General features: G+C 61.1%; 76 protein-coding genes (1 of these 76 running past the window's edge). 41 read left to right on the forward strand and 35 right to left on the reverse strand.

Going from position 1 to position 115,343, the window contains the following annotated elements; all coding sequences use genetic code 11:
- Nucleotides 1-42: 42 nt before the first annotated feature.
- Nucleotides 43-966 (reverse strand): TIGR03571 family LLM class oxidoreductase, encoded by a 924-nt coding sequence (locus tag ACM6I5_RS03350; RefSeq protein ID WP_414883246.1) that lies wholly within the window; start codon nt 964-966, stop codon nt 43-45.
- 266 nt (nt 967-1,232) lie between these two features.
- Here ACM6I5_RS03350 and mrdA point away from each other — a divergent pair, with 266 nt between their 5' ends.
- Nucleotides 1,233-3,125 carry a penicillin-binding protein 2 gene (gene mrdA, locus ACM6I5_RS03355; protein ID WP_017339933.1) on the forward strand — a complete coding sequence of 631 codons (1,893 nt, stop codon included), beginning with the start codon at nt 1,233-1,235 and terminating at the stop codon, nt 3,123-3,125.
- Nucleotides 3,126-3,137: 12 nt separating this feature from the next.
- Here the strand turns inward: mrdA and ACM6I5_RS03360 are convergent, their stop codons facing one another.
- Nucleotides 3,138-4,094: a LysR family transcriptional regulator gene (locus ACM6I5_RS03360; protein WP_414879154.1), complete on the reverse strand. Its 957-nt coding sequence runs from the start codon at nt 4,092-4,094 to the stop codon at nt 3,138-3,140.
- A gap of 156 nt (nt 4,095-4,250) precedes the next feature.
- On the opposite strand from ACM6I5_RS03360, the gene ACM6I5_RS03365 reads away from it, so the two are divergent.
- From ACM6I5_RS03365 to ACM6I5_RS03420, 12 genes are all read left to right on the forward strand, one after another.
- Nucleotides 4,251-5,552: an MFS transporter gene (locus tag ACM6I5_RS03365; protein ID WP_017339931.1), complete on the forward strand. Its 1,302-nt coding sequence runs from the start codon at nt 4,251-4,253 to the stop codon at nt 5,550-5,552.
- Entirely contained in the window at nt 5,549-6,304 is a 756-nt protein-coding gene (locus ACM6I5_RS03370) for a class II aldolase/adducin family protein (protein WP_145316304.1), read from the forward strand. The genes ACM6I5_RS03365 and ACM6I5_RS03370 overlap by 4 nt, the downstream gene beginning before the upstream one ends.
- Nucleotides 6,301-7,230, forward strand: a complete 930-nt coding sequence (locus ACM6I5_RS03375) for a 2-hydroxyacid dehydrogenase (RefSeq protein ID WP_414883185.1) — start codon at nt 6,301-6,303, stop codon at nt 7,228-7,230. Before ACM6I5_RS03370 ends, ACM6I5_RS03375 begins: the two co-directional genes overlap by 4 nt.
- A gap of 105 nt (nt 7,231-7,335) precedes the next feature.
- Nucleotides 7,336-8,715, forward strand: coding sequence for an MFS transporter (locus ACM6I5_RS03380; protein ID WP_414879156.1), 1,380 nt, complete (start codon nt 7,336-7,338; stop codon nt 8,713-8,715).
- Nucleotides 8,716-8,733: 18 nt separating this feature from the next.
- Complete coding sequence (locus ACM6I5_RS03385; protein ID WP_017339927.1) at nt 8,734-9,126, forward strand: RidA family protein; 393 nt, start codon at nt 8,734-8,736, stop codon at nt 9,124-9,126.
- Nucleotides 9,119-9,730, forward strand: coding sequence for an RraA family protein (locus tag ACM6I5_RS03390; protein ID WP_017339926.1), 612 nt, complete (start codon nt 9,119-9,121; stop codon nt 9,728-9,730). The genes ACM6I5_RS03385 and ACM6I5_RS03390 overlap by 8 nt, the downstream gene beginning before the upstream one ends.
- Before the next feature lie 86 nt (nt 9,731-9,816).
- Complete coding sequence (locus ACM6I5_RS03395; RefSeq protein ID WP_017339925.1) at nt 9,817-11,046, forward strand: Zn-dependent hydrolase; 1,230 nt, start codon at nt 9,817-9,819, stop codon at nt 11,044-11,046.
- A gap of 173 nt (nt 11,047-11,219) precedes the next feature.
- On the forward strand, nt 11,220-12,245 hold the full coding sequence (locus ACM6I5_RS03400) for a histone deacetylase family protein (RefSeq protein ID WP_414879159.1): 1,026 nt from the start codon (nt 11,220-11,222) through the stop codon (nt 12,243-12,245).
- Between the two features lie 246 nt (nt 12,246-12,491).
- Nucleotides 12,492-14,396, forward strand: coding sequence for a sigma-54-dependent Fis family transcriptional regulator (locus ACM6I5_RS03405; RefSeq protein WP_414879160.1), 1,905 nt, complete (start codon nt 12,492-12,494; stop codon nt 14,394-14,396).
- Nucleotides 14,396-16,114, forward strand: a complete 1,719-nt coding sequence (locus tag ACM6I5_RS03410; protein WP_017339922.1) for an ABC transporter ATP-binding protein — start codon at nt 14,396-14,398, stop codon at nt 16,112-16,114. Before ACM6I5_RS03405 ends, ACM6I5_RS03410 begins: the two co-directional genes overlap by 1 nt.
- Nucleotides 16,104-16,781, forward strand: a complete 678-nt coding sequence (locus ACM6I5_RS03415; RefSeq protein WP_414883186.1) for a S8 family serine peptidase — start codon at nt 16,104-16,106, stop codon at nt 16,779-16,781. The genes ACM6I5_RS03410 and ACM6I5_RS03415 overlap by 11 nt, the downstream gene beginning before the upstream one ends.
- A complete protein-coding gene (locus ACM6I5_RS03420) occupies nt 16,778-18,067 on the forward strand; it encodes a tryptophan 7-halogenase (protein ID WP_414883187.1) in 1,290 nt (429 codons plus the stop codon). Before ACM6I5_RS03415 ends, ACM6I5_RS03420 begins: the two co-directional genes overlap by 4 nt.
- Before the next feature lie 139 nt (nt 18,068-18,206).
- Here the strand turns inward: ACM6I5_RS03420 and ACM6I5_RS03425 are convergent, their stop codons facing one another.
- Entirely contained in the window at nt 18,207-19,697 is a 1,491-nt protein-coding gene (locus ACM6I5_RS03425) for an aldehyde dehydrogenase family protein (protein ID WP_017339919.1), read from the reverse strand.
- 229 nt (nt 19,698-19,926) lie between these two features.
- The gene (locus ACM6I5_RS03430) at nt 19,927-20,655 is read right to left on the reverse strand and encodes a hypothetical protein (RefSeq protein ID WP_017339918.1); all 729 of its coding nucleotides are present in this window, start codon (nt 20,653-20,655) and stop codon (nt 19,927-19,929) included.
- A gap of 187 nt (nt 20,656-20,842) precedes the next feature.
- On the opposite strand from ACM6I5_RS03430, the gene ACM6I5_RS03435 reads away from it, so the two are divergent.
- Nucleotides 20,843-21,097, forward strand: coding sequence for a DUF1652 domain-containing protein (locus ACM6I5_RS03435; RefSeq protein WP_017339917.1), 255 nt, complete (start codon nt 20,843-20,845; stop codon nt 21,095-21,097).
- A gap of 48 nt (nt 21,098-21,145) precedes the next feature.
- Here ACM6I5_RS03435 and ACM6I5_RS03440 read toward each other — a convergent pair whose 3' ends face one another.
- The gene (locus ACM6I5_RS03440; protein WP_414883188.1) at nt 21,146-21,502 is read right to left on the reverse strand and encodes a hypothetical protein; all 357 of its coding nucleotides are present in this window, start codon (nt 21,500-21,502) and stop codon (nt 21,146-21,148) included.
- Nucleotides 21,503-21,846: 344 nt separating this feature from the next.
- Here ACM6I5_RS03440 and peaA point away from each other — a divergent pair, with 344 nt between their 5' ends.
- The 4 genes from peaA (at nt 21,847) to peaD (ending at nt 26,407) form a co-directional block, all read left to right on the forward strand.
- Nucleotides 21,847-23,427: a quinohemoprotein amine dehydrogenase subunit alpha gene (gene peaA, locus ACM6I5_RS03445; protein WP_414879164.1), complete on the forward strand. Its 1,581-nt coding sequence runs from the start codon at nt 21,847-21,849 to the stop codon at nt 23,425-23,427.
- Nucleotides 23,428-23,509: 82 nt separating this feature from the next.
- Nucleotides 23,510-24,940 (forward strand): quinohemoprotein amine dehydrogenase maturation protein, encoded by a 1,431-nt coding sequence (peaB, locus tag ACM6I5_RS03450; RefSeq protein ID WP_414883190.1) that lies wholly within the window; start codon nt 23,510-23,512, stop codon nt 24,938-24,940.
- A 1-nt stretch (nt 24,941) separates the two neighbouring features.
- Nucleotides 24,942-25,265, forward strand: a complete 324-nt coding sequence (gene qhpC / locus ACM6I5_RS03455; RefSeq protein WP_008027961.1) for a quinohemoprotein amine dehydrogenase subunit gamma — start codon at nt 24,942-24,944, stop codon at nt 25,263-25,265.
- 23 nt (nt 25,266-25,288) lie between these two features.
- Nucleotides 25,289-26,407, forward strand: coding sequence for a quinohemoprotein amine dehydrogenase subunit beta (gene peaD / locus ACM6I5_RS03460; RefSeq protein ID WP_017339912.1), 1,119 nt, complete (start codon nt 25,289-25,291; stop codon nt 26,405-26,407).
- Between the two features lie 70 nt (nt 26,408-26,477).
- Here peaD and ACM6I5_RS03465 read toward each other — a convergent pair whose 3' ends face one another.
- A complete protein-coding gene (locus tag ACM6I5_RS03465) occupies nt 26,478-26,879 on the reverse strand; it encodes a lysozyme inhibitor LprI family protein (RefSeq protein WP_017339911.1) in 402 nt (133 codons plus the stop codon).
- A 266-nt stretch (nt 26,880-27,145) separates the two neighbouring features.
- Between ACM6I5_RS03465 and ACM6I5_RS03470 the strand changes: the two genes are divergently transcribed.
- Nucleotides 27,146-27,634, forward strand: coding sequence for an SRPBCC family protein (locus ACM6I5_RS03470; RefSeq protein ID WP_017339910.1), 489 nt, complete (start codon nt 27,146-27,148; stop codon nt 27,632-27,634).
- 682 nt (nt 27,635-28,316) lie between these two features.
- Here the strand turns inward: ACM6I5_RS03470 and inhA are convergent.
- On the reverse strand, nt 28,317-29,012 hold the full coding sequence (inhA, locus tag ACM6I5_RS03475) for an isonitrile hydratase (protein ID WP_017337584.1): 696 nt from the start codon (nt 29,010-29,012) through the stop codon (nt 28,317-28,319).
- A gap of 90 nt (nt 29,013-29,102) precedes the next feature.
- Between inhA and ACM6I5_RS03480 the strand changes: the two genes are divergently transcribed.
- On the forward strand, nt 29,103-30,086 hold the full coding sequence (locus tag ACM6I5_RS03480) for a GlxA family transcriptional regulator (RefSeq protein ID WP_414883191.1): 984 nt from the start codon (nt 29,103-29,105) through the stop codon (nt 30,084-30,086).
- Nucleotides 30,087-30,171: 85 nt separating this feature from the next.
- On the opposite strand, the gene ACM6I5_RS03485 is transcribed toward ACM6I5_RS03480, so the two are convergent.
- A complete protein-coding gene (locus ACM6I5_RS03485; protein WP_017337586.1) occupies nt 30,172-30,561 on the reverse strand; it encodes a hypothetical protein in 390 nt (129 codons plus the stop codon).
- 319 nt (nt 30,562-30,880) lie between these two features.
- On the reverse strand, nt 30,881-32,707 hold the full coding sequence (locus ACM6I5_RS03490; RefSeq protein ID WP_414883192.1) for a glycoside hydrolase family 15 protein: 1,827 nt from the start codon (nt 32,705-32,707) through the stop codon (nt 30,881-30,883).
- A 277-nt stretch (nt 32,708-32,984) separates the two neighbouring features.
- Here ACM6I5_RS03490 and ACM6I5_RS03495 point away from each other — a divergent pair, with 277 nt between their 5' ends.
- From ACM6I5_RS03495 to ACM6I5_RS03525, 7 genes are all read left to right on the forward strand, one after another.
- A complete protein-coding gene (locus ACM6I5_RS03495) occupies nt 32,985-34,157 on the forward strand; it encodes an MFS transporter (RefSeq protein ID WP_017337588.1) in 1,173 nt (390 codons plus the stop codon).
- A 219-nt stretch (nt 34,158-34,376) separates the two neighbouring features.
- A complete protein-coding gene (locus ACM6I5_RS03500; protein WP_414883193.1) occupies nt 34,377-35,111 on the forward strand; it encodes a thioesterase II family protein in 735 nt (244 codons plus the stop codon).
- 176 nt (nt 35,112-35,287) lie between these two features.
- Complete coding sequence (locus tag ACM6I5_RS03505) at nt 35,288-44,521, forward strand: amino acid adenylation domain-containing protein (protein ID WP_414883194.1); 9,234 nt, start codon at nt 35,288-35,290, stop codon at nt 44,519-44,521.
- Nucleotides 44,522-44,575: 54 nt separating this feature from the next.
- Nucleotides 44,576-45,634 (forward strand): TauD/TfdA family dioxygenase, encoded by a 1,059-nt coding sequence (locus ACM6I5_RS03510; protein WP_414879169.1) that lies wholly within the window; start codon nt 44,576-44,578, stop codon nt 45,632-45,634.
- Nucleotides 45,635-45,645: 11 nt separating this feature from the next.
- Nucleotides 45,646-48,744 carry a non-ribosomal peptide synthetase gene (locus tag ACM6I5_RS03515; RefSeq protein ID WP_414883195.1) on the forward strand — a complete coding sequence of 1,033 codons (3,099 nt, stop codon included), beginning with the start codon at nt 45,646-45,648 and terminating at the stop codon, nt 48,742-48,744.
- Entirely contained in the window at nt 48,741-60,548 is an 11,808-nt protein-coding gene (locus ACM6I5_RS03520; protein ID WP_414883196.1) for an amino acid adenylation domain-containing protein, read from the forward strand. Before ACM6I5_RS03515 ends, ACM6I5_RS03520 begins: the two co-directional genes overlap by 4 nt.
- Nucleotides 60,549-60,771: 223 nt before the next feature.
- Complete coding sequence (locus tag ACM6I5_RS03525; protein WP_414883197.1) at nt 60,772-61,737, forward strand: alpha/beta hydrolase; 966 nt, start codon at nt 60,772-60,774, stop codon at nt 61,735-61,737.
- 48 nt (nt 61,738-61,785) lie between these two features.
- On the opposite strand, the gene ACM6I5_RS03530 is transcribed toward ACM6I5_RS03525, so the two are convergent.
- The 3 genes from ACM6I5_RS03530 to ACM6I5_RS03540 all read right to left on the reverse strand — a co-directional run bounded on the left by ACM6I5_RS03530 (nt 61,786) and on the right by ACM6I5_RS03540 (nt 63,538).
- Nucleotides 61,786-62,139, reverse strand: a complete 354-nt coding sequence (locus ACM6I5_RS03530) for a DUF6124 family protein (RefSeq protein ID WP_017337595.1) — start codon at nt 62,137-62,139, stop codon at nt 61,786-61,788.
- A gap of 417 nt (nt 62,140-62,556) precedes the next feature.
- Entirely contained in the window at nt 62,557-63,102 is a 546-nt protein-coding gene (locus ACM6I5_RS03535) for a hypothetical protein (RefSeq protein WP_084321043.1), read from the reverse strand.
- Nucleotides 63,103-63,169: 67 nt separating this feature from the next.
- Nucleotides 63,170-63,538: a hypothetical protein gene (locus tag ACM6I5_RS03540; RefSeq protein ID WP_414883198.1), complete on the reverse strand. Its 369-nt coding sequence runs from the start codon at nt 63,536-63,538 to the stop codon at nt 63,170-63,172.
- A gap of 118 nt (nt 63,539-63,656) precedes the next feature.
- Here ACM6I5_RS03540 and ACM6I5_RS03545 point away from each other — a divergent pair, with 118 nt between their 5' ends.
- Nucleotides 63,657-64,733 (forward strand): helix-turn-helix transcriptional regulator, encoded by a 1,077-nt coding sequence (locus tag ACM6I5_RS03545; protein ID WP_414883199.1) that lies wholly within the window; start codon nt 63,657-63,659, stop codon nt 64,731-64,733.
- Between the two features lie 401 nt (nt 64,734-65,134).
- Entirely contained in the window at nt 65,135-66,055 is a 921-nt protein-coding gene (locus ACM6I5_RS03550; RefSeq protein WP_414883200.1) for a hypothetical protein, read from the forward strand.
- Between the two features lie 150 nt (nt 66,056-66,205).
- Here ACM6I5_RS03550 and ACM6I5_RS03555 read toward each other — a convergent pair whose 3' ends face one another.
- The 5 genes from ACM6I5_RS03555 to pvdM form a co-directional block, all read right to left on the reverse strand.
- Nucleotides 66,206-68,623 carry a TonB-dependent siderophore receptor gene (locus ACM6I5_RS03555; protein WP_414883201.1) on the reverse strand — a complete coding sequence of 806 codons (2,418 nt, stop codon included), beginning with the start codon at nt 68,621-68,623 and terminating at the stop codon, nt 66,206-66,208.
- A 125-nt stretch (nt 68,624-68,748) separates the two neighbouring features.
- Nucleotides 68,749-70,410 carry a cyclic peptide export ABC transporter gene (locus tag ACM6I5_RS03560; RefSeq protein WP_414883202.1) on the reverse strand — a complete coding sequence of 554 codons (1,662 nt, stop codon included), beginning with the start codon at nt 70,408-70,410 and terminating at the stop codon, nt 68,749-68,751.
- Between the two features lie 103 nt (nt 70,411-70,513).
- A complete protein-coding gene (locus tag ACM6I5_RS03565) occupies nt 70,514-71,419 on the reverse strand; it encodes a formylglycine-generating enzyme family protein (protein ID WP_414883203.1) in 906 nt (301 codons plus the stop codon).
- Nucleotides 71,420-71,448: 29 nt separating this feature from the next.
- Nucleotides 71,449-72,729 (reverse strand): aminotransferase class V-fold PLP-dependent enzyme, encoded by a 1,281-nt coding sequence (locus tag ACM6I5_RS03570; protein WP_414883204.1) that lies wholly within the window; start codon nt 72,727-72,729, stop codon nt 71,449-71,451.
- 29 nt (nt 72,730-72,758) lie between these two features.
- Nucleotides 72,759-74,108: a pyoverdine-tailoring dipeptidase-like protein PvdM gene (gene pvdM / locus ACM6I5_RS03575; RefSeq protein ID WP_414883205.1), complete on the reverse strand. Its 1,350-nt coding sequence runs from the start codon at nt 74,106-74,108 to the stop codon at nt 72,759-72,761.
- A gap of 251 nt (nt 74,109-74,359) precedes the next feature.
- Between pvdM and ACM6I5_RS03580 the strand changes: the two genes are divergently transcribed.
- Nucleotides 74,360-75,988 carry a PvdJ/PvdD/PvdP-like protein gene (locus ACM6I5_RS03580; RefSeq protein ID WP_414883207.1) on the forward strand — a complete coding sequence of 543 codons (1,629 nt, stop codon included), beginning with the start codon at nt 74,360-74,362 and terminating at the stop codon, nt 75,986-75,988.
- A gap of 137 nt (nt 75,989-76,125) precedes the next feature.
- Here ACM6I5_RS03580 and ACM6I5_RS03585 read toward each other — a convergent pair whose 3' ends face one another.
- Genes ACM6I5_RS03585 through ACM6I5_RS03595 form a run of 3 tightly spaced genes read right to left on the reverse strand, consistent with a single transcriptional unit; the run spans nt 76,126 to nt 80,674 of the window.
- The gene (locus ACM6I5_RS03585) at nt 76,126-77,520 is read right to left on the reverse strand and encodes an efflux transporter outer membrane subunit (protein ID WP_414883208.1); all 1,395 of its coding nucleotides are present in this window, start codon (nt 77,518-77,520) and stop codon (nt 76,126-76,128) included.
- 7 nt (nt 77,521-77,527) lie between these two features.
- Nucleotides 77,528-79,501, reverse strand: a complete 1,974-nt coding sequence (locus ACM6I5_RS03590) for a MacB family efflux pump subunit (RefSeq protein WP_414883209.1) — start codon at nt 79,499-79,501, stop codon at nt 77,528-77,530.
- Nucleotides 79,502-80,674 (reverse strand): efflux RND transporter periplasmic adaptor subunit, encoded by a 1,173-nt coding sequence (locus ACM6I5_RS03595; protein ID WP_017337608.1) that lies wholly within the window; start codon nt 80,672-80,674, stop codon nt 79,502-79,504.
- A gap of 460 nt (nt 80,675-81,134) precedes the next feature.
- On the opposite strand from ACM6I5_RS03595, the gene ACM6I5_RS03600 reads away from it, so the two are divergent.
- The 6 genes from ACM6I5_RS03600 to ACM6I5_RS03625 all read left to right on the forward strand — a co-directional run bounded on the left by ACM6I5_RS03600 (nt 81,135) and on the right by ACM6I5_RS03625 (nt 91,065).
- Nucleotides 81,135-81,614, forward strand: a complete 480-nt coding sequence (locus ACM6I5_RS03600) for a sigma-70 family RNA polymerase sigma factor (protein WP_017337609.1) — start codon at nt 81,135-81,137, stop codon at nt 81,612-81,614.
- Nucleotides 81,615-81,744: 130 nt separating this feature from the next.
- Nucleotides 81,745-83,082, forward strand: coding sequence for a lysine N(6)-hydroxylase/L-ornithine N(5)-oxygenase family protein (locus ACM6I5_RS03605; RefSeq protein WP_414883210.1), 1,338 nt, complete (start codon nt 81,745-81,747; stop codon nt 83,080-83,082).
- A gap of 522 nt (nt 83,083-83,604) precedes the next feature.
- The gene (gene mgtA, locus ACM6I5_RS03610; protein ID WP_414883211.1) at nt 83,605-86,307 is read left to right on the forward strand and encodes a magnesium-translocating P-type ATPase; all 2,703 of its coding nucleotides are present in this window, start codon (nt 83,605-83,607) and stop codon (nt 86,305-86,307) included.
- Between the two features lie 363 nt (nt 86,308-86,670).
- Nucleotides 86,671-87,084 (forward strand): chemotaxis protein CheY, encoded by a 414-nt coding sequence (locus tag ACM6I5_RS03615; protein ID WP_017337613.1) that lies wholly within the window; start codon nt 86,671-86,673, stop codon nt 87,082-87,084.
- 108 nt (nt 87,085-87,192) lie between these two features.
- Nucleotides 87,193-87,828, forward strand: a complete 636-nt coding sequence (locus ACM6I5_RS03620; protein ID WP_017337614.1) for a response regulator transcription factor — start codon at nt 87,193-87,195, stop codon at nt 87,826-87,828.
- Nucleotides 87,829-91,065 carry a transporter substrate-binding domain-containing protein gene (locus ACM6I5_RS03625; protein ID WP_414883212.1) on the forward strand — a complete coding sequence of 1,079 codons (3,237 nt, stop codon included), beginning with the start codon at nt 87,829-87,831 and terminating at the stop codon, nt 91,063-91,065. It abuts the gene before it with no gap.
- A 3-nt stretch (nt 91,066-91,068) separates the two neighbouring features.
- Here ACM6I5_RS03625 and dkgB read toward each other — a convergent pair whose 3' ends face one another.
- From dkgB to ACM6I5_RS03640, 3 genes are all read right to left on the reverse strand, one after another.
- Nucleotides 91,069-91,872, reverse strand: coding sequence for a 2,5-didehydrogluconate reductase DkgB (dkgB, locus tag ACM6I5_RS03630; protein WP_414883213.1), 804 nt, complete (start codon nt 91,870-91,872; stop codon nt 91,069-91,071).
- Between the two features lie 121 nt (nt 91,873-91,993).
- Nucleotides 91,994-92,533 (reverse strand): PaaI family thioesterase, encoded by a 540-nt coding sequence (locus ACM6I5_RS03635; protein WP_017337617.1) that lies wholly within the window; start codon nt 92,531-92,533, stop codon nt 91,994-91,996.
- A gap of 96 nt (nt 92,534-92,629) precedes the next feature.
- Nucleotides 92,630-93,538, reverse strand: coding sequence for a LysR substrate-binding domain-containing protein (locus tag ACM6I5_RS03640; RefSeq protein WP_017337618.1), 909 nt, complete (start codon nt 93,536-93,538; stop codon nt 92,630-92,632).
- A 104-nt stretch (nt 93,539-93,642) separates the two neighbouring features.
- Here ACM6I5_RS03640 and ACM6I5_RS03645 point away from each other — a divergent pair, with 104 nt between their 5' ends.
- From ACM6I5_RS03645 to ACM6I5_RS03655, 3 genes are all read left to right on the forward strand, one after another.
- Nucleotides 93,643-94,509 carry a pirin family protein gene (locus tag ACM6I5_RS03645; RefSeq protein WP_414883214.1) on the forward strand — a complete coding sequence of 289 codons (867 nt, stop codon included), beginning with the start codon at nt 93,643-93,645 and terminating at the stop codon, nt 94,507-94,509.
- A 72-nt stretch (nt 94,510-94,581) separates the two neighbouring features.
- Nucleotides 94,582-95,208: an isochorismate family cysteine hydrolase YcaC gene (ycaC, locus tag ACM6I5_RS03650; RefSeq protein WP_007907677.1), complete on the forward strand. Its 627-nt coding sequence runs from the start codon at nt 94,582-94,584 to the stop codon at nt 95,206-95,208.
- 181 nt (nt 95,209-95,389) lie between these two features.
- On the forward strand, nt 95,390-96,832 hold the full coding sequence (locus tag ACM6I5_RS03655) for a mechanosensitive ion channel domain-containing protein (RefSeq protein WP_017339760.1): 1,443 nt from the start codon (nt 95,390-95,392) through the stop codon (nt 96,830-96,832).
- A gap of 148 nt (nt 96,833-96,980) precedes the next feature.
- On the opposite strand, the gene ACM6I5_RS03660 is transcribed toward ACM6I5_RS03655, so the two are convergent.
- From ACM6I5_RS03660 to ACM6I5_RS03670, 3 genes are all read right to left on the reverse strand, one after another.
- The gene (locus ACM6I5_RS03660) at nt 96,981-99,410 is read right to left on the reverse strand and encodes a TonB-dependent siderophore receptor (protein ID WP_414883215.1); all 2,430 of its coding nucleotides are present in this window, start codon (nt 99,408-99,410) and stop codon (nt 96,981-96,983) included.
- A gap of 101 nt (nt 99,411-99,511) precedes the next feature.
- Entirely contained in the window at nt 99,512-100,471 is a 960-nt protein-coding gene (locus ACM6I5_RS03665) for a FecR domain-containing protein (RefSeq protein WP_414883216.1), read from the reverse strand.
- Nucleotides 100,471-100,977, reverse strand: a complete 507-nt coding sequence (locus tag ACM6I5_RS03670; protein ID WP_017339757.1) for a sigma-70 family RNA polymerase sigma factor — start codon at nt 100,975-100,977, stop codon at nt 100,471-100,473. The genes ACM6I5_RS03665 and ACM6I5_RS03670 overlap by 1 nt, the downstream gene beginning before the upstream one ends.
- Before the next feature lie 259 nt (nt 100,978-101,236).
- On the opposite strand from ACM6I5_RS03670, the gene ACM6I5_RS03675 reads away from it, so the two are divergent.
- Nucleotides 101,237-101,677, forward strand: a complete 441-nt coding sequence (locus ACM6I5_RS03675) for a carboxymuconolactone decarboxylase family protein (protein WP_017339756.1) — start codon at nt 101,237-101,239, stop codon at nt 101,675-101,677.
- A gap of 227 nt (nt 101,678-101,904) precedes the next feature.
- On the forward strand, nt 101,905-104,490 hold the full coding sequence (locus ACM6I5_RS03680; protein WP_414883217.1) for a putative mucin/carbohydrate-binding domain-containing protein: 2,586 nt from the start codon (nt 101,905-101,907) through the stop codon (nt 104,488-104,490).
- Nucleotides 104,491-104,523: 33 nt separating this feature from the next.
- On the opposite strand, the gene ACM6I5_RS03685 is transcribed toward ACM6I5_RS03680, so the two are convergent.
- The 9 genes from ACM6I5_RS03685 to paaC form a co-directional block, all read right to left on the reverse strand.
- A complete protein-coding gene (locus ACM6I5_RS03685) occupies nt 104,524-106,116 on the reverse strand; it encodes a DHA2 family efflux MFS transporter permease subunit (protein WP_414878013.1) in 1,593 nt (530 codons plus the stop codon).
- Complete coding sequence (locus tag ACM6I5_RS03690; RefSeq protein ID WP_414883218.1) at nt 106,113-107,234, reverse strand: HlyD family secretion protein; 1,122 nt, start codon at nt 107,232-107,234, stop codon at nt 106,113-106,115. Before ACM6I5_RS03690 ends, ACM6I5_RS03685 begins: the two co-directional genes overlap by 4 nt.
- 362 nt (nt 107,235-107,596) lie before the next feature.
- Nucleotides 107,597-109,651 carry a phenylacetic acid degradation bifunctional protein PaaZ gene (gene paaZ / locus ACM6I5_RS03695; RefSeq protein WP_017339752.1) on the reverse strand — a complete coding sequence of 685 codons (2,055 nt, stop codon included), beginning with the start codon at nt 109,649-109,651 and terminating at the stop codon, nt 107,597-107,599.
- A gap of 59 nt (nt 109,652-109,710) precedes the next feature.
- On the reverse strand, nt 109,711-110,964 hold the full coding sequence (locus ACM6I5_RS03700) for an OprD family porin (protein WP_414883219.1): 1,254 nt from the start codon (nt 110,962-110,964) through the stop codon (nt 109,711-109,713).
- A gap of 32 nt (nt 110,965-110,996) precedes the next feature.
- A complete protein-coding gene (locus tag ACM6I5_RS03705) occupies nt 110,997-112,643 on the reverse strand; it encodes a cation acetate symporter (protein WP_414883220.1) in 1,647 nt (548 codons plus the stop codon).
- Complete coding sequence (locus ACM6I5_RS03710; protein WP_017339749.1) at nt 112,640-112,948, reverse strand: DUF485 domain-containing protein; 309 nt, start codon at nt 112,946-112,948, stop codon at nt 112,640-112,642. The genes ACM6I5_RS03705 and ACM6I5_RS03710 overlap by 4 nt, the downstream gene beginning before the upstream one ends.
- A 175-nt stretch (nt 112,949-113,123) precedes the next feature.
- Nucleotides 113,124-114,200, reverse strand: coding sequence for a 1,2-phenylacetyl-CoA epoxidase subunit PaaE (paaE, locus tag ACM6I5_RS03715; RefSeq protein WP_017339748.1), 1,077 nt, complete (start codon nt 114,198-114,200; stop codon nt 113,124-113,126).
- Between the two features lie 33 nt (nt 114,201-114,233).
- A complete protein-coding gene (gene paaD, locus ACM6I5_RS03720) occupies nt 114,234-114,767 on the reverse strand; it encodes a 1,2-phenylacetyl-CoA epoxidase subunit PaaD (protein WP_153649706.1) in 534 nt (177 codons plus the stop codon).
- Nucleotides 114,754-115,343, reverse strand: partial view of a 1,2-phenylacetyl-CoA epoxidase subunit PaaC gene (paaC, locus tag ACM6I5_RS03725; RefSeq protein WP_414883221.1) — the 3' portion only. The gene runs 172 nt beyond the window's last position; the window shows 590 of its 762 coding nt (coding positions 173-762); its start codon lies off the right edge, out of view; its stop codon occupies nt 114,754-114,756. Before paaC ends, paaD begins: the two co-directional genes overlap by 14 nt.

A 115,343-nucleotide genomic window follows, 5' to 3' on the forward strand; every position in this document is an offset into this window, starting at 1 on the left:
AATGGGCAGCCTCATCGGCTGCCCCTGATCTCATCGGCACAGTTAGTGAAACTTTGGCAGAACGTATTCAGCGATCTCTTCGATAACGTCGGCAACCGGCCGTTCGCTACGACGCACATGCAGACCAACATGCTGCACACCGGCTTCACGCAATGCCTGAAGTTCATCTATCAACGCCAACCGCCCACAAATACCGCCGAACCGTACACGTCGCATCGGAGCATGAGGATTGGCTGCCAGATCCAGGTGGACGAAGCTGATGTAAGGCTTATCCCCACCTACTTCCCTCCACAGCCCCACCCGACGACGATGTTCGTCCGGCGTGCCGGGATAGGCGAGCCAGCCATCCATATGTTCGCCAATCCAGGCAGGTGACTGCTGACCAAGACCTGCCACCAGCAATGGCACTGCTTGGTCCCGCTGCGGAAGCAATTGCGCACCATCAGGCAAGCGGCCTGCACCCTGGTCGCGCAGCAACTCCACCGTATTGCGGAAGATCTCTGCGCGCTGATCGTAATCCACACCAAACAACGGATACTCCATCGGGCGGTCGCCGCTGGCGACGCCGAGCAGTAAACGTCCGTCGCTCAATTCATCAATACTGTTTGCGCCCTTCAGAATGAGCCAGGGCTGACGCAATGGCAGTACAACCGCCGCGGTACCCAACATGATGTTGTCGGTGATTCCGGCGAGATAGCCAAGGTAGGAAAAGGTTTCGAAGACCTGTGCGGCGTCTCCGAAATTCGGATCATAAACCGGTACATCACGAACCCACAGCGCGCGGAAACCAGCCTTGTCCGCCAGACGCGCCATCGCCGCATGTTGCTTCAGATCTGGAACACCGAAAGGCCGTTCCTCAGCAATCCGCCGCCGCTGGCCATCACTGGACCAATCATTATCCAGCGGCAGCTCCAGGCCAATCGAAAACCCGTTGGAGCCCAGTAATCGTTTAAATCGTGAATGCATGAAAAGACTCCCAGACAAAATGGAATGACATGCACTCAGTATCCACAGACCTATCGGCAAGAAAAATGCACGAATGGGAATATCAATCTTGAGCAAACCGCACGAATCCACACGATAAACCAACTGTCGTTTTGGCCCTCAAGGACAACCATTAGAGAAAATCGCACTAAAGCGACCGCACGGTTTTTGGTATGGTGCAGCTCGTTTTTAACGGACTTCAAGCCTAAGGATCGGCGCTCCATTTTTGTCAAAGAGCAGCTACAGAAATGCCCGAACCCATACCGATCAAGGATCACGAAAAAGAGACGCGCCTGGTCAACAAAAGATTGATGGCCTGCGCCTTGCTCGTCGTCTCGATCACCTGCGCACTGGTGGTGCGCATGTACGTGCTGCAGGTGGTCGAGTTTGACTATCACTCGACCATCTCCGAGAACAATCGTGTCCACGTATTGCCGATTGCCCCGGCGCGCGGGTTGATCTACGACCGCAACGGCGTGGTCCTCGCCGACAATCGTCCCAGCTTCAACCTGACCATCACCCGCGAACGCGCCTCCGACGTCAAAGAAGAACTGGACGAGGTGGTCAACCTCTTGCACCTGCCCGCTGAGGACCGGACGCTGTTCGACAAGGCGATGAAGCAGGCGCGTCATCCATTCGAGCCCGTCACCCTGTTCTATGAACTCAGCGAAGAGCAAATCGCCGTACTCGCCGTCAACGAATTCCGTCTGCCCGGAATCGATGTCGAGCCACAATTCGTTCGTCACTACCCAATGGGCGCACACTTCGCGCATTCGATTGGCTACGTCGGTCGGATCAACGAGAAAGAATCCAAAGCCCTGGATACGGTCGAGTATCGAGGTACTCAATCCATCGGCAAGACCGGGATTGAAAAGTTCTACGAGTCGGAATTACACGGCCAGGTCGGTTACGAAGAAGTCGAAACCAACGCTCAGGGCCGCGTTCTGCGGGTGCTCAAACACACCGATCCGATCCCCGGCAAAAACATCGTCCTGAGCCTGGACGTCAAACTTCAGGAAGCCGCCGAAGAAGCCTTGGGTGATCGTCGTGGTTCAGTGGTCGCGCTCGATCCATCGACCGGCGAAGTGCTGGCCATGGTCAGCAAGCCGAGCTTCGACCCGAATCTGTTCGTGACCGGGATCAGCTTCAAGGAATATGCGGCGCTGCACGATTCCATCGACCGGCCGCTGTTCAACCGTGTGCTGCGCGGCCTCTACGCTCCGGGCTCGACTATCAAGCCGGAAGTGGCCATCGCCGGTCTTGACGCCGGCGTGGTAACCCCGCAGACACGCGTCTTCGACCCCGGTTACTACCAACTTCCCGACTTTGATCATAAATACCGTAACTGGAACCACAGCGGCGATGGCTGGGTGGACATGGACACGGCGATCATGCGCTCCAATGACACCTACTTCTATGACTTGGCGCACAAGTTGGGCATTGATCGCCTGCACGACTACATGGCGATGTTCGGCCTCGGCGAGAAGGTCTCGCTGGACATGTTCGAAGAGTCTGCCGGCCTGATGCCGTCCCAGGCCTGGAAGCGTGCCACGCGTCGTCAGCCATGGTTCCCCGGAGAGACCGTGATTCTCGGCATCGGCCAGGGCTACATGCAGGTCACGCCGCTGCAGCTGGCTCAAGCGACTGCGCTGATCGCCAACAAAGGTGTCTGGAACCGACCGCACCTGGCCAAGACCGTGGACGGCGTTGCGCCAGTGGATGAGCATCCGATGCCAAACATCCTGTTGAAGGACCCACGAGACTGGGAGCAGGTCAACCACGGCATGCAAATGGTGATGCACGACGCACGCGGAATTGCCCGAGCGGCGGCGCAGGGTGCTCAGTACCGGATCGCCGGCAAGAGTGGTACGGCGCAAGTGGTCGCGATCAAACAGGGTGAGCGCTACAACCGGGCGAAAACCCTGGAGCGTAATCGCGACAACGCCTTGTTTGTCGGTTTCGCTCCGGCCGAGCATCCGAAGATTGTGATCTCGGTGATGATCGAGAACGGCGAGGCCGGCGGTCGCGTCGCCGGCCCTGTGGTGCGGCAGATCATGGACGCCTGGCTACTGGATCAGGACGGACATCTGAAGCCGCAATACGCCACGCCGAGTAAAGCGCCGGGCGATCCTCACGTTTAAGTGTTCAAGGCTTCACAGCACAGGCTCACGGATGCTGAGCATGTGCTGGAAGCTTTCGAGGAACACGGTTTCGGCCTGACTCATCTTCTGCTCGCGATTCCACAGCAGCTGGATATCGAAATCCACCACCCCGTCTTCCGGCGGCAAACGCCAGAGCAAACCTTGCTCGACATCCCTTCGCACCAGGTGCGTCGGCAAGCAGCCAATCCCGTAGCCTGCGCAAATCAAGCGGTAAATCTCTTCGAAACTCGTCGATGAGGCGACGATCTTGCCGGTGAAGCCTTGCTCGTCACGGAACAGTGTCAGCGGCGAAAGGTTGCCGCCGAGCTGGTCGCTGGTGAAGCTGACGAAGTTCTCCGCCGCGAGTTGTTCCAGCGTCAGGTTTTCTTGCCCGAAGAGTCGATGACGCTGGCCACAAAAGTACGCATAGCGCTCGCGAAACAGTACCCGCTGCTCCAGCCGCGGTTGCGGTAAACGACACAGTCCGACGCCAATGGTCGCGGTCTTTTGCAGTAACGAACTGATGATGTTCGAGCTGCCCATGACCTCGACTTCCAGCTCGACTTTCGGGTGGGTTTCATGGAAGTCGGCGAGGAAGTCATCGTAGTGTCGCGCCTGCACGCCACTGACGGTGAGGATACGGATCTTGCCCACCACGTCATCGTGACGACTCTCCACGACCGTACCCAATCGCGAGATATCGCCGTAGATATCCGCCGCAATGCGCAGGACTTCTTCCCCGGTTTCCGTCAGGTCGAACCGTCGCCCGCTGCGGGCAATCAGCACACATTCCAGTTGTTCTTCCAGCCGTTTTAGCGCTTGGCTGACCGCCGACTGCGTGATGTGCAGCCGCGCTGCAGCGCGGCTCATGCTGCCTTCCTGGCCGATCACCAGGTAGGTGCGCAACAGGTTCCAGTCCAGGCGATCGTTGAGAAAACGTCGGCCCACCCAAGGGTTAGTGGAGGTCATGACAATTCCATGTAGTAGCCGTGCTAATAGTAAAGATAAGAATATGAAAATTGACTAATCCTGGCACGGAAGCGATAAAGCCCACAAGCGCCACAGAGCGCAACCGTAAACAGCCTTCAGTACCTGCCCAAAACTATAAATACACAGGGTCCTTGCATGCACACCACCGCACAACCGCGACGAGCCGCGGCCGCCGCCTTCATTGGCACGACCATCGAGTTCTACGACTTTTACATTTACGCCACCGCGGCGGCGCTGGTGCTTGGGCAAGTGTTCTTTCCCAGCAGCGACCCGGTGATGAGCACCCTGGCCGCCTTCGGTAGTTTCGCTGTTGGCTTCATCGCTCGCCCCATGGCCGGCATGGTGTTCGGTCACTTGGGCGATCGTCTGGGCCGCAAGAAAATGCTGCTGGTGACCATGGCGCTGATGGGCCTGGCGACTGCCGGGATCGGCCTGCTGCCGAGCTACGCCAGTGTCGGCATCTGGGCGCCGGTCGGTCTCATCGTACTGCGCCTGATCCAGGGCATTTCGGTGGGGGGCGAGTGGGGCGGTGCGGTGTTGATGGCCAGCGAGCACGCGCCGGCCAAGCGCAAAACGTTCTACGCCTCGTTTGCCCAGCTCGGCAGTCCAGCGGGTTTGTTGCTGGCCCTGATCGCCTTTCGCCTGGTGACGTCCCTTGAGCCAGAAGACTTCTTGTCCTGGGGTTGGCGTCTGCCGTTTCTCGCCAGCGGTGTGCTGATGATGGTCGGCCTGATGATCCGTTCCGGCGTGCACGAGTCGCCGGAATTCGCCAAGGCCCGAGACAACAACGAAACCGCCAGATACCCGGTGAAAGACGTAATCCGTACCTGCTGGCGGCAGATCCTGTTTGCCGCTGCGGCGGTGACCATTGGCTCCGCCGGGTTCTTCTTCACCAACACGTTCATGATCACCTACGTCACCCAGTATCAGGGCATCGCGCGCTCGACGATTCTCGATTGCCTGTTTTTGGTGACTGTTATTCAGCTGCTTTCGCAACCGCTTTCCGCGTTGCTCGCCGAGCGTATCGGCGAGGGACGCTTCCTCAAGCTCGTCGCACTGCTGTGCATGGTCACGCCGTACCCGATGTTTGTGCTGGTGGGTACGCAAAACATTCTGTTGATGACCCTCGGCATCGCCCTGGCGGTGGTGATCCTGTCGGCGCTGTACGCGGTGATCGCCGGTTACATGACCCAGGCGTTCCCGGTGCATCTGCGCTACTCGGGCATTTCCATCGCTTACCAGTTGAGTTGCGCGCTGGCCGGGGGCACCACGCCGCTGATCGGCACGCTGCTGGCGAGCAAGTTTTCCGGACAATGGCTGCCGCTGGCGGTGTTCTTCACCTTGCTCTCGGCCCTGTCCCTGATCGGTGTTTGCGGGCTGGCCCGCCTGCGCGCCAACCCGATCGTCACCCACGCTGCTAAAGAGGTGTATTCGTGAGTAAACCTGAACACATCGGCCCGGTTGAATGGAAGGCCCGTTGCGAGCTGGCGGCGCTGTATCGGCTGGTCGCGCACTTTCGCATGACCGACTTGATCGACACCCACATCACCCTGCGGATTCCGGGGCCTGAGCATCACTTTCTGATCAACCGCTACGGGGTGATTTTCGACCGCATGCGCGCCTCGGATCTGGTGCGTATCGATCAGGACGGGCGCATCGTCGACCCGGCCTACGAAGGTCATCGGGTCAACGCCGCCGGCTTCGTCATTCATTCGGCGATCCACATGGCCCGACCGGATCTCAACTGCGTGATTCACACCCACACCGCCGCCGGCATGGCCGTTGCCGCGCAGAAGCAAGGTTTGCTGCCGATCAGTCAGCATGCGCTGAAGTTCTACGGCAAGCTGGCGTACCACACCTACGAAGGTATCGCGCTGTCGCTGGATGAGCGCGGGCGTTTGATCGACGACCTGGGGCCGCACCGGGCGATGATCCTGCGTAACCACGGCTTGCTGGTCGGTGGGTCGGGGGTGGCCCAGGCGTTTCAGGAAATTCACTTCCTTGAGCGTGCCTGTCAGGCGCAGGTCGCCGCGCTGGCCGGTGGTTGCGAATTGCATTACCCGTCCCCGGAAGTCTGTGCACACACCGCCGAACAGTTTGACCGCGATGAACAGGACAACATCATCGACCTGGCCTGGGAGGCCGCACTGACCCTGATCGAATCCCAGCGTGAGTCCTATCTGTCATGAACACCGTGGTTTTGCTGTCCCGCGACACCTTGCTGCTCCAGCAATTGCAGGCGGCGTTTGCCCGTAGCGCGCCGCAGCTCACCACCGTGCTGGCGGATGATCCGCTGGCTGAACACGCGCAGATTGCCGCCTGCTGGTTTCCTTTGCCGGGCAGCCTGGCCGCGTTGCCGAACCTACAGGTCCTCCACTCAGTAGCGGCCGGCATCGATCACCTCGAACATGACCCGTCGTGCCCGGATCTGCCGGTATGCCGGGTGGTTGATCCCGGCCACCGCCAAGGCATGACCGAGTACGTGCGCTGGGCGGTGATTCACTATCACCGTGGCTTTGATCAGGTGCTGGAACAACAGCGCAATCAACACTGGGAGCGACCGCTGCAACGGGCGGCGGGGCAATTCAAGGTCGGTGTGATGGGGCTGGGATCGTTGGGTAGCGCCATTGCTCAGGATCTGGCTGCCGCCGGTTATGACGTTCGAGGCTGGGCCCGTCGTAGCAAGGATCTGAACGGTGTCCAGATCTTCGCCGGTGCCGAACAACTGAACCCGTTTCTTGAGGGCGTGGAGCTGTTGATCAACTTGCTTCCACTGACCCGCGAGACGCGCGGCATCCTCGGTAATTCAACCTTCGAACATCTGGCCAATGGCGCCGCACTGGTTAATTGCGGTCGCGGCGGTCACCTCAACATCGACGACCTCGAACACGCCCTGAAAACAGGAAAACTGCGCGGCGCCTTGCTGGATGTTTTCGAACAAGAACCGCTTCCGCCCCATCATCGCCTCTGGACCATGCCGGGCGTCGCGATCACGCCACACATGGCCTCGGCCGCGTCCCACGATTGCATTGCCGAACAAGTGGCAGAGAACTTTCGCCGTTTAAACGCCGATGAACCACTATTGAATTGCGCCGACCGAACACTCGGTTATTGAGACTGACTAACTCGCCCGCCAAGTTGGGCGAGACATAACAACAATCCCTCACCTCGAACGTTTTACTGCCAGTCAAAACAATTAAACAAATTCCTGGAGTCAGTGATGAGCGATCTATCGTCCGCAGAAAAGTCCGGCGCACCACCGGAAGTTGCAATCAGCATGAAAAAAGTCGCCGTGGCCAGTGTCATCGGCACCACCGTGGAATGGTACGACTTGTTTGTTTTCGCCACCGCGTCAGCGCTGGTGTTCAACAAAGTGTTCTTCCCGGATTTCGTGCCGTTGATCGGCACCTTACTGGCGTTCGGCACGTTCGCTTCGGCCTATCTGGCGAGGATCGTCGGCGCGGCATTGTTCGGGCACTTCGGCGACAAGCTGGGCCGCAAGTCGATGTTGTTGATTTCGCTGCTGACCATGGGCGCCGCCACATTCGCCATCGGCCTGTTGCCCAACTACGCGGCCATCGGTATCTGGGCGCCCATCCTGTTGTTATTGCTCAGGGTCATTCAAGGCCTGGCACTGGGCGGCGAGTGGGGCGGGGCGGTGCTGATGGCGGTGGAGCATGCGCCGGCCAACAAGCGCGGCTTGTACGGTTCCTGGGTGCAGATCGGCGTGCCCGCCGGGACCATGATTGCCAACCTGGCGTTCCTGCTGATCGCGGCGTGGCTGTCGCCTGAAGACCTGCTGGCCTGGGGCTGGCGCATTCCGTTCCTGGCCAGCGTTTTGCTGATCGCCGTGGGCTTGTACATCCGCCTGAACATCGCTGAAACCCCGGCGTTCAACAAGGTCAAGGAAGCCGAAGTGCAGGTGAAAATGCCGTTGGCCGAAGTCTTTCGCAAGTACTGGAAACAAGTGGTGCTAGGCGGTATTGCGACGATGTCGACCGGCGCGTCGTTCAACATCATCGTCGCGTTCGGCCTGACGTACGGCACGCAGAATCTGGGCTTCAGTCGCAGCGTGATGCTCGGTGTAGTGCTGCTGTCCTGCGCCTGGTGCATCGTCATGTTGCCGGTATTTGGTGCGCTGTCGGACCGTTACGGACGCAAGCCGATCATCGTCGCCGGCATCGTTGCCGAGGCGTTGGTGGCGTTCCCGATGTTCTGGTTGATGGACACCAAAGAGCTGTCGTTGGTGATCTTCGGCTACTTGCTGTTGATGACCGCCTTCGCCGCCAACTACGGGCCGATTGCGACTTTCCTGGCGGAGTTGTTCGGCACGCGGGTGCGCTATTCGGGGCTGTCGATCAGCTACATGTTGTCCGGGCTGCTCGGCAGCGCAGCGACGCCTATCGTCACCACCGCGTTGCTCGCAGCCACTGGCAAAGGTTCGTCGGTGGCCTGGTACATGATCGGCGCGGCACTGATTTCCCTGTTGGCGCTGTTGCTGCTGACCGAGACCTTCAAGCGCGACATCAGCGAAATTCCGGCGGGGGCGACTGCCGACGACCAACCCGCTCGCAAACCTTTCAAATCGGCTGCGGCCTGATCCATGGAGTTCAACAGCATGCGCAGAATCCAGTCGGCCCCGGGTTTCATCGGCCCGGTCGGGCCTTACTCTCAAGCGGTGGTCAGCGGCCATCTGGTGTTCACCGCCGGGCAGATTCCGGCGCAAAGCGGGCTCGACGACCAGCCCGTCGATTTCACCGAGCAAGTGCGGCAAACCTTGCGCAATCTCGAGGCGATCCTGATCGAGGCGGGCTCCGATTTCAGCCATGTGATCAAGGTCAACGCGTACCTGACCGATCCCGCGCAACTGGAGCCGTTCAACGCGGTGTACCGCGAGCTTCTCGGCCATGCGCCTCCGGCGCGAACCACGGTGTGTGTGGCGCTGTGGGGCGTGTCACTGGAAATCGATTGTGTGGCCGAGTTGATCACGAAGGAGTCGCCACGTGGATAAGTCGCAGCTGATCGAGCAGTTCAAAGCGGTGAGCTTTCCTACCCTCGGGCATTTTCTCGAGGAGGGCTTTGCCGACTCGCAGCTGCGGGCCATGGTGCCCAATGTGAAACTGGTCGGCCGGGCGTTGACGCTGAAACTGGTGGGCGCCGACGCCATTGCCGTCAACCAGGCGTTGGTGCTGATAAAACCGGGTGATGTGCTGGTGATCGACACGGGCGGCGACTGGCAGCACGCCCCGGTCGGCGCGGTCACCAGTTGCGCCGCGAGTTGCGCCGGTGCGGCAGGAATCGTGGTGGACGGCGCGGTCACTGATCTGCTGGAACTGCGCGAAGGCGGGTTACCCGTCTTCGCTCGCGGCACCAGCCTGCTGACCACCAAGTTGCATGGCCGGGGCGACAGCGAAATCAATCAGCCGATTCAGTGCGCAGGTGTCACGGTACAGCCGGGCGATCTGGTGCTGGGGGACGACAACGGTGTGCTGTTTCTCGACTGGTCAACGGCGGCCAGCGTGATCGAACAGGCGCTGGCGTCCGATCACGCCGAGCCACGTTTGCTCGAACGTTTGCGCGCTGGCGAGCCGGTCGCGCAGGTGTTGCGTGTCTAGGCCGTCAGTCCCTTTCCCGTCGCCATGCCAGCGCTGAACACGTTGAGCTGGCCAGTGCTTAATCACCGTTTTTCCAGGAGTTACTTATGTTGAAAATCAATGGCGAACGCCTGTGGGCGAGTCTGATGGCGATGGCCGAAATCGGCGCCACCGCACGCGGCGGCAGTTGCCGTCTGGCCCTGAGCGATGAAGACAAGGCCGGTCGCGAACTGTTTGCCCACTGGTGCCGTGAAGCCGGCATGACCCTGAGCGTGGACGCCATCGGCAACCTGTTCGCCCGCCGCGCCGGCACTGATCCGGACGCCGCGCCGGTGATGATGGGCAGCCACCTCGACACCCAGCCTGAAGGCGGACGCTTCGACGGCGTGTACGGCGTACTTGCCGGCCTGGAAGTGGTGCGTTGCCTCAACGACCTCGGCATCCAGACCCGCAAACCGCTGGAAGTGGCGGTGTGGACCAATGAAGAAGGCGCGCGCTTCACCCCGGCGATGTTCGGTTCGGCGGTGTTCACCGGGATCATGCAACTGGACGCGGCGCTGGCGGTGCAAGACATTGATGGCGTCAGCGTCGCCGATGCATTGCAGCGCACCGGTTACGCCGGGGAGCGTCCGTTGGGTGGTGCGGTGGATGCGTATTTTGAAGCGCACATCGAACAGGGCCCGATTCTCGAGGACAACGCCAAAAGCATTGGCGTGGTCAGCGGCGGCCAGGCGATTCGCTGGCTCGACGTACGGGTCGAAGGCATGGCCGCCCACGCGGGCACCACGCCCATGCCACTGCGCAAGGACGCCTTGTACGGCGTGGCGCGGATGATTCAGGCGATTGAAGGTCTGGCGGCGGATTTCGCGCCGGAAGGCCTGACCACCGTCGGTGAATTGAGCATCAACAAGTCGTCGCGCAACACCATTCCGGGGCTGGTGAATTTCACCGTCGATCTGCGTCACCATCGCGACGAAGCCATCGAGGCGATGGAGCAGCAGGTGCGCGCGCGGCTTCAGGCGATTGCCGATGGGCGCGGTCTGAAGCTGACGGTCACCCCGCACTGGATCAGCCCGGCGACGCCGTTCGATGCGGAATGCGTGGCGGCGGTGCAGCAAGCGGTGGATGCGCTGGGCTACGCTCAGCAATCGATAGTCAGCGGTGCCGGGCATGACGCGATTCATCTGGCGCGGTTCTGTCCGACGGCGATGGTGTTTATTCCGTGCGTGGGTGGCTTGAGTCATAACGAAGCGGAAGATGTGCTGCCTGACGATGTGCGGCAGGGTACGGATGTGTTGCTCAACGCGGTGTTGTCCCGCGCCGGCATTGCCAATTAAAGAACAGGCTGCAAACACAACACCTGTGGCGAGCGAGCTTGTTCGCGCTTGAGTGCGGAGCACTCACATCAACTGCGAGGCCTGCCTGAGTTTTGGGGCCGCTACGCAGCCCAGCGCGAGCAAGCTCGCTCGCCACAGGGAATTCGTCTAGGCCCAAGATTAGGTATTCACCCATGCGCAGTTTTTTTCATCCTGAACAATTGCTTCATCATCCACGCAGTTACTACTCCCGTGGGCAGATGCGCACGCCGCAGGAAGTGCCGGAGCGTGCGCAGCGCCTGCTGCAGGCGTCTCACTCATTGGGCTTCAAAGTCGAGCAACCGGCCGATGCCGGACTTGAGCCGCTGCTGGCGGTGCACGGCGCGCCCTACCTGGCGTTTTTGCAGGAAGCGCATCAGCGCTGGAAGGAAGTGCCTGAAGATTGGGGCGACGAAGTGATGTCGAACATCTTCGTCCGCGAGCCCAACGCCCTGCGCGGAATTCTGGCTCAGGCTGCCCGGTATCTCGCGGACGGCAGTTGCCCGGTGGGCGAACAGACCTGGCGCTCGGCTTATTGGTCGGCGCAAAGCGCAGTGGCCGGGGCACAGGCGTTGCTCGATGGCGAGCCGGCGGCGTACGCCGTGTGCCGTCCACCGGGGCATCACGCTCGAGCGGAGGCGGCGGGTGGTTTCTGTTATGTGAACAACGCGGCGGTGGCGGCGCAGGTGTTGCGCGGCGGGTTTGGTCGCGTCGCGGTGCTCGATACCGACATGCACCATGGACAAGGAATTCAGGAGATTTTCTACGACCGCGATGATGTGCTGTATGTCTCGGTCCATGGCGATCCGACCAATTTCTATCCGGGGGTTGCCGGGTTTGGGGACGAGCGCGGTGTCGGGGTGGGTGAGGGATTCAACCTCAACTTGCCGATGGCCCATGGTGCGAGTGAGGCGGACTTTCTCGGGCAACTGGACGTGGCGCTGGCAGCGGTGAAGGATTTTGCTGCGCAAGTGCTGGTGCTGTCGTTGGGCTTCGATATTTTCGAGCTGGACCCGCAGAGTAAAGTGGCGGTGACGCGCGAAGGGTTCAAGCGGCTGGGTGAGCGGGTTCGCAGCCTGGGTTTGCCGTGTCTGATTGTGCAGGAAGGGGGGTATCACCTGGAGAGTCTTGAGGATAATGCGCGGGCGTTTTTTGTCGGGCCAGAGGTGTGGCAGATCTGAGTTGGGTGGTGCCTGACAGGCCGCTTTCGCGGGCAAGCCCGCTCCCACAGTGTTCGAGTCGAACCGCCTATGTGTGATTGACGCTGAACCTGTGGAAGCGGGCTTGCTCGCGAAGAACGATAACTCGGTGCAGCGGATGAATCCCAAACGCCGTAAGGCACTTGCCATCGCCCTGACGTTAACGTAAAGATTGCGGCAGGGCGCTGAACTTAAAAGAGCGCAGGGCGGACCGATCCGGAGCGCTTGATGACGCTGATAAAAACAACTTCCCCCAAGCTGCACCGCGAAGCCCGGCTGGCCCGGGAAAAACTCCACCTCGAGGGCGAAGTCCCCGATGGCGTGTTGCGCGCAGAAATCGATGCATCGTGGCGGCGCAGCCTCAGCCATGGCGTGCATTTCAACGGCAAACATGAACTGACACTGGAATCGAGCGCGAGCCTCGATGTGCTGTTGTCGAGCAATCGTCTGCTGATCGACGCGGCGTTGCCGGCCATCGATTACCTGGCCGAGCGCCAGGGCAAGGAAGGGCTGATCATCCTCGCCAATTCCGACGCCACCATCCTTGCCGTCGAAGGCCGGGCCGATCGCCTCAAGGGCAGCGGCCTGCAAGACATCACCCTCGGCGCCTGCTGGAGCGAAGCCGCTCGCGGCACCAACGCGCTGGGCACCGCACTGGTGGAAGCCCGGCCGACGATGATCGATTGCGGCGAGCATTACCTCGATCGCCTGACCGATTTCTCCTGCACCTCGGTGCCGATTTATTGCCCGCAAGGCGACATCCTCGGCGTCCTCGACCTGACCCGTGAAGGTCCGCTCGGCCGCGTTCACGATAGCACCGCGTTGCTGGCCATGGCCGTCAGCCAGATCGAAAGCCGGGTGTTCAACGCCAGTTTCCCCGACCAGATCGTCCTGGCCTTCCACAGCCGTCGGCAATACCTGGAATCCCCTTGGCAAGGCCTGCTGGCGGTGAGCCTCGGCGGGCAGATTCTCGCGGTCAGCGCCCAGGCCTGTCAGTTGCTCCACGCCGAACGCTCGGCGCTGGTCGGCCGCCGTTGCGAAGAGTTTCTCGGCGTCGATGGCCTGCAACTGCTGTCGCGTTTGCACCAGGGCGGCGTCGGCAGTCTGCAGACCGCCAAAGGCGAGTTCTTCTACAAAACCCTGCGCGCGCCGCAGCGGTCGATCAACGTCAGCACGCCGCCGCGCAGCACCGCCAAAACCACTAAACCGCAACCCGATCTCGATGCCCTGGCCGGCAACAATGTCCGTTATGCCCGCGCCTTGCGCATGGCACGCCAAGGGCTGGCCAACGAATTGCCGGTGTTGCTGCTCGGCGAAACCGGCACCGGCAAGGAAGTCATTGCCCGCGCCTTGCACATGGCCGGCAGTCGTTGCGACAAACCCTTTGTCGCGGTGAACTGCGCGGCGATTCCCGAAGGCCTGATCGAGTCGGAGCTGTTCGGCTACCGCGAAGGCGCGTTCACCGGTTCCCGTCGAGGTGGCATGGTCGGTCGATTGCAACAGGCCCACGGCGGCACGCTGTTCCTCGACGAAATCGGCGACATGCCGCTGGCCCTGCAGGCGCGACTGCTGCGCGTTCTCCAGGACCGTAAAGTCGCACCGCTCGGCGCCGGCGAAGAACAGGACATCGACGTCGCCCTGATCTGCGCCACCCACCGCGACCTCAAACGCCTGGTCGAAGAAAAACACTTCCGTGAAGACCTGTTCTACCGGGTCAACGGCATCAGCGTGATGCTGCCGGCGCTGCGCGAGCGCGACGATTTCAGCGGGTTGGTCAGTCGCCTGCTGGCAAAACTCGACGCACCGACCATGGTCCTGCATGACGACCTGAACCGCCTGCTGGCGGGCTATCACTGGCCCGGCAACATCCGCCAACTGGAAATGGTCTTGCGCACCGCGCTGGCCATGCGCGAGCCGGGGGACACGGTGCTCACCCTCGACCACTTGCCCGACAGCATGCTCGACGAACTGAATGCCAGCGAGCGCCCTCCGTCCGGGAGTATTCGCGAAAACGAACTGGAGCTGATTCGCCAGTCCCTGGACAGCCATCAGGGCAACGTCTCGGCCGCCGCCGACGCCCTGGGCATCAGCCGCGCGACCCTGTATCGCAAGCTCAAACAGTTGCGTTCGTGATGCAGCGCCTGATCGTTCGGCTGATCGACAGCCAGAACCCCGAGGCCCTGCAAGCGGCGTTGCGCTGGCTATACAGCTTTGTGCGGCCGCATCGTCTGGCGATTGCCGGGTTGCTGGGGTTGTCGGTCTGCGCATCGTCGCTGGTGCTGGTGCAACCCTGGCTGACCAAACTGTTGATCGACGATGGTTTGCTGGCGCGCAACTTTCCCATGCTGGTGCTGATCGCCGGGCTGATGATCGTCGCCGGGTTGCTGGGGACGGCGCTGTCGGGGATCAATCGTTACCTGCATACACGGTTGTCCGGGCGGATTCTGTTTTCACTGCGCGACGACCTTTATCGGCATTTGCAAACCTTGTCGCCGAGTTTCTACGGTCAGCGGCGCATCGGTGATCTGATGTCGCGCCTCGATGGCGATGTCGCCGAAATTCAGCGCTTCGCCGTGGACTCTCTGTTCTCGGCGGTGTCGAGTGTGATCGGTCTGGTGGTCGCGGTGGCGATGTTGCTGACCTTGTCGTGGAAGCTTTCGTTGCTGGCGTTGGTGCTGATTCCGCTCGATGTGCTCTGGCTGCGCTGGATGCGGCGCAAGGTCGAGCGCGATGTCCGCCAGTTGCGCGAGCGTTCGGCGGACATGTCGTCGTTCATGGTCGAGACGTTGCCGGTGATGAAATTCATTCAGTCGGCCGGCCAGCAGCAGCGTGAGTCGCGGCGGCTGGAGGCTCTGGGGCAGGGCTATATGAGTCAGTTGCTGCGCCTGCAAGTCACCGAGTTTTTCACTCAGGCGGTGCCGGGCACGCTGACCTCACTGTCCCGCGCCTGTGCGTTTTTGATTGGCGGTTACTGGGTGGTGCAAGGAACGTGGCAACTGGGCGCGTTGATCGCGTTTTCCACCTATCTGGGGATGGCCGTAGGACCGGTTCAAAGCTTGCTCGGGCTCTATGTCGCGATTCAGCGGATGACCGTCAGTCTGGGGCGCGTGATGGAATTGCGCGGTGAACAACCGACGGTTTTGACACCCGTTGAACCCAAGCCGATGCCGACCTGCGGCGAACTGCGTTTCGACGACGTGCACTTCAGCCATCCCGGTCGCCCGACCACCTTGCGCGGCATCGAAGCGCGCATTCCCTACGGTTTGAAAGTGGCCCTGAGTGGCGGCTCCGGAGTCGGCAAATCGACGCTGATCGATTTGCTGCAACGGCACCACGATCCACAGTCCGGCCGGGTGTTGCTGGGCGAGGTCGACCTGCGCGAACTGGACCTGTTCCAGTTGCGCCGGCGGATTGCCGTGGTCAGTCAAGACATTGTTTTGTTTCGCGGTAGCCTGGCCGACAACCTGGCCTACGCCGTGCCTGACGCCAGCCGCGAAGCGATTGCCGAAGTGGCGCGGCTGGCACAACTCGACAGCCTGATCGCCTCATTGCCCGAAGGCCTCGACAGCCCGCTGGGCGAGCGCGGTCAGCAGTTGTCGGGCGGCCAGAAGCAACGCATCGCAATTGCCCGGGCGCTGCTGCAGGACCCGTTGATTCTGGTGCTGGACGAAGCGACCTCGGCGGTGGATGAAGCCACCGAGCGTGAAGTGATCGAGGCCATCGACCGTCTGTTTGCCGGGCGCACGCGCATCCTCATCAGCCATCGCCCTTCAACCCTGGCCGACGCCGATCTGCGCTTCGAATTGCTCGACGGCGTGCTGACTTCAAAAACGGTGCAGCATGAAGTCTGAACTGCGAGTCGGGGTCGTCGACAGCGGTCATGCGGCAGCGCAGCGGGTGCAGGTGATCGCGGGGCGACGCTTCTCGTTGCTGGCGGACGGACTGGCCGAAAGCGCCTTGCGCGATGATCCGCTGGGCCACGGCAGTGCGGTGATCGAGGCCATCGGTCGGCGGGCCCCTTCTGCGGTGTTCTGCGTGGCTCAGGTGTTCGATCAGCGTGGCGTCACCAGTGCCTTGCAGATTGCCACGGCCATCGACTGGCTGGTGGCGCAGGATGTGCGGCTGATCAATCTGAGCCTCGGCTTGCGGCAGGATCGCAGCCTGTTGCGCGAGGCGTGTGCAGCGGCGGTTGCCCGGGGCATTTTGCTGTGTGCGTCCAGCCCGGCCCAGGGCGAGGGTGTGTTCCCGGCGAATTATCCACAGGTGCTGCGCGTCACCGGCGATGCACGCTGCGCCGAACAGGAGTGGTCGTGGCTCAACAGCGCCCAGGCGGATTTTGCGGCGTGCGTGCACGGCACGTACCCGGGTCAGTCTGGCGCCAGTCTGGGCTGCGCGGCGTTGAGCGGGCACATTGCGGGTTTCCTGGTTGCGCATCCCGAGGCGAGCAACGAGCAGGTCATCGACTGGCTGCGGGAAAACGCGCGGTATCGCGGGCCTGAACGGCGCTTCGGCGCATGATTGTGATTCTTGGCGCCGGGCCGGCGGGCGCGGCAGTGGCCCTGGGCTTGCGCCGGCTCGGTTACGCCGTCACGTTGGTCAGCGAGTGGCGACGGTTTGCGGCGCTGGAGGGCGTTTCGATCCGGGTGCTGGAGGCCTTGCGCGGTGCCGGTCTGCATCAAGCGTTGGCGGATGCGGCGTTACCGTCTCAACGGCAGGTGTCGTGGAACGGCCAACAGCATGCGCAAAACATCGAATTTCTGCTGGACCGCCCGAACTTTGATCGAGGTCTTCGTGAAGACCTGCGCCTGGCGGGCGTCGAGTTGGTCGAAGGTCGAGTGCTGAGCGTTCAGGCCTGGGCTGCGGGGCATCGGGTTGAGATTGAGGGACGCGAAGCGCTGGTCGCCGATTTTCTGGTGGAGGCACGTGGACGCCAGGCGCCGGCGCTCGGCAAAGGCCTGCGCGGCCCGGAGACGGTCAGCTTGCTCAATCGCTGGCAAGCCGCACCGGGCGACACCGCCAGCGCCGTGGAAAGCCTTGAGGACGGCTGGGCGTGGATGGCACGGCGGGCGGACGGTCAGTGTTATTGGCAGTGGACAGTGGACGTGGCCAGCGCGCACTTGCCAGGCAAGTCGCGGTTGCTTGATTACTGTCGCCAGCGGCGTCGGGATTCTATGTTGGCGCAGGCGTTTTTCGGTGGCGAGCCTGAGGTCGATCTACAGTTGCATGCCCGCAGCAGCACCGCGATCCTGAGCCCACAGGTGTGCGGCGAAAACTGGATTCGAGTCGGCGATGCGGCGATGGCGGTGGATCCGCTGTCGGGCAACGGCATCTTTCAGTCCTTGTCCTCGGCGTTGCAGGCGCCAACGGTGATCAACACGCTGTTGCGAAAACCTGAGCGGGCGGCGTTGGCCCAGCGTTTTCATCAGCAACGGGTGGAGCAGTTGTTTTTGCGGTTTGCGCGGATCGGACGGGATTTTTATGCCGATGAGCAGCGTTGGCCGGATCAGCCGTTCTGGCAGGCGCGGCGGCAGTGGCCGGATGCGCAGGTCGCGCATGCCGAGGCTGATTTTTCTTCGTTGAAAATCGAGCGAGCGCCGGTGTTGAAAGAGGGGTTTGTGGATGAGGCCGAGGTGGTGATCACGGCGGATCAGCCGTTGGGGATCTGGCATGTTCAGGGGGTTGAACTGGCGCCTTTGGTGCGTCGTTTGCGCACTGAACCGGCGGAACAGGCTTTAGCCGGGTTGACGATGGAGCAGGGCAGGATGGTTCGCAGTTGGTTGTTGGGGCAGGGATTCAAACCCTGAAATCTCGGTTGCCAGGGCCGGCCTCTTCGCGGGCAGGCCCGCTCCCACAGGTTTTTGTGGTGAACCTGCAATCTGCGGCACACACAAATCACTGAGGGAGCGGGCTTGCCCGCGAAGGCGGCCTAAAGAACGATGAAGATCACAGCTTGATCAACACCGACTTCAATTCGGTGTAATGCTCGATCGCCGCATACCCCATCTCACGCCCAACCCCCGACATCTTGTACCCGCCAAACGGCAATGCCGGGTCCAGGGCGCTGTGGCAATTGACCCAGACCGAACCCGACTTGATCCGCGGAATCATCCGGTGCACCGCCGCCAGATCATTCGACCAGATGCTCGCGCCAAGCCCGTAGGGACTGTCATTGGCCATGCGCAACGCATCGGCCTCATCATCGAACGGAATCGCCACCAGCACCGGCCCGAAGATCTCTTCCTGCACCAGCGAATGCTTCTGATCGACATCGACGATTACCGTCGGCTTGACGAAGAATCCCGGCCCGAACTGCTCACCGCCGCAGGCGATGGTCGCGCCGCTTTCCCGGCCCTTTTCGATGTACCCGTAAACCCGTTCCTGCTGCCGCGCAGAAATCAGCGGCCCCATCTCCACGCTCGGGTCCAGCCCGTTGCCGAGCTTCATGGCGTTGGCAATGTCGGCGATGTCCGCCACCACATTGTCGAAATGCTTGCGCTGCACATACAGGCGCGAACCGGCACAGCACACCTGGCCCTGATTGAAGAAGATCGCACTGGCGGCGCCCGCAGCGGCGGTCTTCAGGTCGGCATCGGCCATGACAATGGTCGGCGATTTTCCACCCAGCTCCAGGGTGACGCGGGTCATGGAATCCATGGCGATCTTGCCGATCTGCTTGCCCACGGCGGTGGAACCGGTGAAGGTCAGCTTGTCCACCAGCGGGTTGTGCGTGAGGGCTGAACCAGCGGTGATGCCGGTGCCGGTGACCACGTTGAACACACCTTGCGGATAACCGGCTTCCAGTACCAGCTCCGCGAGTTTCAGCGCGGTCAGCGGCGTTTCGTCGGCGGGCTTGAGCACCACGGTGCAACCGGTGGCCAGGGCCGGGCCGAGTTTCCAGCAGGCCAGCAACAGCGGGAAGTTCCAGGCGACGATGGCACCGACCACGCCCACCGCTTCGCGACGAATGAAACTGTGGAACTGATCGTTGGGCATCAACGGCAACGACACTTCCACGCTGGAGCCTTCGATCTTGGTCGCCCAACCGGCCATGTAACGCAGAAAGTCGATGGACAGTTGCACGTCCATCACTTGGGCCACCGCCGCGCTCTTGCCGTTGTTCAGGCATTCCAGCTGCGCCAGCAATTCGGCGTCGCGCTGCATCAGGTCGGCGAGTTTCCACAGCAGGTTTTGCCGCTCGCGAGGACGGGTACGGGTCCAGGCGGAATCATCGAACGCCTGACGCGCCGCGAGCACAGCCCGGTCAACGTCTTCCGGCGTGGCCCGCGGCACCACGCACAGCACCTCGCCGGTGGCCGGGTTGTGCAGGGGCATGGTCTGGCCGTCGGCGGCCTCGACCCAGTCGCCGCCGATAAGCATGCGCGGGGCGCGCTGGATGAACGCCGAGGTGGCGGGAAGCAGGTAGGGGAGCGTCATGGCGAGGCCTCTTGTTGTTCGTGAGAACGAGGCTTTCGCAATGGCTGTGCCAAGTGTCCGCAAGGGTCGGATAGCCCTTTGGCGGCGGGCGTTGGATGAGATCCGGGACCGCCGGGTTCTGCCGTGTTGTCGCAAATCGCGACGGTGCCTGAGATTCAAGAGACGGTTTTTCAGCCCAGACCTATGGAATGTCCGGGCTGATTCGGGCGATACGCTGCGCTGTCTGCAATCAGACCGTCTCGTCGATCTTCTTGGCGTCGCGCTCGGTCAGCATCTGCACTTCCATCTCCTGCGTCATCCGCTCGCCTTTGCTCCACAACTGAGAGGAGAAGAAGCCGTTCAGGGTTTCAGCGTTTGGCGCCGAGCCTTTCTTCAAGAACAGGGCGCCCAGATCGATGGTGTTGGCGAAGTTCTCCTTGTTCAGGTTGTACCCGCCCACGTAGCTGCCCCCCCAGACGGAGTCGGCGGCCACCAGCTCGATGGAGGCGTCGCGGTAACTGCTCGCTGCCGATTTGAGCGAACTGGATGCATTCAGCAAATTGTTCAGCCGATTCATGTCGGAAGAACTGAGCGCGCCAGAAGTGTTGAGGGCCTTGAGGCTTCCATCCGCTTGAATGGTGAAGCCGAATTTTTTGTCGGCGAGGTCCGGATAGGCGTGGGCCAACGCCGACTGGAACTCTTCAAAAGAGGATTTCAGCGATTGATGGGCGTTTTGGTGCCGCTCGGCAACCTGCGGGAAATCAGGCGACTGGCTGCGGCCGATCCAGGTCTCGATCGATTCGATGGTCAGACTGGTGGCAGGCGCCTCATCGCTTGGATGATAAATCGCCGCGGGATTGATGTTTACCGTCGTTTTCTGCTGCTCTTCACTCAGCGTTTTCGCTGTCAGTGGTTGGCTGGACTGGCTGAGCTGAGCGGCCGATGGCTGGATCGAGGCTGAGTTTAAAGAAATTGCCATGTCGTCATTCCCTTAACGTTTGGTGTAGCAGGTTATCGACGGGTAGCGCGAAAGCTTGAACGCCGAGACGACGAGCAACCGGGTTGCGCTCTTGAGCCCCCCACTTTTGGGGAATAGAATTTTCAGGCTCGGTGGGTGAAATGACGGAGCATTTACCCGGCACACATCTGGTGTAAGGGAGGTTGCGATGTTCCTTTCAACCCTGGAAATCCAAAGCATCATCGAACACAGTTTTCTGCCCGCCGTCTGCACCTGCAACATGGAAGCGGACCAGTCCCTGACGATCCGGGTCTGTGACTGCATGACTGGCAAAGTAGACCTGATCGCCACCCACGTTCCGGTGTGGACACTGGACAGTCCCCATGCCATCGCCACACTGGTGGCGGACATGCGTCAGGAAATCGAGGCGCACAAAAGCATTCATCCCACCTATTCGATCTGAACCAGCGACAAGCCGCACCGTGTAACCGGTGCGGCCCGCGCTGAGTAATCAGGCGGCGATTCTCCGAAAAATCTCGTCGAACGTGGTGCCATCTACGGCGGCCAGCAATTTCCTGTCGTCCTTGAGCGTGGCCAGGAAGGTCACTTCGGTTTCCTTCCCGGCCAGCATGAAACCGGCAATGGCGCCGATGGGGCCGAGCAGCATGGCGCCGGCGACGCCGAAACCGATGGCGTCCTTGATGTTATTGATCGAATCCTCGTTGGCGACTTCCACGCTTTTGAACGAGGAAAGTGGCAGGGTGATGCCGGGCCACGGGTGGAGCGACGTTCTCAGGGTGAAAACGCCGTCTGTGTACTCTCCGTCACCCTGCAGAAAGTCCCCCGCCAGGACAGTGACGCTTGCCATGTTGGGACCCCCGACTGGCAATGGATGAACACTTATTTCGCCCCCGCAGGGGATTGCCGTCAATCGTCGGGCGATGAGCTGTTGCCGCCACGGCAACTATGCTTGTCTCAGACTGCAACACCTGTCGCGATATTAGACGCAAGTACTCAGGCTCAGGCAGGCTCAACCGCAGTCAACTTCACGCAACCGCTTGATTAAAAAGCTAATCGGCAAGCTGGCACGCTCCGTGTATTGGTCATCGCAGACGTTTCTCTTGCCTCCGTCTGCGGTGCGCCGCCGGCGGCAGAAACCATAAAAACGATAAGCCACAAAAATAAGAAAGCACCGTGCGAGGTTCGACGTTGATGAAGAGAAAACTCCGATCAGGCCTGAGCGTCAGTCTGCTGGCCGTGGCCGCCTGTGTGGCGCTGCATTCGCCTTATAGCCTGGCAGCCCGCGACGCCCAGACCATCCTCAAGGAAACCTGTCAGGGCTGTCACACCCCTGAAGCCGATAATGCCCTGAGCCGCATCAGTCACCAGCGCAAAACGCCGGAAGGCTGGCTGATGAGCATCGCCCGGATGCAGACCATGCACGGTTTGCAGATCAGCGATGACGACCGCCGCACCTTGGTCAAGTACCTGGCCGACACTCAGGGCCTGGCGCCGAGTGAGACCGATGGCGTTCGGTATGCGCTGGAGCGGCGACTCAATACTGTCGAGAAATTCGACGACCAGACCAGCCAGATGTGCGGCCGCTGCCACTCCGGTGCGCGGGTCGCCCTGCAACGGCGTCCGGCCCAGGAATGGGAGCGTCTGGTGAATTTCCACCTCGGCCAGTGGCCGTCGCTGGAATACCAGGCCCTGTCTCGCGACCGCGACTGGTTCGATCTGGCACGAAAAGACATGGTGCCGTTGTTGGCCAAGCGTTATCCGCTGGACAACCCGGCCTGGAAAAAATGGCAGGCCACGGCGCCGAAAGCCGAGGCGCTGGTGGGCGACTGGAGCTTCAGCGGCCACTTGCCAGGCAAAGGTGAACTGGCCGGGGTGATGAGCGTGAGCGCCGATGGCGACGACACGTTCAAGGTCAGCGTCAAAGGCCAATACGCCGATGGCACCCCGTTCAATGGCGACGGCAGCGCGATTCTCTACACCGGCTATGAATGGCGTGGCAACGTGACCATCGACGGCGTGACCATGCGTCAGGTGTTCGCCGCCCAGGGCAATGCCATGCAGGGCCGGATGTTCGAGGCCGAGCACGATGAACGTGGTCTGGACTTCGTCGCGGCCAAGCAGGGCAGCAGTCGTTTGCTGGCGGTGCAGCCGGGTTATCTGAAGGCTGGCGTCGAGACCGAAGTGACCCTGATCGGCAGCGGTCTTAGCGGCAAACCGAACTTCGGCAAAGGCGTGGAAGTGGTCGAGGTTGTCGAGCAAAACGCAGATCGTATCAAGGTCAGACTCAAGGCCGCCGCCAATGCCCAGCCGGGCCTGCGCAACGTCACCGTCGGCACGCTGAAAGGCCCGACCCTGTCGGTCTACAGCAAAATTGCCGAAGTCAAAGTCGTGCCCGAGTTCTCGGTGGCGCGGATCGGCGATGGCGGTGGTTCGACGCCGAAAGTCCAGGGGCGTTTTGATGCTGAAGCGTGGGGCAAGGGCGCTGACGGCAAGCCGTATCGCATCGGCGTGTTCCCGGCGCAGTGGTCGGTCGAAGCCTTCGACGACCGCGCCAAGGAAGACGAAGACGTCAAGTTCGCCGGCACCATGCAAGCCGACACCGGCGTGTTCACCCCGGGCGATGCCGGGCCGAACCCGCAACGCAAAATGTCCACCAACAATGCCGGCAACCTCAAGGTGATCGCCGCCGTCGACGACGCAGGGAAATCCCTGACCGGCGAAGGCCACATGATCGTCACCGTGCAACGCTGGAACAATCCACCCATTCCGTGAGTTGGCTGAAACCCAAGTCTTCAGACACTTTTTTCGGAATGACCGCAGGCACCGCAGAACGGGGTTTGCACAGGAGGTTGCAATGGGCGCTATTTTGAATCTGGTTGAGCGGAACCTGCACGAAGTGCACGTCGATGCCGACCGCATGCTGTTTCACATTCCCAGCAGTTCACTGTTCGCCAGCGACGAGCTGACGGGCACCATCATCGATACGTTGCGCGGTCCCGGCTGTTCGTCGGACGACCTGATCCAGCGTTTGTCTTCTCGCTTCAACGGCGAGGAAATCACCGAGACCCTGCGTGAACTGATGTCCCTGGAGCTGGTCAGCGACGGCTCGCCGTTGACCCCGGACATCGGCACCAAACGGGTCGAGCGCACCGCGATCAATACCGTGGTGCTCAACGTCAACACCGGCTGCAACCTGAGCTGCACCTACTGCTACAAGGAAGACCTCGACAAGCCGTCGGCCGGCAAGAAAATGGACGTTGAAACGGCTATTGCATCAGTGGAAATGCTGCTGCGTGAATCCCCGGATGAAGAACGCTTTACCGTGGTGTTTTTCGGCGGTGAGCCGCTGAGCAATCGCAAGCTGATCGAATACATGGTCGACTATTGCGAGAAGCGTTTCCGCGAGGCCGGCAAGTTCGTCGAGTTCGTCATGACCACCAACGCGACGCTGCTCACCGAAGACACCGTGGACTACCTCAACGCCCACCGTTTCGGCCTGTCAGTCAGTATCGACGGACCGAAAACCGTGCACGACCGCAACCGCATCACCGTGGGCGGGCAGGGCACTTACGACGTGGTGCGGCGCAAGGCCGAGATGCTGCTGTCGCGCTACAACAGTCGTCCGGTCGGTGCCCGCGTAACCCTGACCACCGGCGTCACCGACGTCGAAACCATCTGGGATCACCTGTTCAATGAATTGGGGTTTGCCGAAGTCGGCTTTGCCCCGGTGACCTCCGGCGACATCAGCACCTTCAACCTCACCAGTGACGAACTGATCGAGGTCTTCGCCAGTATGAAACGCCTCGGTCGGCGTTACCTGGACGCGGCGCTGGAGCACCGCAACATCGGCTTCTCCAACCTGCACCAGTTGATCACCGACATCCACGAAGGCCACAAAAAAGCCCTGCCCTGCGGCGCGGGCCTGAAGATGCTGGCGGTGGATCACAAGGGTGAACTGAACCTGTGCCACCGCTTTACCGGCTCATCGCTGCCGACCTTCGGCAACGTGCACAGCGGTGTGAAACAGGTCGAGCTGAACGACTTCCTGTCCCAGCGCCTTGACCGTACCAACACCGGTTGCGAGGACTGCCAGATCCGCAATCTCTGCTCCGGCGGTTGCTACCACGAGAGCTACGCCCGTTACGGCGACCCGACCCACCCGACCTATCACTACTGCGAACTGATGCGTGACTGGGTCGATTTCGGCATCGAGGTCTACACCCGGATCATGGCCCACAACCCTGCGTTTATCAGCAGCTACATCACTCCGCGCAAGGCTCACTGATATGAAACATCTCAAGGCAATCAATAATAAAGCGTTGAAACTCGATGAGGCCGCGGCCGAAAACCGCATCGAAGAAGTGGTGGCGATGAGTTCTGTCGCGGGCTGTGCGTCGACCACCGACCCGGGTTGGGAAATCGATGCGTTTGGCGGTGTGTCGTCGTTGTGCCAGCCGATGGAAGCCGACCTTTATGGCTGCTCCGACCCTTGCTGGTGGCCGGCCCAGGTGCCCGACATGATGAGCACCTACCCGGACTGGAACAAGGATGCCCAGGCGTCCAACGACAACTGGCGCAACCTTGGCACTGTCTTTCCAAAAGACAAGTGATCGGACAAAAGAAGGATTCCAGCATGCACAGCATCAAAGCCTGCGGCCTGGCCGCGTTTGCCGTCCTGAGCGTCTGTTCGTTCAACGTTCTGGCCGATGAAAACTCCGCTCTGCAAGACGGTCACGAGTACATGGTGACCACCAATTACCCGAACAACCTGCACGTGATCGACCTGGCCACGGACACGCTGTTCAAGACCTGCAAGATGCCGGACGCCTTCGGTCCGGGCACGGTTCAGTTGTCGCCGGATCGCAAGACCGCTTATGTGCTGAACAATCACTACGCGGATGTCTACGGCGTCGAACTGGACAGCTGCAAGCAGGTGTTCCACGCCAGCATCACCCAGAAACCGGGGGAGAAAGCGAAATCGATGTTCGCCTTCACCCTCAGCCATGACGGCAAGGAACTGTTCGCCATCGCCAACCCGACGTTGATGCTCAATGACCGCTACGAAGTGCAGCAGCCTCGGCTGGACGTCTACGCCACCGACGCCGGTATGGACGCCAAACCGGTGCGCAGCTTCCCGGCACCACGGCAGCTGACCATCATGCAGAGTGGCGACGACGGCACGCTTTATGTCGCGGGGGCGGACGTCTACAAGGTCGATGTGAAAACCGGCAAGTTCGACGTGCTGATCCCCAGCCGTCACTGGAAACGGGCGAATTACAGCGCACCGGACGTGCTCTACGTGTGGAACCAGCAGACCTATCGTCACGACTTTTCGCTGCTCTACACCGCGGCGAAATTCAAGGACAAGAAGCAGGATCCCGCTACCGCCGAGTACCTCTACGGGTTGTTCAGCATTGACCTGAAAACCGGCAAGACCGAAACCACCGACTTCGGGCCTCTGACGGAAATCTACTTCAGCGGCATGCGCTCGCCGAAGGACCCGAACCTGATGTTCGGCGTGCTCAATCGCCTGGCGAAGTACGACATCAAGGAAAAGAAAATGCTGCAGGCGGCGACGCTGGATCATTCCTACTACTGCATTTCCTTCAACAAGGACGGCAGCAAGATTTACCTGGCGGGGACGTTTAACGATGTGGCGATTTTTGATGCCGACAGCCTGAAACAGGTGGGCAGCATCAAGTTGCCGGGTGGGGATATGGCGATTACCACGGCGCAGATATTTGTCCGGTAATTGCGGCGCCTGTCAGGGCGTCATCGCGATCCGACGTGTCCGCGATGAGGCCCTGACAGGCACCAGATCCTCAAACCCCAGGCACCGGACAACTCAGATCCCCCTCCTGACACTTCAAGTAAATCTTGAAAGCCTCAACCCGCGCCTTGGTCAGGTCCGTGATGCAATTGCTGTAAATCAACGGATAGACACTCCCGCCCTCAACCCCGGACGCCGAAAACTTGCACTCGGCATCCCGAAACCCGATCCATGCCCGCTGCGCGCCTACCAACAGCTTCTTGCTGTCGGGATGGTCCTTCAAGCGCTCGGTGATCTGCCGGTAAAGCGCATTCAACTCCTTGTCCGCCGCCTTGTTCTGCTGCGCCGCACATTGATTCATCGTGGCCTGGTCGGTGGCGTTGTCGCAATCGACGGCATGGGCAATGGTGGTGAACAGCAACGGCGTCAGCGCCAGAAGCAAGCGTGGGTGCATGGGGATTCTCGCTGTGACTGGAAAAGTGAGGTGCAGTGTAGCGAAGCCTCATTCGCTTGCGGTGGCGCTGGAGCCCTTAGTAAGTGATCTGCGCACGCTTGGATGTCCTTGCGCCTGTATCACTTCTGTCGCTCTCAACCCCGAACTCTGGTGCGGATGTGCGGCCTGAATATTTCAGGCAGGGTTGATTGAGATACCCGATTGATACAACTTTAAGGTTGGTCTTGTGGTCTTACAGGCCTACTGTTAAGTACAGGAGGTGACTTATGAACCCAGCATCAGATCGCATCGAAAGGAAGATCCTGCTTAAAGTGCCGCGTTCGCAGGTCTGGCGCGTGCTGGCCAACGCCGAAGCGTTCGGGCAGTGGTTTGGCGTGGCACTGGAAGGCAAGCGCTTTGTCGCCGGCGAATGGACTCAGGGACAGATTACCTACCCAGGTTATGAGCATTTGCTGTGGAATGTCCTGGTGGAGCGAGTCGAGCCGGAACGCGTGTTTTCGTTTCGCTGGCACCCGTATGCCGTGAAGCCCGAAGTCGACTACTCCCAGGAGCCCACCACCCTGGTGCTCTTCGAGCTTGAAGACATGGATAACGGCACCTTGCTCAAGGTCACCGAGTCCGGCTTCGATCACATTCCCCAGTCGCGGCGGCTCAAGGCGTTCCGTATGGACAGCCGTGGTTGGGATGAGCAGATGAACAACATCGAAGAATTTCTGAAGATCAACACCAAGGCTCGCGAGCATCAGCCAGAGTAATGGCCCGCGGGCCCCTGAATTCAAGGCTTTCAGGCTCGACGCCTGAGGCGTCTAAGGGTTTACGGAAGGGGCGGTATGGCGAATGTCTTACACGCAGTGGCAACTATGTCGCCTGTTGCAGATTGGATCCGATGCGTAATCTAGCCTCATCAACCGGAACACAGGAAGTGCTTCGGGATCAAGGATGATCGGCCATCAGCAAGGAACGCTATCGACAGGGAGTCGACATGGTCTTGGGAAAAACCCGCTTCGGCGGGTTTTTTTTCGCCTGCTGAAAAGATGACCATGTCTTTGTGCGAGCGAGCCTGTGTGGCGAGGGAGCTTGCTCCCGCTCGGCTGCGAAGCAGTCGCAAAGCTTTTGGGCTCGTTTCGCGACCCAGCGGGAGCAAGCTCCCTCGCCACACATTCCCCCGCGCCACACTGTGCGGACTCGGGTCCTGAATGGTCAATGGCTTACACCAGAGCGCGGGTATGTCGTCTGTTTACGCTTCAACAATGTCGTTAATCTGGATCCATCAACTGAGTCGCAGGATGCACTCAGGATCACGGATGATCGACCATAAGCCTGGATGGCTGCTGACAGGATGTCGAAATGGTCTTGAGAAACCCGCTTAGGCGGGTTTTTTTGTGGGCGATGGAAAGTCCTCGGTGGAGCCGGACGCTGGCTCCACCGAGGAATGGATCAGCGTACTGACACCTGATCGAGCTTCGCCGCAACACGCTCGGTGATTTCCGAGCGCAATTTCAACGACCCGGCAGCCCGTTTCCGCGCCTCCTCCAGCACGCTGACCGGAGCGGTCTCAGGACAGCCCGAAGCAAATGGCGGCGCCGGAGCATATTCCAGCTGCAACTGCACCAGCTGCGCCGTGTCCTTATCGAACAATTCAGCGGCCAATGTCAGCGCGAAATCGATGCCCGCGGTGATCCCGCCACCGGTCAACAGATTGCCATCGCGCACCACCCGATCCTTCACCGGAATCGCACCCAATGGCGCAAGCAATTGGTGATACGCCCAATGAGTGGTCGCGTGTTTACCCTTGAGCAGGCCCGCAGCGCCCAGCACCAACGCTCCCGTGCACACCGAAGTGACATACCGGGCATGGGCCGCCTGAGCCTTGATGAATGCCAATGTTTTTTCATCTTCCATCAACGGCCCGACACCGCTGCCGCCGGGAATGCAGATCACATCCAGTGCCGGGCAATCGTCGAAGGTGACGGTGGGTTTCAGCACCAGGCCGGTGCTGGCGGTGACTGGCATCAAGTCCTTCCAGATCAAATGCACCTTCACGTCCGGCAACGAGGCCAGCACGTCATAAGGGCCGGTCAGGTCCAGTTGCTGAACCTGCGGGAACAACAGAAAACCGATCTGCAGCGTCATGGTGTTTTTCTCGTGAAGTGGGTGGACGGCTTCACTCTAGGCTCGTAGGATTTGGCGCATACGCCAATTACCCCACGAATTACGCCAAACATGCCCAAGACCATTCATGTGCTCGCGTTCGCCAATGTGCAACTGCTCGACGTTACCGGGCCACTGCAGGTGTTCGCCTCTGCCAACGATATTGCCCGCCAGAAAGGTTTGCCGCCGCCTTATGCACCGACAGTAATTGCCAGCGACGGCGGGGCGGTGATGTCGTCGGCGGGGCTGGCGTTGTTGGCCGACCCGTTGCCCGCACAAGGCAGCGATACCTTGATCATTGCCGGCGGCTGGGGCGTATACGCGGCAGCGGAGGATGCGGCACTGGTGGCCTGGGTGCATGAGCATGCGGCGAGATGCCGTCGGGTGGCATCGGTGTGCACCGGGGCGTTTTTACTGGCGGCCAGTGGCTGGCTCGATGGCCGTCGGGTGGTCACGCACTGGACCCGTTGCGAGCAGCTGGCGCAGAGGCATCCACGGCTGCGGGTCGAGCCCAATCCGATTTTCATCAATGACGGCCCGGTGTGGACTTCGGCCGGGGTCACGGCTGGCATCGACCTCGCGCTGGCCATGGTCGAAGAAGACCTGGGTCGTAACATGGCGCTGGAAGTGGCGCAGCAGTTGGTGGTTTTCCTTAAACGTCCGGGCGGTCAGTCGCAGTTCAGCGTCACCCTGTCCTTGCAAAAAGAAGGCAGCCGATTCGACGACCTTCACGCCTGGATCAGCGAACACCTCACCATGGATCTGGGCATTCCCACCCTGGCGCTACAGGCCGGCATGAGCGAACGCAGCTTCGTCCGCCACTACCGCGCCGACACCGGCCAGACGCCTGCGCGGGCCATCGAACTGATTCGGGTCGAGACGGCGCGGCGGTTACTCAGTGATACCGGTGTGCCGATAAAACGGGTCGCCGTGCAGTGCGGGTTTGGTAGCGAAGAGACGCTGCGCCGCAGTTTTCTGCGCGCCATGGGCGTGACGCCGCAAGCCTATCGCGAGCGGTTTTCGGTGAGTTCTGAAGTAGATTCGGTGACGCTCTGATCGTTGCGCCTGGCGTTTTCGCGCCAATCTTTGCGACTGCTGCGCAATCGAACGGGAGCAAGCTCCCTCGCCACACAGTGGAGGCTCAAGTTTCGGCTTCCGCCACCTGATTGATATATTTCGCCCGATCCGGCGTAAACGTCACCACCATCCCGGTCCGCGAGCACGTCAATGCTCGTTCTTCATCCAGGTCAACCTCCAGATCTTCCCCGCGCAAACCCTGCCATTGAGCAAGGTATTTGAGGGAGCCGTACTTTTCGAGTTTCTTCAGGCTGCGGCTGACACCACCTTTCCAGCCCAGCACCGGCAGTTCGCCGGCGCGGCATTGTTGGGCGAGTTCGGGGAAGCGGGCGGCGCGTTGGCGGCCGATTTCCCAGCATTTGATCAGGCCTTTGTCGGGGCCTTCCCACAGTTCGTCGCGGTTCAGGCCTGATCGGAGTGGGGTGTCGATGCTGCGGTGGATACGCTGGGTCATTCGGGTTCCTTGAATTCGGGTTTTGTTGGACAGCTCCGCTGTGCCCGTTGACGGTCGATGGTAGGTGGGGATGTAGCGGCTGGCAACAAGGTATTTCGGGAGTTGGCGGCGGGTCTTGTTTATGAAGCGTAGGACTTTTCCCTTCACGAAACCTGTGGCGAGGGAGCTTGCTCCCGTGGGGCGACGAAGTTGTCGTAAACCCTGTGGTTACGTTTCACCTGATGTACCGAGTGGGATGGTTTTGGGGCTGCTTCGCCGCCCAACGGGAGCAAGCTCCCTCGCCACAGATGATGGGTGGGGTCAGCAAAGCGTCTCGGTCTCACGGCTGCCAGTAGTTTTTTTCCCCACTCAGTTTCCGGTCCAGAAAACTCGCCGCGCTGATCAGCGCCAGGTGCGTCAGCGCTTGTGGTGTATTGCCCAGATGCCGCGCATGGCTGTCGAACTCTTCGGCGTACAACCCCAGCGGATTGGCGTACCGCAGCAATTGTTCAAACTCCAGGTGCGCCTTTTCCACCTGGCCGGCCCGGGCCAGGCATTCGACATACCAGAACGAACACGCAGCGAAGGCGCCTTCGGTGCCGGTGAGGCCGTCGATCTGACTGTCTTCGTTGCGGTAGCGATAGACCATGCCGTCGCGTACCAGGGTTTTCTGGATGGCTTCGAGGGTCGATAACCAACGCGGATCTTTCGCGCTGACAAAGCGCACCAGCGGCATCAGCAACATCGAACCATCCAACGCGGTGCCGCCGATGTGCTGGACGAAATGCCCGCGCTCTTCGTTCCAGAAATTTTCCCAGATGTCGACGTAGATCGCCTGACGGGTCTGGTCCCAGCGGGCAAACGGGGCGGGCAGGGAGCGTTTCGAGGCGAGGCGGATCGCCCGGTCCAGCGCGACCCAGCACATCAATCGAGAGTGCAGGAAATGATGCTGCTCGCCGCGCATTTCCCAGATGCCGACGTCTTTTTGCTGCCAGGTTTCGCAGACCTGATCGACCACGTCCACCGCGTGTTTCCAGCCTTCATGGGAGATGGCGTCGCCGTACTTGTTGACCAGGTACACCGCATCCATCAGCTCGCCGAAGATGTCGAGCTGGATCTGGTCGTAAGCCTGATTGCCGATGCGAACCGGCGTGGCCCCGCCATGTCCGCTGAGGTGCGAGAGTTCCGTTTCCGGCAGTTCCTGACGGCCATCGATGGCGTAGAGAATGTTGAGTTTCATCGGTTTGCCGTGGCAGTCGCTGACCCGCCCGCGCAGCCAGCGCATGTAATCGTTGGCCTCCTGGACAAACCCCAGGCGCATGAAGGCATAGACCGTGAACGAGGCGTCGCGGATCCAGGTGTAGCGATAATCCCAGTTGCGTTCACCGCCCGGCGTTTCCGGCAGGCCGAACGTGGCGGCGGCGAGGATTGCGCCGTGTTTGCGTGAGGTCAAAAGCTTCAGCGCGAGGGCCGAGCGGTTGACCATTTCCCGCCAGCGACCGCGGTAGTTGGACTGGCCGGTCCAGTCGCGCCAGAACTTCAGTGTGCGCTCCATGCACAAGTCCGCGGCCCCGTCCTTGAAGCGGGGATCGTCGACGCCGCCCAGCAGGAATTGCGCACCCTGGCCCTGTTCCAGCGTGAATTCGGCCACCGCCGTGTTGCCGTCGATACGCAACACCTGATCCGAAGACAGGCGCATGGACGGTTGATCGGCTGCCTCGAATACCACGTCCTTTTCGTCCAGGTGCGCGCGGGTTTTGGCGCGAGCATAGTCATGCCTCACGGCGCAGCGCATGTAAAACGTCGCCTGGCCGCTGACCACCCGAACCCGGCGCATCAGCACCGGCAGATCATCTTCGCTATCGCCGATGGGCAGCAGGTCAGTGACTTCGACCACCGCGCTGTCGCTGAGCCAGCGGGTTTGCAGCACGTTGGTGTCGGGCAGATAGATCTGCTCGCGGCGGGCATCGGCCAGGTAAGGTGCCAGTTGGAAAATGCCGGCCTCGGGCGCGTCCAGCAACGAGCAGAAGATCGACGGGCTGTCGAATTCCGGCCAGCAGAAAAAATCCACGCTGCCCTTATCGTTGACCAATGCCGCGCTGCGCATGTCGCCAATGATGCCGTGGGCGTCGATAGCGCTTTGTCGTTCGGGATGATGATCAGCCATTGCTGCGAAACTCCGGATCAAGGCTCATGCCTCCGGAAGGTTAGCGCCTTGAGATGTGGGCTTAATCAGCAGACTGGTCTGGATGGTGGAGAGTTCAGCAGCAAGCTCAAAAGATCGCAGCCTTCGGCAGCTCCTGCATTGGAATGCGATCTCCTGTCGAAGCTGCCGAAGGCTGCGATCTTTTGATCTTCAAGGCCTTCACATTCAACCAACAATTCCCCGCTTTCCCCTCGCTCAGCCTTATGGCAACTTGCAGGCCCTTATCGAGAGCCGAACCATGGCCAACCCCTACCGCGAACTGTTCAAAGCCCCAGGCAGCCGGGCTTTCGTGCTGGCCGGGATGATCGCGCGCATGCCGATTTCCATGACCGGTATCGGCCTGATCACCATGCTCTCCCAGTTGCAAGGTGGTTACGGGCTGGCCGGTGCGGTGGCGGCGACGTTTGCCCTCGCGACGGCGTTTTGCGCGCCACAGGTTTCGCGTCTGGTGGACCGTTTCGGGCAACGCCGGATCTTGCCGGTGTCAGCGCTGATCGGTGGCGGGGCATTGCTGCTGGTGTTGCTGTGCACGCGTTTGCAGGCGCCGAACTGGACGTTGTTTTTGTTCGCCGCGCTGGCCGGTTGCATGCCGAGCATGTCGGCGATGGTGCGGGCGCGCTGGACCGAGGTCTATCGCGGCCAGCCACAATTGCAGACCGCGTACGCCCTGGAATCGGTGCTCGACGAAGTCTGCTTCATTGTCGGACCGCCACTGTCAGTGGGCCTGTGCGTGGTGGCGTTCCCCGAAGCGGGGCCGTTGGCGGCGTTGCTGATGCTGGCGATTGGCGTCACGGCGTTTGTCCTGCAACGGGACACGGAGCCGGCGATTCATCCCCATGAAGAACACCATCAGGGCTCGATCATTCGTTCCGCCGAGATTCAATTGCTGATGCTGTTGATGGTTGCCATGGGCACCATTGTCGGCGTGGTCGATGTGGTCAGCGTGGCGTTCGCCCAGCAACAGGGCCAACCGGCGGCGGCGAGCATTGTGTTGTCGGTGTATGCCATCGGCTCGTGCCTGGCCGGGCTGGCGTTCGGGGCGTTGCGCTCGAAAGTGCCGTTGCCGCGATTGTTTCTGTATGGCGGGGTGGCGACGGCGGTGACTACGTTGCCGTTGTTGCTGGCGAGCAACATTCTCGGGTTGTCGCTGGCGGTATTCGTTTCCGGGCTGTTTTTTGCCCCGACGCTGATTGTGGCGATGGCCTTGGTGGAGCGCATCGTGCCGCCGGCCAAACTCACCGAAGGGCTGACCTGGCTGGTCACCGGGTTGAGCATTGGCGTGGCGATTGGCGCGGCCAGTTCAGGGTGGCTGGTGGATGCGTTCGGTGCACGCAGCGGGTTCTGGGTGGCAATCGTGGCGGGGGCTGTCGTTCTCGGTTCCGCAATCCAAAGCTTCCGTCACCTCAAGTAATTCATTCACCCATTCTGTGGCGAGGGAGCCTGCTCCCGCTCGGCGGCGAAGCCGTCGTAAACCCCTCAGCCAAGTGTTACGTGGCATACAGAGGCGGCTGGTTCTGGGGCCGCTTCGCAGCCCAGCGGGAGCAAGCTCCCTCGCCACAATTCAGTATCCACCTAATTCCCCGCGGCGCTCATCCGTTCTCTTTACAGACAACTTTTCGAGGTAAGCCCGGTGACCCAGCTGACATTGCTGTGCCTGCCCTATTCAGGCGCGAGCGCCATGGTCTACAGCCGCTGGCGGCGCAAACTGCCGGAGTGGCTCAAGCTGCAACCGGTGGAACTGCCGGGGCGCGGCGCGCGGTTCGGCGAGCCCTTGCACACCGACATGCGGCACCTGGCGCTGCAACTCGCCCAGGAACAGAAAGCCACGCTCAAGGCGCCGTACGCCCTGTTCGGCCACAGTCTCGGCGCTTTGCTGGCCTGCGAAATGGCCCACGCCTTTCACTCGCTGGGTTGCCCTGAGCCGGTGGCGCTGTTCGCTTCAGGCACCGCCGCGCCGACGATGCGGGCTGACTACGACCAGGGTTTTGCCGATCCGAAAACCGATGCCGAGCTGATCGAGCAACTGCGCACCCTCAATGGCACCAGTGAAGAAGTGTTGGCCAATGAAGAGCTGATGAGCCTGACGCTGCCGATCCTGCGTGCAGACTTCCTGCTGTGCGGCCGCTTCGAGCCGATCCAGCGTCCGTTGCTGAAATGCCCGGTGCACGTGCTTGGCGGCAAGGCTGATCGCGCGACCACCGAACAGCTGATCGGCTGGAGCAGGGAAACCCACGGCAGCTTCTCCGTGGACATGCTGGCCGGTGGTCACTTCTTCATCCATGAGCACGAAGCCAAGGTGTTGCGGGTGATCAAGGACCAGCTCGATGTTCACCATCGCCGGCACGCCATGGCTGCCACTGCCTGACACGGCCAGATTTGGGAGCGGGCTAGCTCGCTCCTACATTTGATTTGCCGCAACCTGACATCCCGCGATCCGCCTCCGCTGACACTTGTTCTCATTCGCTAATTTTTCCGGTCTGCATTCGTTTTATAGGGACGACGTGCCTTTGTGCTTCCCGCCACTGATCCGGATGCTTAGAAATGAATGCTGAAGACTCCTTGAAACTTGCTCGCCGGTTTATCGGGTTGCCCCTGGAAAAGCGCCAGATGTTCCTTGCGGCCTTGCAAAAGGAAGGCATTGATTTCGCCCGGTTCCCGATTCCTGCCGGCGTCGAGGCCGAGGATCGCCAGGCGTTGTCGTACGCCCAGCAACGCATGTGGTTTCTCTGGCAACTGGACGCGCAAAGTGGCGCCTACAACCTGCCGGGGGCGGTGCGTCTGACCGGGCGGTTGAACCTGCCTGCGCTGGAACAGGCCTTTGCCAGTCTTGTGGAGCGTCACGAAACCCTGCGCACGGTGTTCCAGCGTCAGGCCGACGACAGCTTGCTGCAAGTGCCGGCCAGCGCGCCGCTGGTCATCAAGCAGGTGGATTTCAGCGCATTGCCGGCCACTGAGCGCGAACGTGCCGTCGCCCAGGCGGCGGAGCAGCAATCGGTGTTGCCCTTCGATCTTTCGGTCGGTCCGTTGCTGCGCGTGACCTTGCTCAAACTCGCCGAACAGGAACATGTCCTGCTGCTGACCCTGCACCACATCGTTTCCGATGGTTGGTCGATGAACGTGCTGATTGATGAGTTCATCCGCTGCTACGACGCCTTCGAGGCCGGTGCACAACCGCAACTCGCGCCGTTGCCGATCCAGTACAGCGACTACGCCTTGTGGCAACGCCGCTGGCTGGAGGCGGGTGAACAGGCGCGTCAACTGGATTACTGGCAGGCGCAACTCGGCGACGAACACCCGGTGCTGGAACTGCCCACCGATCACTCGCGCCCGGCAATGCCGAGCTATCGCGGCACTCGTTACGAGTTCGCTGTCGACCCGCAACTGGCCGAGCAACTGCGTGCCACTGCGCAGAAACACAACATCACCCTGTTCATGCTGTTGCTCGGTGCGTTCAACGTGCTGCTGCATCGCTACACCGGGCAAACCGATCTCCGTGTCGGCGTGCCGATTGCCAACCGCAACCGAGCGGAAATCGAAGGCCTGATCGGCTTCTTCGTCAACACTCAGGTGCTGCGCACACAGCTTGACGGCCAGACCCGCGTCGACGATTTGTTGCGCGCCATCAAGGAGACCGCCCTCGGCGCCCAGGCCCATCAGGACCTGCCGTTCGAGCGTCTGGTCGAAGCGCTGAAACTGGAACGCAGCCTCAGCCACACGCCGCTGTTCCAGGTGATGTACAACCACCAGCCGCAAGTCGCGGACATGTCCAGCATCAGCACCGCCTCCGGTCTGGTGTTGGATGCAATCGAGTGGGAAGGGCGCACCACGCAGTTCGACCTGACCCTCGACACCTATGAAAAGAGCGGCAAGCTGCACGCCGCACTGACCTACGCCAGCGACTTGTTCGACGCACCGACCATCGCACGCATGGCGCAGCACTGGACGCGCCTGTTGCAGGCGATGGTGGTCGATACGAATCAGCGGGTCGGCGAGCTGCGGATGCTGGCGGCGGAGGAACAGCAGGTGCTGGTGCATGACTGGAACCGCACCGCCGAAACTTATCCCGTCGAGCAATGCGTTCATGAATTGATCCACGCCCAGGCCTCGCGCACGCCCGAGGCGCCCGCGCTGGTGTTTGGCAATCGCCAGCTGACTTATGCACAGCTCAATGCGCGCACCAATCAATTGGCCCACTACCTGCGCGAGCAGGGTGTCGGTCCCGATGTGCTGGTCGGGATCGCCGTCCAGCGTTCGCTGGAAATGGTCATTGGCCTGCTGGCAATTCTCAAGGCTGGCGGCGCCTATGTGCCGCTCGATCCGGAATACCCGGTGGAGCGCCTGGCCTACATGATCGAAGACAGTGCGATTGGCGTGTTGCTGACCCAAAGCGCTCTGGTCGGCACGCTGCCGACCGAGGGCATCAAGGTCATTGCACTGGATCAGGACGAGGCTTGGCTGGACGGTTACCGCGAAACCTGCCTGTCGGTGTCGGTGCATCCTTTGAACCTGGCCTACGTGATTTACACCTCCGGCTCAACCGGCAAGCCCAAGGGCGCCGGGAACAGCCATGCGGCGCTGGTCAATCGTTTGTGCTGGATGCAACAGGCGTACGGGCTGGACGGCAGCGACTCGGTGTTGCAGAAAACCCCGTTCAGTTTCGACGTGTCGGTCTGGGAGTTCTTTTGGCCGCTGATGACTGGCGCCCGTCTGGTGGTGGCGCCGCCGGGCGCGCATCGCGAACCGGCGCGGCTGATCCGCCTCATCGGCGAGTTCGGCATCAGCACCTTGCACTTTGTGCCGTCGATGCTTCAGGCGTTTATCCACGAGCCGGGCGTTGAAGCCTGTGCCAGCCTCAAACGCATCGCCTGCAGCGGTGAAGCCTTGCCACTGGACGCTCAACATCAGGTGTTCGCCAAACTGCCGGGCGCCGGGCTGTACAACCTGTACGGTCCGACCGAAGCGGCCATCGACGTGACCCACTGGACCTGCGTTGATGAAGGCGCCGACAGCGTGCCGATCGGCCGGCCGATTGCCAACCTGCGTACCCATGTTCTGGACGCACAGTTGCTGCCGGTGCCGGCGGGTGTAGCGGGGGAGTTGTACCTGGGTGGCGCCGGTCTGGCGCGCAGTTATCACCGCCGTCCGGGGTTGACCGCCGAGCGGTTTGTGCCGTGCCCGTTCCATGACGGTGCGCGTCTGTACCGAACCGGCGACCGCGTACGCCAGCGTGCCGATGGGGTGATCGAATACCTCGGCCGCCTCGACCATCAAGTGAAGTTGCGCGGCCTGCGTATCGAGCTGGGGGAAATCGAAACCCGCCTGATGCAGCATCCGCTGGTGCGCGAAGCCGTGGTCCTGGTGCAGGGCGGCAAGCATCTGGTGGCGTACGCGGTGCTGGAAAACGTCGAGCCGCAGTGGCCGGAAACCCTCAAGGCCTGGCTGCTGAGCAGCTTGCCGGAATACATGGTGCCGACCTACCTGATGCCACTGGATGCCCTGCCAGTGACCGCCAACGGCAAACTGGACCGCAAGGCCTTGCCGCAACCGGATGCGGCGCCGCAACACGCGTTCGTCGCGCCGCAAGATGCCATGCAGACGGCGCTGGCGCAGATCTGGCAGGACGTGTTGGGTCTGGAGCGCGTGGGACTCGAAGACAACTTCTTCGAGCTGGGCGGCGACTCGATTATCTCCATTCAAGTGGTCAGCCGCGCCCGTCAGGCCGGCATCCGCCTCAGTCCACGCGACCTGTTTCAGTACCAGACGGTGCGCAGCCTGGCGCTGGTGGCGGCGTTCGACAATCGCAGTTCCATCGATCAAGGGCCGGTCAGCGGCGAGGTGCTGCTGACCCCGGCGCAACATTACTTTTTCGAGCAAGCCATCGCGCAGCCGCAACACTGGAACCAGTCCTTGCTGCTGACGCCGCGCGAAGCGCTGAACCCTCAAGCCCTTGAAGCCGCGCTGGTCGCGGTGATCAACCATCACGATGCCTTGCGCCTGCGTTTCACCCAGGGTGTCGATGGCTGGCAGCAGTGCCACGGATCGCCCGTCGAAACGGCGGAACTGTGGCAGCGGCAGGCGTCCTCGAGCGAGGCGTTGTCGGCGCTGTGCGACGAAGCGCAACGCAGCCTTGATCTGGCCGATGGGCCGTTGCTGCGCCCGTTGCTGGTCAGCCTCGAGGACGGCACGCAACGCCTGTTGCTGGCGATCCACCATTTGGCGGTGGACGGCGTGTCGTGGCGGGTTCTGCTCGAAGACCTCCAGCAGGCCTACGCCCAATTGGCCGCTGGCAGCGCCGCGACGTTGCCCGAGAAAACCAGCGCCTATCAACACTGGGCCGGACACCTGCAAGAGCATGCCCGCACCCTGGATCAGCAACTGCCGTACTGGCAGGCGCAACACGCCGATGCCCGCGACCTGCCGTGTGAAAATCCGCTGGGCAGCCTGCAGCATCGCCACGGCCACAAGATCGAATCGAAGCTCGACGCCAGGTTGACGCGGCAGCTGCTGCAAACAGCCCCGGCGGCCTATCGCACTCAGGTCAATGACTTGCTGCTGACGGCGCTGGCGCGGGTGATTTGCCGTTGGACCGGGCATCACTCGACGCTGATCCAGCTCGAAGGCCATGGCCGTGAAGACCTGTTCGACGCCCTCGACCTGACGCGCACCGTAGGCTGGTTCACCAGTTTGTTCCCGGTACGCCTGCAACCTCACGCGGAAACGGCGAACGCGATCAAGACGATCAAGGAACAACTGCGCGCGATCCCCGATAAAGGTCTCGGCTACGGGTTGCTGCGCTACCTCGGCGAGCCGGCTCAGCGTCAGTCCTTGCAAGGATTGCCGGCACCACGGATCACCTTCAACTACCTCGGCCAGTTCGACCGTCAGTTCGATGAGGACGTGCTGTTTGAACCGGCGCTGGAAAGCGGCGGTCATGCCCAGGGTGACGACGCGCCGCTGGCCAACTGGCTGACCCTGGAAAGCCAGGTCTATGGCGGTCAACTCTCGTTGCAATGGGGCTTCAGTCGCGACATGTTTGCCGACAGCACCGTTCAGCAACTGGCCGATGCCTACACCGAAGAACTCACCGCGCTGATCGAACATTGCTGCGTAACCCCGACGGGGCAGGTCACGCCGTCGGACTTCCCGCTGGCACGGATCAACCAGGCGCAGCTGGACGCGTTGCCTGTCGCGGCCCCGGCCATCGAGGACATGTATCCGCTAACACCGATGCAGCAGGGCATGTTGTTCCACACCTTGTATGAGCCGCAGGCCGAGGCCTATATCAATCAACTGCGCCTCGATATTCAGGGGCTGGACCTGGCGGCGTTCGGTCGGGCATGGCAAGCGGCGATCAACCGCCACGACATTTTGCGCAGCAGTTTCCATTGGTTGGGTCTGGAGTCTGCGCATCAGGTCATTCATCGTCAGATCGACCTGCAATTGCAGGTGATCGAGGCCGCCGATATCGACCTCGATGCGCTGGCCGCCGAACAGCGTAGCCGTGGTTTCGAACTCAGCGCCGCGCCGCTGCTGCGCCTGATGCTGGTGCGTCAGGGCGGCGACGCGTGGCACCTGATCTACACCAGTCATCACATCCTCATGGACGGCTGGAGCAACGCGCAGTTGCTCGGCGAAGTGATTCAGCATTACGCCGGGCAGGCACTGGCCAAACCCCTGGGGCAATACCGCGACTACCTGGGCTGGATTCAGCAACAGCCACTGGCGGCGGGCGAACAGTTCTGGAAGCAGGCGCTGGCCGCCCTCGAAACGCCGACGCTGCTGGCGCAAGCCTTGCCGACGCCGGTCGAGGGGCGCGGCATGGGCGAGCATCACCTGACGCTCGAAAGCGCCGCCATGCAGCGTCTGACCGAGTTTGCCCGGCAGCAGAAGATCACTCTCAACACCTTGTTGCAGGGCGCGTGGGGTCTGCTGTTGCAGCGCTACACCGGTCAAGCATGCGTGGCGTTCGGCGCGACGATTGCCGGGCGATCCGCGCCGTTGCCGGGCATCGAGCAACAGTTGGGCCTGTTCATCAACACCTTGCCGATCATTGCTACGCCATACTCGACGCAGCCGGTCAGCCAATGGCTCAACGAGCTGCAAGCGCTGAACCTGAGCTTGCGTGAGTTCGAGCATGTGCCGCTCTACGACATCCAGGGCTGGGCCGGACAGCAGGGCAACGCGCTGTTCGACAGTCTGCTGGTGTTTGAAAACTTCCCGGTGGCCGAAGCGCTGAAGCAAGGCGCGCCGGCGGGACTGACCTTCGGCGCATTGCGCAATCACGAAATCACCAGTTACCCGCTGACCCTCGGCATCGAAGTCGGCGCCAGCCTGCGCCTGGAATTCAGTTTCGATCAGGCTTTGTTCAGCACCGTGCAGATCGAGCGGCTGGGCGCGAACCTGCTGCAGGTGCTGGAGCAATTCGTCGCACAGCCGCAACAGGTTCTAGGGGCCGTGAGCCTTCTGGATGCCAAGCAAAAAGCCCAGGTGTTGCGGGGCTCGCGTCCCGCCGCGCCGCTGCTGGACAGTCCATTGCTGGCGCATCAACGCTTCGAGCAACAAGCCGCACGCACCCCCGACGCATTGGCCGTGATCGTCGGCGAAGAGCGACTGACTTATGCACAGCTCAACGCTCAGGCCAACCAGCTTGCCCATCGCCTGCGCGAGCACGGTGTGGCGCCGGGGCAGCGGGTCGGCCTGTCGGTGCGGCGTAATGCGCAGATGATCGTCAGCCTCATGGCGATCCTCAAGTCCGGCGCCGGTTATGTACCGCTGGACCCGGACTACCCGGCCGAACGCCTGGCCTACATGATCGAAGACAGCGGGATGGACCTGCTGTTGGCGCAACCGGAACTGCTGGCGGATGTCGCATTGCCCGAAGGCCTGCCGCGTCTGGCACTGACGGCGGCGTCGCTGGCCGGCTACTCCATGAGCAACCCGGTCAACCTCGCCTGCGCCGAAGACCTCGCGTACCTGATTTACACCTCCGGCTCCACCGGCCGGCCGAAAGGTGTGTGCCTGGCCCACGCCGCGTTGCGCGAATTCTGCGTGATTGCGGCGGACTATTCGCAACTCAGCGCCGATGACCGCGTGCTGCAATTCGCCACGTTCAGCTTCGACGGCTTTGTCGAACAGTGCTACCCGCCCCTGTGCGTGGGCGCGGCGCTGGTGTTGCGCGGTGATGAACTGTGGGATACCGACACCTTGTACCGGCAAATCATCGAACAGGGCGTGACCCTGGCGGACTTGCCTGCAGCGTACTGGTATTTGCTGGCCCAGGAATGGGCGGCGCAGCCTCAGCGCGACAAAGGTCGGCTGCGTCAGGTCCACGTCGGTGGCGAAGCCATGTCGCTGGAAGGCCTGAAGCTCTGGCATGCCGCCGGTCTTGGTGATGTGCGCCTGCTCAACACCTACGGGCCGACCGAGGCCACCGTGGTCTCCAGCACGCACCTGTGCACCTTGGCCGACACGCAAAACCTGATCGGCGTGCCGATTGGCCGCGCGTTGCCCGGTCGGGCCTTGTACGTGCTGGACACCGAGGGCCATCTACTGCCCACCGGTTGCGTGGGCGAGTTGTGCATCGGCGGTGACGCCGGCATTGCCCAGCACTATCACCAGCGTCCGGGACTGAGTGCCGAGCGCTTCATCGCCGATCCGTTTTCCACCACGCCGGGCGCACGCTTGTACCGCAGCGGCGATCTGGCGCGGTATCGCGAAGACGGCGCGCTGGAATACCTGGGGCGCATCGATCACCAGGTGAAAATCCGTGGTTTCCGCGTCGAGCTCGGTGAACTGGAAGCGCACCTGCAAGGCTTGCCGATGATCAGCGAAGCGGTGGTGCTGGTGCAGGAAGGCGTCGTTGGCAAGCAGTTGATCGGCTACGTCGTGCCAACGCTGTCGGACGCCGACTCGCGTCAGCTCACCGAAACCGTGCGCCAGGCTTTGGGCGAGCGTCTGCCGGACTACATGCTGCCGGCGCAACTGGTGGTGATGAGCGCATTGCCGCTCAACCGCAACGGCAAACTCGACCGCGCCGCGCTCCCTGCGCCTGAGGTCTGGGAAACGGTGGCCGGCACCGCACCGCAAGGCGAGCTGGAAATCGAGCTGGCGCAGATCTGGCAGCAGGTGTTGCACGTCACCCGTGTCGATCGCGAAAACAGCTTCTTCGAGCTGGGCGGGCATTCGTTGCTGGCCACGCAGATCGTCTCGCAGATTCGCCAGCGCCTGGGCCTGTCGGTGAGTTTGCGCAGCCTGTTCGAACACCCGCGCCTGCAGGATTTCGCCGCTCAGGTGCAAGGCCTGCGGCACGTCTGCGAACGCCCGGCGCTGGTGGCGGACCTTTCCGGCGAACGCCAGCCATTGTCCTTTGCCCAGCAACGGTTGTGGTTCTTGTGGAATCTCGAGCCCGACAGCTCGATGTACAACATGCCCGGCGCCTTGCGGTTGCGCGGCGAGTTGAACCTGTCGGCGTTGCAGCAAACCTTTGAAACCCTGGTGCAACGCCACGCTGTGTTACGCACCACGTTCCATGAGAAAGACGGTCACGCCTGGCAGCGGGTACACACTGAACTGCCGTTGAGTTTCGTTGCCAGCGACCTGCGGCATTTGCCAGACCCGGACGCCGAAGCCGCGCAACTGGCCCGAGAAGAAGTCGCCCGGCCGTTCGATTTGCGCCATGGCCCGTTGCTGCGGGTGCGGGTGTTGCAGGTCGCGGATCAGGAGCATGTGTTGCTGCTGACGGTGCACCACATCGCGGCAGATGACTGGTCGTTCCGGATTCTGATCAATGAGTTCGTGACGCTGTATCCGACCCTCAACCGGGGCGGCGTCGCGCCGTTGCCGGAACAGGTCGTGCAATACGCCGACTTCGCCAGATGGCAGCGCCAGTGGCTGGAGCAGGGCGGCGAGCTGCAGCGTCAGCTCGATTACTGGCAGGCGCGCCTTGGCCAGCCGCAAGCCGTGCTGGAGCTGCCGGGCGACGGCGATCAGCGTCAGGCGCAGGAAGGCGCCAGCCACCATTTCACCTTGAATGCGACCTTGAGTCAGCAGTTGCGCGACTTCGCTCAACAGCGTGGATTGTCGCTGTTCATGGTGCTATTGGCCGGCTTCACCCTGGTGTTGCGTCAGCGCACCGAGGTCAGTCGTGTGCGCATCGGCACCGATATCGCCAACCGAAATCAAGTTGAGCTTGAACAAATGGTCGGCTTCTTCGTTAACCAATTAGTGCTGCAAGTGGAGGTGAACGCTGACGAGGCTGCCGGGCAACTGCTGCAAGCCTGTCGCCGCGCGGTTCTGGAGGCTTCGGACCATCAGGACCTGCCGTTCGAGCGACTGGTGGAAGCGTTGCGTTTGCCGCGTCGGGCCGGGCGGTCGCCGTTGTTCGACATCAAGTTGATCTACCAGGAAGGCGTCGGTCGATTGCCGTCCATGGACGGCCTGCTGGTCGAGGATTTCCCGTCGGGCCGGCAAGCCGCCGAGATCGGCATGGTCGCTGCGTTCTACAACGAGGCCGAACACATTCACCTGAGTTTCGAAACACCCGCCGGGCAGTACTTGCCGAGCACGCTGCAAAGCCTGTTCGAACAAATCGAGGCGGTACTGCAAGCGTTGTTGCGCGCCGACGAGCTGACGGTCAGCCAATTGCTGGACCTGGCCACCGATGTGCAGCGCCGCGCCGATGCGCGCCTGAACGAACAGCGCAAGGCGTTGCTGGGCGGGCGCATGGCGATCAAGCGCCGTCGCGGCACGCCGGCAACGCAAAGCACGGCGGACTGATTCATTGCGGCGGCGCCAATCGGGCGCCGCCGTCATCATTTTCTGGAGGGGTTTATGACTGTTTCAACCACCAAGTCCATTCCCAAAATCGGTCGCGGTGCACGCAAGAGCCTGTCCACCGACCCGACCCGGCTGGTGAGTTTTGCGCCGATGTTCGACGGTGCCAGCATGCCCCTGGTGTGCCGCCCGGCGGTGCCCGGCGTCAGCCTGGTGGAGTGGGCGACGGAGAATCGCGCGCTGATCGAAAGCAAGCTGCTGGCCCACGCGGTAATTCTTTTCCGTGGCTTCCAGGTGGCCGACATTGCCGAGTTCAACCGCTGCGTGGCGGCGATTTCCGACGGGGCCCTGGAGTACCTGTTTCGCGCTTCGCCACGGACCCAGATCACCGGCCAGTTCAAGATCTACAGCTCCACCGACTACCCGGCAGCGGAGAAAATCTTCCCGCACAACGAGCATTCCTATTCGCCGGTGTTCCCGCGTCACCTGTACTTCTACTGTGACACGCCCTCGACCACCGGCGGCGAAACCCCGTTCGGCGATACCCGCGAAATCCTCGCGCGAATCGACCCGGCCGTGCGCGAGGAGTTTCAGCGTAAACGCATCATGTACGTGCGCAACTACGGCGACGGCATGGGGCTGCCGTGGCAGACCGTGTTCCAGAGCGAGGACCGCGCAGAAGTCGAAGCCTACTGCGCCAGAATCGGCATTCAGGCGGAGTGGAAGTCGGGCAATCGCCTGCGCACCCGGCAAAACGGCCCGGCGATCGTGCGCCATCCGCTGACCGGCGAACGCATCTGGTTCAACCACGGCACCTTCTTCAACGCGCTGACCCTGCCGGACAGCATTCGCGACAACCTGCTGCGTGAATTCGGCCCGCTGGACCTGCCGCAAAACACCTTCTTCGGTGACGGCACGGCCATTCCCGACGACGTCATCCGTCACCTGCAAGGCATCTATCGCGACGTGATGGTCGAGTTCGCCTGGGAGAAGGGCGACGTGGTGCTGCTGGACAACATCCTCAGCGTGCATGCGCGCAACGAATTCACTGGCTACAGAAAAATCCTCACGGCCATGGCCATCGCGCAGAAAAGCGCCGACCTGGATCAGGAATAAGGACACTCGACATGAACACCACCGCCCTCGAACCTTCGGTAGACGTTTTCCAGACTTCGGCCCAGCAAGCCTTCTATTTGCGCGCTCAGGAGCTGGGCGGACAGAGCTTGTTCGCCGCCCTGACCGTTCCGGTCGCCCAGGCTGTGGACGCGCAGGCCTTGCGCCTTGCACTGGACGAGCTGGGTCAGCGCCATGAAACCCTGCGCACGGTCTATCGCCGATTGCCGGGCATGAAGTGGCCTGTGCAAAGCCTGTGCGATGAGCTGCCGGTGACGTTGTCGGGCAGCGTGTCTTCGGTGGCCGAAGCCCTGCGCCGCGGCCGTGAAACCCTGGCTGACGATCCGGCTCGAGTGTTGGTGGTGACGCCCGTACAAACCGCAGAAGGTCAGCATTTCGTCACACTGCTGGCGCCGGCCAGCAGTCTTGATGAAGTATCGCTGCGGGTGCTGTCGGCGGAGCTGGCGAGCCTGTTGCGCGGCGAAACACTGGCCGACAATCAGGAAGATTTGCAGTACCTGGATTACACCGCGTGGCAGGAAGAACTGCGCGAAGAAGACATCGGCCATCAAGGTGCCGCGTTCTGGCGCAACCTGCAACAGCAGTTCGCGCTGGCCCATCATCTGCCGTTTGAAAAAACTGTTGAAGTGACGCTGGCTCGCCATCAGGCCACGCTCGACGACGCGGCATGGCTGGCCGATGTGCAGCGCGTGGCCGCCGCTCAGGGTGTCGAAGCGCAGCGCGTGGCGTTGTTGCTGTGGAGTGCGTTCGTGGCGCGCATCGGCAACCAGGAAAAGTTGCTGATGGGCTGGGAAGTGGCGGGGCGCAACGAGCAGACCGAAGCGACCCTGGGACGTTTCGCCCGTCGTCTGCCGGTGGCCTTCTACAACCGCCGCGACGAGACCCTGGCGCAAGCGCTGGCCTCGTTTGCGGCCAGCGTCGAGCAATCGCTGTCCTGGCTCGATTGCCTCAACGAGTTCGAGCTGAGCGCCGAAGGCACGGCGCCACTGCGTTATGGCCTGGTGTTTCAGGCCGATGCGAACACGAACATCGAAGTGGACGACGCCAACCCGGAAGTCCTGCGCCTGCGGGTTCAGGGTGAGCACTTGCAGCTGTCGTGTCGGTCCGGCGCGGTACCTGAGTCGATGCTGGCGGCCTGGCTGGAACAGTTTGTCGAATTCAGCCGCCAGTTGCTGACTTCGCCGGAGCTGACGCTGGGCCAGGCCACTCAGGTCAACGCGGTGCAAATGACCCGTTTGATCGAAGACTTCAACCCGCTGTCCGCCGAGCAGGCATTGCCGTGCCGCTACCTGCAAGACCTGTTCACCGAACAGGCTTGCCTGCATCCGCAGCGTATCGCTGTGAGCGTCAATGGCCAGCGTCTGACATATGCCGAGCTGGATGCACGCTCCAACCAGGTGGCCAATACCTTGCGCGCCCAAGGTGTGGCGCCGGACGAAATCGTTGCGGTCTACGGTCAGCGTTCGCTGGAAATCGTCATTGCATTGCTCGGCACGCTCAAGGCCGGCGCCGCTTACCTGCCGCTCGATCCGAACTACCCGATCGAGCGTCTGGCGTTCATGTTGCAGGACGCCGCTGCGCGTCAGGTGCTGGCCTGCCAGCCGCTGCCGGAAGCGTTGCACAGCGAACGGATGGTTTCGCTGATGGTCGATGCCGAGGTCTGGTCCGCGTCACAAGAGCAGCCATGTCCGCTGGGCGACAACGCCCATCTGGCCTACGTCATTTACACCTCCGGTTCCACCGGCAAACCCAAGGGCGTGATGATCAGTCACGCCAACGCGGTGGCCTCGACCCTCGCACGCAGCACGTTCTATCGTCAGCCGTTGCGCGCCTTCCTGATGCTCTCATCGTTCTCGTTCGACAGCTCCGTGGCCGGGGTTTTCTGGGCGTTGGGGCAGGGCGCGACCCTGTGCCTGCCGGACGAAGACAGCTACAAGGATCCGGCGCTGCTGGCGGCGCTGATCCAGCGTGAAGAAGTTTCCCATTACCTGACTTTGCCGTCCTACCACGCGCAGATTCTGGAGCACCTCGACAGCCATGCCCTGGCCTGTGTGATCGTGGCCGGCGAAGCGTGCAGCAATGCCTTGGTCGCACGCCATCGCGAGGCTTTACCGCAGGTGGCGCTGGTCAACGAATACGGCCCGACGGAAGGCACGGTCTGGTGTTCGGCGTGGGAACTGCCGCTCGGTCAGGATGACGACAACATCCCGATTGGCCAGCCGATTCCGGGCATGCGCATTCACGTGCTCGGCCCGGACCTGATGCCGGTGGCCGTGGGCGTCGAAGGCGAACTGTACGTCGGCGGCGCCGGCATCGCCCGCGGCTACCTCAAGCGCGCCACATTGACGGCCGAACGCTTCATCCCCGACCTGTTTGCGAAGCAGGCCGGCCAACGCCTGTACCGCACCGGCGACCTCGCACGCTACCGCGCCGATGGTGTGTTGGAGTATTTGGGGCGGGTCGATCATCAAGTGAAAATCCGCGGTTTCCGCATCGAGCTGGGCGAGATCGAATCCGCCATGCGCAGCGCCCCCGGCATCGAAGACGCCGCGGTCATCGCCCGTGAAACGCCGACCGGCCCGCAACTGCTGGGCTTCGTGATTTCCCCGGCCGACACCGCCGACATCCGCCTCAACGAATTGCGCAGTCATCTCGGCGAAGCACTGCCCGAGCATATGCAGCCCGTTCGCTTGCAGGTGCTGGAACGCTTCCCGCTGATGCCCAACGGCAAACTCAATCGCCAGGCCTTACTCGACCTCGACGTACGCCGCAGTGCCTTCGTCGCCCCGCGCACCGACCTGGAAAAAGTCCTGGCGGCGATCTGGGCCGAAGCGCTGCACGTGGAGCGGGTCGGCGTGCACGACAGCTTCTTCGAGCTGGGCGGCCACTCGCTGCTGGCCACGCGGATTCGCGCGCGGATTCAGGAAGAACTGAACCTGGCGATCCCGCTGAAGCTGTTCTTCGAGGGCGACACGCTGGAGCGCCTGGCGGCGGAAATCGAGCGGTTCCGTCAGCACAGTGAACACAAAGAAAACGATGTAGACGCACTGGAAGCGTTGTTCGACGAAGTGGATGAGGAACACACGCGATGAGTGCTGCACCGGACAGAATGATGACCCTGGCCCAGCGTTTCTGCGGCTTGAGCCTGGAGGCGCGGCGTGCCTTGCAAGAAAAGATGCACGCGCAAGGCCTGACCCTGGAACTGCTGCCGATCCCGCCCAGGGACCCGGCGGTGGACACGTTACCGGCGTCGTACGCGCAGCAGCGCTTGTGGTTTCTGTGGCAGATGCAGCCGCAGGCGACCGCATACAACCTGACCGGTGCCTTTCGCCTGAACGGTGAGCTGAACCGTGCAGCGCTGGCACAAACCCTCGCCGCGCTGGTGCAGCGCCACGAAGTGTTGCGCACCACCTTCGTCTTCGACGAGCAGCAGGTGCTGCAAAAAATCCATCCGCAGATGGACGCACCGCTGATCGAGGCCGACGCCGCTGACGAAACCGAACTGCAACGTCAGGTCGGTCTCAACGCCGAGCAGCCGTTCGACTTGCAGCACGGTCCGTTGATGCGCTGCCGGTTGATCCGCCTCGACGCGCAGCAGCATGTGCTGGTGCTGACGTTCCATCACATCGTCACTGACGGCGGTTCGCTGCCAATCCTGTTGCAGGAATTCACTCAACGCTATGCGCAACTGAGCGCGGGGCAGTCGCCGCAACTGCCGGAGCAGGGGATTCAATACGCCGATTTCGCCCGTTGGCAGCGCCTGTGGCTGGAGGCCGGCGAAGCCGAACGTCAGCTGGCGTACTGGCGTGAACAACTGGGCCGTGAGCATCCGCCGCTGAACCTGCCGGCGGACCGTCGTCGCCCGGCGATCCCGAGCCAGCAGGGCGCGAGCGTCGAACTGGAGGTGCCGGCCGAGCTAGCGATAAACCTGAAAGATCTCGCTCGTCGCGAAGGCTGCACGCTGTTCATGGTGCTGATGGCTTCGTTGCAAACCCTGTTGCATCGCTACAGCGGTGAACAGGACATTCGCGTCGGCGTGCCGATTGCCAACCGTACCCGTCAGGACGTGGAGAACCTGCTGGGCTTTTTCGTCAACACCCAAGTGCTGCGTACCCAGCCCCATGCCGATCAGCCATTCCTGCAATTGCTGGCCGAGGTCAAAACCGCGGCACTGGGTGCGCAGGCGCATCAGGATCTGCCTTTCGAGCAACTGGTCGACGGGCTCGATGTCGAACGCAGCCTGAGTCACACGCCGCTGTTCCAGGTGATGTTCAACCACCAGCGCGATGCCGGTGGCCAGCAGCGCTGGGACTTGCCGGGCCTGAGCGTCGAACCGCTGATCTGGGATGAAAAGACCACCAAGTTCGACCTGATGCTCGACACCGTGGAGAGCGACGACGGCATCCGCGCCTCGTTTGTCTATGCCACCGAATTGTTCGACGCCGCGACCATCGAGCGTCTGGGGCGGCATTGGCTGAACCTGTTGCAGGCGATTTGCGCCGACGGCTCGGTCGCGTTGGCCGACCTGCGCATGCTCGGCCCAACCGAGCAACAAGCGACTTTGCTGGACTGGAACCGCAGCGCCCCGGCAAACGCGGCCGGCCAATCGCACACGCTGTGCGCGCATCAACTGATCGAAGCCCAGGCTGCCGCGCATCCCCACACCATCGCGGTGACCTGCGACGGCGTGACTCTCAGCTACGCGCAATTGAACCAACAGGCCAACCGCATCGCCCATCGTTTGCGCGAACGCGGTGTTGGTCCGGACGTGTTGGTGGGGATCGCGCTGGAACGCTCGCTGGAGATGATCGTCAGCGTGCTGGCGATCCTCAAGGCGGGTGGCGCTTATGTGCCGCTGGACCCGGAATACCCGCAGGATCGTCTGGCCTACATGTTGGCCGACAGCGGCACGCGCCTGTTGCTGACTGACTCCGCGTTGTTGCCGCGACTGCCGTTGTCCGAAGGCATCGAGGTGATTTGCCTGGATCACGCCAATGACTGGTTCAACGAAGTATCTGCCGAAAACCTGCCGAACCTGACCCGCCCGGAAAACCTCGCGTACGTCATCTATACCTCCGGCTCCACCGGCAAACCCAAGGGCACGCTGCTGCCCCACAGCAACCTGACCCGCCTGTTCAGCGCCACCGAACACGGGTTCGGTTTCAACGCGGACGATGTCTGGAGCCTGTTCCATTCCTATGCCTTCGACTTCTCCGTGTGGGAAATCTTTGGCGCGCTGTTCTACGGCGGCAAGCTGGTGGTGGTGCCGCACGCCATCAGCCGATCCCCGGAAGATTTCGCCCGCCTGCTGTGCGATGAACAGGTTACGGTGCTCAACCAGACACCGTCGGCGTTCCGTCAGCTGATGCCGTTTGCCTGCGCCAATGCCCAGGGCATGGCCCTGCGTTACGTGGTGTTTGGCGGCGAGGCACTGGACGTCGCGAGCCTGCGTCCGTGGTGCGACGTGTTCGACGACCGAAAGACGTTGCTGATCAACATGTACGGCATCACCGAAACCACCGTGCACGTGACGTACCGGCCGTTGTCCCGCGCCGACCTTGACGGCGTCAACAGTTCGCCGTTGGGCGAGCCGATTGCCGACCTGCGCTGGTACGTGCTCGATCCGCGCCTGAACCCGGTGGCCAAGGGTTGCGTCGGTGAGCTCTACGTCGGCGGTGCCGGCCTGGCGCGGGGTTATCACCAGCGCGCCGATTTGACCGCCACGCGGTTTGTCCCGGACCTGTTTGCCAGCGAGGCGGGGGCGCGCCTGTATCGCACCGGCGATCTGGCGCGCTATTGCACCGACGGCAGCATCGAGTACGCCGGACGCATCGACCATCAAGTGAAGATTCGTGGCTTCCGCATCGAACTGGGAGAAATCCAGGACCGCCTGCAAAGCCATCCGGCCATCGAGCAAGCGCTGGTGCTAGCGCCCGAGATCAATGGCAGCCAGCAATTGGTCGCGTGGTTTACCGTCACCCAGGACGTCGCAGATTTGCGCCAGGCGTTGCGCGAGCACTTGCAAGCGGGCCTGCCGGATTACATGGTGCCGGCGCATTTGCTCAAGCTCGATCACTGGCCGCTGACCAGCAACGGCAAGCTTGATCGCAACGCGTTGCCCAAGCCTGACGCCACGCTGGCGCAGCAGGTTTACACGGCGCCAGCGGACGAGATGCAAACCGCGTTGGCGGCGATCTGGCAAGACGTGCTCAAGCTTGAACGCGTGGGCATCGACGACAATTTCTTCGAACTGGGTGGCGACTCGATCATCTCGATTCAGGTGGTCAGCCGTGCGCGTCAGGCCGGGATCCGCATCACCCCGCGTGATCTGTTTCAACACCAGACCGTGGAAAGTCTGGCGAAGGTCGCCCAGCGCAGTGCCGGGCTGGTCATCGACCAGGGCCCGGTGTGCGGCGATGTGCTGCTGACACCGATCCAGCACTGGTTTTTCGAGCAGACCATCGAAACCCGGGACCACTGGAACCAGTCGGTGCTGCTGGAACTTCGCGAGCCTCTGGACAGCGCCTGCCTGCAACAGGCATTGGCCGCGCTGCTGGAGCATCACGACGCGTTGCGCCTGCGTTTGCATCAGGTGGATGGCGTGTGGCAGCAGGTCCAGGCCGAGCACTGGAACAGCGCCGAACTGTTGTGGCAGCGGCAGGCCACGAACGCCGATGAGCTGCTTGATCACTGCAACGCCGCACAAGCCAGCCTGAGTTTGCACGACGGCCCACTGTTGCGCGCCTTGCTGGTGGACATGGCCGCGGACGGTCAACGCTTGCTGTTGGTGGTGCATCACCTGGCGGTGGACGGCGTGTCCTGGCGTCTGCTACTCGAAGATTTGCAAACAGCCTACGACCAGGCGCGTCAGGCGCAACCCCTGCGCCTGCCGGCCAAATCCAGCGCCTATCAGGCCTGGGCGGCGCGTTTGCAAACCCATGCGCAAAGTCCCGAGCTGGCGCGCCAAACGGCTTACTGGCAGCGCCAATACCACGACGTGGTGGTGGACCTGCCCGCCGATAATCCACAGGGCAGCCTGGCCAGCCAACATGCCGTGAGCGTGGAAACCGTGCTCGACAGCACCTTCACCCGCCAACTGCTGCAAGACGCTCCGGCGGCGTATCGCACGCAGGTCAACGACCTGTTGCTGACGGCGTTGTCGCGGGTCCTGGGGGCCTGGACTGGCCAGCCATCAACCCTGGTCAAACTGGAAGGCCACGGCCGCGAAGACCTGTTCGACGACATCGACCTGACCCGCACCGTGGGCTGGTTCACCTCGATCTTTCCGGTCAAGTTGACCCCGACGGGCGATCTGGCTGGGAGCATCAAAGCGGTCAAGGAACAGCTGCGCGCGGTGCCGGACAAAGGCATCGGCTTCGGCATCCTGCGCTATCTGGCTCAGGCCGGTCTTGAGGCGTTGCCGCAGCCGCAAATCACCTTCAACTACATGGGCCAGTTCGATGCCAGCTTCGATGAGCAGGCACCGTGGCGTCCGGCCCGGGAAAACGGTGGCGCCGAGCAAGGTGCTTCCGCCTCGCTGGACCGTGGCCTGAGCATCAACGGTCAGGTCTACGCGGGGCAACTGCGCCTGAGCTGGACCTTCAGCCGCGAAGTCTTCGCCGAGCACACCGTGCAGCGTCTGGCCGAGGCCTATGCCGCCGAGCTGCAACAGCTGATCGAACACTGCCTCAGCGGTGCCGGCGGCCTGACGCCGAGTGATGTGCCGCTGGTCAGTGTCGATCAGGCACAGCTCGATGCACTGCCGCTGGCGACGCGTGAAATCGAAAACATCTTCCCGCTGTCGCCGATGCAGGAAGGCATGCTGTTCCACAGTCTGTTCGCCCCGGATGCCGGCGCTTACATTCCGCAAATGCGAGTGGATGTGCAGGGCATTGAAGTCGAGGCGTTCCGCAGCGCCTGGCAACAGACGTTGGAAAGCCACGAAGTGTTGCGCGCAGCATTCTTCAGCGAGAGCAATGGCTCGCGACCGCTGCAAGTGATTCTGGCCCACGCCACGTTGCCGTTGACCGTGCTCGACTGGCGCAGTGAAGCGGATCAGAGGCAGGCCCTGGAACGTCTGGCCGAGGACGATCGCCTGCGCGGTTTCGACCTGACGGCGGCGCCGTTGCTGCGCCTGACCCTGGTGCAGACCGCTAACGACACCCATCACCTGATCTTCACCAACCACCACATTCTGCTGGATGGCTGGAGCACCTCGCAGTTGTTCGGCGAAGTGCTGCAGCGTTATTCCGGTGTGATGCCAGTGGCGAGTGGCGGTCGTTATCGCGATTACATGACGTGGCTGGGCGGGCGTGATCGCGCCGCGTGCGAAGCGTTCTGGCTGGAGCAGTTGCAAGCGTTCAACGAACCGACGCGATTGGCCGGCGCGATGCCGGGACCGGTCGCAGGGCAGGGCGACGGTCATCTCACCGTTCACCTGAGCCTGGACCGGGCGGCCACCGAGCGCCTGAGCGGGTTTGCCCGGCAGGCCCGCGTCACGCCGAACACCTTGCTGCAAGCGGCGTGGCTGTTGCTGTTGCAGCGCTACACCGGTCAGCGCACGGTGGCGTTCGGCGCCACGGTGTCGGGGCGTCCGAGCGAGTTGCAGGGCATCGAGCAGCAAGTCGGTCTGTTCATCAACACCTTGCCGGTGATCGCCACGCCGCACCCCGAGCGCACGGTCAGCCAATGGGTGGACGAGGTGCAGGCGCTCAACCTCAAATTGCGCGATGTCGAATACACGCCGCTGGCGGATGTGCAGCGCTGGGCCGGGCATTCCGGCGAGGCGCTGTTCGACACGCTGCTGGTGTTCGAAAACTACCCGGTCGCCGAGGCGCTGGAGGGCGGAAATCCAAGCACGCTGAAGTTTTCCGGTATCAGCCATCACGATCAGACCAGTTTCCCGTTGGCCATCGCCGCCGAGCTGGGCGAGTGCCTGGACCTGCGCTTCAATTACGACACCACACTGTTTACCGCCGAGGCCATCGACGGCCTGAGCACTCGTCTGGTGGCGTTGCTCGATGCGATGGTTCGTGAGCCGCAACAAGCCCTGGGCCGTCTGAGCCTGCTCGACGCCACGCAGACCGAGCAGCAAGTGCAAGGCTTCAACGACACCGCCGTGACCTGGCCCGACGTGCGTCCGGTCAACCAGTGCTTCGAGGCCCAGGTGCTGAAAACTCCGGACGCTGCGGCGTTGGTGTTCGCCGGTCAGACCCTGACGTATGGCGAACTCAACCAACAGGCCAACCGCCTCGCGCACTACCTGCGTGCCCAAGGCGTCGGCGCCGAAGTGCTGGTGGGGATTGCCGCCGAGCGTTCGCTGGAACTGGTGATCGGTTTGCTGGCGATCATGAAGGCCGGCGGTGCCTATGTGCCGCTGGACCCGGACTACCCGCGCGAGCGCCTGGAGCACATGTTCGAAGACAGCGGCGTGCGCGTGCTGTTGACCCAGCGTCATCTGCTGGCGCAATTGCCGATTCCGGCCGGCACCACGGCAATCTGCCTGGACGACAGTGCTCATCTGGTCGAAGGCTTGAGCGACGAAAACCTGCCGTGCGTGGTCGAGTTGCAATCGTTGGCGTACATGATTTACACCTCCGGCTCCACCGGCAAACCCAAGGGCGCGGCCAACCGTCACGATGCGTTGTACAACCGCATTGAGTGGATGCAGGGCGCGTATCCGCTGGACGGACGCGACACGGTGCTGCAAAAGACGCCGTTCAGTTTTGACGTGTCGGTGTGGGAGTTCTTCTGGCCGCTGATGGTCGGTGCACGCCTTGCAGTCGCCGAGCCCGGCGCCCATCGCGACCCGGCGCAACTGGTGCGTCTGATCGAGCAGTATCAGGTCAGCACCCTGCATTTCGTGCCCTCGATGTTGCAGGCGTTTGTCCAGGGCGAAGGCTTCGAACGTTGCGCCAGCCTTCGGCAGATCCTGTGCAGCGGTGAAGCGCTGTCGGCGGATTTGCAGAACAGCCTGTTCCGCGTGCTGCCCGGCGTCGGTTTGTACAACCTGTACGGGCCGACTGAAGCCGCCATCGACGTGACTCACTGGACGTGTGTCGATGACGGTTCGATCAGCGTGCCGATCGGTTACCCGATCGCCAACCTGGTGACCTACATCCTCGACGACAGCCTGCAACCGCAAGTGCCGGGTTGTGTCGGTGAACTGTATTTGGGCGGTATCGGCCTGGCGCGGGGTTACCACCGTCGTCCGGACTTGACGGCCGAGCGTTTCGTCGCCAGCCCGTTCGGCGGAAAGGGCGAGCGCCTGTACCGCACCGGCGACCTGGCGCGTTATCGCGAGGACGGCGTGATCGAGTACGTCGGCCGCATCGACCATCAAGTGAAGATCCGCGGCTTGCGCATCGAACTGGGCGAAATCGAAGCCTGCCTGCTGGAACATCCACAGGTGCGCGAGGCGGTGGTGATCGCGCTGGATGTGGGTAAATCCAAACAGCTGGTGGCTTACGTGGTGGGCCAGTCGTTGGTGCTCGATACGTTGAAGCAGCACCTGCGCAACGCGTTGCCCGAGCACATGCAACCGAGCCATGTGTTGTTGCTTGAGCAACTGCCCGTGACACCAAACGGCAAGCTCGATCGCCGCGCCTTGCCGCAACCCGATCAGCAGGTGCGCGAATACGTCGCGCCGCGCAATGCCGTGGAGGCGACGCTGCAGGACGTGTGGCAGGCCTTGTTCGAAGTGCCGGTCGGCATTCAGGACAACTTCTTCGAACTGGGCGGCGATTCCATCGTATCGATCCAGGCGGTCAGCCGTGCACGTAAGGCCGGCCTGAGCATTTCGCCGAAACACGTGTTCAGCCACCCGACCATCGCTGAACTGGCGACGGTTGCCCAGACTGTGGACGCCGTTGAAGCGGCGCTGGTGGTGGTTGCTCCAGCGCTGAAACTCGAACTGAGCCAAGCGCAATATCAGGCGCTGGAATTGACGGCAGACGAAGTGGACGACGTTTATCCCCTGTCGCCGATGCAGCAGGGCATGCTGTTCCACTCGGTGCAGGACGGTGATTCGGGGCTGTACGTCAACCAGATCGAAGTGGGCGTGCGTGGCGTTGACGGTCCACGCTTCCGCGAAGCCTGGGCCGACGCCGCGCAGCGCCACGCGATCCTGCGTACCGCGTTCCTCTGGGAGGGCGACAAGGAGCCGCTGCAAGTGGTGCTGCGCCAGGCGCCGGCGCTGCTGACCGAGCTGGACTGGCGCGGTGTGGATAACCAGGTCGAACGTGTGCGCCAATTGGCCAGCGATGAACGTGAACGTGGCTTCTCGCTGAACCGTGCGCCGTTGTTGCGTTTGCTGCTGGTACGCCTGGAAGACGACCGCTATCGGCTGATCTGGACCTACCATCACATCCTCATGGACGGCTGGAGTGTGTCGCGCCTGATCGGTGAAGTGCTGCGGCATTACAGCGGCGACGCGCAGGAACCGGTGGCCGCGTATCGCGACTACATCGACTGGCTCGGCCAACAAGTGGCCGAGGCCAGCGAGGCGTTCTGGAAAGGCAAACTCAACGCCCTCGAAGGCGCCACGCACCTGGCCCGCGCATTGCCGGTGAAGGCGCCGCAAGCGGGTTATCACGCGATCTACACGCACCTGAATGCGCAGCAAACCGCGCGGTTGCAGGCGTTTGCCCAGCAGCAGCAAGTGACGCTCAACACCCTGGTGCAAGCCGCGTGGCTGTTGCTGTTGCAGCGCTACACCGGTCAACGCACGGTGACGTTCGGCGCCACGGTGTCGGGCCGCCCGGAAACCCTCAACGGTTCGGAGAACATGTTGGGGCTGTTCATCAACACCTTGCCGGTGGTCAACAGCGTGCCGACCGATGCGAGCGTCGGTGACTGGCTGCGCGAAATCCAGGCCTACAACCTCGACATCCGTGACTTCCAGCAAACCCCGCTCAGCGATATTCAACGCTGGGCCGGGCAGGGCGGGCAGTCGCTGTTCGACAGCATCATCGTCTTCGAAAACCAGCCGGTGGACCGCACGTTGCGTGAGTGGAACGGCGATTCGCTGCGCTTCGAAGACGTCTCCGACTTCGGCCTGACCAGCTTCGCCATGGACTTGATGGTCAGCCTCGATGAAGGGCTGCGCATCGAGTACATGCACCCGCGCGATCAGTTCGACCTGGCCACCGTGGAGGTTTTGCGCAGTCACATGGAAAGCCTGATGCAGCGTCTGTGCGACAACGCCGAGCGCGCAGTGGGCGAGTTGGGCTTGCTGACGCTGGACGAAGGCCGGCAACTGGACGGCGAACTGCCGACGCTGGCCGAGGACCACGAACGGCCGGTGCACGAACTGATCCGCGAGCGGGCGCGCCTGCAACCGGAGCACACCGCATTGGTGCTCAGCTACGCCGACCACGACGCTGAACGCTTGAGTTATGCCGAGCTGGATCGTCGTTCCGACGCACTCGCGGTGCACCTGCTGGAGCAGGGCGTGCAGGCCGAAGACGTGATCGGCGTGTTCATGGAACGCTCGCTGGAACTGGTGGTGTCGCTGTTGGCGGTGATGAAGTGCGGCGCCGCTTACGTGCCGCTGGACCCGCAATACCCGCAGGAACGCCTGCGCTACATGATGGCCGACAGTGACATGCGTTTACTGCTGACCCAGGAGCGTTTGCGTGACACCGCGCAACTCAATCCGGGCACGCCGATGGTCGCCGTGGATCGCTTGAACCTCGACGTCGAAGTGTCGGCACCGCAAAGCAACGTCCACGCCGAGCAACTGGCCTACCTGATTTACACCTCGGGCTCGACCGGCAAACCGAAAAGCGTCGCCGTGGCCCACGGGCCGTTGAGCATGCACGTGCAGGCGATTGCCGAGCTGTACGAAATGGACCCGGGCAATCGCGAACTGCATTTCATGTCGTTCGCCTTCGACGGCGCCCATGAACGCTGGATCACCGCGCTGATCAGCGGCTCGACCCTGGTGGTCCGTGACAACACGCTGTGGACCGCCGAGCAGACCCTGGCGGTGTTGCACCGTCAACGCATCAGCGTCGCCTGCTTCCCGCCGGCGTACCTGTTGCAACTGGCCGAACACGCCGAGCTGCAGGGCGGTGATCCGCCGCCGGTGCGCATCTACTGCTTCGGTGGCGATGCGGTGCCGGACGCCACGTTCGAGCGGGTCAAGCACACGCTCAAGCCGCAGTATCTGGTGAACGGTTACGGGCCGACGGAAACCGTGGTCACGCCGTTGCTGTGGAAAATCGCTGCCGACGGCCACTGCGAGGCGATGTACGCGCCGATCGGTCGCCGCGTCGGCACTCGCAGCCTGCATGTGCTGGACATGGACCTCAACCCATTGCCGGCGGGCATGGTCGGCGAGTTGTACATCGGCGGTCGTGGCGTTGCGCGTGGCTACCACCGTCACCCGTGGCAAACCGCCGAGCGTTTCGTCGCCGACCCGTTCAGTCGCGACGGTGGTCGCCTGTATCGCACCGGTGACCTGGTGCGCCGCCGCGAGGATGGCGTGTTCGATTACGTGGGGCGCATCGACCATCAGGTCAAAGTGCGCGGCTTCCGTATCGAACTGGGTGAAATCGAAGCCCGTCTGCGCGAGCAGGTCGGGGTCAATGACGCACTGGTGGTGGTGCGTGACAGCGGCCTGGGTCCGCAACTGGTGGGTTATGTGGTTGCGGCCGAAGACGACGGTCTGGGCCTGCGTTGCCAGGCAGCCTTGCGTGAAAGCCTGCCGGATTACATGGTGCCGACGCAGATCGTGGTGTTGCCGCGCTTCCCGCTGACACCCAACGGTAAACTCGATCGCAAGGCCTTGCCCGATCCGACCTTCGAAGGCCGCGACTACGTGGCCCCGCGCACGCCGCTGGAATGGGCGCTGGCCGAAATTTGGCAGCAAGTGCTCGGCGTCGACAAAGTCGGCATCACTGACAATTTCTTTGAGTTGGGCGGCGATTCGCTGCGCACCCTCAAGGTGATCTCGAAAGTGCGTGCGCTGAATGAGCCGGACTTCCAGCTGAAACTGCGCGACATGATGGCCAAGCCGACCATCGCCGGGTTGTCCGGTGTCGATGAGCAAACGGTCAAACAGAGCCCTGAACCACTGTTGCTGTTGAACCAGCCCGTGGACGGTTTGCCGGCGCTGTTCTGCCTGCACGCCGGTTTCGGCACGGTGTTCGACTACGAGCCTTTGGCCCGTCGACTCGAAGGCCAGCGCACGGTGTACGGCGTGCAATGCCGCATGCTGCTCGACCGCCAGTGGCACGACACCTCGCTGCATCAGATGGCCGCGGACTACGTCGGAGCAATCCGCCGCAAACAGGCACAAGGCCCGTATTACTTGCTGGGCTGGTCGTTGGGCGGGGCGCTGGCGTTGCTGGTCGGCAACCTGCTTGAGCAGCAGGGCCAGCGGGTGGCATTCGTCGGTCTGGTGGACAGTTTTGTGCCGACCCAGGCCAACGCCGTCGCCAGTGTCGATGAGTGGCGCGCGGACCTGAGCGAGTTCCTCGGCGCAACCTTGAACATGGACAGTGATGTCGTAGCCCGGGCATTGAGTGTCGAAACTGCGGGTGATCAGGACGCGGTTGCGCGGATCATTCGCACCGTGATCGACACCGAGGGCGAGCAGGCCAGCGGCTACGCGTTGCTCGGTGCCGATGAGCTGGCGCAGACGTTCATGGTCAGCACCCGCTTGAAGGCGTTGTCACGGCAGGTCGAGAGCTTGCCGCTGCCGCACGCCGAACTGTGCTGCTGGTGGGCCGATGGCAACCCGACCGCCGAACGGGCGGCGCTGGAACGTCAGCAACCGCGGCTGCGCAAGGTGCAAACCGTCACCGCCAGCCACTTCGATATCCTGCAACGGGATGAGTGTCTGAGCGCCGTGGTCGCGGTACTCGGTCGGGAGGTGGTGTCACAGCCGTAAGGTTTGCCGTTCACACAAGAAAAATATCGAGGCATGCAAAAAACATGTGGCGAGGGAGCTTGCTCCCGCTGGGTCGCGAAGCGGCCCCAAAAAAGGACTGCTGCGCAGCCCAGCGGGAGCAAGCTCCCTCGCCACAGAAGAGCATTGCGCTTGTGTGCCCTAATGAACGGCCTTCACCGTTCGTTTATAGGGCGAGCTTTTTATTTTTTGGAGACGACTGCCCATGGCACTGCACCCGGACATCGAAGGGTTTCTTGAACTGGCCGAGTTCGGCCGCCTCACCGGAAAAAGCCTGCCCATGCACGAGCTGAGTCCGACCGACGCGCGCCAGCAGTTCGAGCAAACCTCGCAGCTGCTCGATGCTGCACCGATGGGCGCGCTGACCGTGACTGCGGTCAGCATTCCGGCCCGCGACGGCCATCTGCTCAACGCGCGCCTCTACGCTCGCCCGTCGCTGGGTACTCAGGAGCGTCCGGTGCTGCTGTATTTCCATGGCGGCGGATGCGTGGTCGGCAGCCTCGATTCCCATGACACCCTGTGCCGGCGCCTGGCATTGGCGGGTGGTTTTGCAGTGCTGTCGGCGGATTATCGACTGGCCCCGGAACACCGTTTCCCTACCGCTTACCACGATGCCGAGGACGTGACACGCTGGCTTGCGACTACCGGCGCCAGTGGTTTGGGGCTGGACGCCACGCGCATCGCATTGGCGGGGGACAGCGTCGGTGGCAGCCTGGTGGCCTCGTTGTCGATCGCCATCGCGCAGAATCCACAAGCCTGGCCGCTGACGCCACGGCTGCAAGCGTTGTTGTACCCGGTGATCGACGCCGTGGAAAAACGCCCGTCCCTCGCACGTTTTGCCGAAGGCTATCTGCTGGAAGCAACCACGCTGGAATGGTTCTACCAGCAGTATCAACGCAACGCCGATGATCGCCGCGACTGGCGCTTTTCACCGTTGTTTGCCGAGACCTTGCAAGGTCTGACGCCGACGGTGTTGTGGCTGGCCGAATACGACCCGCTGCTCGACGAAGGCCTGGCCTGGGCCGAAAAATTGCGTGCGGCGGGGCAGCCTGTGGTGCTGGACGTGAAGGCGGGGATGACCCATGACTTTGCGCGGATGGGGGAGATGGTTCAGGAAGTGCCGGGGATGCTGGAGCAACTGGCGGGGCAGATTACTGAAAGTCTGGGTTGAGGGGCAGGAATCGTTCCCACGCTCTGTGGGAACGATCATGTCACCGGACTAATGCGTGTCCTCTATCGGATCCAGATGGTCCAATGCCCGATTCACCGTCAACTCCGCCAGCATGATCACCTGCGAAATGCCCAGCAGTGAATTGCGCGACGACCCCGTCATATGATCAGCCAGATCATTGGCCATCACCTCGGCCGAGGCCAGCGATTCACACGCATAACCCAGCAGGGTTTCGATATCGAATTCCGGATTGACGATGAACATTGTGCTGAGTGTGCGCGGGGTGGGTTTGATGTCGGCGATTGAGGGTTGGAAATCAGGAGTGGGGGCGGTGGGTGAGTCGAGGTTTTCTTTGGGGGAGGCCGGATCGGTTTCCGGCGGGTTTGGTGTGACCTTGGGCATAGATGGAACTCCTAACGCGAAAAGTAAAGGAGCCATCACCCTCGCTACCAAACGAAGGGTGGCGGCCATACGCGGGTTGGTAGACCGGTCGCATTAGGACCCCGGCGCTCCCGAAGGAGCCCTGCGCATGGCCACCATAAATCAGAGCCCTGAGAAAGCGACTGCATGGGTGACTCTATGCGCCTAAGCGAAACGGGCTACCAAACCCGACCACTGATAAGCAGTGGTGGAGAAACGATAGAGACCATGCTCAAGACGCACAAGCCGGCGGATTCTGGCGTACCTGTAGGCAACGACGCAAGGTGATGTAGCTTTCATGAAGTAACTTGTAGGCCGCTTAAACAAGCTATGCAAAACCGCAGTGGCTGCGCGGTTCCTGCACACGAGGTAAGTGCGAAAAAATATCGAATCAAACCGCTAGTCGCGCATCTGCCAGAGTATTAAATCCACTTTCTTGAGATCGGTAAGCTTGCCGTGCTCGGGTATCAGGTCGTTAAACTGGTTGATCCAATTGACACCCTTGTCGGACGTCAGAAAAGTTTTGTACCAGTTTTCGATATCGGCGTAGCGGAGTTTGGCGTCACGAATCTTGGTGTGAGAAGCATAGGATGGAGCCTTCTGACCGATGTTTTTAAGGACGTGCTGGTCCCATACAGGCTTGTCATCACATAACGTCGCGACCAGTTTGCTGGAAAAAGACGGTTCGTAGCGTCCAGTTACTTCGTACACACGGTCTAGAACGTCACCAAAAGTGGGCTTCGAACCTTTCAACTCCTCCATGAGGTTGTAATAGGTGGAATACCAGGATGCCTGCCGACGCTGGACTCGATAGAACCCGTTATAAGCTCGCTGAAACTCTGCATCCGTCGAGACATTCACCTTCGCCACTTGATCCATGAGTGCCAGGTATTTCTTGATGCCTGGTTTGGCGTTGTTAATGGCAGACGTCACATCTGTAACCATGGAATCGATTTCCTTTCAGTGGGTAGCGAGTGCTGAGGTTGGCTTACGTGTGCCCAGTCGCGGGCGGTTACTTGTTATCGTTTTTGCGTGATCGCGCTTTCGCGATCATGTCGTCAAGCTGGCTGATCATCTCATCCACGTCGATTTCTTTGAATTCGCCACACGACGCCGCGATGATCCGTTCGGCAAATTGTGGGCTGTACTCCAGAGGGGAAAAGCCAGGATCGTTCTTGTCGATTGCGGTGTAAATCCACTGGCCGTCAACCTCTTTGCCATACAGGCGTTCTTCTTCCTGTAACTCCAGAATAATCGACTGGAATTCAGCCTCGCTTGGGTGGATCTTTTCCTGCATCACCCGCCGACGCAGATCAGTTGCATTGATCCCCCCGGTTGCGGCCTGAAACACCAGCGCTTTTAACATCTCGATGTTGCTCATTTATGCCTCCTTCATCCGCCTGCCCCGCGGGTGGGGGCGACGTGCTCAACGTGATTGCCTTGCCAATGAGGAGCATCATGAAATCAAATAGGGTCACTTCCTGTCCCTATCGAAAAAAATGATAAATCGCGCTCACCGCCGTGATTATTTGCGGCAAATCCTTCTTGCAGCCGGCAAATCGGTCAGTACCGCCTACCTTCACGAGCGACTGGTCGGCTGGGTTTCGCGCAATGGTGATGGCAGTGATGTTCATCACGAAAGAACCACCCGCAGAGACTTGAAGGTGCTGAAAGAGCTTAACTACGTAGAATCCGAAGAGGGGGAAGATGACAAGAGGGAGTTGTTCTGGAAAGCGGTTGGCCGAAGCCACTCACTAGTCCTGTCACCTTCAGACGCAATGTCACTCACTGCAATCTTCCAGCACGCCGAACGTTTTGGCCTGCAGTCAGCGACTGAGGAGCTCAAGGGCCTGCGGGACTACGCTGAACTGGTCATGCAGGACGGCTGCGAACGAAAGCTGGATTTCACTAAGCGTATTACCTCCGGCACCCGATTTACGGTACTGCAGCCTGGTAAGCACAACCCCGAACATCTCAAACGTTTGCAGACAGCCATCATGAAGGACACTCCCTTGGAGGTTGGGTACCTTCCTCGCGATGCCGACGGTGTTGAGTGCATCTACCAACTAAAACCGCTGGGGCTGTCCCACCAGGACTCCAATATTTATCTCTCCGCCTATGTTGTCGAAGAGAAGTGGCTCGGCAAAGAGCCTGATCCTGAATTGCCGCGTGGTAAATACAGCAGCAATGGTCCCAATAAACTTTGCGCGCTGATGCTTCATCGAATCACAAAAGTCGAGCCTGGAAAGCGGAATATCAACGACCCAGAAGGCTACGATGTTCTCTCAGACGAAGCACAGAAAGACCTTGTGAGCGTTTACACGGCCCCGCAATTAACGCGCTTTCTTCTAAGTGACAACCTGTACAACCGGCTTGCTGAAAACCCACTCGAAAAAGACCAGAAGCTGGAGCCATGCGGGAACAAATGGTTGCTGACATGCAAGACTCGCGACTCTCAAGGGCTGCGACTTTTTCTAATGGCGAACGCTGCGGATATAGAAGTATTGGAGCCCATTACCCTGAGGGATCATATCCGGCAGATGCTCATCGCTGCGGTGAGGACGTACCAACAATGAGAAGCAGTGTTTCGACGCTAACAGAAGGGATACACCTGCCGTTCACTGCCGGTAATCACTGCAAATGGGCGGGTCAAGTCAATGTAATACACGGGGTGTAGGGGAGGGCTGCGGAAATGGCTCCAGCCAGCGGCAAGTTAAGCAGCGGACGTCGCGCGAGTTCAATCGTCAGCGGCACGTTTTCGGCACCTGTTTTCACTCACTCCGCCATTTTGGGCGACGGGGCGGACTCCACCCAAAACTTCGGGAGGACGGACAATTTTGAATGATGGCATTATGATGTCGTTTCGAGTGACAGCTCAGGTAGCCAGTATCTCGTAAACTGTAAAGCCAGCTTTCCTACGCCGACGCGGATTACCGGCAGCTGCACACCCTCCAACCTCAAGAAGCAAGGACGCTCTATGCGCACTTTTTTTAAGCTTTGGCTCGGCGCGACTATCGTTTCGCTGACCCTCTATCTTCCGTTCTATATGTTCTCCAACAACGCCATCGACGCTGTCGAAGAGCTGACTCCCATTGACCTGATTCCGGTGACCGGGATGAAGGGCCAAGACCCGGAACAACGAGAGAACATGCTGAAAAGGATGGGCATCGATACGTCCATGGAGCTTGAGGATGCCTTGGACGACAATGATCGTTTGTCCAATGTCGATATCGATTACGTGGACACCGACGAAGCCCGGCAGGTCGAGCTGTCCAGTGGTCTCAAACTCGTGGCGGCAACAGCCGATATCGCTGGAGGCAAGCAACTGAAGATCGTTTTCGGCGTGGTACCGAAGCGATTTCTGAAAAGTATCGCAGGCGTTGCAGGAATCGTTGCTTTCCAGATTACCGATGGGAAACATTCACTGGGGATCATCAATGGCGTGTCTGATGAGCTCTATCTGTGGACGTTGTTCGAACCCACCGGAAAGGCAGGCGTCGAGTCCGTCGATCGAATGGTGCAGATGTTCGATGCGCATGTCGCCAGAATCGAAGAAGACAAACATGCCCGTGAGCAGGACCAAGCTGCGCAGGCGAATGCCCAACGCTCAACCCAAGCAGTAGACACTCAGGCAGCTGCGCCACAGGTTCGCCAATTCGAGAGTCGCACCGTCGCGGGTAATCCGAGCCCTGAACAGGTCATTATTTTCCAGTGGGAAGGTCAGCCTGCTTACTGTGCGGATGAAGGGGCCGATGGCGCGAATTGCCGTGGCGATGGTTCCGCCTTCATTGGGCAGGGGTCTCACAAGGACTATATGGATTCCGGCAGTGCGCTCTGCATTGCAGGTGAGCCGGATTGCAAGCTTCCACAGTATTTCCCGGAAGATGTTCGAGGATAGTCGGCGTAGACGCTCTGGCCAGCAGCGCCCATGGGCGCTGTGTTGGAATCAAGTCGGCTTCTATTGAGCCGCCCCGGTAATACCCATCCCCAAATACAAAACCGGGCCGCAAACGGCCCGGTTTTGTTCAACATTTAACGTGCACAGCAATCAATAATTAGCCCGCAACGTCAACGTCAAATTCCGCGGATCCCCATAGAAGTTAGTCCCCCACGACCCATCCACGCGATCATAGTACTTGCGATCAAACAGGTTGTTGCCAGTCAGTGTCGCCGACAGGTTCTCGTTGAACTTGTAGCCCACCTGCGCGGTGGCGATGCCGTAGCCGCTTTGTTCGAAGCGCACATCACGCTGGTACCAGGTCTTGCTGACAACGCGCACGCCGCCGCCGACGCTGAAGTCTTTGAGCGCGCCATCGGTGAAGTCGTATTTGGTCCACAGGTTGAAGTTGTGTTTAGGCGTGATGGTGCTGAAGGTGTTGCCTTCGGTGGCGTCGTCAGATTTCACCAATTTGGTGCTGGTGAAGGCGTAGCCGGTGACGATGCTCCAGTTGTCGGTCAGGTTACCGCTCAACTCGGTTTCCCAGCCCTGGCTGCGTGCCTTGCCTTGTGCTTCGTTTCCTCCTGTATCGGCGTTGAACTCGGCGCGGTTTTCATCGTAGATGCGGAACATCGCGATGCTGGCGTTCAGGCGGCCGTCGTAGAATTCGCGCTTGAGGCCGATTTCATATTGCTTGCCTTTTCGCGGTCCGATGGGCGTGTTGTCGCTGCCGAGTTCGCTTTGTGGCTTGAACACACCGGTGTAGCTGGCGTAGGCCGACAGTTCCGGGGTCAGCTTGGCGATGATGGCGCCGTATGGAACGACCTTGCGGTTGATGCTGGTGTGGGCCTCGCCGAAATTGTTGAAGAAGGCGTTGGCGTTCTTGGCGTCGCTTTCGTACCAGGTCACGCGGCTGCCACCGATCACGTCGAGCCAGTCGGTGACGTTGAACTTGGCGCGGGTGTAGAGGCCGTACTGGTCGGATTTGGACCAGTTACCGTTGACCCGCTCATAGTCGTTCTTGGGAATATCGATACTGCCCGGGTTGTAGACGTTGATCGGGAAGTACTCGCCGCCACCGTATTCGAAGTCTTTGTCCAAGTGCTGATACTCGGCGCCCACGGTGAACTCGTGCTGGCGATCAGCAAACTCGAATGGCGTGGTCACGAAGCTGTCGACGCCGATGGTCTTGATGTGGGTGTAGTAGTCGTACGCCACGGCCGAGCTATCACCCGTAGCCGGATCGACCGTACCGTCGGCCCAGGTGAAGTTTCGCTGCGGCGTTTCAGCGTCGCGGTAGGTGACGGTGGTCTTGAACTGACCGCCGTTGTCCAGCGCGTGATCGACCTCGGCGAAGGATTCCCAGACTTTCTCGTTCAGGGTGTTCCACTTGGCATCGACGAAGGTCGAGCGCGACACGTCCAGCAACTTGCCGTCGGCAAAGGCTGGCAAACCGAACGCTGGCGTGGAGTGGTTTTGCTGGTAGGCGCCGCCGACCGACAGGGTAGTGGACGGGTCGAGGTCGAATTCCAGGCGACCATAGACCATCGGGCGTTCGTTCTGGGCGGAGTCGACGAAGGATTTGTTGTTCTCGTAAGCGGTGATGAAGCGACCGCGCACGGTGCCCTGATCGTTCAACGGGCCGGTGACGTCCACCATGGAGCGGTAGTGGTCATAGGAACCTGCGCCCAGTTCGCCGCCGAGGGCGAATTTGTTCAGGGCGCGCTTGCGCACCACGTTGATGGTGCCCCCAGGTTCGCCAGCGCCTTGATACAGGCCCGACGGGCCACGCAGCACTTCGACGCGGTCGTACATGGCGAGGTCGAAGCTGGTGCCCATGTCGCCCTGGCCGGTCGGTTGCGACACGCCGTCAACCTGCACCTGGTCGACGAGGAAGCCGCGCATGTAGACGTCGTTCAGGCTGGAACCGGAGTTGTACGTCTTGATGGTGACACCGGTGACCTGGCGCATCGCGTCTTGCAGGCTGTTCATGTTCTGGTCGTCCATGCGCTGGCGCGTGACGACGGACACCGACTGCGGAATGTCCTTGAGCTTGATATTGCCCTTGCCGATGCTGACTTCATCGGACGTGTAGGAATGCGTGCCTTCAGTCGTCGGCCCCGGTGCCACGCCGGAAATCGCGGTCGCGCCCAGTTGCAGCGCGCTGGAGTTTCCCGCAATTGGAACCAGCGAGACAGTGTTGCCAGTCAGTTGAAACGTAATGCCGCTCCCCAGCAGCAATGTGTTCAATGCCTGTTCCGGCTCCAGATTGCCGGAGACCGCTGTCGATTTGAGGCCGTTGACCATGTCCTGGCTGTACAGGATTTGCAGGTCGGTCTGTTGACCCAGTTGCTGCAGGGCGCTGGCCAGCGACTGCGAAGGAACGTTGACGTTCACCGGCGCTGCCTGGACTTCAGACGTGCCCAGCAGCAACAGGGTCAGCAACGCACCCGGTACGACTGTTCGGAATTTCTTTTGCGACGCGATGGCCATTGCCAACGGCGCGCGGGACAGGGTAGGGCTTTGCATTGCTCAAATCGCTCCTGAGGTGTGCAGTTATTTTAGTTAATGATAATTATTATTAGACGCGTCGCCGCGGTGAAACCGGAAAACAAACTCCGAAAAATCGTCGGGCGATGCGATTTCAGCCGAACTCAGGCGGTTGCCCGCTCCGTCACCACGCGGCCCGACTCCATGCGCACCAGCTGATCGGCCATGTCGAAATAGCGATCGTCGTGGGAGATGACGATGATGGTTTTGCCCAGGCGCTTGAGGTCCGGAAGCAGCTCTGTGTAGAAGATCCGGCGGAAGGTCGGGTCCTGGTCGGCCGCCCATTCGTCGAACACCAGCACCGGCCGTTCCTCCAGCCAGGCATTCACCAGCGCCAGGCGTTTACGCTGGCCGGTGGACAGGTCGGTGGTGGTGAAACTGCCGTCCTTGACGCTGACCTTGTGCGCGATTTCCAGGCGTTGCAGGTAGGTGTTGGCATCTTCGGGGATGTGCTGGTCGCCCTGCACCACGTCATCGAACAGGTAGTAGTCGGCAAAAATCGTGGTGAACAATTGGCGGTAGTCGTCACGGTTCTGCGCGTCGATGCTGTCGCCGTTGAGCAGGATGGCGCCCTGTTGCGGCGCATACAGGCCGAGCAGCAATTTGATCAGCGTGGTTTTGCCGCAGCCGTTTTCGCCGACGATGAAAATGATGTCGCCCTGTTCGATGGTCAGGTTCACCGGCCCGAGGCGGAACGCTTCGCTGCCTGGTGCGGCGGGGAAGGTATAGCTGACGTTGTCCAGTTGCAGGCTGTTGACCACGGCAGGTTTCTTGCCGGTATCGTTGAGCAGCAGGTGCGGTTCCGGCGAAGAGAACTGGTTCGACAGTTCGGCGATGCGGCGGAAGGCAATCCGCGCCCGGCTGACCACCGGCAAGGTGCCCACCAGATGCTCGATCGGGCCTTTCATGTACAGCAGCACCAGGACGAAGCCGCTCATCACCGACTTGTCGGCGCTCGGCCAGAACGATTGCAGGGCCAGCGCCAGGCCGATGACCACGAAGAACAGCATCGACCCCAGCGTCTTGGCGATCACGAAGGTATTGATCGAGCGCACTTGGGTGTTGCAGATGAAGTCGGCCGTGCCCTGGATACCCGAGGTGAACATGCGCTGGCGGCGCGGACGGTGAATGCGCAGTTCCTTGGCGCCGCCGGCGATGGCGTTGTAGTGCTTTTGCAATTCGTCTTCGGCGTCGCGGGCGGCCATGAAGCCTTTGATGCCCTTGCCCTGTGCGTAGAACTGGATGCCGGTGCCGATGGCAATCGCCAGCACCATCATCAGGAACATCGGCCACGACAGCAGCGCCAGGTAGCCCATGCAACCGAGGGTTACGGTCAGGGAAATGGCCAGCGGCGCGAAGGCGAAGGCGAAGTCGCTGATGGTGTCGACGTCATGGGTCAGCACCGGGATCAAGCGGTGGCTGCGATAGCGTTCGATCTGTTCGATGGGGGCCGAAAGAACCTTTTCCCCCAGCTCTTTGCGCAGCTTGGCAATGATGTGCTGGCCGACATAGTTGGTGCCGATGTCCGAGCAGATCGAACTCGCCAGGGCCAGCAGGCAAAGGCCGCCGAACAGCGCAACCACGCCTTGGGTCAGGCCGCTTTGCGAATGCAGCGCGTTGTTGATCGTGGCCAGCAGCACCGTCACGCTCAGACCGCCCACCATGCCCAGAATGATCGACAGGCTGACCACCAGCCGGAACGGTTTCAGGAGGGTGAACAATTCATGAATTGCACCGCGCGCAGGCTGGGTCTTGAGGAAATGCATTTGAGGACGGTCCCTTGGGTCGTGAGGCATACCCAGTAGAACGTGTGGTCAGGCGTTTAATTTAGACGGCCGCCGACTGGCGGCGGCCGCAGGGGGAGGGGGCTCAGCCTTTGGACGGCAGCTCGCGCACCACACGGAAACCGATCCAGTCGCCACGGGTTTGCGGGTAGATGTTGTTGCGGTTGCCGGAACGCGAGAACACCGGCGCTTCGCCCCAGTCGTTGCCGCGAATCTGCAGGGCTTCGCAGTTGGGTTCGATCCACGCGCTGCCATCGGTGGGGGCGCCGACGTAATCGCTGTGTTCGCAGTCGGCGATCCACTCGTAGACGTTGCCGTGCATGTCGTACAGGCCGAAGGCGTTGGGTGGGAAGCTGCCGGCCGGGGAGGTGTAGCTGTAGCCGTCGGTTGGCCCGTAAGTATTGGCATGGGTGGCGATGCTGTACTCGGTGCCTTCGTCGAACGGGAACGGGAACGGCCCCGTTGAACCGGCGCGGGCGGCGTACTCGCGCTGGGCCTCGCTGACGATGTGGTAATGCTGGCCGGTCTTGAGCGACAGCCACGCGACATACGCGCTAACCTCGGCGAAGTTCATGCACACCGCCGGCTGACGCGGGCCCTGTGGATAACGTGGCTTGCTGTTGATGCACTCGCGACCGGGGCGGGTGTCGCCATCGGGAAGGGTGATCCCGGTTTCCTTCATGTATTGGTCCCATTCACCGGCGGTGATCTGGTAACGGCTCATGGCGAACGGCTTGGCGAACGTCACTTCGTGCATCGGGCCTTCATCGGGCTCGCGACCGACTTCACCTTCCGGCGTGCCCATGGTGAAGGTGCCGGCAGGCAGCACCACCATTTCCGGGCAGTTGCGGCAGTCCTTGAACACTGTGCCCGGCAGCGGCGCAGTGGAAGCCAGGGCTGCGCCGGGCAACGCGGTGCCGAGCAATGCCAGCAGGGTCAGCGCCCGCCATTGCGGGTTCGGCGCTCCGAGTCTGTGCAGGATGTTTTTCATAAGCATTCTCGCTAAAGGAAATCGGCGTTTCAGAGTGTGCTGGCCAACAGCGCCATGACGCGGTCGATGTGCGCCTCGGTGTTGAGCAGGCCCGGGGACAGGCGAATGATCGGGCCGACATCGCGGTCGACGGCATCACAGACCACGCGCTGGTCCATCAGGAAGTTGGCGACTTCCTCGCAGTCCCGGTTCTTGACGCGGAAGAACGTGAAACCGGCGGAATACTCGGGCGACAGTGGCGTGACGAGCTCCACCGACGAATGTTCCTGCAAGCGCCTTTTCAGGTAGCTGTTGATCTCGTGAATGCGCGCCTGAACCTCGGCCTTGCCCAGGTCCAGATGCAATTTGAACGCTTCGGTCAGCGCCCAGCGGTGTTCAAACGAGTGATAGCCGCCGTAGGTCATCACGGTCGAAAACGTGGTGGCTTCGGAGAACGTCGGAATGGTCGGCGTGATGTCCTTCATCTCGTCCGAGCGCGCGCAAATGATCCCGGTGCCCCGTGGGCCGAACATCCATTTGTGGGTGCCGGCGATGAAGTAGTCGCAATGCATGTCCGGGAAGTCGAGGTTTTCCACGCCGAAACCGTGGACGCCATCGACCACATAAAGGATGCGATCCTTTTCCTCACGGTCGCGGTTTTTCTCGGCGACCAGTTTGCCGATCTCGCCGATGGGCAGCTTCACACCGCTGCCGGAGTGCACCCAGGTCATGCCGAGCACGCGGGTTTCGGGGCGGATGTTGCGGGCAATCGAAGCCAATATTTCGTCGGTCGAAACCTTGGACGGGTCTTCGAACAATTTGATTTTGCGAACCTGGGTGCCGTCCTTTTGTGTGCGGAATTCAAACACGCTGTTGGCGGCGTAGTGCTCATGTTCGCTGGTGAGGATTTCCTGATCCGGGCGCACATGGATGCCGGCGTAAATCATTGCCAGACCTTCGGTGGTGCTGCCGGTCAGGGCGATCTGCGACGGCTTGGCTTTCAGGTAACGGCCGGCCCACACGCGGACTTCTTCTTCGCGGCGTTCGGTCTCGCCGCGATGCCAGTCCATCGCCAGGCCCGGGTTACGGTCGAGGTTGGCGCGGTGCATCTCGATCGCCTCGCGCACCGGCCGGGGGTGTGAGGTCACCAGAAAGTTGGCGAAGTGCAGGTAATCGGGGTCCTGGTCGAACAGCTGACGGAACTGCGCCCATTTGTCTTTGGGCAGCGGCGCCGGCATGGCGGCCAGCGCGGGCAGGCTGACGGCGGAGCTCAGGGGGATGCCGGCCGCGATAACGCCAGCCTGCTTGAGGAAGGTACGACGGTTGGTCATGAATTCGGTTCGCTTGGCAAAGGTGAATGTCAGTGTTTGGCGACAGGCCGGGAAGACTTCTGCACCTGGTCCCAGACCCGCAGGAAATTGCCGCCCCAGAGCTTGGCAATGTCGGCCTCGCTGTAGCCGCGACTGATCAACTCGGCGGTCACGTTGCGTGCCTCGCTTACGTCTTTCCAGCCGTTCAGGCCGCCACCGTCGTTGAAGTCGGAGCTGATGCCGACGTGATCGATGCCGATTTTCTTTACCGCATAGTCGATGGCGTCGCCGTAATCCTTGAGCGTGGCCTTGGGTTCTTCATCGATGATGCCGTAGAGCTGACTGGCGTATTCGCCGAAACGCTGTTCCGACCACACGGTGATCACCGGGTCGCCCGGCATCAGCGCCATCTCCAGGCCTTGCAGCGGTTGCAGGTCGAAACGGGCGCGCAGGGCGTTGAGTTTGTCTTGAGTGTCTTGGCTCAACGGCTTGATGTAGGTCGGGAAGCCGACGATCTGCACCACGCCGCCGCTGTTCTTGATCAACTGCATTTCCTGGTCGCTGAGGTTGCGCGGGATGTCCACCAGCGCCCGTGGCGCCGAGTGCGAGGCGACCATCGGCGCGCGGCTCAATTGACTGACTTGCTCAAGCGCTTTGGTCGACATTTGCGACACGTCGATGATCACGCCGAGGTCGTTCAGGCGATGCACCGCTTGCTTGCCCAGCGCCGACAAACCGCCCAGGGCGTCACGGGAATCATTGAAAAACGGTAGCGGCCGGGACGAATCGGCCCAGGCGTTATTGCCCACGTAACTGAAGCCGAACATGCGCATCCCGCGGGCGGCCCACTTGTCCAGCGCGTCGACGTCGTTGCCCAGCGGGTAGGCGTTGAGCATGCTAATGAACACGGCGAACTTGCCCTCGCCGTGCAGGCGCCGGAAATCGTCCGGGGTGTAGGCGATGGCGACCTGATTGGGGAAGTCGCGCACCAGGGTGCTGATGATTTTGTAGCGGGTTTCCTGCTCGTGACGGGCTTCGTCGATGAACCCGGCCGTTGGACGATGCGGGGCGTTATCGCCGTTCCAGATTTCCGGCCAGCCGAAAATGGTCAGCGCCGCGCCTGACAGGCGACCACGTGCGGCCTTGACCAGGTCGAACTGGCCGCTGCCGTCCTTGTCGGCCTCGTTTTCGGCGGTGCCGAAATCCATCGGAACGGTGATGTGGCTGTCGAACGAGAGGATGCGCTCTTGCAGTTCATCGGCCTGTTTCATTACCGCGACCGGGTAGCCGGGGTTGTCGTTGAGCCAATAGTCCCAGGCCGCAAATCCTGCCGCGCCGGCGATGGCCAGCGCCAGGGGCAGGCCAATGAAAAGAGCCTTTTTCGAACGAGGTTTTGTCATTGCCATCTCAGTCAGGTTCGCCGTCGAGGGTGCAGGCGCGGAGCCTTTGCTATCTGGGAAGAACGAGTGGCCAAGGCCAGAATTTAGTCGTTTGTGCGAGCGTCATCGCGAGCAGGCTCGCTCCCACACTGATTGAGTGAACGCAAGATCACCTGTGGGAGCGAGGCAGCTCGCGATGCTTCTAAATTTGTCGAGTCAACAAACGTTCTAGCTTGGATAAAGCCTGCTCCATGGCTGACACAGGTAGGGCAATGACGATTTCTCGACGATGGTTCCTGGCGGGTCTGGCACTGACCGGCGCCGCCGTGCCTGCGGCGTATTACGGGCATCGCGAACTGACAAAACCGGACCCGACGATTACCCCCGGCGAAGCGTCATTCGACGTCGCGGATGTGGCCGGGCAGCGGTTGGCCAACTCGCTGCAGGGTGTCTGGAACATTCGTTTCGAAGGCCGTGACGCCGGCCTCGATGGGTTGCCTCGCGAGGGGCTGCAGGTGTTGCTCGATATCGGCCACAAGGGCCGTGGGCTCAATGGCTTTCTCGATACCTTTGATGCGCTGCGCGGCGAACCGACACCGCGCTATCGCGTCCTCGGCGATCTGGCCGGCACGAACACCACCGAGTTGAGCTGGCGCCTGATCGATAGCCGATCCCCGACGGGGACGCCGGACTATGAATTCACCTTCACGCTGGACGAAGTCTGGGCCGCGTTCGGCAATGCCGGCAGCGGCACATTGAGTGGGCGCGTGCTGCGTCTGGATCGTCCGCTGGCCTTGACCGCTCAGGACAATCGCTTCGTCGCAGTCAAACAAGTGTTCCCTGAGGCGCGCGAACGCACAGGCCTGGGTCCGGCGTTGCTGGCGTGGCTGATTTCGCCCGAGCACCGCCTGTTCCATCAGCTCTGGCACGCTTCGCGAGACAAATGGCACACCTTGCCCGAGGACAAACGCAACGCCTTGCGTGGTATCGGCTGGCAGCCGGGGCGGCGGGACAAGGAGCGCGATGCGCGGGGGCCGCGCAAGGACCGCAATGGCTCGGGCATCGACTTTTTCTTCATGCACCGGCATATGCTCGGCACCGCGCGCTCCTTGCAGGACCTGCCATCCTGGCAGCAGTTTCCGTTGCCGCAACCGGAGTTGGTGCGTGATCGCCAGGGTTTTGCCCGTTACTTCGACAACCACGACGGCACCGCGCTGCCACCGGCCTGGCGCGCCGACGACGATGACGAGTACTCGCAGTGGGTCGCCGATCTCAAGACGGCCGAGACCTATCACAGCAATTTTCAGGTCTGGGAATCGCGCTACCGTGACCCGCGTTACTTGTCGAAACTGACCTTGGGGCAGTTCGGTTCCGAGGTCGAACTGGGCCTGCATGACTGGCTGCACATGCGCTGGGCATCGGTGCCTCGCGACCCGTCCAACGGGCAGCCCGTGCCGTTTGCCCGCGACACGGCGGACTTCTCCGCCCGTTGGTTCGCGGCGGAAAACGACTTCCTTGGCGACCCGTTTTCCTCCCATGTAAACCCGGTGTTCTGGCATTTTCACGGCTGGATCGACGACCGTCTCGAGGACTGGTTCCGGGCGCATGAGCGCTTTCATCCGGGGGAGGTCAGTCGGCTGGAGGTCAATGGCGTGGCGTGGTTCGCCCCCGGTCGCTGGGTCGAAATCGACGATCCGTGGCTTGGCCCGAGCACCCACGGTTGCAACACCACGCCGGGGTTGCAGGCGGGCAAGTCGGTGGAAATGGACCCGGAAACCATGAAGCTGGCGCTGCGGATTACCTTTGGCGAAGACGAGAAGAAGCTGGAGGATCTATTTAGAAAGGTGCCGCAACGGCCGTGGTATGCGCGAAACCTGAAGGCCAAGCCGATGACCAGTTAAGCCAGAGATACCGCGTTATCGTTCAATCGCGAGCAGGCTCGCTCCCACAGGATTTCGATGTGCCGCATGATTGGGGCATGGCACATAACCTGTGGGAGCGAGCCTGCTCGCGATGGCGGACTCACTGGCGCTGCAATTCACAAAACCTGCCACCCTCCACCAAGCGCCTTGTACAGCGCAATACTCGCCTGCAACCTCGACAACCGCAGTTGCACATTCAAATCCTGCGCCGCATACAACGTGCGCTGCGTCTCCAGCACCGTCAGCAAATCCTCGGCCCCGGCCTGATAGCGGCTTTGCGCAATGTCGAACGCCGTTTGTGCCTGGCTCAACTCTTCACTTTGCCATTGGCGCTGGGCATCCAGTCCGCGGATACCGGTCAGGGCTTTTTCCACGTCGGCAAAGCCGTTGATGATCGCGCCACGGTAGGTTTCCAGCAGTTCTTCCTGGCGCGCCGTGGCTTTGTCGCGTTCGGCGCCGAGGCGGCCATTGTTGAAAATCGGCGCGACCAATCCGGCGGTGAGGTTGTAGAACGGGCTGCGCAGCACATCGTTGAAGGTATTGGCGCCAGAGCCGATCTGGGCGCTCAATGTCACCGTGGGCAGCATTTTTGCCCGGGCCACGGTCACGTCGGCCCGGGCCGCCGCCAACTGCGCCTCGGCACGGGCAATGTCCGGGCGCCGATTGAGCAAGTCGCTGGGCACGCCCGCGCCGATGGCCGGCCAACTGAGCTGTTCGAAGCGCTGATCGTCGAGCTTCAACTCCTGAACCGGACGGCCGAGGAGGGCAGCGAGGGTGATCCGCGCTTCGTCGGCTTGTTGCTGCACCAGCGGCAACTGCCGTTGTTGCGCGGCCACCAGGCTCTTTTGCTGGGCCAGCTCCAGGGCGGTGGCCGAGCCTGAGTCGAAGCGGGTTTGTACCAGGCTCAACACCTTTTGCGCATTCGCCAGATTGAGCTGCGCGATACGGTGCTGCTCTTGCAGCGACAGGGCTTGCGCATAGGTGCTGGCGACCGCGCTGAGCAGCGTCAATTCCACCGTGTCGCGATCGAACTCACTGGCCCGCAGGCCGAATTGCGCACTGTCGCGGGAGGCGCGCTGGCCGCCCCAGAAATCGATTTCATAACTGGCGCTGAGGCTGGCGTCGAAGTAATCCACCGCCTTGTTGCTGTCGTCGGCATCCAGTTGGCTATAGCCGTTGCCGCGCATCAGCTTCTGGCGATTGGCGTTCATCGCTCCCTTCACTTCCGGCAGCAGCGAGCCGCCCACAATCACCGTCGTCGCCCGGGCCTGACGAACCCGCGCCAGTGCCGCCGCCAGGTCATAGCTGCCGACGCGGGCCTGTTCGATCAGTTGATCGAGCTGCGGGCTGCCAAAGTGCGTCCACCACCGGGCGTTGCTCAACACAGCGTTTTCACGGTGCGCCGACTGCCAGGCGGGCGGCGCCTGCAGGCCACTGTCCTGACGCGGGTCCGGGCTGGCGCACGCGCTGAGCAACACGCAGAGGGTCAACAGGCTGAGTGGCGCTTTCATAGATCGATCATTCACTGGTAAGGGCCGTGACCGGGTCGAGCCGGGCAGCTTTGCGGGCCGGCATGAAGCCGAAGACAACACCGGTGACCAGGGCGCAGCCGAAGGCACCGAGTACCGCTATCAAGGAGAACGCGACCGCGACTTCGCTGAGGATCAGCACACCGCCGACGATCAGCGCCAGGGCAATCCCGGCGAGGCCGCCAACCACCGAGAGCATCACCGCTTCGGTGAGGAACTGCCGCAGGATGTCGCGTTGCCGGGCGCCGGTGGCCATGCGGATGCCGATCTCGCGGGTACGTTCGCGCACGGTCATGAGCATGATGTTCATCACGCCAATCCCGCCCACCAACAGCGAAATCGCGGCGATCGAACCGAGCATCAGCGACAGAGTATTTTGCGTGCGTGCTTCGGCCTGGATCATCGCCGCGTTGTTGGTCAGCTCGAAATCTTTTTTGCCGTCGTGCAGACGCAACATCAACTGCTCGATGGCCATTTCTGTTTCGTTGACCTTGCGTGCATCAGCTGCCGCGATGGCCACGTATTCCGGATTGTGAGTGCCGAACAGCCGGACGCTGGCGGCGGAATACGGGATGGCGATGCGGTCGTCGCTGTCGGTGTCGCCGGAGCTGGCGCCTTTTTCCGCAAGCACGCCGACCACCTGGAACGGCACGTTTTCGATCAGGATGTATTGGCCGATCGGGTTGGCCACGTCCTTGAGCAATTTGGTTCGTACCTTGTGGCCGATCACCGCGACAGCCGCTGCGTTGCGTTCATCTTCCTGGGTGAAATAGCTGCCTTCCACCACGGGCCAGTTGAAGATCGCCGGAAAGTGGGTGTCGTTGCCGCCGACGTAGCTCAAGTGATCGAGGTTGCCGAAACGCACCCCGGCTTCCTCGCCGTTGACCGGCATGATGCGCGTCACTTGCGGCAGGCTGCCCACCGCCGCGACGTCATCGAGGGTGATGATGCCCGGCGGCGTTCGCGGGTTCGGGGCCGAGCCGCTGAGGTAAATGATGTTCGAGCCGAACGCGCCCATCTGCGCCATCACCTGACGCTTGCTGCCTTCACCGACGGCCAGCATCACCACCACCGACGCGACGCCGATGATGATCCCGAGCAGCGTCAGGGCGGTGCGAAACCTGTTGATCCACATCACCCGCCACGCGGAGTGCACCGCGTCCACCAATTCGCCTTTCCAGGCACCGGTGGCTTCAGCGCCTTCGCTCAGGCGCTTGCGCAGATCGACCGCTTGCAGGGCGCCGGGGTTGGCGGAGGTTTGTACGTCGGGGTTGTCGTGCGCGCTGTCGCTGATGATCAGCCCGTCGCGGATTTCGATGATGCGTTTGGCCCGGGCCGCGACTTCGCGGTCGTGGGTGATGAGGATGACCACGTGGCCCTGGCTCGCCAGTTCATCGAGCAGCGTCATGACCTCGGCGCCGCTGTGGCTGTCGAGGGCACCGGTGGGCTCGTCGGCGAGGATGATGTGCCCGCCGTTCATCAAGGCGCGGGCGATAGAAACGCGTTGCTGTTGGCCGCCGGAGAGTTGATGCGGGCGGTTGCCGGTACGCGAGGCGAGGCCGAGGCGGTCGAGCAGGGCGGCGGCGCGGGCATGGCGCTCGGCGGCCGGCAGGCCCGCGTAGATGGCCGGCATCTCGACGTTTTCCTGGGCCGAGCCGGACGGGATCAGGTGATAGCCCTGGAACACAAAGCCAAAGGCTTCGCGACGCAGCCAGGCCAGTTCGTCGCTGTCGAGTGCGGCGACGTTTTCCCCGGCGAAGCGGTATTCGCCCGAAGTCGGGCGGTCGAGGCAGCCGAGGATGTTCATCAGCGTCGACTTGCCGGAGCCGGACGCGCCGACAATCGCGACGAATTCACCGGCATGGATCGACAGGTCGATGCCGCGCAACACGTGAACCTGCGGTGAATCGCCGCCGCCGTAGGATTTGCGGATGTCCTGGAGGTCGATCAGGGGCGTCAGCATTCAGCCGCCACTCCCGTCGGCCGGACCGATCAACAGGTGATCGCCTTCCTGCAAGCCGTCGAGGATTTGCACCCGCAGGCGATCGCTGATGCCGGTGCGCACGTCACGTTGCTCGATGCGGCCGTTCTTGGCGACGACCCGGGCGGTCTGGAGGTCCGGCTGCGTGCCGCCTTGCAGCGCGGCGATGGGGGCGGTGAGCACGTCTTTCGCCTGGTTAGAAACGAAGAATACCTGGGTGGTCATTTCCGCCATCAGCGCATTATCGGCGTTGTCGACATCGAGCAGTACGGTGTACAGCACCACGCGAGCGCTGCCGCTTTTGCTCGAACTGGCCGGGCTGCCGCCGCCCTGACTGGTCTGGTCCAGAGGCTTGGGCGGCACCGGCAGAATCTGCCGCACGGTGCTGCTCCAGCGACGCTTGCCGCCGCTGAGGGTGGTGAACCAGGCGGACATGCCGGGTTTGACGTGACCGATGTCGGCTTCCGAGACCTCAGCCCAGACCGTCATCGGTGACAACCTGGCGATGCGCAGAATCAGCGGCGTTTGCTGTTGCGCGTTGAGGGTCTGACCTGCACGGGCATCGAGTGCGACCACGGTGCCGGACATCGGTGCGTAAATGCGCGTGTAGCCGAGTTCGGCCTGATCACTGCGCAAGCTGGCCTGGGCCTGGCGAATCTGCGCCTGGAACATGTCGATGCGTGCCTGGGTGGCGCGCAGTTCAGCCTGGGCGGTTTGCACGTCTTCTTCGCGGGTGGCACCGCCGGCCTTGAGGCTCTGCTGGCGCTGGAATTTTTGCCGGGCCAGTGCGTGTTGCGCCCGTTGTTCCTCGAGTTGCGCCTTGAGGTTTTCAATCGAGAAACGCCCGGCGTCGAGTTTGGCCTGCTGCGTGGACGGGTCGATTTCCACCAGCAGCTGGCCTTCCTTGATCACGTCACCGACTTCCACGTGGATCTTCTGGATCTGCCCGGACGCCTGTGCACCGACGTCGACGTAGCGTCGAGGTTGCAGGGTGCCGAGGGCCGTGACACTGCTTTCGATGTCGCCGCGGCTGACTTGCACCGTGGCGAATTTGTCTCGGCCGGGCGGGATGACCTGCCAGGCAGCCACGGCGATAACGGGGATCAGACAAAGTGCTACAAGCAGGGCGCGTCGGGTCTGTCGGGGACGTTTCATGCAGGGTTCCGGCAATGGAAATAGGCCCTTCGCTCAGCCTGCGCACGAAATGTGGCAACAGGTGAACGCTGTCGGGAGGCCGACAGAGACGGGGAGCTGTCCGTTAAACGAGAAAAGGGGCGGGGAATTTAGGCCTCGACACAAGCCGACACAAACACATTGAGGGCATGTGGCGAGGGGATTTATCCCCGTTCGGCTGCGAAGCAGTCGTTAATGCATTTTAACTTTGAAATGCCGGGGCCGCTCCGCAGCCCAACGGGGATAAATCCCCTCGCCACACAGGCTCTCTCCCACAAGACCAAGACTATTTGTCGGGCAAGCTGAAGCAATACTTTAAATCTATATGAGAATTACTATAAATTACACACTCGAATTGCCACTATCGTGCCACTGCCCATTTTCGGCGGTCGATGCGGTGGCTCAAGGATAGAAACCGCACCCATGCGGCCGGGAGTCATGGTTGGAAAACTACTATCGCGAGCTGGTGTGCTTCCTGAACGCCAAGCTGGGCAACCGTCAGGTGGCCGAAGATGTGGTGCATGACGCTTATGTGCGGGTTCTGGAACGTTCCAGCGACACGCCGATCGAGCAGCCCCGGGCATTCCTGTATCGCACCGCGCTCAATCTGGTGATCGACGACCATCGGCGCAATGCCTTGCGTCAGGTCGAGTCGCTGGAGGTGCTCGACAATGAAGAGCGCTACTTCACCCCGTCCCCTCACAACTGCCTTGATCATGGCCAGCGCCTGGAGATGCTCCAGCGTGCGTTGGCGGAATTGCCACGGCTGTGCCGCGAGAGTTTCCTGCTGCGCAAGATCGATGGCTTGTCGCACCCGGAAATCGCCGAACACCTCGGCATTTCCCGCGCGTTGGTGGAAAAGCACATCGTCAATGCAATGAAGCATTGCCGGGTGCGGATGCGGCAATGGGACGCCCACTGAGCGTTTGTTGTTAAATTTTATTTCATTGTCCTCGTTCCTACTCAACAGACGACCTGCTGTGCTCCCAAGGATAGCCAGGTCACTTAGGCTTCCTCCCCGTGTTGAGGGGTTCATCCAGAGGACACTGGAAATGACACAGGCAATTGCATCGCCCATCGTTCACGACCTGATCGGCGTCGGTTTCGGCCCTTCGAACCTGGCGCTGGCCATCGCTCTGCAAGAGCGCGGGCCGAGTCAGGGCGAGCTGGATGTTCTGTTTCTCGACAAACAGGCGGACTATCGCTGGCACGGCAATACCCTGGTGACCCAGAGCGAATTGCAGATTTCCTTCCTCAAGGACCTGGTGACCCTGCGCAACCCGACCAGCCCCTATTCCTTCGTCAACTACCTCAAGCACCACGGTCGTCTGGTGGACTTCATCAACCTAGGCACCTTCTATCCGTGCCGCATGGAGTACAACGACTACCTGTGCTGGGTCGCCGGGCAATTTGCCGAACAGAGCCGCTACGGCGAAGAAGTGCTGACCATCGAGCCGGTGTTGCACAACCAGCAGGTCGAAGCGTTGCGGGTGATCTCCCGCGATACCCAGGGTCAGCAACACGTGCGCACCACCCGTTCGGTGGTGGTGAGCGCCGGTGGCACACCGCGTATTCCCGAAGCGTTCAAGGCGTTGAAGGATGACGGTCGGGTGTTCCATCACTCGCAGTACCTGGCGCAGATGGCCAGGCAACCGTGCGTGAACAATCAGCCGATGAGCATCGCGATCATCGGCGGCGGGCAGAGCGCGGCGGAAGCCTTCATCGATCTGAACGACAGCTTCCCGTCGGTGCAGGTGGACATGATCCTGCGCGGCTCGGCGCTGAAGCCGGCGGACGACAGCCCGTTCGTCAACGAAGTGTTCTCGCCGGAGTTCACCGACCTGGTGTTCCAGCAGGCGAGCAGCGAGCGTGAGCGGCTGGTCAACGAGTACCACAACACCAACTATTCGGTGGTGGACATCGACCTGATCGAACGCATCTACGGCATCTTCTATCGCCAGAAAGTCTCGGGCATTGCCCGTCATGCCTTCCGCACCCTGACCACTATCGAAAAAGCCACCGCCACCGAGCGCGGCATTGAACTGGCCGTGCGTAACAACGCGACCGGCGAAGTCACGGTCCGTCATTACGACGCTGTGGTTCTGGCCACCGGGTATGAGCGTCAGATGCACCGCAAACTGCTGGCGCCGCTGGAAGAATACCTGGGTGATTTCGAAGTGGATCGCAACTACAAACTGATCACCGACGAGCGCTGCAAGGCCGGTATCTACATGCAGGGCTTCTGCCAGGCGAGCCACGGGTTGAGCGACACCTTGCTGTCGATCCTGCCGATCCGGGCGGATGAGATTGCCGGGTCGTTGTATGAACATGGCAAGAGCCTTGGGCAGGGGCGGTCGGTGATGGATTTGTTATTGGCGACTGCCAGCTAAGATTTTCGGCGCTTTTGAGGACGCCATCGCTAGCAGGCTCGCTCCCACATTTGATCTCTGTCTTACACAAATTTTGTGTTCACTGAAGATCCACCGTGGGAGCGAGCCTGCTCGCGATGGCGTCCTCAAAGGCATCACATATCTTGAATCCTGAACCCTCCCTGAAGAACCCCGCAATTCCCCCCACGACTGGCCAATCCTTCGTTTACTCTCCAAAAAACGGGGCGTAAGCTTCGCGCGTTTTCATCAATAACGGAGACCCACAGTGGGTACTTGTTCGAGTGACAGTAGTCGGCCGGTTCCAATAACCGGCAGATCCTCGGCAAGATAACGCGCCACTTTTTGTGCCGTTGTCTCGCCGACAAAGCGAGCAGCGGCATCCCGATCGCGGCCAGTCCTGGTCCGTGTCCCGACGTCCTCTCATCGACGCTGAACCGTGCGTGATGTTCGACTTGTTGTCGTCATCGCGGCGCACCGACACGCCTGCTGGAAGGTTTCCCGGCTGACCCTGGGGGAACTGCCATGAACCTGACCCTGCTCAAGGAATTCTTCGCCGGATTCCTGCGCACCCGCCACATCGCCCGACACTTCCGTCGCCTGGCGCTGCTGGAAAATTTCACCGACACCACGGTCAGCCGCGAGATGCCGCCGACCCTGGCGCAAACCCTGGTGAGCGCCGCCAACAGCGACACCGGGCAACTGCTGGACAACCTCAACAGCCACAGCGACGGCCTGAGCGAAGCCGAGGCCGATGCACTGCGCGTGCAATTCGGCCTCAACGAAGTCGAGCACGAACAACCGCTGCCGTGGTGGGTTCACCTGTGGCACTGCTACAAAAACCCGTTCAACCTGCTGCTGACATTGCTCGCGGTCATCTCCTGGCTGACCGAGGACATGAAAGCCGCCGTCGTGATTTTCTCGATGGTGGTGCTCTCGACCTTGCTGCGCTTCTGGCAGGAAACCAAATCCAACCAGGCGGCCGACGCACTCAAGGCGATGGTCAGCAACACGGCCACGGTGATGCGTCGGGATGCATTGCGCACCGAAGTGCCGATCAAACTGCTGGTGCCGGGGGATCTGGTTGTACTCTCGGCCGGCGACATGATTCCCGCCGATTGCCGCGTGCTCAACGCCAAGGACCTGTTCGTCAGCCAGGCGGCCATGACCGGCGAATCGATGCCGGTGGAAAAATTCCCACGCCAGCAGGACAGCGACACGAGCAACCCGCTGGACCTCGACAACATCCTGTTCATGGGCACTAACGTAGTGTCCGGCACCGCGATGGCGGTGATTCTGACCACCGGCAACAGCACCTATTTCGGTGCACTGGCCCAGCGGGTCGGTGCCACCGACCGGGCGCCGACGTCGTTCCAGACCGGGGTCAACAAAGTCAGCTGGCTGCTGATCCGCTTCATGTTCGTCATGGCGCCGCTGGTGCTGTTCATCAACGGTTTCACCAAGGGCGACTGGACCGAAGCGCTGCTGTTCGCGCTGTCGATTGCCGTGGGCCTGACCCCGGAAATGCTGCCGATGATTGTCACCTCGACCCTGGCCAAAGGCGCGGTATTCCTGTCGCGCAAAAAAGTCATCGTCAAACGCCTCGACGCGATCCAGAACTTCGGCGCCATGGATGTGTTGTGCACTGACAAAACCGGCACCCTGACCCAGGACAAAATTTTTCTGGCGCGCAACGTCGATGTCTGGGGTAACGATTCCGATGACGTGCTGGAAATGGCCTACCTCAACAGCTACTACCAGACCGGCCTGAAAAACCTGCTGGACGTGGCGGTGCTCGAACACGTCGAGGTCCACCGTGAACTGAAAGTCGGGACGGCGTTTCGCAAGGTCGACGAGATCCCGTTCGACTTCACCCGCCGGCGCATGTCGGTGGTGGTCGCCGAGCGCGATCACTCGCACCTGCTGATCTGCAAAGGGGCGGTGGAAGAGGTGCTGGCGGTGTGCACCCGAGTGCGGCACGGCGAGGTCGATGAAGCGCTGACCGATGACCTGTTGGCGCGGATTCGTCAGGTCACCGCTGCATTCAACGCCGAAGGACTGCGGGTGGTGGCGGTCGCCGCGCGGCCAATGATCGAGGGGCGCGACACCTACAGCCTGGCGGATGAGCAGGCCCTGACGCTGATCGGCTACGTGGCGTTTCTCGACCCACCGAAGGAAAGCACCGCGCCGGCCCTGAACGCCTTGGCGGCGCATGGCGTGGCGGTGAAAGTGCTGACCGGCGACAACGAACTGGTCACCGCGAAGATCTGCCGCGAAGTCGGCCTGGAACAGCAAGGCCTGCTGATGGGCAACGACATCGAGCGCATGACGGACGCCGAACTGGCCGTGGCGGTGGAGACCACCAACGTCTTCGCCAAACTGACGCCAACGCACAAGGAACGCATCGTCCGTCTGCTCAAAGGCAACGGCCATGTGGTCGGGTTCATGGGCGACGGCATCAATGACGCGCCGGCCTTGCGCACCGCCGACATCGGTATCTCGGTGGACAGCGCCGTGGACATCGCCAAGGAAGCGGCCGACATCATCCTGCTGGAGAAAAGCCTGATGGTGCTGGAGGAGGGCGTGCTGGAAGGACGCCGCACCTTCGCCAACATGCTCAAGTACATCAAAATGACGGCGAGCTCGAATTTCGGCAACGTGTTCTCGGTGTTGGTGGCCAGCGCGTTCATCCCGTTCCTGCCGATGCTGCCGATGCACCTGCTGGTGCAAAACCTGCTCTACGACATTTCGCAGATCGCCATCCCGTTCGATAACGTCGATGAAGAAATGCTCAAGCAACCCCAGCGCTGGCAACCGGCGGATGTCGGGCGTTTCATGTTGTTCTTCGGGCCGATCAGTTCGATCTTCGACATCACCACGTTTGCCTTGATGTGGTACGTGTTCGACGCCAATACCCCGGACCATCAAACCCTGTTCCAGTCCGGCTGGTTCGTGGTCGGGTTGCTGACGCAGACGCTGATCGTACACATGATCCGCACGCCGAAGATCCCGTTCCTGCAAAGCCGCGCGGCCATGCCGCTGATGGTGATGACCGGGATCATCATGGCCGTGGGGATTTTCCTGCCGATGGGGCCTTTGTCGCACTACTTCAAATTGCAGGCGCTGCCGTCGCTGTACTTCGTGTTCCTGCCGGTGATCCTGCTGGCGTACATGGCGCTGACCCAGGCGGTGAAGGGGTTCTATATCCGCCGGTTTGGCTGGCAGTAAACACGACAAAACCTTGTGGCGAGGAAGCTTGCTCCCGCTGGGCTGCGAAGCGGCCCCAAAAAACCGGCAACGCTGAAAGATCGCAGCAACCGGTTTTACGACTGCTGCGCAGTCGAGCGGGAGCAAGCTCCCTCGCCACAGGGGGGGCCATGTGACTCAAGGATTTTCTGATCCAAGCACTCAACAACATCAACCTGGCCAACATTTTACTGCCGCCGATCGTCAATAGGCGTTCTGAAGCCCGACTTTATTTCCCACTACCGGATGTGGCGCCCGTTATTTAGGAATAGTCCTACAGAAAACTCCTTGGCTCTTCCGTAGCCTTGCGGCCTCACGAATCTGAAACCCTCCTGGGGGCCCCGGTTGCCTAACAAAGCGTTACGTATCCTGATTGCCGACGAGCAGCATTTCCAGCGGATGAGAATCGAGCGCCTGTTCAACCGGCTCGATTACTACCGCGTGGCGCCGGTGCGAGACCTGGCGGAATTGCTGACGCTGGTCGAATACGGGAGCGAGCCTTTTGATCTGGTGGTCATCAATGCCTCGCTGGCGGGTGAAGCGTTCGACCTGCCTGGTTTTGTCCTCGATAACCCACAGGTTCGCCACGCATTGATCTATGACGGCGAGCAGGTGAAGTTGCCGTCGATCCCTGCGTGCGTGCAGCAGAAGGTACAGGTGAGCCTCGCCGCGCTGCCTGATCTGGCATGCATTCAGCGGTTGATGGCAACAGTTGATCCACGATTACCGTTCGTCGGCACTGTCATTTCTGTCAGGTAGTCTGGCGCGGATTTCCATGCAAGAGTCTTCGCGCAGCCCCACGTACTGCCCGGGCCTGGCCCATGGGTATTGATTGCTCAATTGTCGTGCCTTTGCACAGGAGTTGCCATGAAGCCAGCGAGATCAGCGGTGGTTGCGGACGACCATCCGGTGGTTCGCGCAGCCGTCAAAATACTGCTTAAACAGGAGGGGTTTCATCCGATTCACGAGGTATCCAGCGGCAACGAGGTCTTTTCGGCGATTCGTGAGCATCAACCTGATCTGGTGGTGCTGGATCTGATGATGCCCCGTCTCGGCGGGCTGGAAGTACTGGCCCGCATCCAGGCCAGTGATGAGCGATGCCGAGTACTGGTTTTCACCGGCCAGGACCCTCGGTTTTATCAGGACCGTTGCATGCGTGCCGGTGCCGTGGCGTACGTTTCCAAGTCCAACGATTTGCAGCATCTGCACGAGGCAGTGCATGCAGTGATGGCCGGTTACACCTATTTCGCCAAGCTGCCGTCGAGTTCGGTGGCGCTGAGCACGCTGCAATGCAACGAGAAGGAGATGATCCACAGGCTTTCCGATCGCGAACTGACAATCCTGGTGTACCTGGCCAAGGGATTGGGCAACAAGGAAATCGCTGAACTCATGAACCTGAGTCCCAAGACCACCAGCACCTACAAGACCCGACTGAAAGAAAAACTCAACGTTGAATCCAATGTACACCTGAGTCATTTCGCCAGACGCCATGAATTGATCTGAATGAAGACCTTCCGGCGTTTGCGTTGCCTGCTATTCCTCGCGCTGCTGGGCTGTCTATGGATATCCCGCGTCGACGCACAACCGCAAACCCTGAAATTGCTGGGACGCTCCGCTGTCGACGGCTACGACGTCAAACTGGCGGATGCCGATTCGCGGTTGCTGCGGCAAAAGGGCCGGTTGGTGCTGGCCATCTCGGCGCCGGATTATCCACCCTTCGACATCACCACCACCGGCACCGATTACGAAGGATTGACGGCTGACTATGCCGGGTTGCTCAAGCAGTTATTGCAGGTGGAAATCGATGTTCGTCGCTATGCATCGCGAGACGAGGCGGTGCGGGCGATCAAGGAAGGCAAGGCTGATTTGCTGGGAACAGCCAATCGTTACGAGGTCGAGGACCCACAGTTGCGGATGTCCGCTGCCTATGCGGACGATCAACCCGTCGTGCTGACCCGTACGGATTCGACGGCGCCGCTTGACCCCGATCTCGCCAATAAACGGCTGGCGATGCTCTACCACTATTTGCCCGAGCAGCAAGTGCGGGCGTTTTATCCCAAGGCGAATGTCGAACTGTATCCCTCGACGCTTGAGGCGGTGGGGGCCGTAGCGTTCCGTCAGGCGGATGCTGTCCTCAGCGATGCCATCAGCGCCAACTACCTGATCAGCAAAAACTACCTCAACAATGTTCAACTGGCCGATTTTGCGCTTCTGGAGTCCGGTCGTTTCGCCTTCGCGATGAGCAACGACAATCATCAGCTGCAACGCATCGTCAACCGGGCGCTGGCTGCTATCCCGACCAATGAACGGATGAACATCCTGCGCCGATGGGGCGGCAGCGGGACCTCCATCGCAGGCACTCAGGCCCCGCTCTTCAGCGTGATCGAACAACGCTGGCTCGACGACCACCCGCGCGTCCGAGTAGCGATCAACGAAAACCTCATGCCGATTTCCTTCATCGACCCTGAGGGCAAGTATCGGGGCATCAGCATTGATGTACTGGCGAAAATCAGCCTGCGCACAGGTTTGAAGTTCGACATTCAACCGACCCGGTCAGTGGCGCAAATGCTGGAGTGGATCAGGACCGGAAAGGTCGATCTGGTCGCCGGGATCAGCCCCAGCGTCGAACGTGAAACCGAATTGCGTTTCACCCGACCGTTTTTGACCAGTCCCAATGTGCTGGTGACGCGTATCGCGCCGGGCAGTCCCCGGACACTGGATGAAATGGCCGGTAAAACATTGGCCCTGACCCAGGGCAACAGCACCGGTGAGTTCATTCGTCAGCACTTTCCGCAGATCAAACTGGTCAATGCGCCATTAACGGCGCAAGCGATGGAAATGGTTGCCCAAGGCAGCGCGGATGGCGGCATCAACTCGCTGATCGGTGCCAGGGTCATGATTTCACGGCAGTATCGGGACCGGCTGCAAGTGACCAGCACCGTCGGCACCGACCCGGCCCGCAGCACCCTGGCAACCGGTCGCGAGGCGGTGGTGCTGCATTCGATTCTGGACAAGGCGCTGCTCAGCATTCCACTCGAAGAAATCGATGCAATGACGAGCAACTGGAGAAATGACCTGATGGTCGAGCCAAGCTTCTGGCTGGGTCACCGTCAGGACATTCTCCAGGCCTTTGCCGCCGCCGGCGCCTTGTTGTTGCTGGCGCTGGTCTGGATCGCCTGGCAGCGTCGGCAGATTCGACTGCGTCAGCAATTGCTCAGTCAGTTGCAGGATGCCAAGGACGCCGCGGACGATGCCAACCGTGCGAAAACCACGTTTCTGGCCACCATGAGCCATGAAATCCGCACGCCGATGAATGCGTTGCTTGGCATGCTCGAACTGGCTCTGAAGCAGGCGGATAAAGGCGTTATCGACCGTCCGGCCATCGAAGTGGCATCCAGTGCCGGCCAACAATTGCTGGCGTTGATTGGCGACATTCTGGACATCGCGCGTATCGAGTCCGGGCATTTGTCCCTGACACCGGAACGGGCCAATTTGCGCTCGCTGGTCGAGTCGGTGTGCCGGGTCTTCGAGGGGCTGGCACGGCAGAAGAATCTGGATTGGCGCGTCGAACTGGGCGATCAAAGCGATTGCGATGTGTTGATCGATCCCACGCGTTTCAAGCAGGTGCTGTCCAATCTGCTGAGCAATGCGATCAAGTTTACCCGCGAAGGCGAAGTGAGCCTGACATTGCAGGTCGAACCTGGCGTAGCAGGGCGTCGAGCGGTGAGCCTGCGTATTGCAGACACCGGCATCGGCATCAGCGCACTCGATCAGCAGCGACTGTTCAGTTCGTTCGTGCAGGCCGGCAACAATCCGCATTCAGGCCGGCAAGGTTCCGGGCTGGGGTTGGTAATCAGCCGGACGTTGTGCGAAATGATGGGCGGCCGATTGCTCCTCGACAGCACGCTTGGACGGGGTACGCGGATCGAAGTCTGCCTTGAACTGCCCGCGTTGCTTGCGCTGCCCTCCTGCGCTGTGCCCGAAGACGAAGGGTTGGAGCAGACGCGTCCGCTGACGATTCTGGTAGTTGATGATTACCCGGCCAACCGTCTGTTGATGTCCCGGCAGTTGGGCTATCTGGGACACAGCGTGATGGTCGCCGAGGAGGGGCGGAAAGGATTCGAGATGTGGCGCGAATTTCAGTTTGATGTGGTCGTGACCGATTGCAACATGCCGGTGTGCAACGGTTATGAATTGACGGGGGCGATACGCGATGAAGAGCGTGCACAGGGATTGCCGCCAACGCTGATCCTGGGGTTGACCGCCAATGCTCAGCCTGATGAGAAGGCTCGGTGCCTGGAGGCGGGCATGGACGATTGCCTGTTCAAACCGATCGGCCTGCCGGAACTGAGTGCCTGGCTGGCCTCGAAATTTATCGACGGGCAGGAGTCGACCACCGAAGCATCTGCAAACGCCGAGATCGATCTGAGCGGCTTGCTGCAATACGTCGGTGGCGACCAGGAGTTGATCACGCAATTGCTGCACGACGTGGTCATGACCAATCGCACTGATCGGGATGAACTGCTCGAGGCGCATGCGAGCGGCCAGCAGCAAGTGCTTCGCACGCTTGCGCACCGTATCAAGGGTGGGGCGTTGATGATTCGAGCGGTCGGTCTGATCGAGTGTTGCGAGACGCTGGAGCGTGCCTGCAGGGAGGGCCATGCTGCGCAGATCGACCTCGCGGTTGATCTGCTGCAGCAGGCCATGACTCGGCTGGACCAACGCCTGGCGCAGGGTTGAGGGTTAATCCCAGTTCGGCGCGATGCCTTTGGGGCTGGTCAGGCGGTGGCCGCGCTCAAGACCGGCGATCAGCGCCATGTCGGCGTCACTCAGGGTCAGGTCGCAGGCTTTCAGATTGCTTTGCAGGTTGGCGCGTTTAGTCGACGAAGGAATTACCGCGTAACCCGATTGCATCGCCCAGGCCAGCGTCACTTGCGCAGGCGTTGCTTGCAAGCTATCGGCAATCTGCCGGATGACCGGGTCTTTCAGCACTTCGCCGTACGCCAGGGTCATGTAGGAAGTGATCTGGATGCCCTGGCTCTGCGCGAACTCGACGACCTTGCGGTTTTGCAGGTACGGGTGCAGCTCGATCTGGTTGGTGGCGATGTGCTCGGCACCGATGGCGGCAATCGCCTGTTTCATCAGGTCGACGGTGAAGTTGGAGACGCCAATCTGCCGGGTCAGGCCGAGTTTTTTGGCTTCGAGCAGGCCACTCATGAATTCTTCGACCGGCACCTGGTCTTCCGGCGATGGCCAGTGAATCAGGGTCAGGTCCAGGTAGTCGGTTTGCAGTTTTTGCAGGCTTTCCTTGAGGCTGTCGATCAAGCGCTCCTTGGCGAAGTTGGCCACCCAGATCTTGCTGGTGATGAACAGCGCCTCACGGGCGACGCCGCTGGCCGCGATGGCCTCGCCGACTTCGGCTTCGTTCTCGTAGATCTGCGCGGTATCGATGGCGCGGTAGCCCAGTTCCAGGCCAGTGCTCACCGAATCAATGACCACCTGGCCTTGCAAGCGAAACGTACCAAGACCGAATGCGGGAATAGACATCAATGACTCCAGGGTTTGCAGTGGGAATGGGCACGAGTATCCGCGTGCGTATCCTTGAGAAAAACCGCTGGTGGGGCAAAGCAATGTTTACCGCAAGTCATGAATCTTTTGATCTTAAAGGCTACCCCCGCGCCTCAAGAATCATGCAAGTCGTCGAACCCGTCGCATACAACCGCCCATCCACATCATAAATCCGCCCCTCGGCCAGCGCCGTCGAACGTCCCAGATGGACGATTTTGCCCTCGGCCCGCACCGGCCCACTGGCGCCGGTCAACGCACGAACATAGCTGATGCGCAGATCCAGCGTCGTATACCCCTGGCCCTTTTTCAGTTGCGTGTGAATGGCGCAGCCCATGCACGAGTCCAGCAAGGTTGCCGCATAGCCGCCATGCACGCTGCCTAGCGGGTTGTAATGCCGCGAATCCGGTGTGCCCTGAAAAATGAACAGCCCGGCCGACCATTCGATGGGGATGAAATCCATCAGCGTGCCAATGGGCGGAGAGGGCAGTTCACCGTTGCCGATGCCGTCGAAGAATTCGCTGGGCGACAGCGCGCTGACCTCGGCCATCGACAGACTGCCGGGGGCGGCCAGACGTGCGCGCATGGCGTCTTCCTGGGCAATCCATTGGGCGAGGGTGGCTTCTCGGTTGGGGCTCTGCATGATCATGTCCTCGGACGGGCGCTGATATTATGGTTGTAATCTGTGCTGATATTATGTCCGAAATAAAATCTCCGCCAGCCCCGCGTGTCGAATCCCTCACGCAATATCGCTGTGACTGAATTCCTCCCCCAGAAAGTCGATCAACGCTCGCACCGACGGCAGCAGTCCACGGCGAGAGGGAAAGATCGCGTGGACAATCCCGCACTTGGGCGCCCAGCCCGGCACCAGTTCGACCAGGCGTCCGGCGGCGATGTCATCGCGCACCACCACACAAGGCAGGTGCGCGACGCCAATGCCCGCGAGCACCGCGTGACGCAACGCCAGCAGGTCATCGGTGACCATGCGTGGCGCGTGCCGAATCAGCGCACTGGCGCCGTCCGCGCCGAACAACTCCCACTGGTATTCACGCTGCGCCGCGCCCCAATGCACGCTGGGCAAACCGCTGAGATCGGCCGGGGAGGCGGGCGTCGACAAGCGCTCGGCAAACGCCGGGCTACCCACCAGGCATTGGGTGCTGTTGCCCAGCACCTTCATCACCATGTCGGTGTTTTCCAGCGGCGGAAAACGTACGCGCAGGGCAATGTCGAAGCCCTCGTGGATCAGGTCGACCCGGCGGTTGGTGCTCTCGATGAACAACTCCACCAGCGGGTACTTGAGCATGTAGCGGGTCAGCATCGGCCCGACCCAGGAATTGAGCAGCGCGGTCGGGCAACTGATGCGCACCAGGCCCTGGGGCTCGGAACGGTTGCGTTCGATCAGTTCGGCGGCGCTTTCCGCTTCTACGCGCATGGCCAGGCAGCGCTGGTAATAGGCCTGGCCGATTTCCGTCAGCGAACAATGCCGGCTGGTGCGATGCAACAGGCGCACGCCGAGGCGCTCTTCGAGCTCGGCGATGCGCCGGCTGAGCTTCGATTTGGGCATGTCCAGCGCCCGCCCTGCCGCGGCGAAACCCTGATGTTCCACCACTTGGGTGAAGTAGTAGAGGGTGTTGAGGTCTTCCACCATCGTTCTCCATATAGAACGCTAAGGCTGATTTTTGCAGTCTAGCGCACCAAAGGGTTCGGTTTTAAGCTTTGTTCATCGCGTCAAACCACAGATTTGGAGGCAGCATGAAAAACATCATCGGCATTTACACCAGCCCACGGACCCATTGGGTCGGCGACGGTTTTCCGGTTCGTACGCTGTTTTCCTACGACAACCTTGGCAAACACATCAGCCCGTTTTTGCTGCTGGATCACGCCGGTCCCGCTGAATTCACCCCGACCACCGAGCGTCGTGGCGTTGGTCAGCATCCGCACCGCGGTTTCGAAACCGTGACTATCGTTTACAAGGGCGAACTGGAGCACCGCGACTCTACCGGCAGCGGCGGCAAGATCGGCCCGGGCGATGTGCAATGGATGACCGCCGCCTCGGGAATTCTTCACGAAGAATTCCACTCCGAAGGCTTTGCCAAAACCGGCGGCACCCTGGAAATGGTCCAGCTGTGGGTCAACCTGCCGGCCAAGGACAAAATGGCCGACGCCGGTTACCAGACGATTCTCGATGGCGACATCCCGAGAATCCCGCTCAAGGACAAGGCCGGCAGCCTGCGTCTGATCGCCGGCGAGTTCGATGACCACACCGGTCCTGCGCGGACATTCACCCCGGTCGACGTCTGGGACCTGCGCCTCAACGGCGGCAAGTTGCTGGCCCTCGACCTGCATGAAGGCCGCAACACCGCGTTGGTGGTGCTGCGCGGCACGGTTCAGGTCAACGGCCTGGAACTGGTGCGCGAAGGACAGTTGGCTTTGTTCGAACGCAATGGCAACCAGATCAGTCTGGAAGCCAATAACGATGCAGTGGTGTTGCTGCTCAGCGGCGAGCCGATCGACGAACCGATCGTCGGCCATGGCCCGTTCGTGATGAACAGCGAGCAGGAAATCCACCAGGCCTTTGCCGACTTTCAGTCGGGTCGGTTTGGGCGGATGAGCGGTTGAACAGATTGAAACGAAATCACCAAACCCAGTCGCCGGCCCGTTCGGCATCGATATAAAAGCGAGGATTACCCCATGACTACTTCTTACAAACGTCTCGACAAGGATAACGCCGCCGTTCTGTTGGTGGATCATCAGGCGGGCCTGCTGTCACTGGTGCGGGACATCGATCCAGACCGTTTCAAGAACAACGTGCTGGCCCTGGCCGACCTGGCCAAGTACTTCAAATTGCCGACCATCCTCACCACCAGTTTCGAAACCGGCCCCAACGGTCCGCTGGTGCCTGAACTCAAGGAGCTGTTCCCGGATGCGCCGTACATTGCCCGTCCTGGCCAGATCAACGCTTGGGACAACGAAGATTTCGTCAAGGCGATCAAGGCCACCGGCAAGAAGCAACTGATCATCGCCGGCGTGGTGACCGAGGTGTGCGTGGCATTCCCGGCGCTGTCGGCCCTGGCGGAAGGCTTTGAAGTGTTCGTGGTGACCGACGCTTCCGGCACGTTCAACGAGCTGACCCGCCAATCGGCCTGGGACCGCATGTCGTCTTCCGGCGCGCAACTGATGACCTGGTTCGGCCTGGCGTGTGAGCTGCACCGCGACTGGCGTAACGATGTGGAAGGCCTGGCGACCCTGTTCTCCAACCACATCCCGGACTACCGCAACCTGATGACCAGCTACAACACGCTGACCAACAGCAAATAAATCTGGCAACACCCATAACCTGTGGGAGCGAGCCTGCTCGCGATAGCGGTCGATCAGTCACTGCAAATGTGTCTGTTCAACCGCCATCGCGAGCAGGCTCGCTCCCACAGGTTTTTGTATTGTTCACTGGCCCGCGTTTGCTCCTACACTGTGCCCATCCGTACATGCCTGGAGTCGTTTGATGCTGTCACTGCTCACCAATCACCCGTTGATCAGCGCCCTGATCCTGATCCTGATCGACCTGGGATTGTGGCGCCTGATCAGTGCCGGCGGCAGCAACTGGAAACTGGTGGTGCGGCTGGTGATTTTCGCGTTGTTCAGCATGCTGCTGTTCAACGAGGGTTTGAATCCGCTGGAGCCAGCGCCCTGGGCTGACAATGTGCCGCTGCACCTGGCGGCGACCGGTTTGCAGATTGGCTGGTGGCTGTTCGGCGCGCGCACCCTGACGGTGTTGATTGGCGCGGTGATGATGCAGCGCGTCGGGCACACCGGGCGCTTGCTCCAGGATTTGCTCGGCGCGGTGATTTTCCTGATCGCGATCATCGCGGCCCTGGCCTACGTGCTCGACCTGCCGGTCAAAGGCGTGCTGGCGACCTCCGGTGCGTTGGCGATCATCGTCGGCCTGGCGTTGCAAAGCACCCTCAGCGACGTGTTCTCGGGGATCGTCCTCAACACCACCAAACCCTATCAACTGGATGACTGGATCTCCATCGACGGCACCGAAGGTCGGGTCACCGACATCGATTGGCGTGCCACGCGCCTGCAAACCGCCCAGGGCAGCATGGCGGTGATTCCCAACTCGCTGGCGGCCAAGGCCAAGATCATCAACTTCAGCCGGCCGAGTGACATTTTCGGTGTATCGATCAGTCTGCAACTCAGCCCGCATGAGCGGCCGCAAACAGTGATCGATGCGCTGGAACGGGCGATGGAGGGGTGCCGATATCTGCTGGCCAAACCGGCGCCGTGCGTGGCCCTCAAAGGCTCGAGCGCCACCGGCGTGGAGTACGAAATCAGTGGCTTCGTGGTCTCGATGGACCAGAAGCGCATGGTGCGCAATCTGCTGTTCGACCTCGCGTTCCGGCATTTGCAGGCATCGGGCGTGAGCCTTTTGTCCAGCGTCGAATCGAATGCGCCGGCGGGGCTGTCACGGCCACGGGCGTTGCTGGAAAGCTCGGCGATATTCTCGACGTTGCGTCAGGAAGAGAAAGAAACTTTCGCACAACACATGACCCTGCAAACCTTCCGTCCGGGGGAGGTGATCCTGCCGGCGGGGGAGGTCAGCGATCATTTGTTCATCATCGAATCCGGCGTGGTCTCGGTGACGCTGAGCCGTGCCGGGGTCAAGTTCGAATCCGGGCGCATGGGACCGGGCGAAGTGATCGGCGAGGGCGGGATCCTGTCGGATACGGCGCTGCCGGCGGACTTCAGTGCCAAGACCGCTTGCAGCCTGTACCGGATCGAGAAGGACTACCTCAAACCGTGCCTGGATGCGCGGCATGACATCGGCGAAGCGATGAAGGCGCTGCTGGATTTCCGTTTGCACAAGGCGCAGACGTTGACCCAGGAAGCACCGAAGGTGGTGGCGAAGAAGGGGTTTTTGCAGTGGTTGCGCAGTCGGGCCTAGTGATCTGTGCTGGATGGCGCGCTGCGCGGATCGCTGGCAAACCAGCTCCCACAATGGGTCTGTGTCGAACGCAAATTTTCGCTTCACTGGAGTTCAACTGTGGGAGCCTGCTCGCGATGGCGGCGGCAGGCTCACCGCCTGACTCAGATCAGAAATCCACCGTCGCCGACACCTTCAACGTCCTGGGCGTTCCCTGCGTCAGATACCCACCGTTTGCCGACGCCCAATACGCCTTGTTCGCTACGTTCTCCAGGTTGGCGCGCAAGGTGATTTCCTTCTCATCAAGCCTGAACGCATACCGCGACCCGACATCAAAGCGGTTCCACGCTGGAATGCTCTGAGTGTTGGCAGCATTCAGGTATTGCCCACCCGTGCGCAACATCCGTGCACTGAGCGCCGCGCCTTCGATTCCCGGCACGTCCCAGTCGGCCCCGACGTTGAGTTGAAAGCGTGGCACGCCGACCGCGCGGTTGCCGTCGTTGATACCGTTGGTGCTGCCTTCGATCACGGTCTTCATCAGCGTCGCACCGCTCAGCAGGCGCAGACCGTCGAGCGGTTCGCCGTATATGTTCAATTCCACGCCTTTGTTTTGCTGCTGGCCGTCGACCCGAAAGAGGCCGTTCTGGGTGTAGCTCGAGGGCTGTTCGATGCGGTACACGCCCAGGCTCGCGCCATAAGTGTCCATGTCCAGGCGCACGCCGGCTTCGATTTGCTTGCTGCGCACCGGGGCGAAGGTTTCGTCGCGGTTGAGTGCGGTGGTCGGCGGCGTCGGGCCCTTGGCCAGGCCTTCGATGCGGTTGGCATAAAACGAAACGTGTTCCCACGGCTTGATCACCAGCCCATAGACCGGCGTGGTGATCGACTCTTCATAGCTTGAAGTGCGCGCGCCGGTGGTGGTGTTCCAGCCGTCGACGTTCAGTGTCTGGCGCCGTAGGCCTAGGGTGAGCAAGACGCGATCGTCGATGAAGCCCAGAGTGTCGGACACCGCCGCGCTGCGCAGGGTGTTCTTTCCGACGATGCGCGGATCGTGAATGTCGCTGGCGAACGATGTCGGGCTTGGGCGCGGTTTATCGGTGACGTCGTAGAGGTTGGTGCTGTAGCGCGTGGCGGCACCTATGGTTTCGAACGCCGAGCGTTGCTGGCCCCAGATACCCGCGAGGCCCAGGTTCAATTGATGACTGATCGACCCCGTGTACAAGTGGCCGTTGAGGCCGGTCATCAGGCTTTTGTTGTCCTCGTCGTGTGGCGAGTACAGCATGCCGCCCCGGGCATTGCCGTTGAGGTCGGTGACGGTCAGCGATGAATACACGCCGTTTTCCCGGGTGTGTTTGGCGCCACCGGAGACGTAGGCTGTCCAGCTGTCGCTGAGGTCGTATTCGGCGCGGGCCATGCCGAAGGTGTCCTCCAGTTGCGAATAGCTCCAGCTCTGCGCATAACCGGCGTTGGCGTCCGGTACCTTGGGCGCTTTCTGCAAGGACGAGTCGACGTACACCACCGAACGACCTTGATTGATCACCTGTTTCTGGTAGCCCAGGTCCGTGGACACACGCAGGCGATCGCCGCGATAGTCCAGGCCGACGCTGATCAGCGACGAGCGACGGTCTTCGTCATCGACGGCGGTGGCGCCTTCGCGTTGCAGCAGGTTGACCCGGGCTCCGAAGCGGTTGTCTTCGCCAAAGCGCCGGCCCAGGTCCAGATGCCCACCCACTCGGCCATCGTCACTGTAATCGAGGGTGACGCTGCGGGTCGGCACATCGCTGGCGCGTTTGGGTTGCAGGTTGACGCCACCGCCAATCCCGCTGCCGCTGGGCGTGACACCATTCACGAAAGCATTCGGTCCTTTGAACAACTCGACCCGTTCAAGGGCTTCGGTGGCGATGATCTGCCGGGGCAAGATGCCGTAAAGACCGTTATAGGAAATGTCATCGGACAGCAGCGGCAAACCGCGGATCATGAACACCTGGGAGAAGTTGCCAAACCCGGCGGACTGGCGCACCGAGGCATCATTGAGCAACACATCGCCCACGGTCTGCGCTTGCTGGTCGGCGATGGTCCTGGCGGTGTAACTGGTGACGCTGAAGGGCAAGTCTTTCACGGCCTGATTACCGAGCATGCCGACCTGCGCCACCCTGGCGACCTGGCCGCCGCCGTAGGTGTCAGCGTTGTCGTCGCTCATGGCGCTGACGTTGGTAGCGCCCAGTTCCAGCGCGCCGTCGATGGCGATTCGCGGCGCCACGGTGTAACCGTTCCCGCCCGTGCTGATCAGCTCGAAACCACTGCCCTCAAGCAATTGCGCGAAGCCCGATTGCACGCTGTAGTTGCCCTGCAATCCCGGACTTTGGCGATCGCCCAGTTGTGCCGGATCGAACGACAGCGGCACCCCGGTCGCCACGGCGAATTGCGCCAGCGTCTGACTGAGCAACCCCGGTCCGATGTTGACGTCGCGGCTGGTATTTTCATGGATGGCGTCGGCGGCCTGGCTGGACACGGGCATCAACGCGCTAAAGGCCAGGGCAATGCTCAGGCTCAGGGCCTTGAGCGGGAAATCGGCGGGGCGGTGCAATGGCGTTGAAGTCATTCGGCGTTCCTGTCGAGCGCGTGGAATTGAAAGGGTCTATCCACACACCGAACGAAACGCGGAAAGGTATCAGGGAGCAGTGAAAGAAAATGGCGGTGCCTTCAGACCCGCGGTTCGACCGACAACCAATAGCGGGTCAGGCTGCTGATTTTCAGCGGCAGCGTATCGCTGAGCAGACGCAGGCTGGCGTCAGTGTCACGCAGGGAGAACGCGCCCGACACTCGCAGCCCGGCGACATCCGCATGGCAGCGCAACACGCCGGGACGGTAGCGACTCAACTCACCAAGCAATTCATCCAGGCGCATATTGTTCGCCAGCAACATGCCCTTGTCCCAGGCCAGGGCGCTGGTGTCGAAACGTTCCACCGGGTCGAACCGGTCGAGCCTGAAGCTCTGGCGTTCACCAGCCTTGAGGGTGGCGCTCTGTGAAACCAACAGCGGCGTGACCTCCACGAGCCCTTCGAGTACGGACACCTGGCTGCGCGAACCATGGATCCGCACGCAAAACCGGGCACCCGACGCGCGGGTTATGCATTGCGGGGTTTCCACGATAAACGGCCGTGCACCTGAATCCCTCGCGGCGCTGATCAACGCTTCGCCATCCAGCAACATGACGCGCCGCTCAAGCCCGTTGAAGGCAATATTGACGGCACTTTCCGTGTTGAGCAGCACCTCGCTGCCGTCAGGCAGTTGCAGGCGTTTCTGTTCGCCCACGGCGGTCCGCTGATCGGCCGTCCATTGCTGCCAGGGCATATGTTGCGAGGCGAAGCCCAAGGGGCCGGCCATCAGGAACAAGCCCACGCGCGTGAGGGTCTGGCGACGGCTGAGGCCTTCTTTGCGTGAAGCCCGTTGCAGGGTCTGGATGGCGAGATTGGCCGGAACGTTGCGAAACTCGCCGAGCAGCGCTTCGGCCCGCAGCCAGGCCTGGGCATGCTCGGCACTGCGGCTGCGCCAATGGGCAATGGCCTGATGGTCGGACGGCGTTGCGGTCCCTGAATGCAACTGCACCAGCCAGTCGGCGGCTTCGCCGAGAATCTGCGGGTTGATCATCGTCGAATTCATCAGGCGACACTCAGGCAGGCAATGAACGCGGCACGCATGTGCCGTTTGACGGTGATCAGCGACACACTCAGGCGTGAGGCGATCTGTACATAGGTCAACCCCTCGATCTGCGACAGCATAAAGGTCTCGCGAGTGATCGCCGGCAATTCGCGCAACAGCGCTTCGATGCGCATCAGGGTTTCGAGAATCAGCAGGCGGGTTTCCGGCGACGGCACTTCGGCGACCGGCAGTTGAGCGATGGTTTCCAGATAGGCGCGCTCGATGTCCTGGCGTCGCCAGCGGTCAATCACCAGTCCCTTGGCGATGTGCGTCAGCAAGGCACGAGGCTCGCTCCCAAAGGGTTTGACGGCTTGTCGGGTCAACAGGCGCAGGAAGGTATCGTGGGCCAGGTCGGCCGCGTCGCAGCGGTTACCGAGTTTTCGATGCAGCCATCCCTGAAGCCAACCGTGGTGTTCGCTGTAGAGGGTGTGGATGTGCTGGTTCGAAGGCTGGTCGGCTGACGACATGGGGGGCAGATACTCGTTTCGGGCGTCCGGGCCTGGTTGCAATTAAGAATTGATCGCATTCTAGTGGCGTGGACCGAGTGCTGGCAATCAGCCTGACAGACTTTATTTTTTATGGGGGTTGAGCGAACGCTGCTTATTCGTAGGCGCAGCCTGCGGTGGCCAGGCCGGTGGCCTCCTCGACTTCTGGAATATTGGCTATTTGAGCAGCCGGCCTGCGGGATTAACGTAGCTCCACCCTCACTTGCTCCTGGAGCCCGACATGAAAGCTCGTACCGATTTCTACACCGCTTCCCCTGATGCACTGAAAGCCATGATCGCCCTGGAAACCGCTGTATCGAAGCTGCCGCTGGAAAAGAACCTGATCGAACTGGTCAAGCTGCGTGCCTCGCAGATCAACGGCTGCGCCTTCTGCATCGACATGCACACCGCCGATGCCATCAAGGGCGGGGAAACCCCACGTCGCCTGTTCGCCGTGACGGCCTGGCGCGAGGCGCCGTTCTTCACCGATCGCGAACGCGCGGCGTTGCTCTGGACCGAATCCCTGACCCAACTGAGCCTGACCCACGCTCCGGACGAAGATTACGAAGTGGTTGCGTCGCAGTTCAGCCCCAAGGAAATGGTCGACCTGACCGTGGCGATTTCCACCATCAACAGCTGGAATCGACTGGCTGTCGGTTTCCGCAAGACGCCTCAAGCCTGATCAATGAGCGTCCGCTGACGGCGCGGCCGGTGGTTATTCCTTGCGCATCAAGGTCCACTGGCCGCGGTCAGGGTGTCGCTACAATTTGCTTTTCTGGTTAATTATTTTATTCGGCCGGCTTATGTGGAAAAGATCTAGTCAGCTGTTAATTGTGACAGTTACTCAGGCTTGTCTGCCAGTTTTAGTATTCCTTCGACGTCCATTACTGCACTGTCGAAGGAATGATTATGACCCGCGTAGATTTCAAATCTCGTCTCTATGAGATTTGCTGCCTTGAAAGACCTGGCTGGTTGCTTGACTCGGGTTTAAGTAAAGGTATCTATCACGATCGATCCCCCTTGATGATAATCGTTCTGGCAGGGGGGAAGATGCGATTTCGGCAAACATTCCCGGCGTCAAACAGCGGCGTAACGTTGAACTGTTTGAACGATGACTCTAAAACTGAAGCTCATTACGAGGTAACTACTGAGTGGGCGGAAGTTTATGTAAGTTACGTATCTGTCCCATTTTTTTCTACTCCATATACCGAAAAAGGAGGTGAAATCGTCAATATTGAAGTGGAGGTGCTTGGTGATTTAAAGTGTCTTCCTTTTTATAGTGTGGCGTATGATGCCGATCTTTTTTTTCAGGATTGGGATTCCCAGGAAGCCGAATACGCAGTGGTTGACTCTGCTTGCGCGAAGATTCTTATTCCAGCTAAAGATAAAGACACCTTGAAAGCATTGCATCAGGCAACCGGGTTGAAGAGTCTGGTCGATTACTATGACGGCATTTTCGAGTACTTCAATTACCTGGCGGGTCTCTCATTCAATCCGGTCGCGCTTACCGACAAAAACATACCTAATCGTTTTTTTATGAAGGCCGATAAGTCAGGACGTGGTGCGGCCTATTATGGACACGCATGGACTGCTCAATCCTCTGATTCTGTCGCGAATTTTTGGCTGAATATCAAGGGTTCCAATTGGGGAAGTATTCATGAAATAGGTCATGGGTACGAGGGGATGTTCGCGAATTATAGTACCGTCTATCTCCGGGAAGTATGGAATAACGTTCTGGCTGCGCACTATCAGAAAAAGGTGTTGGGGGAGGATTACTATAAAGTTGGATGGTTATACGCCAGCGGTGAGGAACGTCTTTACGGGTTACTCAGGGAGCACTTTGATTCGGGTACGGTTGGCGGGGATTTGAGTGCGATTTTATTTTTCTTGTTGTTGATATTCGATCGTACTGGCGAGCAAGGTATTATCGAGTTTTACCGGCGCTATCGTCGCTTGAGTAATGGTGCCGGGTTTAAACCAGAGAATTACCTTGCGATGGATTTATTGAGTGCTGTCGCCATCGATGTGGCCAATGTCAATGTTTCCGAGTTTATGTCATTTGCAAAAGTGTCACTGACTTCGCGACAGATGATTGAGAATGCATATAGTAACGCCATACCTTTTTACCCTGTTTATCGACTTGTTCAGCAAAATCATCTCAAACCTGTCCAGGCGCAGCTGGGGCTGAGAAGTCCTCTGGACCTGGTCAGCTGTAAGCAGCTCAGCGTTACAGGGTTGACAGCTGACATGTCATTTGTTTTTGAACCTGATGTTTATAATGAACTGAATGGTAAGTCGTTTTTATTGAGCGATGGGCGGGGAGCGGCGAGGGTTGTAAAAATAGAGAATGCAACAATTTTCGTAGAAAAGTTGCCGTTGGGGCTTTATGTCGTGGAGTTGCCGTCTGCTGAAGAAGGCGAATATCAGCCCGTTAGCTGTTATGTAGCAGTAACCCAAGCGGGTGGTGTATTTAACTGTGTTTACAGAAAATCTTATGCAAGTGGTTTGGCGGATCAAACCATATTCCTCGGAGGCTTGGCTGGCATTTTTTGTAAAATTGGCATAAATGTTTCGACTGGGTGCCTTTTGATGGATGTTGTTTACTCAAGACCACACGTCTATTTCAAGGAGGCTGTGTATGCCCGAGTCATAGTAAAGGATGAACAGGGGGATGTTGTTTTTTCTCGTGAGATGCAGGGCCAGTACACGGAATTGTTCTCTGCGGAAGTTCCAATTGCAATGGGGTATGTTATCGAATTATTTCATAAGGAATCCAGTCGTATATCCGTCTCTAATAGTTCGGCATCGGCGGTGATTGAAAACATTGAAAACAATACATTGAAGATAACCAATCAGGGGCTAGTAAATATCAGTTATGGGACCGATGCGGGCGAAAATTTAAGGCTTGAAATTGATAAGAATACGGCGATTTTTGCACGACTTCCACATCTTGCTCTGCACGATGGGCATCCGATCAAACAGGACTTTCGTCGAGCGATCAATACATTTGCGGAGCCGATTAAAAGTCAGCTGTTTGAGCGCTATCGCACGCTTGAATTCCACCCTGCACCGGTCAATCAAACAATTTCCGGTACTCGTTTTACATGGCGTCTTGAAGGACTTGGCGGGCATAGTGTAGCTGACATGGAAATGAATACCTGGGCGGGGAATATTCGTCTGGTGATGCATGCTGTTCGCCCTCATGCGTATTTCAGTTCTGTGTATATATCGATCATGTTGAAATCGCCTGAGGGAGAAATCATTCATTTTCATGAACTACGCGGGGACGTGCCGGCAGAAGCGCTCGACGTGGAGTTACCTTTTGTGCCTGGAACTAAGTTGACTGTTATGCATAGGGAGCCCGTACGCGCCCGAATTGTAAATAATCATAATCAGGAGGCAACTTCGACGGCGCAGGTGCAGCATGTTCATGTTAGCAGGCCGGATGTTCTCAGTCTGTCCAGCTACTGGCCTGCGATGGCAGACGAGTCCTGATAAAGCGTTGCTGACAGATGTAACCCACACGACTCAATGACCATCCGCACTCGGCGCGGCCGGTGGTTGCACCTTGCGCATCAAGGGCACCATCGCCGTGGCGATGACGAAGCAAGCGCCGATCATCAGGAACGCGTCGCCGTAGGTTTGCGTCTGCGCTTCGCGGTAGGTCAGCAGCCATAACTGGCGCAGGCTGGCGGTGATGCCCACGTCACCGCTCTGGCCGAGGGTGGCGAAGTTGTTGCCGACCTGGGACAGCCACTGATTCAGCGCTTCGTTGGTGCTGTTGAGGTTTTCCGCCAGGCGGGTGAAATGCAGGTTGGTCCGGTCATTGAGGATGGTTGCACACGCGGCGATGCCAATGGCGCCGCCGAGGTTGCGCATCAGGTTGAACAGTCCTGAAGCGTGTTTGAGCCGGGCCGGCGCCAGTCCACCGAGTGTCAGGGTGACTGCGGGCGGTACTGCCAGTTGCTGGGCAATCCCGCGCAGGGCTTGCGGCAACATCAATTCTTTCGCCCCCCAGTCATGGGTGATCGGGCTGAAGTCCCACATCGATAACGCAAACAACCCGAGGCCGGTCATCATGATCCAGCGCAGATCGATGCGGTTGGCCAGAAAGGCGTACAGCGGAATCGCCATGATCTGGAACACCCCGGTGGAGAAAACCGCCAGACCAATGTCCAGCGCGCCGTAGCCACGCACTCGGCCGAGAAACAGCGGCGTCAGGTAAATCGTGGCGAACAGGCCGATCCCGGTGACGAATGAGAAGAAGCAGCCGAGGGCAAAGTTGCGGTCTTTGAGGGCGCGTAAATCGACGATCGGATTGGCCACGTGCAAGGTTCGACCAATGAACGCCAGACCGGCCAGGCCACTGATCCATGCGGTGGTCAGAATCGTGCGGTCACTGAACCAGTTCCAGCGCGGGCCTTCTTCGAGGGTGTATTCAAGGCAACCAAGGAACAGCGCCAGGAACACCATGCTCAGATAGTCGGCGCCCTTGAGCAGCGACAGTTCCGGCTGATCGATCTTCACCAGCATCGGCACCGCCACCGCGACGAAAATCCCCGGCACCAGGTTGATGTAGAACAGCCAGTGCCAGGACGAAATGTCGGTGATCCAGCCGCCGATCACCGGGCCCAATGTCGGCGCCAATGACGCCACCGCACCGATGGTCGCGGCGGCGATCACCCGTTGTTTGCCAGTGAAGAAAAAGAACGCCGTGGTAAACACCAGCGGGATCATCGAGCCGCCCAGAAAACCTTGCAACGCGCGGAAGGCGATCATGCTCTGGATATTCCAGGCCGCGCCGCAGAGCAGGCTGGCCAGGGTGAAACCCACCGCGGAAGCGCAGAACAGCCAGCGTGTCGAGAACACTCGCGAGAGCCAGCCGGACAGTGGAATCACGATGATTTCGGCGATCAGGTAACTGGTCTGCACCCACGCGGTTTCGTCGGTGCCCGCCGACAGTCCGCCGCCGATATCGCGCAATGACGCGGAGACGATCTGGATATCCAGCAGCGCAATGAACATGCCGATGCACATGCTGGCGAAGGCCAACACCTTGGTTGCCGTCGCCATGCTGGCGGCGTTGAACGGTTGCGCAGGGGCGGCGAGGGCGCGGCTCATGGTGCGCGGGCCACGGCAGGGGTTTCAGGCTCCTTGCGCGTGTCCACTTCAGCAGTGACCGACAGGCCCGGACGCAGATGACCGAGCACGCCATCGGCCGGATCGAGCACGATCCGCACCGGCACCCGTTGCACGATCTTGGTGAAGTTGCCGGTGGCGTTTTCCGGAGGCAACACACTGAATTGCGAGCCACTGGCTGGCGCGAGACTGTCCAGATGACCGTGGAATACCTGACCCGAGAGCACATCGGCATGAATGACCACCCGTTGACCCGGCGTCATGTGTGCCAGTTGGTCTTCCTTGAAGTTGGCATCGACCCACAACCCGCTCGCCGGCACCACCGACAACTGTTGCGAACCGGCCTGTGCGTACGCGCCGACCCGCGCCCGGCGGTTGCCGATCACGCCGTCGATGGGCGCGCGCAGTTCGGTGTAACCGACGTTCAACTGCGCCAGGTCACGCTCGGCGCGGGCCTGCATCAGCGCGGCACGGGCTTGTTGTTTCTGCGTGGCGATTACATTCAGTTGGCGTTGCGCGGCCAGAAGTTCGGCCTGGGCCCGGGCACTGAGTGCCTGGGCGGTCTTGAAGGTGGCGTTGGCGCGTTGGGCGCTTTCTACCGAGACAGCGTTGCTGCCGACCAGTTTTTTGTAGCGCACGTCGTCATCCCGGGAGCGGGCCGTTTCGGCGCCCGTGGCAGCAATCCCGGCACGGGCCTGGCCGATCACCGCCTGTTGCAGTTGTTCGGTGGCGTCGAGGTTGGCGAGCAAGGCTTCTTCGGCGGCGACCGCGCCTTCGGCCTTGGCCAGGTGGGCGCGGTAGTCACGGGAATCGAGGCGGATCAGCACGTCGCCGGCCTGCACTTTCTGGTTGTCGGTGACCAGCACTTCTTCGATGTAACCCGCGACCTTCGGCCCGATCACGGTCACGTCGCCGCCAATGTAGGCGTCGTCGGTTTCTTCGATGAAACGCCCGGCGGTCCACCAGTGGGCGGCGTAAAGGCCTGCAAATACCAGGGCAGCAATGGCCAGCGTCAGCAGGATCAGGCGCTTGAGCAGGGGAGGCTTGTGCGTGCTCACCGCAACAGCGACGTCGGGTTCAAGGCTGGGCATGCTGGTCATGGAGGATTACCTGTGGAAATCGGCGTTTAATTATGCTCGTAATATGACGTATGTAATATTTCGCGGCAATTTATTTTTGATACCGACCGTCAGGTACTTATTTACGAGGAAGGGGGCGGGCATGTCCGTGAAGAAGGCAATGAACAATAGCGCCCTGTTCAGCGACCAGAACCTCGGTCCTTTCGTGTTCCAGCGCTTGGGCTTGAGCGCGCAGTGGTTCGGTTACAGTCATTGATCGATGTACCGCGTGAAACGGGCGTTCACTGAAAGCCACTGTTGGAGCGGGCTTGCCGGCGATGCGGCCTTTGGATTTGCATTGATCCTCAGGTCGTCATCGCCGGCAAGCCAGCTACAGGGTTTCGTCAATCCTCGCGTTTGACGACCAAGGTCAGGATGTCGTAACTGGCGACCAGTTCACCCAGTTGGTTGGTGACTTCCACGTCCCACGCCACCACACCCTGCGGAATGCCCTGAGGGCTCTTTTTCCCCTGATCGATTTTGCGCTTGCACGTCAGGCGCGCCTGGATCGTGTCGCCAATCCCCACCGGGTTGATGAAACGCAACGTATCCAGACCATAGTTGGCCAATACCGGCCCCGGCGCCGGCGATACGAACAGCCCGGCCGCCGCTGACAGCACAAAGTAACCATGAGCGATGCGTTTACCGAATTGCGATTCCTTGGCTGCGATCTCGTCGAAGTGCATGTAGAAATGATCGCCGGACAGGCAACCGAAGTTCACCAGATCGGCCTCGGTCACGGTACGGCGGTGGGTCAGCAGCGACTCGCCAATCTGCAAATCCTGGAAGAACCGGCGGAACGGATGCACGTCGGTTTCGATGACCTTGGCGCCACGCACGTATTCGCCGGTGACCGCAGCGAGCATGGTCGGCGAGCCTTGCACCGCGGCGCGTTGCAAGTAGTGTTTCACCGCGCGCAGGCCACCGAGCTCTTCACCGCCGCCGGCACGGCCCGGGCCGCCATGTTTGAGTTGCGGCAGGGGCGAGCCGTGGCCGGTGGATTCGGCGGCGGATTCGCGATCCAGCACCAGCAAGCGCCCGTGCCAGGCGGCCGCGACCGGGATGGCTTTGGCGGCAATCTTCGGGTCCTTGGTGATCAAGCTGGCCACCAGGCTGCCTTTGCCGCGAGCGGCCAAAACCAGTGCTTCATCCAGATCGTCATAGGCCATCAAGGTGCTGACCGGGCCGAACGCTTCGATGTCGTGGGCGCCACCCTCGGCGTGCGGATCGCGGGCCTGCAACAGGGTCGGCGCGAAGAACGCGCCCTGGCTGACGTTTTCGCCACGCGGTTCGAAACCGTCGCGGGCGCCGAACAGCATATCGCTGCTTTGCAGCAAGCTTTCCAGGCGTTCGGCGACGTCTTTTTGCTGATCGTGAGAGGCCAGCGCACCCATGCGCACGCCTTCCACCGACGGGTCGCCGACCACGACTTTCTTCAGGCGATCGCGCAAACGGCTGGCGACTGCATCGATGTGTCTGGCTGGCACAATCGCACGGCGGATGGCGGTGCATTTCTGCCCGGCCTTGGTGGTCATTTCCCGGGCGACTTCCTTGATGAACAATTCGAATTCTTCATCGTCCGGGGTGACGTCCGGGGCGAGGATCGCGCAGTTCAGCGAGTCGGCTTCGGCGTTGAACGGCACCGAGTTGCGGATCAGGTTCGGGTTGACCCGCAGCTTGGCCGCGGTGTCGGCCGAACCGGTGAAGGTCACCACGTCCTGGCCTTGCAGGCGGTCGAGCAGATCACCGGTGCCGCCGATGATCAATTGCAGGCTGCCGGCCGGCAGCAAACCCGATTCGTCCATCAGGCGCACAACGGCTTCGGTCAGGTAGCTGGTGGCGCTGGCCGGCTTGACGATGCACGGCATGCCGGCGAGAAAACTCGGCGCGAACTTTTCCAGCATGCCCCAGATCGGGAAGTTGAAGGCATTGATGTGCACCGCCAGGCCGCCACGTGGCACCAGAATATGCGTGCCGGCGAAGGTGCCCAGTTTGCTGAGTTGCAGCGCCGGGCCTTCGTGGACGATGTTGCCCGACGGCAGTTCCCGCGAACCGAGGCTGGCGTAGGTGAACAGCGTGCTGTTGCCGCCTTCGATGTCGATCCAGCTGTCGGCGCGGGTGGCGCCGCTGTGGTGGGAGATCGCGTAAAGCTGTTCCTTGCGTTCGCTCAGGTACAAGGCCAATGCCTTGAGACGCTGGGCGCGTTGCTGGAAATCCAGCGCCATCAACCCGCTGACGCCCTGGCGCCGACCGTGCTCGATGGCTTCGGCGAAGTCCGGACGCTCTTCGTGGGTGCGTGCGATCTCGTGGCCGTCGATGGCACTGCGCAGCACCTGGGCACCGTGTTGGCCGATCCAGCGACCGGCGATGAAACTTTGCAGGGTAGGGGCGTGAGGCATCACGATTCCTCCGGGTTAAGAAAAAGTCTGGCGCAGCCGTGACCGCGCCCTTTCAGGCATTACCAAAGCGCCACGGTGTAGCCGACGATCAGCCGGTTTTCATCGAGGGCGGTGCTCAAGCCATTGCCGGAACGGAAGGTCACGTTGCGCCAGCGCAGGCTGACGTCCTTGAACGGGCCGCTCTGGATGACGTAACTGATGTCGGTGTCGCGCTCGCGTTCGCGGCCGTTGTCGACGGCGCCGGCCTTGACGTGGCGGCCGTCGGTGTAGCGGGTCATGAAGGTCAGGCCGGGGATGCCTTGCGCGGCGAAGTCATAGTCGTAACGCAGCTGCCAGGAGTCTTCGTCGGCGCGGGTGTAGGTGTTGTAGGTCACCAGGTTGACCACGTACGGATCGCCGCCGTTGAGGAACGGAAAGGCACTGTCGCCGGACAACTGCTGGTACGTGGCACTGACTTTGTGGGCGCCGTGGGACACGGTGAACATGCTGTTGAAATTGCGGTTGTCGATACGCCCGGCGCGCTCGGCGCCGTCGCCGCGGCTGTCGAAATAGCGCAGGTCACTGCGCAGGTTGAAACCATTGCCCAGCGGTTGGGTATGCACCAGCCCGACGAACTGCTGGCGATAAATCTGCTCAAGCTTGCCGTAGTAGTAGCTCAGGTTCAGTTGCGGACTGAACGCGTAGCTGCCGCCGGCAAAGTCGAAGTGATCGCTGCTGGCGGCGCCGTAACCGATCTCATCGTTGCTGGAGGAATCCCGCAGGTTCGCCTTGGTGAGGCGCCCGGTATTCACGGTCAGGCCGGTGATCTCCTGGCTGGTCAGCAAACCGCCCTCAAAGGTCGAGCCCAGCAGACGGGTGTCGTTGTAGGTCACCACCGGCAGCAAGGGTTGCAGGGTGCCGAGCTTCAACACGCTCTTGGATACCCGCAGCTTGCCGGTGAGCCCCAGTTCGCTGAACTCGTCCGCCGGTTCATGGCTGTTCGGGCCGAAGGGCAGCAGACCGGTGCCCCGGCGATCCGGGCTGGAGTCGAGTTTCAACCCCAGTTCCCCCAGCGCGTCGAGACCGAAGCCGAAGGTGCCATCGGTGAACCCGGACTCGATGCGCGCGGTGAACCCTTGCGCCCATTCTTCAGCCTTGGATTGAGGCGCGTTGTCCTGACGGAAATCGCGATTGATGTAGTGGTTGCGCATTTCAATACGGGCCTTGCTGTCGTCGATGAAGTCGGCCATGGCGCTGGGGGCGACCATGGGCAGACTCAATGCGGCGGCCAGTGAAAACAGTGATTCATAAGGTGTAGAACGTGCGGGCTTCATTGTTTTTATTCCCTGCCATCAGTCGGTCGTTGTTAGTGCTTGCTGGCGCCGGAGGCACCGATGCCGGTCATCGAACGGATGAACTGCGCCAGGTAACGGCCGCGCTCAAGGGCCGCTCGCGGCGAGGTGTCGGTGACCGAAAACAGCCAGGCACTGAAGAACGCCAGGCTCATGGAAAACAGTGCCGGGTTGGAGTAGGGGAACAGCGCCTTGTCGTGATGCAGCACGTTGACCCACACCGCCGGGCTCAGCACCAGCAGGACAATCGCCGAGATCAGCCCCGTCAGGCTGCCGGTGACCGCGCCGCGAGTGGTCAGGCCTTTCCAGTACATCGAAAGGTACAGCACCGGAAAATTCACCGACGCCGCGATGGCGAGCACCAGGCCGGAGAGGAAGGCAATGTTCTGCGACTCGAACAGCAAGCCGAGGATGATCGCCAGCACGCCGATGCACAGCGTGGCGATTCGCGAGACGCGAATTTCCTGCTGCTCGGTAGCCTGCCCTTTGCGCATCACACAGGCGTACAAATCGTGGGACACCGCCGAGGCGCCGGACAACGCCAGACCGGCGACCACCGCCAGAATGGTGGCGAAGGCAACCGCCGAGATGAAGCCGAGAAACAGGTTGCCACCCACGGCTTGCGCCAGATGCACGGCGATCATGTTGCCGCCACCGATGATTGCGCCGTTGGCATCGCGGAACGCTGGATCGGTGCCGACCATCACGATGGCGCCGAAGCCGACAATGATCAGCAGCAGGTAGAAGTAGCCGATAAAGCCGGTGGCGTAGAACACGCTTTTACGCGCTTCCTTGGCATCGCTGACGGTGAAGAAACGCATCAGGATATGCGGCAGGCCGGCCGTGCCGAACATCATGCCCAGCCCCAGCGAGATCGCATCGATCGGGTTCGACAGCAAACCGCCCGGGGCCATGATCGCGTTGCCCTTGGCATGGACGGCGGTGGCGCCGGCGAACATCGCCTCGGTGCTGAAACCGAAATGCTTGAGCACCATGAACGCCATGAACGTGGTGCCGAACAGCAGCATTACGGCCTTGATGATCTGCACCCAGGTGGTGGCGAGCATGCCGCCGAAGGTCACGTAGAACACCATCAACACACCGACCAGCATCACCGCGTAGAGGTAGTCGATGCCGAACAGCAACTCGATCAGTTTGCCGGCGCCGACCATCTGCGCCACCAGGTACATCAACGCGACGGTCAGCGTGCCGAACGCCGAGGTCAGGCGCACCGGGGTTTGTTCGAGGCGATAGGACACTACGTCGGCGAAGGTGTATTTACCGAGGTTGCGCAGGCGTTCGGCGATCAGAAACAGAATGATCGGCCAGCCCGCCAACACGCCCAATGCGTACAGCAAGCCGTCGTAGCCATTGAGAAACATCATCGCCGAGATGCCGAGGAAGGACGCCGCGGAAATCATGTCGCCGGCAATCGCCAGACCGTTCTGGAAACCGGTCATGCCGCCGCCCGCGGTGTAGAAATCGCTGGCTGAGCGGGTGCGCAACGCAGCCCAGCGGGTGACGCCAAGGGTAAACAGCACAAACACCAGGAACATGCCGATGGCGTTCCAGTTCAGCGGGCGGGACGCGCCGTCGGCGGCTGCCGCAAAGTCAGCAATGAAAGCCAGAGGCAGCAGGAACAACGCGAGAAGACGGCTCATCGGGCGCACTCCTGTTTCAGTTTTTCGTTGAGTGGGTCAATGACGTTGTTGGCGCGATAGACGTAGAAGCCGGTCAACGCGAAGGCCAGCACCACAATGACCACGCCGACCAGCATGCCCACGGAGGTCACGCCACCGCTCAGGGATTGGCCGAGGGTGGCGGGGGAAAACGCCACCAGCAGGACGAAGCCGAAATAGATCACCAGCATGATCAGCGACAGCGACCAGTAGAGGTTCTGTTTGCGGCGGACCAACTGGATGAAGTCGGGGTGTTGGCGGATGAGTTCTACGTCTTTGGGTGTCATGGCGCGCTCTCGGTTGTTGTTTTTGTTGTGGGGTGAAACGGTGTATTCCGGTCGATCACTGGCCCCCTGTGGGAGCGAGCCTGCTCGCGATAGCGGTGGGTCAGCCTCCATTGATGCTGGATGGACTGCCTTCATCGCGAGCAGGCTCGCTCCCACAGGTGTTTTGCGTTGCGTCTTAGAGCTGATCGAAATCCAGGACGACTTTGTCGCTGACCGGAAAGGCCTGGCACGACAGCACATAACCGGCAGCCACTTCGTAATCTTCCAGGGCGTGGTTGCTGTCCATTTCCACTTCGCCTTCGATGACCTTGCATTTGCAGGTCGAGCACACGCCGGCCTTGCACGAGTAGGGCAGTTCGGCGCCTTGGGCGTTGCCGGCGTCGAGGATGCTCTGGGTGTTGCGCGGCAGATCGAAGGCGAGGGCGCGGCCGTCGCTGATGACGGTGATCTGGCTGACCGCGGCATCCACCTGCCGTGCGGCTTCCCGCGCTTCGCGTTTTTGCTGGCTGCCGGCGGCGGCAAACAGTTCGAAGTGGATACGCTCAGCCGGCATGCCGTTGGCTTTCAGGCTGTCGCGTACGGTTTCGGTCATTTCCTGCGGGCCGCAGATGAACGCCGCGTCGAGGGCTTTGACATCGAGCCAGCGAGTGAACAGTTGCTCGCATTTCTCGGCGTTGATCCGGCCGTTGTACAGGTCGACATCCTGCTGTTCGCGGCTGAAGACGAAGATCAGGTTCAGGCGCTGCAAGTAGCGGTTTTTCAGGTCTTCGAGCTGTTCGCGGAACAACGCGCCGGAGCTTGAGCGGTTGCCATACAGCAGCGTCACGCGGCTATGGGGTTCGGTTTGCAGGGTGGTCTTGATGATCGACAGGATCGGCGTGATGCCGCTGCCTGCTGCAACCGCCAGGTAATTGCCATGGCGAGCGGGATCGAGCTCGACATGAAAATGCCCGGCCGGCGGCATCACTTCCAGACTGTGTCCGGCCTTCAGTTGTTCGTTGGCAAACGCTGAAAAACGCCCGCCCGCGACGCGCTTGATGGCGATGCGCAATTCACCGTCGTTGACGCCGGTGCAGATCGAATACGAACGACGCACTTCTTCGCCGTCCATTTGCGTACGCATCACCAGGTGCTGGCCCTGGGTGAAGTGAAAGCTGTCTTGCAGGTGCTGCGGAATCTCGAAGGCGATGGACACCGCGTCACGGGTCTCGGCGCGAACGTCCTTGATGGTCAGGCTGTGAAATTTACTCATTATTGTTCTCCAGCTGGGACGGCCGATCGCCGCTCAGATGCACTTGAAATAGTCGAACGGTTCCCGGCAATCGACGCAGCGGTACAACGCCTTGCACGCGGTGGAGCCGAACTCGCTGAGCACTTCGGTGTGCGCGCTGCCGCATTGCGGGCAGACGATCACCGGGCTTTCGCCGAGCAGGCTGCGCTTGCTGGTGCTGCCGTCGGGCGGTGCAATGCCGTAGGCACGCAGGCGTTCGCGGCCGCTGTCGGTGATCCAGTCGGTGGTCCAGGCCGGGGTCAATTTGCGTTCCAGCTGCGGCGCCCGAAAACCGGCGAGCTCCAGCGCATCGCGGATATCGCTTTCGATCACTTCGGTGGCGGGGCAGCCGGAGTAGGTCGGTGTGACCACCACATGCAGATGCCCGGCTTGCCAGTCGAGATCGCGCACGATGCCCAGGTCTACGACGCTGACCACCGGCACTTCCGGGTCCATGACTTGCGCCAGAGTCGCCCACGCGGCGGCCAGGTCGGTCGGTTGTGCGGGCCGGGCGCCGAGGTCGCTGGCGATCAGCTCACCAGGTCGCATCGGGGTACGCTCGTGGCAGGAATTGCATCTCGGCCAGCAGAATGCCCAGGTGTTCGGTGTGCAGGCCCTTGCGTGCATTCAGATAGAAATAGTTCGGCGCGGCCGGCACGGGCAGGGTGGCGCTGGCGAAAATCTCGTTGACCTTGGCTTGCCAGGCCGCGGCGACCTGGGCGGCGTCCGGGGTAATGCCGGCTGCGTGCAAACGCTGTTCGCTGTCATCGGCACTGGTCAGTTCAACGGTGAAGCGCCAAACCTCAGGGATCGCCGCGAGCATGCGTTGGTGGCTCTCCTCGGTGCCGTCGCCCAGACGCTCGACCCACTCGCCGGACCGGCGCAGGTGATAGGTCACTTCCTTCACCGCTTTGGCGGCGATCCCGGCGATACGCTCGTCGCTGGATTGGCTCAGGCCGCTGAGCACTTGCAGATGCCAGGCGTCATACAGGAACTGCTTGAGGATAGTCACCGCGTAATCGCCGTTGGGTTGTTCCACCAGCAGCAGATTGCGATAGGCGCGCTCATCGCGGCGGAATGCCAGGTGATCGGCATCGCGGCCGTCGTCCAGCAGTTCGGCGGCGT

Origin of the sequence: Pseudomonas sp. IT-P171 (assembly GCF_949767765.1) — a bacterium.
GTDB classification, from domain to species: domain Bacteria; phylum Pseudomonadota; class Gammaproteobacteria; order Pseudomonadales; family Pseudomonadaceae; genus Aquipseudomonas; species Aquipseudomonas fluorescens_B.

Coding starts and splice junctions, on each gene's coding strand:
- ACM6I5_RS03350 (WP_414883246.1), bottom strand. CDS start 966: ATGCATTCACGATTTAAACGATTACTGGGCTCCAACGGGTTTTCGATT.
- mrdA (WP_017339933.1), top strand. CDS start 1,233: ATGCCCGAACCCATACCGATCAAGGATCACGAAAAAGAGACGCGCCTG.
- ACM6I5_RS03360 (WP_414879154.1), bottom strand. CDS start 4,094: ATGACCTCCACTAACCCTTGGGTGGGCCGACGTTTTCTCAACGATCGC.
- ACM6I5_RS03365 (WP_017339931.1), top strand. CDS start 4,251: ATGCACACCACCGCACAACCGCGACGAGCCGCGGCCGCCGCCTTCATT.
- ACM6I5_RS03375 (WP_414883185.1), top strand. CDS start 6,301: ATGAACACCGTGGTTTTGCTGTCCCGCGACACCTTGCTGCTCCAGCAA.
- ACM6I5_RS03380 (WP_414879156.1), top strand. CDS start 7,336: ATGAGCGATCTATCGTCCGCAGAAAAGTCCGGCGCACCACCGGAAGTT.
- ACM6I5_RS03385 (WP_017339927.1), top strand. CDS start 8,734: ATGCGCAGAATCCAGTCGGCCCCGGGTTTCATCGGCCCGGTCGGGCCT.
- ACM6I5_RS03395 (WP_017339925.1), top strand. CDS start 9,817: ATGTTGAAAATCAATGGCGAACGCCTGTGGGCGAGTCTGATGGCGATG.
- ACM6I5_RS03400 (WP_414879159.1), top strand. CDS start 11,220: ATGCGCAGTTTTTTTCATCCTGAACAATTGCTTCATCATCCACGCAGT.
- ACM6I5_RS03405 (WP_414879160.1), top strand. CDS start 12,492: ATGACGCTGATAAAAACAACTTCCCCCAAGCTGCACCGCGAAGCCCGG.
- ACM6I5_RS03410 (WP_017339922.1), top strand. CDS start 14,396: ATGCAGCGCCTGATCGTTCGGCTGATCGACAGCCAGAACCCCGAGGCC.
- ACM6I5_RS03415 (WP_414883186.1), top strand. CDS start 16,104: ATGAAGTCTGAACTGCGAGTCGGGGTCGTCGACAGCGGTCATGCGGCA.
- ACM6I5_RS03420 (WP_414883187.1), top strand. CDS start 16,778: ATGATTGTGATTCTTGGCGCCGGGCCGGCGGGCGCGGCAGTGGCCCTG.
- ACM6I5_RS03425 (WP_017339919.1), bottom strand. CDS start 19,697: ATGACGCTCCCCTACCTGCTTCCCGCCACCTCGGCGTTCATCCAGCGC.
- ACM6I5_RS03430 (WP_017339918.1), bottom strand. CDS start 20,655: ATGGCAATTTCTTTAAACTCAGCCTCGATCCAGCCATCGGCCGCTCAG.
- ACM6I5_RS03435 (WP_017339917.1), top strand. CDS start 20,843: ATGTTCCTTTCAACCCTGGAAATCCAAAGCATCATCGAACACAGTTTT.
- ACM6I5_RS03440 (WP_414883188.1), bottom strand. CDS start 21,502: ATGGCAAGCGTCACTGTCCTGGCGGGGGACTTTCTGCAGGGTGACGGA.
- peaA (WP_414879164.1), top strand. CDS start 21,847: ATGAAGAGAAAACTCCGATCAGGCCTGAGCGTCAGTCTGCTGGCCGTG.
- peaB (WP_414883190.1), top strand. CDS start 23,510: ATGGGCGCTATTTTGAATCTGGTTGAGCGGAACCTGCACGAAGTGCAC.
- qhpC (WP_008027961.1), top strand. CDS start 24,942: ATGAAACATCTCAAGGCAATCAATAATAAAGCGTTGAAACTCGATGAG.
- peaD (WP_017339912.1), top strand. CDS start 25,289: ATGCACAGCATCAAAGCCTGCGGCCTGGCCGCGTTTGCCGTCCTGAGC.
- ACM6I5_RS03465 (WP_017339911.1), bottom strand. CDS start 26,879: ATGCACCCACGCTTGCTTCTGGCGCTGACGCCGTTGCTGTTCACCACC.
- ACM6I5_RS03470 (WP_017339910.1), top strand. CDS start 27,146: ATGAACCCAGCATCAGATCGCATCGAAAGGAAGATCCTGCTTAAAGTG.
- inhA (WP_017337584.1), bottom strand. CDS start 29,012: ATGACGCTGCAGATCGGTTTTCTGTTGTTCCCGCAGGTTCAGCAACTG.
- ACM6I5_RS03480 (WP_414883191.1), top strand. CDS start 29,103: ATGCCCAAGACCATTCATGTGCTCGCGTTCGCCAATGTGCAACTGCTC.
- ACM6I5_RS03485 (WP_017337586.1), bottom strand. CDS start 30,561: ATGACCCAGCGTATCCACCGCAGCATCGACACCCCACTCCGATCAGGC.
- ACM6I5_RS03490 (WP_414883192.1), bottom strand. CDS start 32,707: ATGGCTGATCATCATCCCGAACGACAAAGCGCTATCGACGCCCACGGC.
- ACM6I5_RS03495 (WP_017337588.1), top strand. CDS start 32,985: ATGGCCAACCCCTACCGCGAACTGTTCAAAGCCCCAGGCAGCCGGGCT.
- ACM6I5_RS03505 (WP_414883194.1), top strand. CDS start 35,288: ATGAATGCTGAAGACTCCTTGAAACTTGCTCGCCGGTTTATCGGGTTG.
- ACM6I5_RS03510 (WP_414879169.1), top strand. CDS start 44,576: ATGACTGTTTCAACCACCAAGTCCATTCCCAAAATCGGTCGCGGTGCA.
- ACM6I5_RS03515 (WP_414883195.1), top strand. CDS start 45,646: ATGAACACCACCGCCCTCGAACCTTCGGTAGACGTTTTCCAGACTTCG.
- ACM6I5_RS03520 (WP_414883196.1), top strand. CDS start 48,741: ATGAGTGCTGCACCGGACAGAATGATGACCCTGGCCCAGCGTTTCTGC.
- ACM6I5_RS03525 (WP_414883197.1), top strand. CDS start 60,772: ATGGCACTGCACCCGGACATCGAAGGGTTTCTTGAACTGGCCGAGTTC.
- ACM6I5_RS03530 (WP_017337595.1), bottom strand. CDS start 62,139: ATGCCCAAGGTCACACCAAACCCGCCGGAAACCGATCCGGCCTCCCCC.
- ACM6I5_RS03535 (WP_084321043.1), bottom strand. CDS start 63,102: ATGGTTACAGATGTGACGTCTGCCATTAACAACGCCAAACCAGGCATC.
- ACM6I5_RS03540 (WP_414883198.1), bottom strand. CDS start 63,538: ATGAGCAACATCGAGATGTTAAAAGCGCTGGTGTTTCAGGCCGCAACC.
- ACM6I5_RS03545 (WP_414883199.1), top strand. CDS start 63,657: ATGATAAATCGCGCTCACCGCCGTGATTATTTGCGGCAAATCCTTCTT.
- ACM6I5_RS03550 (WP_414883200.1), top strand. CDS start 65,135: ATGCGCACTTTTTTTAAGCTTTGGCTCGGCGCGACTATCGTTTCGCTG.
- ACM6I5_RS03555 (WP_414883201.1), bottom strand. CDS start 68,623: ATGCAAAGCCCTACCCTGTCCCGCGCGCCGTTGGCAATGGCCATCGCG.
- ACM6I5_RS03560 (WP_414883202.1), bottom strand. CDS start 70,410: ATGCATTTCCTCAAGACCCAGCCTGCGCGCGGTGCAATTCATGAATTG.
- ACM6I5_RS03565 (WP_414883203.1), bottom strand. CDS start 71,419: ATGAAAAACATCCTGCACAGACTCGGAGCGCCGAACCCGCAATGGCGG.
- ACM6I5_RS03570 (WP_414883204.1), bottom strand. CDS start 72,729: ATGACCAACCGTCGTACCTTCCTCAAGCAGGCTGGCGTTATCGCGGCC.
- pvdM (WP_414883205.1), bottom strand. CDS start 74,108: ATGACAAAACCTCGTTCGAAAAAGGCTCTTTTCATTGGCCTGCCCCTG.
- ACM6I5_RS03580 (WP_414883207.1), top strand. CDS start 74,360: ATGACGATTTCTCGACGATGGTTCCTGGCGGGTCTGGCACTGACCGGC.
- ACM6I5_RS03585 (WP_414883208.1), bottom strand. CDS start 77,520: ATGAAAGCGCCACTCAGCCTGTTGACCCTCTGCGTGTTGCTCAGCGCG.
- ACM6I5_RS03590 (WP_414883209.1), bottom strand. CDS start 79,501: ATGCTGACGCCCCTGATCGACCTCCAGGACATCCGCAAATCCTACGGC.
- ACM6I5_RS03595 (WP_017337608.1), bottom strand. CDS start 80,674: ATGAAACGTCCCCGACAGACCCGACGCGCCCTGCTTGTAGCACTTTGT.
- ACM6I5_RS03605 (WP_414883210.1), top strand. CDS start 81,745: ATGACACAGGCAATTGCATCGCCCATCGTTCACGACCTGATCGGCGTC.
- mgtA (WP_414883211.1), top strand. CDS start 83,605: ATGAACCTGACCCTGCTCAAGGAATTCTTCGCCGGATTCCTGCGCACC.
- ACM6I5_RS03620 (WP_017337614.1), top strand. CDS start 87,193: ATGAAGCCAGCGAGATCAGCGGTGGTTGCGGACGACCATCCGGTGGTT.
- ACM6I5_RS03625 (WP_414883212.1), top strand. CDS start 87,829: ATGAAGACCTTCCGGCGTTTGCGTTGCCTGCTATTCCTCGCGCTGCTG.
- dkgB (WP_414883213.1), bottom strand. CDS start 91,872: ATGTCTATTCCCGCATTCGGTCTTGGTACGTTTCGCTTGCAAGGCCAG.
- ACM6I5_RS03635 (WP_017337617.1), bottom strand. CDS start 92,533: ATGCAGAGCCCCAACCGAGAAGCCACCCTCGCCCAATGGATTGCCCAG.
- ACM6I5_RS03640 (WP_017337618.1), bottom strand. CDS start 93,538: ATGGTGGAAGACCTCAACACCCTCTACTACTTCACCCAAGTGGTGGAA.
- ACM6I5_RS03645 (WP_414883214.1), top strand. CDS start 93,643: ATGAAAAACATCATCGGCATTTACACCAGCCCACGGACCCATTGGGTC.
- ycaC (WP_007907677.1), top strand. CDS start 94,582: ATGACTACTTCTTACAAACGTCTCGACAAGGATAACGCCGCCGTTCTG.
- ACM6I5_RS03655 (WP_017339760.1), top strand. CDS start 95,390: ATGCTGTCACTGCTCACCAATCACCCGTTGATCAGCGCCCTGATCCTG.
- ACM6I5_RS03660 (WP_414883215.1), bottom strand. CDS start 99,410: ATGACTTCAACGCCATTGCACCGCCCCGCCGATTTCCCGCTCAAGGCC.
- ACM6I5_RS03665 (WP_414883216.1), bottom strand. CDS start 100,471: ATGAATTCGACGATGATCAACCCGCAGATTCTCGGCGAAGCCGCCGAC.
- ACM6I5_RS03670 (WP_017339757.1), bottom strand. CDS start 100,977: ATGTCGTCAGCCGACCAGCCTTCGAACCAGCACATCCACACCCTCTAC.
- ACM6I5_RS03675 (WP_017339756.1), top strand. CDS start 101,237: ATGAAAGCTCGTACCGATTTCTACACCGCTTCCCCTGATGCACTGAAA.
- ACM6I5_RS03680 (WP_414883217.1), top strand. CDS start 101,905: ATGACCCGCGTAGATTTCAAATCTCGTCTCTATGAGATTTGCTGCCTT.
- ACM6I5_RS03685 (WP_414878013.1), bottom strand. CDS start 106,116: ATGAGCCGCGCCCTCGCCGCCCCTGCGCAACCGTTCAACGCCGCCAGC.
- ACM6I5_RS03690 (WP_414883218.1), bottom strand. CDS start 107,234: ATGACCAGCATGCCCAGCCTTGAACCCGACGTCGCTGTTGCGGTGAGC.
- paaZ (WP_017339752.1), bottom strand. CDS start 109,651: ATGCCTCACGCCCCTACCCTGCAAAGTTTCATCGCCGGTCGCTGGATC.
- ACM6I5_RS03700 (WP_414883219.1), bottom strand. CDS start 110,964: ATGAAGCCCGCACGTTCTACACCTTATGAATCACTGTTTTCACTGGCC.
- ACM6I5_RS03705 (WP_414883220.1), bottom strand. CDS start 112,643: ATGAGCCGTCTTCTCGCGTTGTTCCTGCTGCCTCTGGCTTTCATTGCT.
- ACM6I5_RS03710 (WP_017339749.1), bottom strand. CDS start 112,948: ATGACACCCAAAGACGTAGAACTCATCCGCCAACACCCCGACTTCATC.
- paaE (WP_017339748.1), bottom strand. CDS start 114,200: ATGAGTAAATTTCACAGCCTGACCATCAAGGACGTTCGCGCCGAGACC.
- paaD (WP_153649706.1), bottom strand. CDS start 114,767: ATGCGACCTGGTGAGCTGATCGCCAGCGACCTCGGCGCCCGGCCCGCA.